The 115,343-nt window shown below is 59.6% G+C and carries 98 protein-coding genes and 5 pseudogenes (2 of these 103 running past the window's edge); 58 read left to right on the top strand and 45 right to left on the bottom strand.

Going from position 1 to position 115,343, the window contains the following annotated elements; translation table 11 throughout:
* The 6 genes and pseudogenes from ABIE16_RS09390 to ABIE16_RS09365 all read left to right on the top strand — a co-directional run.
* Positions 1 to 72, top strand: the end of a protein-coding gene (locus ABIE16_RS09390; protein WP_429520955.1) for an MFS transporter. The gene continues 1,080 nt to the left of window position 1, outside the view; only the last 72 of its 1,152 coding nucleotides appear in the window; the start codon falls outside the window, past its left edge; its stop codon occupies positions 70 to 72.
* Between the two features lie 139 nt (positions 73 to 211).
* On the top strand, positions 212 to 853 hold the full coding sequence (locus tag ABIE16_RS09385; RefSeq protein WP_429520954.1) for a dimethylsulfonioproprionate lyase family protein: 642 nt from the start codon (positions 212 to 214) through the stop codon (positions 851 to 853).
* Complete coding sequence (locus ABIE16_RS09380) at positions 840 to 1,811, top strand: ornithine cyclodeaminase family protein (RefSeq protein WP_429520953.1); 972 nt, start codon at positions 840 to 842, stop codon at positions 1,809 to 1,811. Before ABIE16_RS09385 ends, ABIE16_RS09380 begins: the two co-directional genes overlap by 14 nt.
* 524 nt (positions 1,812 to 2,335) lie before the next feature.
* Positions 2,336 to 2,914, top strand: a complete 579-nt coding sequence (gene gfa / locus ABIE16_RS09375) for an S-(hydroxymethyl)glutathione synthase (RefSeq protein ID WP_429520952.1) — start codon at positions 2,336 to 2,338, stop codon at positions 2,912 to 2,914.
* A gap of 68 nt (positions 2,915 to 2,982) precedes the next feature.
* Positions 2,983 to 3,117: pseudogene (locus ABIE16_RS09370) on the top strand (ornithine cyclodeaminase); the annotation flags it as partial.
* A 349-nt stretch (positions 3,118 to 3,466) separates the two neighbouring features.
* Positions 3,467 to 8,299 carry a M10 family metallopeptidase C-terminal domain-containing protein gene (locus ABIE16_RS09365; RefSeq protein ID WP_429520951.1) on the top strand — a complete coding sequence of 1,611 codons (4,833 nt, stop codon included), beginning with the start codon at positions 3,467 to 3,469 and terminating at the stop codon, positions 8,297 to 8,299.
* A gap of 76 nt (positions 8,300 to 8,375) precedes the next feature.
* On the opposite strand, the gene ABIE16_RS09360 is transcribed toward ABIE16_RS09365, so the two are convergent.
* Entirely contained in the window at positions 8,376 to 8,528 is a 153-nt protein-coding gene (locus tag ABIE16_RS09360) for a hypothetical protein (RefSeq protein ID WP_429520950.1), read from the bottom strand.
* 125 nt (positions 8,529 to 8,653) lie between these two features.
* On the opposite strand from ABIE16_RS09360, the gene ABIE16_RS09355 reads away from it, so the two are divergent.
* The 5 genes from ABIE16_RS09355 (at position 8,654) to ABIE16_RS09335 (ending at position 13,604) form a co-directional block, all read left to right on the top strand.
* Entirely contained in the window at positions 8,654 to 10,090 is a 1,437-nt protein-coding gene (locus ABIE16_RS09355) for an NAD(P)-binding protein (RefSeq protein ID WP_429520949.1), read from the top strand.
* Between the two features lie 204 nt (positions 10,091 to 10,294).
* On the top strand, positions 10,295 to 10,750 hold the full coding sequence (locus ABIE16_RS09350) for a glycine zipper 2TM domain-containing protein (protein WP_150813167.1): 456 nt from the start codon (positions 10,295 to 10,297) through the stop codon (positions 10,748 to 10,750).
* A gap of 200 nt (positions 10,751 to 10,950) precedes the next feature.
* Positions 10,951 to 11,766: an AraC family transcriptional regulator gene (locus ABIE16_RS09345; RefSeq protein ID WP_218495854.1), complete on the top strand. Its 816-nt coding sequence runs from the start codon at positions 10,951 to 10,953 to the stop codon at positions 11,764 to 11,766.
* Positions 11,767 to 11,876: 110 nt separating this feature from the next.
* On the top strand, positions 11,877 to 12,953 hold the full coding sequence (locus ABIE16_RS09340; RefSeq protein ID WP_429520948.1) for a threonine aldolase family protein: 1,077 nt from the start codon (positions 11,877 to 11,879) through the stop codon (positions 12,951 to 12,953).
* A gap of 192 nt (positions 12,954 to 13,145) precedes the next feature.
* Positions 13,146 to 13,604 (top strand): metallophosphoesterase family protein, encoded by a 459-nt coding sequence (locus ABIE16_RS09335; RefSeq protein WP_340312210.1) that lies wholly within the window; start codon positions 13,146 to 13,148, stop codon positions 13,602 to 13,604.
* Positions 13,605 to 13,624: 20 nt separating this feature from the next.
* Here ABIE16_RS09335 and ABIE16_RS09330 read toward each other — a convergent pair whose 3' ends face one another.
* Complete coding sequence (locus ABIE16_RS09330; RefSeq protein ID WP_407515467.1) at positions 13,625 to 14,083, bottom strand: winged helix-turn-helix transcriptional regulator; 459 nt, start codon at positions 14,081 to 14,083, stop codon at positions 13,625 to 13,627.
* A 134-nt stretch (positions 14,084 to 14,217) separates the two neighbouring features.
* Here ABIE16_RS09330 and ABIE16_RS09325 point away from each other — a divergent pair, with 134 nt between their 5' ends.
* A complete protein-coding gene (locus ABIE16_RS09325; protein WP_429520947.1) occupies positions 14,218 to 15,495 on the top strand; it encodes an MFS transporter in 1,278 nt (425 codons plus the stop codon).
* Here the strand turns inward: ABIE16_RS09325 and ABIE16_RS09320 are convergent.
* Both ABIE16_RS09320 and ABIE16_RS09315 read right to left on the bottom strand, forming a co-directional pair.
* Complete coding sequence (locus ABIE16_RS09320) at positions 15,454 to 15,885, bottom strand: GFA family protein (protein WP_150813169.1); 432 nt, start codon at positions 15,883 to 15,885, stop codon at positions 15,454 to 15,456. The two genes, ABIE16_RS09325 and ABIE16_RS09320, sit on opposite strands and share 42 nt — an antisense overlap.
* A gap of 191 nt (positions 15,886 to 16,076) precedes the next feature.
* Positions 16,077 to 16,307 carry a hypothetical protein gene (locus ABIE16_RS09315; protein ID WP_090455175.1) on the bottom strand — a complete coding sequence of 77 codons (231 nt, stop codon included), beginning with the start codon at positions 16,305 to 16,307 and terminating at the stop codon, positions 16,077 to 16,079.
* Between the two features lie 330 nt (positions 16,308 to 16,637).
* On the opposite strand from ABIE16_RS09315, the gene ABIE16_RS09310 reads away from it, so the two are divergent.
* Positions 16,638 to 17,960 carry a DUF1329 domain-containing protein gene (locus tag ABIE16_RS09310; protein WP_429520946.1) on the top strand — a complete coding sequence of 441 codons (1,323 nt, stop codon included), beginning with the start codon at positions 16,638 to 16,640 and terminating at the stop codon, positions 17,958 to 17,960.
* 168 nt (positions 17,961 to 18,128) lie between these two features.
* Here the strand turns inward: ABIE16_RS09310 and ABIE16_RS09305 are convergent, their stop codons facing one another.
* The 3 genes from ABIE16_RS09305 to ABIE16_RS09295 form a co-directional block, all read right to left on the bottom strand.
* A complete protein-coding gene (locus ABIE16_RS09305) occupies positions 18,129 to 18,290 on the bottom strand; it encodes a DUF2986 domain-containing protein (RefSeq protein ID WP_429520945.1) in 162 nt (53 codons plus the stop codon).
* 150 nt (positions 18,291 to 18,440) lie between these two features.
* Positions 18,441 to 20,879 carry an alpha/beta hydrolase fold domain-containing protein gene (locus ABIE16_RS09300; protein ID WP_429520944.1) on the bottom strand — a complete coding sequence of 813 codons (2,439 nt, stop codon included), beginning with the start codon at positions 20,877 to 20,879 and terminating at the stop codon, positions 18,441 to 18,443.
* A complete protein-coding gene (locus ABIE16_RS09295) occupies positions 20,866 to 22,536 on the bottom strand; it encodes a GMC family oxidoreductase (protein ID WP_429520943.1) in 1,671 nt (556 codons plus the stop codon). The genes ABIE16_RS09300 and ABIE16_RS09295 overlap by 14 nt, the downstream gene beginning before the upstream one ends.
* Positions 22,537 to 22,759: 223 nt before the next feature.
* On the opposite strand from ABIE16_RS09295, the gene ABIE16_RS09290 reads away from it, so the two are divergent.
* Positions 22,760 to 23,785 (top strand): AraC family transcriptional regulator, encoded by a 1,026-nt coding sequence (locus ABIE16_RS09290; protein ID WP_429520942.1) that lies wholly within the window; start codon positions 22,760 to 22,762, stop codon positions 23,783 to 23,785.
* A gap of 79 nt (positions 23,786 to 23,864) precedes the next feature.
* Here ABIE16_RS09290 and ABIE16_RS09285 read toward each other — a convergent pair whose 3' ends face one another.
* Entirely contained in the window at positions 23,865 to 24,431 is a 567-nt protein-coding gene (locus ABIE16_RS09285) for a nucleotidyltransferase family protein (protein WP_057716607.1), read from the bottom strand.
* Positions 24,432 to 24,659: 228 nt separating this feature from the next.
* Here ABIE16_RS09285 and ABIE16_RS09280 point away from each other — a divergent pair, with 228 nt between their 5' ends.
* The 9 genes and pseudogenes from ABIE16_RS09280 to ABIE16_RS09240 all read left to right on the top strand — a co-directional run bounded on the left by ABIE16_RS09280 (position 24,660) and on the right by ABIE16_RS09240 (position 31,299).
* Positions 24,660 to 25,997: an MFS transporter gene (locus tag ABIE16_RS09280; RefSeq protein WP_429520941.1), complete on the top strand. Its 1,338-nt coding sequence runs from the start codon at positions 24,660 to 24,662 to the stop codon at positions 25,995 to 25,997.
* A gap of 114 nt (positions 25,998 to 26,111) precedes the next feature.
* Positions 26,112 to 26,648, top strand: coding sequence for an AAA family ATPase (locus ABIE16_RS09275; RefSeq protein WP_429520940.1), 537 nt, complete (start codon positions 26,112 to 26,114; stop codon positions 26,646 to 26,648).
* A 215-nt stretch (positions 26,649 to 26,863) separates the two neighbouring features.
* Positions 26,864 to 27,172 (top strand): annotated as a pseudogene (locus tag ABIE16_RS09270) (PAS domain-containing protein); the annotation flags it as partial.
* A gap of 282 nt (positions 27,173 to 27,454) precedes the next feature.
* A pseudogene (locus ABIE16_RS09265) lies at positions 27,455 to 28,429 on the top strand (methyl-accepting chemotaxis protein); the annotation flags it as partial.
* 169 nt (positions 28,430 to 28,598) lie between these two features.
* Positions 28,599 to 28,934 (top strand): hypothetical protein, encoded by a 336-nt coding sequence (locus ABIE16_RS09260; protein ID WP_429520939.1) that lies wholly within the window; start codon positions 28,599 to 28,601, stop codon positions 28,932 to 28,934.
* A gap of 312 nt (positions 28,935 to 29,246) precedes the next feature.
* Positions 29,247 to 29,525, top strand: a complete 279-nt coding sequence (locus tag ABIE16_RS09255; RefSeq protein ID WP_057714874.1) for a DUF2790 domain-containing protein — start codon at positions 29,247 to 29,249, stop codon at positions 29,523 to 29,525.
* A 277-nt stretch (positions 29,526 to 29,802) separates the two neighbouring features.
* Complete coding sequence (locus tag ABIE16_RS09250) at positions 29,803 to 30,456, top strand: hypothetical protein (protein ID WP_057714875.1); 654 nt, start codon at positions 29,803 to 29,805, stop codon at positions 30,454 to 30,456.
* A 72-nt stretch (positions 30,457 to 30,528) separates the two neighbouring features.
* The gene (locus ABIE16_RS09245; protein ID WP_057714876.1) at positions 30,529 to 30,735 is read left to right on the top strand and encodes a co-regulatory protein PtrA N-terminal domain-containing protein; all 207 of its coding nucleotides are present in this window, start codon (positions 30,529 to 30,531) and stop codon (positions 30,733 to 30,735) included.
* A gap of 111 nt (positions 30,736 to 30,846) precedes the next feature.
* Positions 30,847 to 31,299, top strand: coding sequence for a thiol-disulfide oxidoreductase DCC family protein (locus tag ABIE16_RS09240; RefSeq protein WP_057714877.1), 453 nt, complete (start codon positions 30,847 to 30,849; stop codon positions 31,297 to 31,299).
* Between the two features lie 113 nt (positions 31,300 to 31,412).
* Here the strand turns inward: ABIE16_RS09240 and ABIE16_RS09235 are convergent, their stop codons facing one another.
* Positions 31,413 to 33,536 carry a TonB-dependent receptor gene (locus tag ABIE16_RS09235; RefSeq protein ID WP_159389902.1) on the bottom strand — a complete coding sequence of 708 codons (2,124 nt, stop codon included), beginning with the start codon at positions 33,534 to 33,536 and terminating at the stop codon, positions 31,413 to 31,415.
* Positions 33,537 to 33,803: 267 nt separating this feature from the next.
* On the opposite strand from ABIE16_RS09235, the gene ABIE16_RS09230 reads away from it, so the two are divergent.
* From ABIE16_RS09230 to ABIE16_RS09220, 3 genes are all read left to right on the top strand, one after another.
* Positions 33,804 to 35,312 (top strand): PLP-dependent aminotransferase family protein, encoded by a 1,509-nt coding sequence (locus ABIE16_RS09230; RefSeq protein ID WP_057714879.1) that lies wholly within the window; start codon positions 33,804 to 33,806, stop codon positions 35,310 to 35,312.
* Positions 35,313 to 35,424: 112 nt separating this feature from the next.
* Positions 35,425 to 36,495, top strand: coding sequence for a sugar phosphate isomerase/epimerase family protein (locus ABIE16_RS09225; protein ID WP_218495897.1), 1,071 nt, complete (start codon positions 35,425 to 35,427; stop codon positions 36,493 to 36,495).
* 51 nt (positions 36,496 to 36,546) lie between these two features.
* Positions 36,547 to 37,812 carry an MFS transporter gene (locus ABIE16_RS09220; RefSeq protein WP_057714881.1) on the top strand — a complete coding sequence of 422 codons (1,266 nt, stop codon included), beginning with the start codon at positions 36,547 to 36,549 and terminating at the stop codon, positions 37,810 to 37,812.
* A 66-nt stretch (positions 37,813 to 37,878) separates the two neighbouring features.
* On the opposite strand, the gene ABIE16_RS09215 is transcribed toward ABIE16_RS09220, so the two are convergent.
* A complete protein-coding gene (locus ABIE16_RS09215) occupies positions 37,879 to 39,669 on the bottom strand; it encodes an acyl-CoA dehydrogenase C-terminal domain-containing protein (protein WP_429520938.1) in 1,791 nt (596 codons plus the stop codon).
* An 82-nt stretch (positions 39,670 to 39,751) separates the two neighbouring features.
* Here ABIE16_RS09215 and ABIE16_RS09210 point away from each other — a divergent pair, with 82 nt between their 5' ends.
* Positions 39,752 to 40,669, top strand: coding sequence for a LysR family transcriptional regulator (locus ABIE16_RS09210; protein ID WP_090455129.1), 918 nt, complete (start codon positions 39,752 to 39,754; stop codon positions 40,667 to 40,669).
* A 90-nt stretch (positions 40,670 to 40,759) separates the two neighbouring features.
* Here ABIE16_RS09210 and ABIE16_RS09205 read toward each other — a convergent pair.
* Positions 40,760 to 41,098 (bottom strand): annotated as a pseudogene (locus tag ABIE16_RS09205) (sensor histidine kinase); the annotation flags it as partial.
* Here ABIE16_RS09205 and ABIE16_RS09200 point away from each other — a divergent pair.
* A pseudogene (locus ABIE16_RS09200) lies at positions 41,089 to 41,187 on the top strand (LysR family transcriptional regulator); the annotation flags it as partial. The pseudogenes ABIE16_RS09205 and ABIE16_RS09200 overlap by 10 nt on opposite strands.
* Before the next feature lie 375 nt (positions 41,188 to 41,562).
* A complete protein-coding gene (locus tag ABIE16_RS09195; RefSeq protein WP_429520937.1) occupies positions 41,563 to 44,511 on the top strand; it encodes a multicopper oxidase domain-containing protein in 2,949 nt (982 codons plus the stop codon).
* A gap of 268 nt (positions 44,512 to 44,779) precedes the next feature.
* Here the strand turns inward: ABIE16_RS09195 and ABIE16_RS09190 are convergent, their stop codons facing one another.
* The 8 genes from ABIE16_RS09190 to ABIE16_RS09155 form a co-directional block, all read right to left on the bottom strand.
* Positions 44,780 to 46,285, bottom strand: a complete 1,506-nt coding sequence (locus ABIE16_RS09190) for a multiheme c-type cytochrome (protein WP_057714892.1) — start codon at positions 46,283 to 46,285, stop codon at positions 44,780 to 44,782.
* Between the two features lie 411 nt (positions 46,286 to 46,696).
* Positions 46,697 to 47,155, bottom strand: a complete 459-nt coding sequence (locus ABIE16_RS09185) for a MarR family winged helix-turn-helix transcriptional regulator (RefSeq protein WP_057714893.1) — start codon at positions 47,153 to 47,155, stop codon at positions 46,697 to 46,699.
* A 127-nt stretch (positions 47,156 to 47,282) separates the two neighbouring features.
* Positions 47,283 to 47,735 carry an Ohr family peroxiredoxin gene (locus ABIE16_RS09180; protein ID WP_057714894.1) on the bottom strand — a complete coding sequence of 151 codons (453 nt, stop codon included), beginning with the start codon at positions 47,733 to 47,735 and terminating at the stop codon, positions 47,283 to 47,285.
* A gap of 78 nt (positions 47,736 to 47,813) precedes the next feature.
* Positions 47,814 to 48,254 carry an Ohr family peroxiredoxin gene (locus ABIE16_RS09175; protein WP_150813192.1) on the bottom strand — a complete coding sequence of 147 codons (441 nt, stop codon included), beginning with the start codon at positions 48,252 to 48,254 and terminating at the stop codon, positions 47,814 to 47,816.
* Positions 48,255 to 48,538: 284 nt separating this feature from the next.
* Entirely contained in the window at positions 48,539 to 48,745 is a 207-nt protein-coding gene (locus ABIE16_RS09170; RefSeq protein ID WP_057714895.1) for a hypothetical protein, read from the bottom strand.
* Positions 48,746 to 48,863: 118 nt separating this feature from the next.
* The gene (locus ABIE16_RS09165) at positions 48,864 to 49,484 is read right to left on the bottom strand and encodes a hypothetical protein (protein WP_218496084.1); all 621 of its coding nucleotides are present in this window, start codon (positions 49,482 to 49,484) and stop codon (positions 48,864 to 48,866) included.
* 650 nt (positions 49,485 to 50,134) lie between these two features.
* Positions 50,135 to 50,830 (bottom strand): tRNA (adenine(22)-N(1))-methyltransferase, encoded by a 696-nt coding sequence (locus ABIE16_RS09160; RefSeq protein WP_305729777.1) that lies wholly within the window; start codon positions 50,828 to 50,830, stop codon positions 50,135 to 50,137.
* Between the two features lie 111 nt (positions 50,831 to 50,941).
* The gene (locus tag ABIE16_RS09155; RefSeq protein WP_429520936.1) at positions 50,942 to 51,898 is read right to left on the bottom strand and encodes a threonine dehydratase; all 957 of its coding nucleotides are present in this window, start codon (positions 51,896 to 51,898) and stop codon (positions 50,942 to 50,944) included.
* Positions 51,899 to 51,994: 96 nt separating this feature from the next.
* Between ABIE16_RS09155 and ABIE16_RS09150 the strand changes: the two genes are divergently transcribed.
* Entirely contained in the window at positions 51,995 to 52,873 is an 879-nt protein-coding gene (locus tag ABIE16_RS09150; RefSeq protein ID WP_429521159.1) for a helix-turn-helix transcriptional regulator, read from the top strand.
* Positions 52,874 to 52,983: 110 nt separating this feature from the next.
* The gene (locus ABIE16_RS09145; protein WP_429521158.1) at positions 52,984 to 53,607 is read left to right on the top strand and encodes a DUF4157 domain-containing protein; all 624 of its coding nucleotides are present in this window, start codon (positions 52,984 to 52,986) and stop codon (positions 53,605 to 53,607) included.
* Positions 53,608 to 53,658: 51 nt separating this feature from the next.
* On the opposite strand, the gene ABIE16_RS09140 is transcribed toward ABIE16_RS09145, so the two are convergent.
* The gene (locus ABIE16_RS09140; RefSeq protein WP_090455113.1) at positions 53,659 to 54,615 is read right to left on the bottom strand and encodes an AraC family transcriptional regulator; all 957 of its coding nucleotides are present in this window, start codon (positions 54,613 to 54,615) and stop codon (positions 53,659 to 53,661) included.
* Positions 54,616 to 54,814: 199 nt separating this feature from the next.
* Here ABIE16_RS09140 and ABIE16_RS09135 point away from each other — a divergent pair, with 199 nt between their 5' ends.
* Both ABIE16_RS09135 and ABIE16_RS09130 read left to right on the top strand, forming a co-directional pair.
* A complete protein-coding gene (locus tag ABIE16_RS09135; RefSeq protein WP_429520935.1) occupies positions 54,815 to 55,768 on the top strand; it encodes a hypothetical protein in 954 nt (317 codons plus the stop codon).
* A gap of 78 nt (positions 55,769 to 55,846) precedes the next feature.
* Positions 55,847 to 56,269, top strand: coding sequence for an MAPEG family protein (locus tag ABIE16_RS09130; RefSeq protein WP_057716609.1), 423 nt, complete (start codon positions 55,847 to 55,849; stop codon positions 56,267 to 56,269).
* A gap of 11 nt (positions 56,270 to 56,280) precedes the next feature.
* Here the strand turns inward: ABIE16_RS09130 and ABIE16_RS09125 are convergent, their stop codons facing one another.
* The gene (locus tag ABIE16_RS09125; RefSeq protein WP_057714901.1) at positions 56,281 to 56,673 is read right to left on the bottom strand and encodes a GFA family protein; all 393 of its coding nucleotides are present in this window, start codon (positions 56,671 to 56,673) and stop codon (positions 56,281 to 56,283) included.
* 332 nt (positions 56,674 to 57,005) lie between these two features.
* On the opposite strand from ABIE16_RS09125, the gene ABIE16_RS09120 reads away from it, so the two are divergent.
* The 8 genes from ABIE16_RS09120 to ABIE16_RS09085 all read left to right on the top strand — a co-directional run bounded on the left by ABIE16_RS09120 (position 57,006) and on the right by ABIE16_RS09085 (position 64,781).
* Positions 57,006 to 57,686 (top strand): DUF3313 domain-containing protein, encoded by a 681-nt coding sequence (locus ABIE16_RS09120; protein ID WP_057714902.1) that lies wholly within the window; start codon positions 57,006 to 57,008, stop codon positions 57,684 to 57,686.
* A 159-nt stretch (positions 57,687 to 57,845) separates the two neighbouring features.
* Positions 57,846 to 58,307: a hypothetical protein gene (locus ABIE16_RS09115; protein WP_340312208.1), complete on the top strand. Its 462-nt coding sequence runs from the start codon at positions 57,846 to 57,848 to the stop codon at positions 58,305 to 58,307.
* A gap of 623 nt (positions 58,308 to 58,930) precedes the next feature.
* Positions 58,931 to 59,752, top strand: a complete 822-nt coding sequence (locus ABIE16_RS09110; protein ID WP_159389889.1) for a transcriptional regulator — start codon at positions 58,931 to 58,933, stop codon at positions 59,750 to 59,752.
* The gene (locus ABIE16_RS09105; RefSeq protein WP_429520934.1) at positions 59,749 to 60,231 is read left to right on the top strand and encodes a hypothetical protein; all 483 of its coding nucleotides are present in this window, start codon (positions 59,749 to 59,751) and stop codon (positions 60,229 to 60,231) included. The genes ABIE16_RS09110 and ABIE16_RS09105 overlap by 4 nt, the downstream gene beginning before the upstream one ends.
* Before the next feature lie 646 nt (positions 60,232 to 60,877).
* Entirely contained in the window at positions 60,878 to 61,210 is a 333-nt protein-coding gene (locus ABIE16_RS09100) for a hypothetical protein (protein WP_057714906.1), read from the top strand.
* Between the two features lie 127 nt (positions 61,211 to 61,337).
* Positions 61,338 to 62,351: a helix-turn-helix domain-containing protein gene (locus ABIE16_RS09095; RefSeq protein ID WP_429520933.1), complete on the top strand. Its 1,014-nt coding sequence runs from the start codon at positions 61,338 to 61,340 to the stop codon at positions 62,349 to 62,351.
* A gap of 263 nt (positions 62,352 to 62,614) precedes the next feature.
* Positions 62,615 to 64,210, top strand: a complete 1,596-nt coding sequence (locus ABIE16_RS09090) for an EAL domain-containing protein (protein ID WP_340311827.1) — start codon at positions 62,615 to 62,617, stop codon at positions 64,208 to 64,210.
* Between the two features lie 70 nt (positions 64,211 to 64,280).
* Positions 64,281 to 64,781: an outer membrane beta-barrel protein gene (locus ABIE16_RS09085; RefSeq protein WP_057714909.1), complete on the top strand. Its 501-nt coding sequence runs from the start codon at positions 64,281 to 64,283 to the stop codon at positions 64,779 to 64,781.
* A gap of 86 nt (positions 64,782 to 64,867) precedes the next feature.
* On the opposite strand, the gene ABIE16_RS09080 is transcribed toward ABIE16_RS09085, so the two are convergent.
* From ABIE16_RS09080 to ABIE16_RS08980, 21 genes are all read right to left on the bottom strand, one after another.
* Positions 64,868 to 66,484 (bottom strand): mechanosensitive ion channel family protein, encoded by a 1,617-nt coding sequence (locus ABIE16_RS09080; RefSeq protein ID WP_429520932.1) that lies wholly within the window; start codon positions 66,482 to 66,484, stop codon positions 64,868 to 64,870.
* Between the two features lie 288 nt (positions 66,485 to 66,772).
* Entirely contained in the window at positions 66,773 to 67,228 is a 456-nt protein-coding gene (locus ABIE16_RS09075) for a YMGG-like glycine zipper-containing protein (protein WP_057714911.1), read from the bottom strand.
* A 536-nt stretch (positions 67,229 to 67,764) separates the two neighbouring features.
* Positions 67,765 to 68,475: an NAD(P)H-dependent oxidoreductase gene (locus ABIE16_RS09070; RefSeq protein ID WP_057714912.1), complete on the bottom strand. Its 711-nt coding sequence runs from the start codon at positions 68,473 to 68,475 to the stop codon at positions 67,765 to 67,767.
* Positions 68,476 to 68,484: 9 nt separating this feature from the next.
* Positions 68,485 to 70,131: an ABC transporter ATP-binding protein gene (locus ABIE16_RS09065; protein WP_102669585.1), complete on the bottom strand. Its 1,647-nt coding sequence runs from the start codon at positions 70,129 to 70,131 to the stop codon at positions 68,485 to 68,487.
* Positions 70,132 to 70,133: 2 nt separating this feature from the next.
* Positions 70,134 to 70,961 carry an ABC transporter permease gene (locus tag ABIE16_RS09060; protein WP_057714914.1) on the bottom strand — a complete coding sequence of 276 codons (828 nt, stop codon included), beginning with the start codon at positions 70,959 to 70,961 and terminating at the stop codon, positions 70,134 to 70,136.
* A 3-nt stretch (positions 70,962 to 70,964) separates the two neighbouring features.
* Positions 70,965 to 71,924: an ABC transporter permease gene (locus ABIE16_RS09055; RefSeq protein WP_057714915.1), complete on the bottom strand. Its 960-nt coding sequence runs from the start codon at positions 71,922 to 71,924 to the stop codon at positions 70,965 to 70,967.
* Positions 71,925 to 72,093: 169 nt separating this feature from the next.
* Positions 72,094 to 73,695: an ABC transporter substrate-binding protein gene (locus ABIE16_RS09050; protein ID WP_218495929.1), complete on the bottom strand. Its 1,602-nt coding sequence runs from the start codon at positions 73,693 to 73,695 to the stop codon at positions 72,094 to 72,096.
* 99 nt (positions 73,696 to 73,794) lie between these two features.
* The gene (locus tag ABIE16_RS09045; RefSeq protein ID WP_429520931.1) at positions 73,795 to 75,210 is read right to left on the bottom strand and encodes an aldehyde dehydrogenase family protein; all 1,416 of its coding nucleotides are present in this window, start codon (positions 75,208 to 75,210) and stop codon (positions 73,795 to 73,797) included.
* Positions 75,203 to 76,393 carry a pyridoxal phosphate-dependent aminotransferase gene (locus ABIE16_RS09040; protein ID WP_429520930.1) on the bottom strand — a complete coding sequence of 397 codons (1,191 nt, stop codon included), beginning with the start codon at positions 76,391 to 76,393 and terminating at the stop codon, positions 75,203 to 75,205. The genes ABIE16_RS09045 and ABIE16_RS09040 overlap by 8 nt, the downstream gene beginning before the upstream one ends.
* 24 nt (positions 76,394 to 76,417) lie before the next feature.
* Positions 76,418 to 78,025 (bottom strand): 5-guanidino-2-oxopentanoate decarboxylase, encoded by a 1,608-nt coding sequence (locus ABIE16_RS09035; RefSeq protein ID WP_340312207.1) that lies wholly within the window; start codon positions 78,023 to 78,025, stop codon positions 76,418 to 76,420.
* A 10-nt stretch (positions 78,026 to 78,035) separates the two neighbouring features.
* Positions 78,036 to 80,135 (bottom strand): acetate--CoA ligase family protein, encoded by a 2,100-nt coding sequence (locus tag ABIE16_RS09030; protein ID WP_429520929.1) that lies wholly within the window; start codon positions 80,133 to 80,135, stop codon positions 78,036 to 78,038.
* Positions 80,136 to 80,153: 18 nt separating this feature from the next.
* Positions 80,154 to 81,314, bottom strand: a complete 1,161-nt coding sequence (locus ABIE16_RS09025) for an acyl-CoA dehydrogenase family protein (protein ID WP_008021395.1) — start codon at positions 81,312 to 81,314, stop codon at positions 80,154 to 80,156.
* Positions 81,315 to 81,354: 40 nt separating this feature from the next.
* Entirely contained in the window at positions 81,355 to 82,146 is a 792-nt protein-coding gene (locus ABIE16_RS09020; RefSeq protein WP_056725050.1) for an enoyl-CoA hydratase/isomerase family protein, read from the bottom strand.
* 383 nt (positions 82,147 to 82,529) lie between these two features.
* Positions 82,530 to 83,015: a hypothetical protein gene (locus ABIE16_RS09015; protein ID WP_429520928.1), complete on the bottom strand. Its 486-nt coding sequence runs from the start codon at positions 83,013 to 83,015 to the stop codon at positions 82,530 to 82,532.
* Positions 83,016 to 83,265: 250 nt separating this feature from the next.
* A complete protein-coding gene (locus ABIE16_RS09010) occupies positions 83,266 to 84,690 on the bottom strand; it encodes an amino acid permease (RefSeq protein ID WP_218495937.1) in 1,425 nt (474 codons plus the stop codon).
* 208 nt (positions 84,691 to 84,898) lie between these two features.
* On the bottom strand, positions 84,899 to 87,154 hold the full coding sequence (locus tag ABIE16_RS09005) for an ATP-binding protein (protein ID WP_429520927.1): 2,256 nt from the start codon (positions 87,152 to 87,154) through the stop codon (positions 84,899 to 84,901).
* The gene (locus ABIE16_RS09000; protein WP_429520926.1) at positions 87,151 to 87,924 is read right to left on the bottom strand and encodes a substrate-binding periplasmic protein; all 774 of its coding nucleotides are present in this window, start codon (positions 87,922 to 87,924) and stop codon (positions 87,151 to 87,153) included. The genes ABIE16_RS09005 and ABIE16_RS09000 overlap by 4 nt, the downstream gene beginning before the upstream one ends.
* Before the next feature lie 5 nt (positions 87,925 to 87,929).
* On the bottom strand, positions 87,930 to 88,646 hold the full coding sequence (locus tag ABIE16_RS08995) for a response regulator (protein WP_057714926.1): 717 nt from the start codon (positions 88,644 to 88,646) through the stop codon (positions 87,930 to 87,932).
* Positions 88,647 to 88,738: 92 nt separating this feature from the next.
* Positions 88,739 to 89,386 carry a TetR family transcriptional regulator C-terminal domain-containing protein gene (locus ABIE16_RS08990; RefSeq protein ID WP_090455090.1) on the bottom strand — a complete coding sequence of 216 codons (648 nt, stop codon included), beginning with the start codon at positions 89,384 to 89,386 and terminating at the stop codon, positions 88,739 to 88,741.
* A gap of 245 nt (positions 89,387 to 89,631) precedes the next feature.
* Positions 89,632 to 90,420 (bottom strand): class II aldolase/adducin family protein, encoded by a 789-nt coding sequence (locus tag ABIE16_RS08985; RefSeq protein WP_429520925.1) that lies wholly within the window; start codon positions 90,418 to 90,420, stop codon positions 89,632 to 89,634.
* Positions 90,421 to 90,495: 75 nt separating this feature from the next.
* Entirely contained in the window at positions 90,496 to 91,545 is a 1,050-nt protein-coding gene (locus ABIE16_RS08980; protein WP_057714928.1) for an ABC transporter substrate-binding protein, read from the bottom strand.
* 314 nt (positions 91,546 to 91,859) lie between these two features.
* Between ABIE16_RS08980 and ABIE16_RS08975 the strand changes: the two genes are divergently transcribed.
* Positions 91,860 to 93,821, top strand: a complete 1,962-nt coding sequence (locus ABIE16_RS08975; RefSeq protein ID WP_429520924.1) for an FAD-dependent oxidoreductase — start codon at positions 91,860 to 91,862, stop codon at positions 93,819 to 93,821.
* Between the two features lie 179 nt (positions 93,822 to 94,000).
* Positions 94,001 to 94,597, top strand: coding sequence for a cupin domain-containing protein (locus ABIE16_RS08970; RefSeq protein ID WP_057714930.1), 597 nt, complete (start codon positions 94,001 to 94,003; stop codon positions 94,595 to 94,597).
* On the opposite strand, the gene ABIE16_RS08965 is transcribed toward ABIE16_RS08970, so the two are convergent.
* Entirely contained in the window at positions 94,594 to 95,526 is a 933-nt protein-coding gene (locus ABIE16_RS08965) for a helix-turn-helix domain-containing protein (protein ID WP_429520923.1), read from the bottom strand. The genes ABIE16_RS08970 and ABIE16_RS08965 overlap by 4 nt on opposite strands.
* 162 nt (positions 95,527 to 95,688) lie before the next feature.
* Between ABIE16_RS08965 and ABIE16_RS08960 the strand changes: the two genes are divergently transcribed.
* From ABIE16_RS08960 to ABIE16_RS08915, 10 genes are all read left to right on the top strand, one after another.
* Entirely contained in the window at positions 95,689 to 97,047 is a 1,359-nt protein-coding gene (locus ABIE16_RS08960; protein WP_090455086.1) for a glutamine synthetase family protein, read from the top strand.
* A 170-nt stretch (positions 97,048 to 97,217) separates the two neighbouring features.
* Complete coding sequence (locus ABIE16_RS08955) at positions 97,218 to 98,306, top strand: polyamine ABC transporter substrate-binding protein (protein WP_407515418.1); 1,089 nt, start codon at positions 97,218 to 97,220, stop codon at positions 98,304 to 98,306.
* Entirely contained in the window at positions 98,303 to 99,604 is a 1,302-nt protein-coding gene (locus ABIE16_RS08950) for an NAD(P)/FAD-dependent oxidoreductase (RefSeq protein WP_429520922.1), read from the top strand. The genes ABIE16_RS08955 and ABIE16_RS08950 overlap by 4 nt, the downstream gene beginning before the upstream one ends.
* Before the next feature lie 177 nt (positions 99,605 to 99,781).
* Positions 99,782 to 100,378 carry a paraquat-inducible protein A gene (locus ABIE16_RS08945; RefSeq protein WP_429520921.1) on the top strand — a complete coding sequence of 199 codons (597 nt, stop codon included), beginning with the start codon at positions 99,782 to 99,784 and terminating at the stop codon, positions 100,376 to 100,378.
* Positions 100,375 to 101,031, top strand: coding sequence for a paraquat-inducible protein A (locus ABIE16_RS08940; RefSeq protein ID WP_150813220.1), 657 nt, complete (start codon positions 100,375 to 100,377; stop codon positions 101,029 to 101,031). Before ABIE16_RS08945 ends, ABIE16_RS08940 begins: the two co-directional genes overlap by 4 nt.
* Positions 101,012 to 102,688 (top strand): intermembrane transport protein PqiB, encoded by a 1,677-nt coding sequence (locus ABIE16_RS08935; protein ID WP_429520920.1) that lies wholly within the window; start codon positions 101,012 to 101,014, stop codon positions 102,686 to 102,688. Before ABIE16_RS08940 ends, ABIE16_RS08935 begins: the two co-directional genes overlap by 20 nt.
* Positions 102,689 to 102,705: 17 nt before the next feature.
* Positions 102,706 to 103,263, top strand: a complete 558-nt coding sequence (locus tag ABIE16_RS08930; protein WP_090455082.1) for a PqiC family protein — start codon at positions 102,706 to 102,708, stop codon at positions 103,261 to 103,263.
* Positions 103,264 to 103,639: 376 nt separating this feature from the next.
* Positions 103,640 to 104,653 carry an iron ABC transporter substrate-binding protein gene (locus ABIE16_RS08925; RefSeq protein WP_057714939.1) on the top strand — a complete coding sequence of 338 codons (1,014 nt, stop codon included), beginning with the start codon at positions 103,640 to 103,642 and terminating at the stop codon, positions 104,651 to 104,653.
* A gap of 3 nt (positions 104,654 to 104,656) precedes the next feature.
* A complete protein-coding gene (locus ABIE16_RS08920; RefSeq protein WP_057714940.1) occupies positions 104,657 to 106,255 on the top strand; it encodes an ABC transporter permease in 1,599 nt (532 codons plus the stop codon).
* The gene (locus ABIE16_RS08915) at positions 106,252 to 107,322 is read left to right on the top strand and encodes an ABC transporter ATP-binding protein (RefSeq protein ID WP_057714941.1); all 1,071 of its coding nucleotides are present in this window, start codon (positions 106,252 to 106,254) and stop codon (positions 107,320 to 107,322) included. Before ABIE16_RS08920 ends, ABIE16_RS08915 begins: the two co-directional genes overlap by 4 nt.
* Positions 107,323 to 107,326: 4 nt before the next feature.
* Here ABIE16_RS08915 and ABIE16_RS08910 read toward each other — a convergent pair whose 3' ends face one another.
* Entirely contained in the window at positions 107,327 to 108,265 is a 939-nt protein-coding gene (locus ABIE16_RS08910) for a site-specific integrase (protein WP_057714942.1), read from the bottom strand.
* Between the two features lie 386 nt (positions 108,266 to 108,651).
* Between ABIE16_RS08910 and ABIE16_RS08905 the strand changes: the two genes are divergently transcribed.
* From ABIE16_RS08905 to ABIE16_RS08885, 5 genes are all read left to right on the top strand, one after another.
* Positions 108,652 to 110,031, top strand: coding sequence for a UDP-glucose dehydrogenase family protein (locus ABIE16_RS08905; RefSeq protein ID WP_429520919.1), 1,380 nt, complete (start codon positions 108,652 to 108,654; stop codon positions 110,029 to 110,031).
* Between the two features lie 215 nt (positions 110,032 to 110,246).
* Positions 110,247 to 111,425, top strand: a complete 1,179-nt coding sequence (locus tag ABIE16_RS08900; protein WP_223502224.1) for an MFS transporter — start codon at positions 110,247 to 110,249, stop codon at positions 111,423 to 111,425.
* A 158-nt stretch (positions 111,426 to 111,583) separates the two neighbouring features.
* Positions 111,584 to 112,291: an HPP family protein gene (locus ABIE16_RS08895; protein ID WP_057714944.1), complete on the top strand. Its 708-nt coding sequence runs from the start codon at positions 111,584 to 111,586 to the stop codon at positions 112,289 to 112,291.
* A 97-nt stretch (positions 112,292 to 112,388) separates the two neighbouring features.
* The gene (locus ABIE16_RS08890; protein ID WP_429520918.1) at positions 112,389 to 113,861 is read left to right on the top strand and encodes a nucleobase:cation symporter-2 family protein; all 1,473 of its coding nucleotides are present in this window, start codon (positions 112,389 to 112,391) and stop codon (positions 113,859 to 113,861) included.
* 57 nt (positions 113,862 to 113,918) lie between these two features.
* On the top strand, positions 113,919 to 114,389 hold the full coding sequence (locus ABIE16_RS08885; protein WP_057714946.1) for an LEA type 2 family protein: 471 nt from the start codon (positions 113,919 to 113,921) through the stop codon (positions 114,387 to 114,389).
* Between the two features lie 35 nt (positions 114,390 to 114,424).
* Here the strand turns inward: ABIE16_RS08885 and ABIE16_RS08880 are convergent, their stop codons facing one another.
* A protein-coding gene (locus ABIE16_RS08880; protein WP_429521157.1) for an AraC family transcriptional regulator crosses the window boundary here: on the bottom strand, positions 114,425 to 115,343 show its 3' portion. The gene runs 98 nt beyond the window's last position; the window shows 919 of its 1,017 coding nt (coding positions 99–1,017); the start codon falls outside the window, past its right edge — the gene reads right to left on this strand; the stop codon is at positions 114,425 to 114,427.

The raw sequence follows: 115,343 nt of genomic DNA, 5'->3' as shown, positions 1-115,343 counted from the left end.
TCGTTCGCTCTGGGCTGTCTGATTGTCCTGCTGGTTTTTGTCAGTGGGGCAGCTCGATCACTTCGAAATTAACCGAATCTTTTCAGACGGGATTTCAGCATTGACCATTGCGAATTGAGCTTGATCGTTCAGAAATCCAAGAGACATCACGATGGATGTATCACTGAATTCTCAAAGGGACCTGCCAGGTATGTTCAAGAGGTAAAAGGTCATGCAGTCGTACCCACAGATGTCGGAACAACAACTCCTGATACAGGGAGTGGTGATGCGGGAGGCACTTGTGCGGATCCTGGCCCGGCATTCTCAAGTGAGTGGCGTTGATGGCGTGGATACAGAAATCTGTGTTCGCTCATTGAGCAATGCGCGCCTGGACATCGGCTTGCCTCCGTTCTCGGGCACTTCCCTGCCCGCTTACCTGGAGCCCACAGTAGCACGGGCATTGGCTGATGCTCCCCGAACGGAACGGGACTTCAAGATTCTGCTTTCGGCTCTTGAAGCCCTGCTATCCAGTAGTCGCTGGATAAAGCGATCCGCGTCAGAAGGGGACGATGGTGCTTTCGAAGAAAAGCACCGACATGCGCTGATTCTCGGCAAGGGCGCACTGCTTGAATGTTCGACTATGACAGTGGGGTTGGCGGTAATGGAGCCCGAACTTTGCTATCCGTACCACAAGCATCCTCCGGCAGAGTTCTATATCGTTTTATCGGAAGGTTATTGGTACCGGGAAGATGTCGGTTGGTGGAGTCCAGGGCCGGGCGGTGTGGTGTTCAACCCGCCATCGGCTGTCCATTCCATGAGGTCAACCAACAAGCCGTTGCTGGCGCTTTGGGGACTTTCCTATGCAGTGGATTGATGCACCGACAATCAGCAGATTGCTCGACTATCCAAGCTTATGTACCGCTTTCGCCCAGGCACATAGAGAGCCGCTACCTGTCATCGCCGATCTATGCCTGGAGCCCCCTGGTGGCGCTGATCGTTTTATGTTGCGCCCCGCTTGGAGCGAACGGCAAATGGTCGGAGTGAAGCTTGCCACCGAGTTTCCTGGCAACCAGCACCGACACCCGGCCTCCCCTTCGATACAAGGCGTCTATGTCGCGTTTGATGGCATCACCGGCGCCCCTATTTTCGTTGCTGATGGCGCGGCCCTAACCGCCCGCAAGACTGCTGCCGACTCGGCCCTGGGACTTGATCTGCTTGCGCGCCAGAATGTCCGAACGATGCTGATGGTCGGTGCCGGTGACATGGCGGGCCCACTGATCGAGGCATTCACCGCGTTGAGACCCTCGTTGCGCCAGGTTTTTATCTGGAACCGCACGCGACCTCGCGCAGAGAAGCTGGCTACCGACCTTCAAATCCCCGACGTTGAACTCACTGTTGTCGATGATCTAGACGCAGCATTACCTGCGGCTGAAGTTATCTGCGCCGCAACCATGAGCGACCAGCCGTTGATCCGTGGCGCCCAGGTTGCACCGGGCACACATGTCAATCTGGTGGGTAGTTGGCTACCGCATATGCGTGAGGCCGATAACGATGTTTTGATTCGCGGCCAACTCTATGTGGACTTTCGACCAACTGCCCTGGCAAGTGGCGAACTTCAGCTTCCGTTAACGTCAGGTGTTATCTCCTTCGACGATATATCTGGCGATCTGTTTGATCTGTGCGTTAGTGCTCCCCCTCGCTTCACCAGGGATCAAATCACTGTGTTCAAGAACGCCGGTGGAGCCCACCTTGACCTTTTTACGGCTCAACTATTGGCGAGAAGACTGGGTGTTGAACAAGCGGCGCTGCAGGTCGAAAACGAGTCCACCTAGCTCTTGTTCACGCCTCGAAGAAATGACATTTCGATCAGTACCGCCATTCTCGACCGGGCCACACGGCCACGACGCTCAGCATCCACCAGCCCGAAAAGTATGGAAGCGAAGATCTCCGACAGCACAGGGGCGGCAATATCGAACTGTGTCTGAAACTATCTGTGCTACAGCCAAGCAAGGGGCCAATCTGGATAGCGGAAATTTTCTCCCGCTCGACCAAACTGCGCCGCTTCCAGGCGTACCTGCTACGACACCAGAATCGACGATGGATGAGTGGGAATCCACGAGCAATAAGAAACCGCTTGCTACCCGGTTTTCAGGGCGTCTTTGAACTATGATTTTCTCTGGGATACCGGAGGCGACAGCCACTCTTTCTCCCCGTGGTCGCTTGGCCCAGGCGATCTTCGGGTCGATAAATCCAAAGGCGTCGAGGGTCGCACCCAGTTGCCGAAGATGGTCCAGGATGCGATGAGGTGCACGGCCCAAGGCACTTTCGTCTGACACCCTGAAACGGAGAAGCCAACGTGAACACCTTGAAACTTCACCCTGCACTGGACAATGGTCTCCAGCCTGCCGCTGCGAATTTCACAGGAGGCACCCTGCAATGCCTGTGTGCGACCGACAAGGTCGAGGTCAAGATCGACGCACAAACCCTGCATAACCACGCGTGCGGCTGCAGCAAATGCTGGAAACCGCAAAACGCGACATTCGCCGTCATTGCCGTAGTACCTCGGGATAAGGTCAGCGTCACTGCCCACGGTGAAAAACTGGCAATTGTCGACGAAACCGCCACCATTCAGCGGCACGCCTGCAAGCAGTGCCACGCCCATCTCTTCGGGCGCATCGAGAACAAAGACCATGCATTTTATGGTCTGGACTTCGTCCACACCGAGCTCTCTCCCCAACGTGGATGGGCTGCGCCGAGCTTCGCGGCGTTCGTGTCGTCCATCATCGAAACCGGCACACCGCCAGCGCAAATGAAGGCCATCCGTGAGCGCCTGCGCTCGATCGGCCTGGAGCCCTATGACTGCCTGTCCCCGGACTTGATGGACGCACTGGCGACTCATGTCGCCAAACAGAAAGGCCTGCTCCCCGCCGCCTGATTGATCGGCCGCCGCGGTTTCTTCGTCGGACCGCGGCCCCGACATCCCAAAAAAACCGCTTCCCGCACAGTGAAATGACGCTGACTACTGCCATTCGCACCGCTGCCACTTCTGCACTTGCCGCCCGCTACCTCGCCCGACCGAACAGTCGCCGAATGGCACTTATCGGCAACGGTTCGCAGAGCGAATTCCAAGCCCTGGCACTCGATGTAAGGCTTCGGGCCTGACTCCACTCGACTCTCCAAAGCGTTCACCTGGCGGCCCCTTCGGCTGCCAGGCGGAACCCTATACAAGGTCTCGGTCTTTTAAGCTTTTTTTCAGCGCCATCCGCTGCGCGAGCCACCCGGTCCACTGCGGACTCGCTACCTGGGCGGTCGTCAACAAACCGTTATTTCCCCGAAACATTTCATAACCGCTAATCAGTTCGATCTGTTTTTTGACGCTTCCCCGATATGCGGTCACAACTTTTGCGCTCCGTTGGGTCATAACACGGTAGCTGCCGATGGAATATTGGCATCTGCCGAGGTTTTCGCCTGATACGGAGATAAACTCATGATTTTTAATGTACAAAATTTTGGCGCCAAGGGAGATGGCATCACTGACGATACGGCGGCGATACAAAATGCAATTGACGCGGCGGCCGCTGCAGGCGGGGGGCAGGTGTACATGCCGACCGGAACTTACATCGTTTCGGGAGGTGAGGAACCCTCCGACGGCTGCCTGATGCTCAAGAGCAACGTCTACCTGTACGGCGACGGCATGGGCGCAACCACCGTCAAGGTGGCTGACGGCTCCGACACCAAGATCACCGGAGTCATCCGCTCCGCCTATGGCGAGCAAACCCACGACTTTGGCGTCAGCAACCTCACCATCGACGGCAACCGTGACAACACCACGGGCAAGATCGACGGTTGGTTCAACGGCTACATTCCCGGCGAAGCGGGCTACGACTCCAACGTCACCCTCGACAGCGTCGAGATCAAGGATTGCTCCGGGTACGGTTTCGACCCCCACGAGCAGACCGTGAACATGGTCATCAGGAACAGCGTGTCCCACGGCAACGGCCTGGACGGTTTCGTTGCCGACTTCCTCAGCGACAGCACCTTCGAAAACAACGTCGCCTACGACAACGACCGGCACGGTTTCAACATCGTTACCAGCACCCACGACTTCACACTCACCAATAACGTTGCCTACAACAACGGCGGCACTGGCATCGTGGTGCAGCGCGGCAGCGAGGACATCCCCTCCCCCAGCAACATCACCATCACCGGTGGCGAGGTGTACGGCAACGGCGCCGAAGGGGTGCTGATCAAACTGTCCAGCGAGGTGACCGTCAGTGGCGTCGACATTCACGACAACGCCAGTGCCGGGATCCGCATCTACGGCAGCAACCACGTCGAGATCATCGACAACACGCTCAACAACAATTCCCTGGGCAGCCCCGTACCGGAGATCATCATCCAGTCCTACGACGACACCCTGGGCGTGTCCGGCAAGTACTTCAACGGCAGCGATAACACCATCCAGGGCAACATCATCACCGGCAGCGACCTGTCGACCTATGGCGTTGCAGAGCGCAATGAAGACGGCACCGATCGCAACGCCATCATCGGCAACACCATCAGCCACACCAGTAACGGTGCCACGCTGGTCTATGGCGACGGCAGCTACGTCAGCGCCACGGTGCCGATGACCACCGTGCAAGGTACGGCTGGCAACGACACCTTGCTGGGCAGCGCCGCCAGCGAGATTTTCTACGGCGTTGCCGGCAACGACACCCTCAATGGCGGGGCCGGTGGCGACATTCTGGTGGGTGGTGCAGGCATCGACAAACTCACCGGCGGTACCGGCGCCGATACGTTCCGTTTCACCGCCCAGTCCGACAGTTACCGCAACGCGACCACAAGCTTTGATGACACCATCACCGACTTCGACGTCACCCAGGACAAGATCGACCTCGCCGGCCTCGGCTTCACAGGCCTGGGCAATGGCCGTGGCGGCACCCTGCAGGTCAGCTACAGCGCCAGCAGCGACCGCACCTACATCAAGGACTACGACGCCGACGCCAGTGGCAATCGTTTCGAGCTGATCCTCTCGGGCAACCTGACCAGCACCCTGACGGCCAATAACTTCATCTTTAATCGGGTGATCACCGGCACCAGCGGCAGCGACTCGTTGTTGGGCAGCGATTCGGCCGACACCCTGTTCGGCCTGGCGGGCAACGACAGCCTCAGTGGCGGCGCGGGCGACGACAAACTCGACGGCGGCGCCGGCATGGACACCCTCACCGGCGGTGCCGGGTCGGACACGTTCGTGTTTTCCAGTCGCCTGGACAGTTACCGTAACTACAACACCGGCGGTGCCAACCTTGGTGACCTGATCACCGATTTCGATTTCACCGCCGACAAGATCGACCTCTCGGCCATGGGTTTCACCGGCCTGGGGGATGGCAAGAACAACACCGTGTACCTGGTGCTCAACAGTGCCGGCACCAAGACTTACATCAAGTCCCTGACCGCCGACGCCAATGGCAACCGCTTCGAAGTGGCACTGGACGGCAACCACCTCGACAAACTGACCAGCGCCAATTTCGTCTTCGCCACATCGTCACCGACCAACCAGGCGCCGGTGCTGACAACGCCGCTGCCGGATCAGAACGCCACCGAAAACACCGTGTTCAGCTACGTGGTGCCGGCCACCAGCTTCATCGATCCGGACAATGACAGCCTCAGCTACACCGCCACCCTGGCCGATGGCAGCGCCCTGCCCGCGTGGCTGAGCTTCAATGCCAGCAACCTGACCTTCACCGGCATGCCGACCAGCACCGCGTCCGGTAATTACAACGTGCTGGTCAGAGCCACGGACCCGGCCGGTGCATCGGTCAGCGATAGCTTCGCCCTGGCGGTGGCCGATGCGCCCGCCAACACCGTCACCGGCACCAACAATGCCGAAACCCTCAACGGCACGGCGGGTGCCGACCTGATCCTTGGCCTCGGTGGCAACGACACGATCAAGGCCGGCACTGGCGCCGACACCGTCGACGGCGGCGCCGGACGCGACTCACTGTACGGCGGCGACGGTGCCGACACCTTCCGCTACACCAACGTGCTCGACAGCTACCGCGACTACGACACCGGCGGTGTCACGGCCACCGACACGATTTATGACTTCACCGCCGGCGTCGACAAGATCGATGTTTCGGGCCTGGGCTTTCTCGGCCTCGGCGATGGCAGCAATGGCACGTTGTACATCACCCTCAACGCGGCCGGCGACAAGACCTACATCAAGTCCGCCGAAACGGATGCCGATGGCAATCGTTTTGAAATCGCGCTCTTCGGCAACTACCTCAACACCCTGACCGCCAGCGACTTCGTGTTCGGCGAGAGCACCCGGCAGGACATCCTCTATCTGCCCACCCTCGGCCAATCCAATGCGCGCCTGCTGCGCATGACGGAGGACGACGGTCAGTCCGGCACCTCGATGCTGGTCAACGACCTGGACCGCTACTCCCCCTATGACGTGCGTAGCCAGTTCACCGATGCCGATGGCAACGGTATCGACATCGCGGTGGGCGGCAGCACGGTCACCGGCCTGTCGACGCTGAGCGCCGGGGAACTCGAGTTGTGCTGGTGGCTGACCGACACCAACCAGCCCGGGGCCGCGTTGTTGCGCGCCGTGACGCTGCTGCGGGGTCAGCTCAGCGAACTACAATCGATCAGTAACGTCACCATGGGCATCATTTGGGGCCAGGGCGAGGAAGCAGCCCAGGAGATCGCCCGAGCCACGGACAAAGCAGCGGCAGCAGCGGCGTACAAGGCCGCGACCCTGAAGGTGTTTGATTACCTGCATGCCCAGTTCGGCAACTTCAGCGTGTACATGATGGAAACCGGTCACTACGAACAGGACGCAGCGCGTGCCCGTGGTTATTCGGAGGAGAAAATTGCCTCCATCGTCGAGGGGGGTGGTTATGTCCGCGCAGCCCAGGAAGCCATCGCCGCCGAGCGCGCCGACGTCAAGCTGGCGGTGGACTACACCGACCTCCCCTTGCGCCACGAAGTCAATCCGCTGGCGTATCCCGACGACGTCTGGCACCTGCACGAGGAGTCGGCGGAGATCGTCGGCCAGCGTTTGGCCGACTACATTGCCAATGACCTTGGCTTCCAGGGCAACCCCAACGACAACAACAGCGTGCAGGACATTTTCGACAACGCCCGGAACATGATTTCCGGTACCGACCAGGCGGATACCCTGGCGGGCAGCTCGGGCAACGACACGCTGGATGGCAAACTGGGCGCCGACACCATGACCGGTGGCAATGGCAACGATATCTATGTGGTCGACAACGCGTTCGACCGCGTGGTGGAAACCAGCACCTCGACCTCGCAGATCGATACAGTGCAGGCTTCCGTCAGCTGGACCCTGGGCGCCAATCTCGAGAATCTGGTGCTCACCGGCGTGTCGGACATCAACGGCACCGGCAATGAGCGGCACAACTTTATCACCGGCAATGCTGCCAATAACGTGCTCGACGGTGCCGCAGGGGCCGACAGCATGAGCGGCGGCGATGGCAACGACACCTATTATGTCGACAACGCCGATGACACCGTGATCGAGACCAACAGCAGTGCGGCGCCTGGAGGAGTCGACAGTGTGCACAGCAGCCTGGCGGCCTTTACCCTCAGCAATAACGTTGAACATCTGTATGTCGATAGCACTGGCGCCGCCAATGGCACGGGCAACGCGCTGGACAACACGCTGTTCGCCGGAGCCGGCAACAACGTGCTGGACGGACGCGATGGCAATGACACGGTGTCTTTTGAGCGCGCCCTGTCCGGCGTTACCGTAAACCTCTCGACGTCAGCGCAACAAAACACCACGGGTTCCGGGCTCGATACCTTGAAATTCTGCGAAAACCTGACGGGAAGCGCCTACGCCGACAGTCTCTCGGGCAACAGCGCCGCGAACGTTCTGAACGGTGGTGCGGGCAACGATACGCTGGTGGGCGGTTCGGGCGATGACCGGCTGATTGGCGGTACAGGCACCGACAACCTCATCGGTGGCACTGGCGCGGATACCTTCGCGTTCAGTGCGCTGTCGGACATGGGCGTCGGGGCTTTGCGCGATGTGATCAACGGTTTCAAGAGCACCGAGGGCGATCTTCTGGATTTCACCGGCCTGGACGCCAACCCGCTGACCGCAACCGTCGACGCCTTCACCTTCATCGGCAGCAATGCCTTCGACCCTGCCAACGCCACCGGTCAACTGCGCTTTGCCAATGGCATTCTCCAGGGCAGTGTCAACGCCGACGCCACCCCCGAGTTCGAAATCCAACTGGTGGGCGTCCAGGAACTGCACGCCAGCGATTTCACAGCCTTGGGTTAAGCCCACACCCTGCGGGAGCGGGTTCGCCCTGATGCCGGTCAGACGAGGGTGATACTGAACCTGCAGGCGTAAACGATCAGGTGCGCAAGTGCGCACTCATGCAGTCAATGAACACGCGCAACTTGGGCGAGGCATAACGGCTGGCTGGCCACAGCATCCAGAAGACGACCTGGCGGTCAATGTAATCGTCCGGCACGGTGACCAACTGGCCGCTTTCCAGAGTCGACATGGTATTTAGAGAGTCTTTAAATCTGTTGGCTATGTCGGCAAGGAACAACTGTTCTTTTGCGACAAGCGAAAACAACTAGCCTGATTCGATGGAGGAGTATTTTCAACTTTCATCAGGGCGTACCTATGAACACATCCACCATGGCAACGGATTATCTGGTCATCGGCGCGGGGGCAACAGCCATGGCCTTCGTCGATACATTGCTCGATCAGTCGGATGCGAGTGTGCTGATGGTGGATCGACACGCTCAACCTGGTGGACACTGGAACGATGCCTACTCGTTCGTCCGCTTGCACCAGCCGTCTGCCTTCTATGGCGTTAACTCCTGCGAGTTGGGCTCCGGCCAGAAGGACGAATCCGAATGGGGCGGTGGCTTGTATGAATTGGCCTCAGGCGCCGAGATTGTCAGTTACTTCGATCAGCTTATGCATCATCGATTCTTGCCGTCAGGTCGGGTGCGATATTTTCCGATGCACAACTACGAAGGTGATCGCACCGATAGTCATTGCATCACTTCCCTGCTCACCGGCGAACGTAATGCTGTCCAGGTCCGAAGGAAGCTGGTGGATGCGACTATTTCACAGGCAGCCGTTCCTTCGACCCATCCTCCGCATTACCTGATAGAGCCTGGTATACGGTGCGTACCGCTCAACGACTTGCCAAAGATCGGACAGCCTTACTTGCGTTACGTGGTGGTGGGGGGAGGAAAGACCGGCATCGATGCGTGTCTGTGGCTGCTGCAGAATGGCGTGGCACCAGGCAGGATTCAATGGATCGTTCCAAACGCCCCCTGGCTGTTGGATCGCGCCAACTTTCAACCCGGCCAGGAGAATGTTGTACGAACGATCGGTAGCCTCGCGAACCAGTTCGAAGCAATAGGTGCGGCAGATTCGATCCCGGACCTGTTCCTCAGGCTCGAAAGTGCCGGCGAACTGCTGCGCATCGATCAAGCCGTCGAACCCACCGCCTTCCGTGCTGCGACCATTTCACAGGCTGAGTTGCGTGCGCTACGGCGCATAACCAATGTAGTGCGCCTGGGGCGGGTGTGCGCGATTGAAGCCAGCCGTATCTCCCTCGAAAGGGGCAGCATCGCTGGAGATCCCGACGCCCTTTATATCGACTGCAGCGCAAGCGCTGTCCCGATTATTCCTGAGGGAAGCGTGAAAGCGTTTGATGGCAATCGCATCAACCTGGTGACAGTCAGCAGTTATCAGATTCTGTTCAGCGCCGCAGTCATCGCATACGTGGAAAGCCACCTCGACGATCAGATGCAGATGAATCAACTATGTGGGTTTGTCCCGCTGCCACGCTCACCGGTGGACTGGGTCAGGATGTGGGCCGCTTATCTGGGCAATCAGCGGCAATGGAAGAACCACGCGGGGTTGTCCAACTGGCTTGCGCAGTGCCATCTGCACCTTTTGCCGACAGTGCTGAGAAGCCTGCAGGAGGGGGATCCTGAAAAGCTTGCCGTGTTGAACCGATTTACTGAAGCCAGGAAAAAAGCCCTGGAAAACATGCCCAGGCTCCTGCAGGCCGTAGCAGGTTTGGCGCAAGAGTCCTGAGCGACTGGAGTCAACCAGAACTCCTGCCGCCTTTTGCGTGAGCATGGGCGGATCAGTGGCCATCCTGGTCGTGCGCTGGCGATGGCGCGCTTTCTCGACCTCAAACGCATTGCACAGCCAGACAAGCGCATGAACCGGACTTTTTCGTCTAACGTCATTGGATGCGTTTGCATGATCCACTTCCTCTGAAAATGGAGTTCAACGATGAAAACAATCGCTTCCTGGCTGACGATTTCGCTTTTTGGTCTTTTGCTTGGCGGCTGTGCCGCGGTGGGAGCCGGGAGCGGAGGCGCTGGCGAGATGGAGATTCGCTCGGGGAAAATCGAGCAGATCACACAGACCCAGATGCAGACCAATCACGATAGCGGCGTCGGTGCCATCTTGGGCGGTATTGGCGGTCTGGGCCTGGGTAGCCTGATCGGCCAGGGTACCGGCCGGGATGTGGCGATGGTCGCCGGAGCCCTCGCGGGGGCGGCAGGCGGCAACTACGTCGAAAAGAAAAAATATGATCAGCCCGTGGACGCACAGCAGATCATCGTTCGCACCCAGAGCGGCGTACTGGTTTCGGTAACGCAGCCGATCAACCCGACGCTGAGAAAAGGCATGAACGTGTACGTCGAGGGTGCCGGAAACGAAGCTCGGGTGGTACCACAAAGCTAGGATGGCTACCGGACGTTGCGCAGCGGACAAATGAGCCGTCATCACTTGCTGCGCAACATTCTCATGGCGAGCGAGTTCGGTTGACACTCAATGACTCATGCACGACCTCAGGCCAATTGCTGGCAACCCATGGATCTATACCTCTTGCGCACTTAAACTTCGAGCCTCTCGCCCTCCTCGCCGATTGTTGAACGGGTTTCATGACTGAGCAAGCCAAGTACCATCACGTGTCCGAAGTACCAGGCCTGGTGCTGGGGTCCGCACGTTTTGCGGATGTCGGCTTCGATCGCCATTACCACCTCGATTTCCACATTGGTTTTGTCACCGAAGGCATCCAGCGTCATCGAGCGAAAGGCGAGTCGTTTCTTTTGGGGCCGGGAAGTGTTGCCCTGATGCCGCCGGGTGAAATCCACGACGGTGTATCCGAAGACGGCGGCGCTTATACGCTCAAGACATTCCGTCTATCCCAGGCGCTGGTCGCGAGCCTGGCCGAGGAGATCAGCGGTCAACCGAAAGAGCTTGAATTGGCCGGTGTGTTGCTCGAAGACACGGGGCTTGCCGGCAACCTGCGCGGTTTGCACGAAGCGATGCAGCAGGCCGTTGGCCCCGGCAGCCTCGCGGTGCAGACGCAATGGTTCACCCTCCTTGAACAGCTGTTGAGCCAGTCACGGGCAATCAAGCCCGAAACGATTACCGGCTCGCTATCACCCCTGCAATGGTCTCGCGTCAGGGACTATTGTTTCAGCCACATCGATGAGCGAATCACCCTCGATGATCTCGCCGGACTATGTGGGCTGGGGCGCTTCCCGTTTCTCAAGCAGTTCAAGCGGACCATCGGCATGACGCCCCACGCGTGGCTGCTTCGCCTGCGTCTCGAACGGGCGTGTGGCCTGCTGTCTGGCAGCGCGCAACCGATCATCGATGTCGCCCACGCCGTCGGCTTCTACGATCAAAGCCATTTCAACCGCGCCTTTCGACAGGCATTCGGCGTCGCGCCATCACGCTACAGGACTTAGGCCGTCGACCATCAGGCGAGCGTCAATTTTTTACAAGCGCAACAACCGTCCCCCTCCATAGGATGCGCCAATCCGGGCGAAACACCTTCGCCTGCGCAGCCGAGAACTGGATGATGAACGGTGAAACAAGCAGACCGCCCGCGCTGGGTTTTTCAAGTGACAACATCGCCGGTGCATCGCCGGAGGTGGCACAAGCCCTCGTCAAACACAGTCCGGGCCAGGCGGGTCCCTATGGCACCGACGAGTTGACGGCACAGGTCAAGCGCAAGTTCTGCGAAATCTTCGAGCGCGACGTGGAGGTCTTTCTCGTGCCCACCGGCACCGCCGCCAACGCCCTGTGCCTGAGCGCGATGACACCACCCTGGGGCAACATCTACTGCCACCCGGCCAGCCATATCAACAACGATGAATGCGGCGCGCCCGAGTTCTTTTCCAACGGCGCGAAGCTGATGACCGTCGACGGCCCGGCGGCCAAGCTGGATATCGTCCGATTGCGCGAGCGGACTCGCGAAAAAGTCGGCGACGTACACACGACCCAGCCCGCCTGCGTCAGCATCACTCAGGCCACCGAAGTCGGCAGCATCTACACCCTGGATGAAATCGCAGCCATTGGTGACATCTGCAAGTCCTCTTCCCTGGGATTGCATATGGATGGATCGCGTTTTGCCAACGCCCTGGTGTCGCTTGGCTGCTCCCCGGCCGAGATGACGTGGAAGGCCGGCGTGGATGCCCTGTCGTTCGGTGCCACCAAGAACGGCGTGCTGGCGGCGGAAGCGATCGTCCTGTTCAACACCTCCCTTGCCACCGAGATGAGTTACCGCCGCAAACGTGCAGGCCATCTCTCTTCCAAGATGCGTTTTCTGTCGGCGCAGATCGATGCGTACCTGACCGACGATCTCTGGCTGCGCAATGCACGCAAGGCCAACGCTGCCGCCCAGCGCCTGGCGCAAGGGCTTGAGGGCCTGGGTGGCGTCGAGGTGCTCGGCGGCACCGAGGCGAACATCCTGTTCTGCCGGCTGGACTCGGCAATGATCGATGCGCTGCTGAAGGCCGGCTTCGGGTTCTACCATGATCGCTGGGGACCGAATGTCGTTCGCTTTGTCACCTCGTTCGCCACCACCGCCGAGGATGTCGATCACCTGTTGAACCAGGTAAGGCGAGCTGCTGACCAGCCACAAGAACGTTAGTTGATCGCAAGTGGCGGCTGTGCTCGCTCTGGTTTCAATGAGCAGCCGCCAAAGCGGAGTTTACGCCTTCGATGTCATTTACCGCCCGGGCCCGGCTTCGATGTGGTTGAATTGACTGCTTCGCTCAACAATGCTCAGCACAGGAGACATCCGCTTGAGCCTGGAAGCAGAATGCATCTCGAGCCGCCCGCGATGAAAATCGGCGTCATCTCCGACACCCACGGTTTGCTCCGCCCCGAAGCCATTGCCGCCCTGCAAGGCTGTGATCGCATCCTTCACGCGGGTGACATCGGTAGCGAGGCGATCCTCGACCAATTGGCCGCGATCGCGCCGGTGGATGCGGTGCGGGGCAACAATGACCTGGACGCATCCTGGGCGCGGGGGTTGCCCGATTGTCTGCACCTGGAGTTCAACGGCTGGACGGTGCTGCTGGTGCATGACATCGCCGACGTGGCGGCCGATCTTGATAGCCGCATCAAGCTGGTGATCACCGGTCATTCGCACAAACCGTGCATCGACTGGCGCGGTGAACGGCTGTTCCTGAATCCAGGCAGTGCCGGGCGCCGACGCTTCAAGTTGCCTGTCACCCTGGCGTTGCTTGAGGTGGTTGACCAGTCAATCGAACCGCGGCTGGTGTCGCTGCTCGACTGAATCGCCTTCAACCGTTCGATTCACGACTCGCCGGCAACCACCCTCACTCTGTGGCAGTCGGACGGTCCAAGTTTTTGGCCGCTCGAGGAGCGAACTTCAATTGGCATCAGGGACTGGCCGTACTCATTGTCCAACAGCACTGAACGCGTCTCGTCCCCCGTGAACAGAAAACGTTCGCCCCACTGCCTCATACTCACCACCACAGGAAAGATCTCACGCCCTTTCTCCGTCAGGACGTATTCCTTGTAGGCACTTCCATCCGACGCCGGTTGAACGTCGAATACACCGACCTCAACCAACGTCTTCAGGCGCGATGCCAGAATGTTCCTGGCCACCCCCAGGCTTTTTTGAAATTCGCTGAATCGGCGAATGTCGTCAAACGCGTCGCGAATGATCATGAGCGACCAACGATCCCCGATGGCTTCCAGTGTTCGTGCTACCGGGCATTCGCTGCTTTGCGATGAAGGGTCTACGACCATCGTGTTTACCTTTTGGATAACGACTGCCAAGTCCGTCGTCTGGTCTTGAGTAATGTGGTTGCAATATGAAACCTGATTCGACAACAATGAATCCAGTTGCTAATTGAAACCAGTTTAGCGCCACGGAGGCTCACGTGAAAGCAGATACCGATTCAGCCACCCATCCTTTCCTCGCGCAGGCTTCGGGGCTGTCTGCGCAACTCACGTTTCTATTTTCTGTCACCTGCGCGCTTGCCGTCGCCAACGTCTACTTCGCACAACCCTTACTCGACTCAATGGCCCGCAGCCTTGATGTTGCCCCATCAATGGTCGGGTTTGTGGTGACGGCGACTCAAGTCGGTTACGCGCTGGGGTTGCTGTTCATCGTCCCTCTGGGCGACTTGTTAAACCGAAAAGGGCAGATTTTGACGCAAATGCTGCTGTCTGCGATTGCGCTGGCGGGAGTCGGCGCCGCACAGCAATGGCTGACCCTGTTGGGGGCCATGATCGCCGTGGGTTTGCTGGCCGTGATGGTTCAAGTGCTGGTGGCCTGCACCGCCGCGCTGGCAACGCCGTCACAACGTGGCCAGGCCGTGGGAACCGTCACCAGTGGCATTGTCCTGGGCATTCTTCTGGCGCGCTTCACCTCCGGGCTGATCGCCGATCTGGCGGGCTGGCGCGCCGTGTATTTCGTTTCCTCGGGATTGATGCTGACCCTCGCAGCGGTGTTCTGGAAAGTGTTGCCTGCGGCAGTGACGCCACGCAGTCGATACACCTATCCGACACTCATCCGCTCGCTCTTCACGCTGTTCATGACCGAACCGGTGTTGCGCATCAGGGGCCTGCTGGCCTTGTTGATCTTCGCCGCTTTTTCCGTGCTTTGGACATCCATGGTGCTGCCGTTGAGCGCCCCACCACTGTCGCTTTCGCACACGGTCATCGGCCTGTTTGGCCTGGCGGGCGTCGCCGGCGCCCTTGCGGCCAGAAGATCCGGGCGCTGGGCCGACCAGGGTTTGGGGCAACGCGTCACCGGCGTTTCTCTGGCGATCCTGACGCTGTCCTGGCTGCCCATCGCCTTTGCACAGTCGTCACTGATCGCGTTGGTTTGTGGAGTGGTCTTGCTCGACTTCGCTGTGCAGGCCGTACACGTCACCAACCAGAGCCTGATTTTCGCGGCACGGCCCGACGCCCATAGCCGCATGGTCGGCGCCTACATGTGCTTTTACTCGGTGGGCAGCGCGCTGGGTGCCGCCGCCGCGACGCAGGTTTATGCGCTATGGGGGTGGATTGCCGTCAGCTTGCTGGGCGCAACGATCAGTGTGACGGCCCTGGTGCTGTGGTTGTTCACCTTCCAACTGTCAACGGGTCCCAAAGCCGACCTCGCGCCTGAGTCAAGCATCGACCTGCAACTCATGCAGAAGAAACCCCAGTGAATCCGGGGCTGCGCAATGACTTTTTGCCGAGCGTTGTTCATCCCACGACATAGCATCATCGGTGCAGAAATCTCCAACACACTCCATGCTCAACTCGCCATCGAGAAGTCCAAGCGGAATCCAGTAGTAAGGCGTTTCGCGAAGAACATTAGGCACGGTCGAGCCACATCGTGAGCAAAAGTCATTTCTGTAGCCGCTGGGTTTGCGCCACCCCGTGATCGTCCCTTGCCCTTGCTCCCACCGAAAGTCGCGAGCGTTGACCAGCGTGGCAAGATTATGGCCAACCCCGGTTTGCTTGCGGCACAGGGTGCAATGGCAGCGATAGAAAAATCGGGGTTCAACCGCCAGGGAAAAACGTACCGCCCCGCAAAGACATTGCCCTGATGCCATGAGTATCTCCCTTGAAAAATGCTTCATCCGTATTTGCCGGTTAGTGGGTTGGTACTGGAAAAGGGGGACTGTCCTGTTACTGGCCCCCTGTTGCCACGTCGGCTTGGCAAAATGATAACCTTGGGCTTTTCCTGCCCCTATTTTACGCAGCTCCCCACTAGCCCCCCTGCATTTCAATGACGTTGAACCTATCAGTCGTCGTTGTCATCGCGATCACGGTAGCGACGGTGATCGCGATCATAGTCCCTGCGATCATAGTCACGGTCATAACCTCGATCATCGTCCCCTCTCTGGTCGTAACCACGTCGATGGTCATGATCGTGATATCGCCCGTACCGCTCTCCGTCATCCCAGTGCGGGCCGCACCCTCCCAACAAGACGGCGCTGGAAATGGCCACGATCAAGATTACTGCGCGATTCATATGAACGTCCTAAACGTCGGAAGTATGGAAGGGTCATGGCTGCTCGAAACCTTCGTCCGGGCAGTGTTCAGACATAGCTATGACCATTCGGTAACCCAATGATTCCGCTGAAAAATACAAACAAGTGACAGTCACTCTCCCATCGAATGCCCGACGAGACAGCCCGGGCCTGTCATCAATAGCCAAGGGGCTGTCGTCGAATGAAAAGCGCCCCTGATAAGGCGGCTATCTAATGGCAGTACTGAAAAAGTCTCTGGTGATGAGTCGACGTAAGCGACTGCTGCGCCTGAGTCACGAGTTGCCTGGTACGCCAGGCAGGAGAATAACAATATGACATTCGTGAAAAGTCTTCTGGCTGCCGTACCCCTCATGGCGCTGGCGATCGATGCCCGCGCCTATGTATCGAGCCAGGAAGCCGCCCGGCTGGGCACCAGCCTGACGTGGGTGGGAGCCGAAAAGGCCGGTAATGCCGACGGTTCCATTCCGCCCTACAACGGTGGCCTGACCACTGCGCCGCCCGGTTTCAAGACCGGCGACAGCATGCGCCCGGACCCCTTCGCGGGCGAAAGACCGTTGCTGGTGATCAACGGCAAGAACGTCGAAGCTTACAAAGGCATGCTGACCGCCACCACTGTAGCGTTGGCCAAGCGCTACCCCGCCTTTCGCGTCGACGTCTATCCGACCCACCGTACGGCATCGCTCCCACAGGCGGTACTGGACAACAGCCTTAGAAATGCCACCAACGCCAGGTCCCTCAACGGCGGGATCGCCATCGACAATGTGATGCCCGGGGTGCCTTTCCCGATTCCGCAATCCGGCGCCGAAGCGATGTGGAATTTCCTGCTGCGCTACCAGGGCGTCAACATCCACTCCAAGTACGACTCCTGGAGCGTCGACACGGCGGGTGTACCGAGCCTGGCGGTCACCGGCGAGGCATTCGTCTCCTTCCCGATCTACGAGAACCTGTCGAAACCGTTCAACAGCTCCGACATCTACTATCAGTTGAAGCTGTCCTATACCGGACCTGCGCGCCGAGCCGGCGAATCGATCATGCTCAAGAACGCGACCAACCCGGCGGAGTTCCCTGGCCGCGCCTGGCAGTACATGCCTGCCCAGCGCCGCGTCAAACAGATCTCGATCCTGGCCTACGACACCCCCAACCCCGGTACTGCCCGTGCACTTGAGTTGTACGACTGGACGCTGGTGGGCAAGCAGGAAATGATCGTGCCCTACAACACTTACAAACTCACCTACGCTCGCGCTGCCAAGTCGCTGACCACGCCTGACTTCATTTCCCCGGACTTCGTACGTTGGGAAAAGCACCGGGTCTACGTCGTGGAGGGCAACCTCAAGCCGGGGGCGAAGCACATCTACCAGAAGCGCCGCTTCTACCTGGATGAAGACACCTGGGCCGCGGTGGCCTCCGATCAGTACGACACCAGTGGCCAGCTATACCGCGGCTCCTTCGCGTTCTTCAGCCAGAGCTACGACCAGCAGGTCCCGGACGCCACCCCTTTCATGACTTACGACCTGTCCAAAGGCACCTACAACATCAATGGCGTGGTGGGCCCCCATGGCGGCATCCGCTACATCGAGCCGCTATCGACGGCGCAGTGGGTGCCAGAATCCATGGCGGGTGCCGGTATCCGTTAGGTCCGCGGCGAAGCAACTCCCGATCATGCATGACCGATGAATAACAAAGCCCCCAGGTTCAACGGAACCAGGGGCGCAGAAATCGGCCGGTCAAATGTAGCGAGGGGGATCTGGTCATTCAAAGCCGCGAAGGAAGGAGTCGACCACGTCTACGCGGTCCGACCTGAATCAGCTCTCAGAGGCGATCGTTGACTCGCCAACGGTTTCTGCCGCCAGCTTCAATCGGTCCGCTTTACAAATGTATTTAGGCTTGCTCTTCGGTGCCAGTTTGGCACTGGCCTTTTTGGTCTTAGCCTTGAACAGCTGCTTTAGTTTCTTTTGACGGTTCATTTTTTCTACTCGGTATGTCAGGTCTTGAATGATATCAGCTTAAGGCATTGGCCCAATTGTGCCGTTACAGACCGGCGAGTAAGAACGCCCATTAAAACGCCGAAAAGCCCGCCACCCTCAAGAGGATGGCGGGCTTTTGTGTTTTTGGTTTTACGTCATTTCAGGCTTCGTGCGTGCCAGTTGCTCCCGGGCAAATGCGCCGAGGGTCTTCAACGCCTTGGCCGCCGAACGCAGGTAGAAGGCTTGCAACTGGAACACGTGCCAGCGTGCGGCATACACCTCCAGGCGGCAATTCACCCCGCAGTCAAGCGCATGCTCGGCCAATCGGGTGGCGTCAGACAATAACAGCTCATGGTCACCGACCTGGATCAACATCGGCGGCAGCCCTTGCAGGTCCACCTCAAGCGGATAGCCCATCACCTGCGTACCGGCATACCAGCCCAGCCCTTGCTCCAGCCAGCCGCGACGGATCATCGGATCCTGTTCTACCCGCGAGGTCATGGAAGCACCGCTCAGGCTGTCGTCAGTCACTGGCGACATCAGAAGCATGCCGGCGGCAAAATGCGGGTGAAGATCACGCAGCTTGAGCGCCAGAGCCAATACCAGCGCGGCACCCGCCGAATCGCCGGCCAGGAAGATTCGGTCAGCGGCATATCCCTGAGCCCGTAGCGTCTGATAGCAGGCCAGCGCATCGTCCAATGCCGCCGGGCAAGGATGTTCTGGCGCCAGGCGATAATCAGCTACCCACACCGACATCCCCGAAGCCTTGGCCAAGCGGCCGGTGATGCTCCAATGTGTATCCGGCGAGCCTAGGCAGAACGCCCCGCCATGCAGGTACAGAATGACCCCGCCGTTTTCACCCTGCTGCGGTGCGACCACTTGCACGGGAACGCCGTTGGCCTGCTGACGATAACGAATCACGCCGCCAGTGCCTGGCATCAACCTGGACAATAGGCTCACGACCTTTCTCTGCGCTGGCGCAGCCAACCCCGGCCCGATCAGCGAGCGAAACGTGGTGCGAAGAAAAACCCTCAGGAATCCGGCGCTCAATGTTTCTGGCCAGTCGCGGGATTCGCCTACGGTCGCGCCGCCTTCAAACTCGCGTGTGAAGCGGTATGCATGCAACCCGGAAAACCGCGTCAGCCAGCGATAGCTCAAGGTGAACCCCGGCCAGTTGGTGCTGTTGTTGCCAGCGTCATCCACATACCAGCTCTTGCAGCCGTTCCACACCGTGTTGACCAGGCGTTGCTGGACCTGCCCATGAAAGCGGTCATACACGCTGGGGTCGACTTCCACAGTGTTGGCGCCGTTACCCTTCATCGTGCGCCAACAGCGCATGACGTGGGCGATCTGACTTTCCAGCATGTAGACAATCGAGTTGTGGCCCAGGTTGGTGTTCGGCCCATACAACATGAAGAAATTGGGGAATTGCGCAACCGTCAGCCCCAGATACGCGCGGGTGCCATCGCGCCAGGCATGGTTAAGGTCCACGCCATTTCGCCCGACGATACGCATCGGCGACAGAAACTCGGTAGCCGCGAACCCGGTGCCGTAGATGATCGCATCGACTTCATGCCGCTGGCCGTCAACGGTTTCAATGCCGCTTTCAGTGACTCGCTCAATGCCGTCGGTCACCAACTCCACGTTGGACCGGCTCATGGTCTGGAGGTATTCGCTCGACAGCAGGATACGCTTGCAGCCGTATGGATAATCCGGGGTCAGTTTGTTGCGCAGTACCGGGTCCGGCACTTGCTCGGACAACAGTCGACGGAACGGAATTCCCACTGCCCACTTCATCAAGCCCTTGAATCGGGTGAACGCCAGCGCCCGGGACTCGTAGCGCATGTATATCGAGGCACGGTAAGCGGTCATCATCCAGGGCACGTTGCGCAGCAATGATTTTACCCGCTTGGAATAAGCCCGATCCGGTCGAGGCATCAGGTACGCCGGCGAGCGCTGGAACACCTTCATGTGCCCGACAGTCCCGGCAATCGCCGGTACGAACTGAATGGCCGAAGCACCGGTGCCGACCACCGCCACGCGTTTGCCTGCCAGCGAATAGCTGTGGTCCCAGGTCGCCGAGTGGAACACGTGCCCCTTGAAGGTTTCCATACCGGCCAGCTTCGGGAACGCCGGGCGACTCAACTGACCGGTGCCACTGATCAACAGCGATGCACTCAGGACGCTGCCATCCTGCTGGGTCACGTGCCACAGCGACGTGCGTTCATCAAACTCGGCGGACACCACTTCGCCGCCGAAACGAATGTGCTTGTCCAGACCGTACTTGTCAGCGCAATGCCGCAGATAGGCATGAATCTCGGCCTGGGGCGCGAACACCCTGCTCCAGTCCGGGTTCGGCTCGAACGAAAATGAATACAGGTGCGAAGGTACGTCGCACGCGGCGCCGGGGTAACTGTTGTCCCGCCAGACACCGCCGACGTCCTGTTTCTTCTCCAGGATCACAAAGTCCTTCACACCGGCCTTTTGCAAGGCAACGGCCATGCCGATACCGGCAAAACCGCTGCCAATGATGATGGCGCTCAAGGCTGTTGCCGACTGACTGCCGGTTCCAACTTCATGCAACGACATAAGATGCCTCATTGTTGTTTTCAGTGGTGGCTGTCGTTTCAGTCCGGGCGGACGAACACACCCGCCCAATACCGCGGATAAGGTCAACGGCTTTCTCGGCGATCATGATGGTCGGTGCGTTGGTGTTGCCGCCGATCAGGGTAGGCATCACCGATGCGTCAACGATTCGCAGCCCTTGCAGACCGTGTACACGAAGTTGCGCGTCGACCACGGCCAGTGGGTCATCGCCCATGCGGCAAGTGCCCACCGGGTGATAAACACTGTCGGTACGACGGCGCAGTACGGTGCGGATCTGCTCGTCGGTCTCGACCCCGTCGGTGTACAGGTCGCGGGTGATCCAGTTGGCCAGCGCCGGTGCCTGCATCAAACGGCGTGTCAGTTTGAATGCCGCGACCATATCTTCAAGGTCCTGCGGGTCCTGAAGAAACGCCGGATCAATCAGCGGTGCCGCTTGCGGGTCTTTGCTGGCCAGAGATACGGTTCCGCGGCTGCGCGGACGCAACAGGCAAACGTGGCACGACAACCCATGACCCAGACGCAACTTGCGCGCATGGTCCTCCACCGGAGCCACGACAAAATGCAATTGAATATCCGGCTTATCCAGCCCTTCGCGCGTTTTGAGAAACGCTCCGCCCTCGGCAAAATTCGAGGTCAGCATGCCTCGACGTTCCCGGCGAAAACGGCCGGCTTCCTTGAGCATTCTGGTGCTGCCTGCAACTGAAACGCCCATGGCATCCAGGCTTGAGGTCTTGTAGACGAAAACGAAATCCGGATGGTCTTGCAGGTTCTGCCCAACACCAGGCAGATCCTGCAAGAGCGGGATGCCATGGCGTTGCAGTTCCTCTTTGGGCCCCACGCCCGACAACATCAACAGTTGCGGGGTCTGGAAGGCCCCGGCGGCGAGGATGACTTCCCGCTTGGCACGCAGGATGAGAGCCTGACCGTTTTGCAGCACCTCGACAGCCACGGCGCGAGTGCCTTCGAACAGGATGCGTTGCACCTGGGCCCGGGTTTCGACGGTCAGGTTGTTGCGCACGTCCACATACGGCAACAGATACGCCCGCGCCGCGCTGCAGCGTTCACCGTGTTTTTGCGTGACTTGATAGATGCCAACGCCTTCCTGTTCCTCACCGTTGAAGTCGTCGTTGAGCGGTAAACCGGTCTCGCGGGCCGCCTCCAGAAAACGTTGCTGGAATGGATTGTCCGAACGCAAATCGCCGACCCACAACGGCCCACCCCGCCCGTGCAAGTCGTTGCCGATGCGCTCGTTGTGCTCGCTGCGTCGGAAGTACGGCAAGACATCCTTGAACCCCCAACCGGTATTGCCCAGGGCGGCCCAATGGTCGTAGTCCCATTGATGACCCCGCACGTAGATCATGGCGTTGATCGCAGAGGAACCACCCAGTGCCTTACCCCGTGGCTGGTAGCCCTTGCGCCCTTCCAGCCCCATTTGCGGGACGGTGTCGAAGGCCCAGTTATTCACCGAAGTCGGGACCATTGCCACCATCGCTGCGGGGATATTGACCAGGCTGGACTGCCCGCCACCACCGGCCTCCAGCAAACAAACACTGACGTCCGGATCTTCGCTCAGCCGACCGGCAACCACACAACCACCGGAACCGCCGCCCACTACGATGTAATCGAAGGTCTTTTTCATTGTTGTTCTCCCTTGTGCAAGGCAGTGCGAGATTTGCGGGGTTACCCGAAAACACACAACTGCGCCTCCTGGTTTTCGCCAGGTGCCGCAACGGCCTTTTATTGATGGTTAAACGACGAACCGTGCGCAAAGGATGGTGACCGCCATTGATAAAGAACCGAATGCTGGAATGGGACAATTGCTTTATTATTCGGGCCAACCTTTTCGCCACAGGGACATGGGCATGAGCTTTCGGGATTTTCTGCGTGGCCCGGCCAGCGCCTTGCTGCTGGTGGAGTTCGGCGTCGAAAAAGGCTTGGCTGCCGGCGCGATACTGGCCGGCTCGGGGCTGACGGCAGCGCAACTGGCCGACCCGAATCTGGAGCTGACTGCCGATCAGGAACTGCGGGTGACCGGCAATCTGTTGCAGTTGCTCGGTCATCCTCCGGGGCTTGGCTTCGAAATCGGTGCGCGCTATCACTTCTCGACCTATGGCCTGTTTGGTTACGGCCTGATCAGCAGCGCGACCACCGGGGATGCACTAGCCCTGGCACTGAGCTTTTTGCCGCTGACCTACGCATTCACCGTGGTGACCTATGAAGAGCAAGGCAGTGAAGGTGTGCTGACTTTCGCCACGCCCGGGCTGGCACCCGACCTGCGGGATTTTCTATTGACCCGGGACATGGCAGCGGGGGCGCTGTTGCTCAAGGAACTGGGGGGCGATGACTTTTCGCTGTCGCGCTTCACGTTGCGTGCCGATCCTGCTCACGAGTGCGATAACGACCGTTTATTGGGGCTGGCGCCTGTCTACGCAGCCAGCAGCAACAGCCTGGCCTTTGATCGTTCATTCCTTGTGCGCCCCTTGCCGCAAGCCAACGCCGTCACAGTGAGCATGTGCGAGCAGATGTGCACACAGTTGATGCAACGGCGAATCGCCCGTTCCGGCATGACGGCGCTGGTCCAGCACTACCTGACCAATACCGACGCGACGCCACCGGACCTTTGCGCCATGGCCCGCCTGATCCACGTCAGCACTCGCACCCTCAAGCGCCGCCTGCACGACGAAGGCACCACCTTCCGTGCCTTGCTGGCCGAGGCCCGAAGCCGCAGTGCCATCGAAATGCTCAACGACGAACGCCTGAGTCTCACCGAGATTGCCGATAGACTGGGGTTCAGTGACCTGTCGAGCTTTTCCCAGGCATTCAAGCGCTGGTATGGGGTAGCACCGAGTCATTTCTCGCTGCGAAAAAGCAGCAGCGGCGTGTGCTAGATGACGCACTCGGTATCGAATGTCCGTTAAGGGGGCGTTTGCAGCCCGATGCGACCGGCAGCAATCGGCTCCCCTCGATTCAACGTTGCTGTTCCACGATCCTGAGCCAGGGCCAGCGAGCCTGATAACTTCTCGCCTTCTGATCGAACAGCTCTGGCTTGAGATTCTTCGGGTTGATTCGAAGTAGCCCGTGCTCGGTGTCGGCCAGGCCGTTGGGCGCATAGACCTCACCCGTTTCGATATCCAGACCAATGCAGGTGCCGGCAATCAGGTAGCGATCTATCCCGTCTTTAGCCGACTGAAGCCTTGGATAATCCCCGCCAAAGCGCTGGCGGTACCACAGGTGGACACGGGCCTGATTCTTGATCTCAATGTTCACGTCGAGGTCCTGGAACAGACGCTGACCTGATTCGATGACCTCATTCTCAGCTTCCCATGACAGGTCATCATCGAAGTAAAAGACGTCGTAATCCTTCACGCCCCACTCTGGCGGTCGCTGTGCCTGTTGATTCCAGACGGCCTGGAACAGGCAGCCGGCCGTTAGCATGCACTGGTTCAAACCGAGCTCCGGCAAACGAGCGGAAATCTCTGCGTTTACCGGATTGGTCATTGCGATCCTGACCAGGCTTTCGACAGTCAATGTCATCTTCATCCCTTCTGATTGATCTAATCCCGGCGACCGACAATACCCTCAACGCTGTTCAAATTTGCAAAAAAGTCGCCCTTTTCTCTCCCTCGGCCAATCTGGCGCGAATCATGCCTGATGCAATGGCCTGAAGTCGGTACTGACTATGTGGGTGACACTTTTGAAGTGAACCACCTCAGTGCCTGCCACGATAATCGATAGCTTACTGACGAACTGTCGAGGTCAAGCATGACGAACGCAACTACGGAACAAGTCAGCCCACAAACACTGAGAAGAGTGATTGTGGCTGCCGGCATCGGCAATTTCGTCGAGTGGTTCGACTTTGCGGTGTATGGCTTTTTGGCCACGACCATCGCCCAGCAATTCTTCCCCAGCGGCGATGCCAGTGCCGCGCTGCTCAAGACCTTTGCGGTATTCGCCGTGGCCTTTGCGTTTCGGCCCCTTGGAGGGATTTTCTTCGGCATGCTGGGCGACAGGATCGGCCGCAAGCGCACCCTCGCGATGACCATCCTGCTGATGGCAGGAGCAACGACCTTGATCGGTCTGCTGCCCACTTATGCGGCAATCGGGGTCATGGCGCCGATTCTTCTGTCCCTGATCCGTTGCGCCCAAGGCTTTTCCGCCGGCGGAGAATACGCAGGTGCCTGTGCCTACCTGATGGAACATGCGCCGAGTGACAAGCGCGCCTGGTACGGCAGCTTCATTCCGGTGTCGACATTTTCCGCCTTCGCCGCGGCCGCCGTGGTGGCCTACGCGCTCGAGGCATCATTGTCGGCCGAAGCAATGGGAAGCTGGGGTTGGCGCCTGCCGTTCCTGATTGCCGCACCCCTGGGCCTGGTGGGGCTTTACCTGCGCTGGAAGCTCGATGAGACACCGGCATTCCAGGCGGTGACTCAGGAACATGCTGTCGCACATTCTCCACTCAAGGAAACCTTGCGCAACCATGGTGCGGCGATCTGTTGCCTGGGCGCTTTTGTGTCACTCACGGCACTTTCGTTTTATATGTTCACCACCTACTTCGCGACCTACCTGCAAGTGGCCGGTGGCCTGAGTCGCGCAACAGCCTTGCTGGTGTCACTGATTGCATTGCTGTTCGCTGCGGCGATCTGCCCGCTGGCCGGGCTGTATTCGGACCGGGTCGGGCGTCGAGTCACGGTGATGACCGCATGCGCGCTGTTGATCGTGGTCGTGTATCCATCGTTCCTGATGGCCAGTTCCGGTTCGTTCGCCGCGTCCATCGTCGGCGTCATGCTCCTGGCGATTGGCGCGGTGTTGTGTGGCGTGGTAACCGCGGCCTTGCTCTCGGAAACCTTCCCTACCCGCACTCGGTACACCGCCTCGGCGATCACCTACAACATGGCGTACACCCTTTTCGGCGGCACCGCACCGCTGGTGGCAACGTGGCTGATCAGCACCACCGGCAGCAACCTGTCACCGGCGTTCTACCTGATTGCGATTGCATTGCTCGCATTGGCGGGCGGGCTGGCATTACCGGAGACTTCAAGGATTTCCCTGCACGACGTTGCGGTGCAGGAGAAAGCCGAGGGCGTGGGCGCATCCGCCTGAAAACACGAAACGAGCCGGCCAGGCGTCAGGTGATCGAGGTCTCCCTCAGCGGCCGTTGACTGGCCGTCAAAACCCTGCACAATTGCCGGCTTTTTTCGCGACAGGACGTCACTCATGCAACGGATTGTAATTCTAGGCAATGCCGGTAGCGGCAAATCCACCCTCGCCCGCGCCCTTGGCAAGCGTCTGGGCCTGCCCGTGGTGCACCTCGATACCTTGTTCTGGGAGCCCGGCTGGATAGAACCCGACGCGGAGCAATTCCGCGCGCGGGTCAGCGCCGCGATCAAAGCGGATACCTGGATTTGTGAAGGCAACTATGCCCGGCGCACCTTTGACCTTCGCCTGCCCCGGGCCGACCTGATCATCTGGCTCGATACGCCGCGCCTGACCTGCTTCGCCCGAGTGATCATGCGCAGCGTCAGCAAGCGCCCTCGCCCTGACCTTGCAGCCGGTTGCCCAGAGAAGCTCGACCGGGCGTTCCTGACCTTTCTGAACTTTGTGTGGAATTTCGATCAGGGTTATCGCCCCGGTATCGAGGCGGTGCGCCTGACCACAGGCCCGCGGATTCCCGTGGTGCATCTGTGCAATAGCCAGCAGATTGCCGCCTTTCTCCATGGCTTGCCCGCAATGCCAGGCACCTGCCCTGTATAGAGGGCGCATGATTTCACATTGATATCGCCGATTTGTCATGAAATGAAAAGAAATTGTCGTCGAATGAATGGTCGATAGCCTCCCCCGTCCATAAATTCCTCTTCGGGCCCGCGCGTTGAATCCCCCGATCTGACGCCTTGCCCGGCTGGCGCAATGCCTGGGCGCATTTCTGATTTATATGCTCAACATAATAATAATCCGAGGGGTCGCATTGTATGCGTGTGAATTTACCCGTAACCGAGCATGAAAGAGTTTTCCCCACCGAACAGCGATTGATCTCCACCACCGATCTGGATAGCCGAATCACATACTGCAACGACGCCTTTGTTGCCATCAGCGGTTTCACCTACGACGAACTGGTGGGTCAGACCCATAACCTGGTTCGACACCCCGATATGCCACCCGGGGTATTCGAGCATATGTGGCACACCATCAAGCAAGGCAAACCCTGGATGGGTATTGTGAAAAACCGCTCGAAGAATGGTGATTTCTATTGGGTCAGTGCCTACGTCACGCCCATCTATGAAAACGGACGCATGAGTGGCTACGAGTCGGTCCGCTCGGTGCCCAGCCGCGACCAGGTGCGCCGGGCATCAGCGCTCTATTCCAGGATGCGGGCCGGCAAGCCGATCGTTGCGCGCAGCGCGCGGATTTTCCGGCCACTGCGACAGGGGTGGCCATTATTGATGGCTGGCGGAGTTTCACTGCTCGGTAGTCAGTGGCTATCGACAACCGCGGCACAAGGGGTCCTGATCGCGAGCCTTGGCGTTGCCTGGTACCTGATCGAGTCCCGAAATCGCAAGGCCATCGAGCGTACCCTGGCCGAGCATCCGAAAGCCTTTTCCGATCCGTTGGTCGCCCTCACCTACAGCGATAACCACGGCCCCCAAGGGCAACTGGACATGGCCATGGTCAGTGAGGAAGCGCGCCTGCAGACAGCCCTGAGCCGGCTCGTCGATGCCGGGGTCAATGTCAAGGCCAAGGCGGCGCAATCATCCGAACTCTCAGGTTCCCAGGCGCAGTCGCTTGATCGTCAGCGCAGTGAAACCGATCAGTCTGCCGCCGCCATTTCACAGATGGCCGCCACCATTCAGGAAGTCACGCAGAACGTCATCAGCACCGCACATGCCGCGTCGGAGGCTGACCAGTTGACCCGTGACGGTAGTGAGTTGGCCCGGCAAAGCCTGAGCGCCATGAAAACCATGCATGAGGCGGTCAACGAGATTGGCCAGGCGGTCGATGCATTGGCGAGCGAAACGCAATCGATCGGCAGTGTCGTGGATGTCATCACCTCCATTGCCGAACAGACCAACCTGCTGGCGCTCAATGCGGCCATCGAGGCGGCCCGGGCAGGTGAGCAAGGTCGCGGTTTTGCCGTGGTTGCCGACGAGGTGCGCTCCCTTGCACAACGCACCCGCACCTCCACCGAACAGATCCACGGCATCATCGCTTCACTGTATGCCGGTGCCGATCGCGCCGTATCAACGGCCAATCGTGGCGAGCAGATTTCCCGCGAAAGCATGCAAAGTGTCGAGGCGGTGCAGTCGGCGTTGGTCGGCATCAGCCAGGCCGTCACCCGGATAACCGGCATGAGCCAGCAGATGGCCTCGGCGTCTGAAGAACAAAGTCACGTGGCTGAAGATATCAATCAGCAGATCACCCGTATTGCCCAACTGTGCGACCACAGTGCCGGGCAGGCCAAGCAAGGCGCCGCGATCAGCCAGGATCTGGAAGTCATGGCCGATTATCTGCACAGCCTGGCCGAACGTTTCAGCCGATAGCCATCAGTGCCTGTTGACCATCTTGCATCCGGACAACAGGCAGCCTCAGTGGAAAACAGCGACGCGTCCCTCAACGCCCCCAGTCCCAATGATAGAATCCTGTTTTGAAAAAGGAGTTTCATCTGTGGAGGCTGGAAAAATGAGTTGCCCTTATTGCGCGGAAGTCATCATGGCTGAAGCCATTCTATGCAAGCACTGCCAATCCGACCTCAGGCAGAAAATACAAATCCCGCCTGGGCGGCCACTACCGTCAGAAAAGAGAATGGGCCCTGTCAGCAAGGTCCTGATCGGAACCATTATCGCCATCACCTTGTACCTGGCTTTCGGCTCTTCTTTCAGTAACAGGTCGCAAGACAAGGAAATGATGCAGGCCCGAGATGCCGTCGAACTATGCCGCCAGGAAGTAAACAGCTACTCCGGCCCTGCAGTCGGGAAAAGCATAATCGTAGAAACTTGTCAGAAGCTTGAAGACGAATTCCGTAAGGGTTTTGGCGACGCACTATAGGAAAAACCGATTACGAAGCCCGCCATTGAGCGGGCTTTTTTGCCTTTGGCATCAGGCAACAAATCACTGATTCACCCAGCATGAAAATCCATCATGACATGTTATGACATCGTTCAAAAACGGACTTTGGTCAACAAATACGGGGTTAAAAGGACGAATGGTCGAGAGGCGTCAAGCGTGGGGAATTGCCGGGAGTTTGCAGCCACTACAGGCTTTTCAGGCAGGCACGTTCGTCGCGGTAAGGTGAACTTCACTTACTCAACGTGTCACATTAGGTCCCCGTCAAGCGAACTTCAGTGGAGGTATAGCCTTATGAGCATGGCCACAATTGTCAGTGCCGTGATTTCCAGTCTCGCACCCAGTGTCTTTGACCAGAACAACCTGCAAGAACCCGGCGCGCATGTTTCAGCCGTCGATTATCACTACGGTATGGACATCGATGTGAAACAGGTACTGCAGCGCACCGATACATCCGACAAGACCGGCGTAGTACCAGTGACTGTGGTCTACCTGGACAGCCAGGGTGAGCTTCACAAGATCCGTTTCCTCGAATGGGGTGCAAGCCCTGCCAACCCCACCAGCATTGCCTGATCCGCTCGTCGATCGGATTCCGGGCCTCACCGCCCCCCCAGAAGCGGAAGTTAAACCTCCCATGCACTCAGTGCGATTGAGGTTTTTTGTTACCTGAAAATGGACATGATCGAATGACTAGACGTTCATTCGAGAAACTCACTTTTATCTTGGTGGCTTAATGTCGCAAGATTAATTGATAACAATTGCTGGATCTAAATGGCAGTCAGCAACGGTAAGTTCCAATCAAGCCGTGCACAGAGCCAAGTTGATTCACTATTGAAACCAAGAGGTCACCATGGAACTTAGTATGTTCTCTTCGTCCACCGTGGAATATGTGCGTTTAGGCGTTGTATATTTTCATCTTATCGCCTGCTGCGTAGCAATCGGGCTGGTATTGACCAGCGACATTGCAATGGTCAAGCAACTCCTGAAGGGAGATGCGTCAGGCCACCACGATGACGCGCACATGGAAAGCCTTCAAAAAACCGTAGTGCTTGCACTTGTAGCGCTTTGGATTACGGGCATTGGTATTGTCGGGATCGATTATGCCGGCAAGGGGATGGAATATTTCCTCAATCCAAAATTGCAAGCCAAAATCGGCATAGTTGTGCTGTTGACCTTTAACGGTTTCCTGTTGCATAGCGCGGTATTGCCGGCGCTGAAAAAAGCCGGTTCGTTACTCAAACTCTCCTTCAGCTTGCGCATGCTGGCGCTGTTCTCCGGCGCCCTCTCTGGCGTGTCGTGGTTCTATGCCGCCATGCTGGGTGTTGGTCGTCCGCTGGCCTGGAAGTATTCGCTGGTGGAGTTGCTGGCAGCCTATCCGGTACTCATCGTCGGTGGTTTCGGAGCGATGGTACTGCTCACCACCTGGGCAAAAAGCAGAGACACCGAAGCACGTAGGGACCAAGGCACCTGGTCACCAGGAAACGCCGCCCTGGCTGGATGGTGAGACAAGGAAGTTCAGCTTTAGCCAAAAAAACCATTTTTAGCAGTTCGTAAAATGTCACTTGAGGATACCCAAATGAAATCCATGAAAGCCCTTTTCGTAATCGCCGCTCTGACCGCTTCTTCTCTGGCGATGGCCACAGGTGGTGGTGACAAGACGTTCAATCGCATGGAGTCGGCCCGAAAAGTCTCGATGGAGGCCTTCCAGGTTGCACAGAAACAGAAGGCTGAAGCCGCTGTCGCTGAAAGCAAAGCCAAGGCTGCCAATCACACCAACAGCTGATCGATGTAGCCTGTCCTCCCGGCTGACAGAAATGTGCAGCCTCAAGCCTCGCTAGCAGTACCCAAGGTGTTGCTAGCGCCGGTTTAACCGAGATCCCTTGGACCCACGCCTATGCCAGTCTCGCAAACCCGCCCCTCACCCGCGCCGTTGCTCAAACCGGGAGAGACGGTGGTTTTGTTCGACGGTGTCTGCAAGCTATGCAATGGCTGGGTGAGATTCTTGATTCGCCATGACCGCCAGCGGCGCGTGCGGTTGGCGGCGGTTCAGTCACCCGAGGGGCAGGCTCTGCTCGCATGGGCAGGTTTGCCCCTGGATCAGTTCCACACCATGGCGGTGATCCGCGACCGACACTACTGGGAGCGTTCGCAAGCATATTTCGAAGTCATTGCCCAGTTGCCCGCACGCTGGCACCCCGTGCTTCTGTTGCGCATTTTTCCTCGCACGCTTCTGGATTGGGCATACGACCGCATTGCGCTTAATCGTTATCGGCTCTTCGGGAAATACGACACATGCCTGTTGCCGGACCCTGATCATGAACAGCGCTTTTTGAAAGCCCCCCTGTGAACGCCCTCATGCGCATTAACCGGATCGCCCTGAGGAACCGGCTATCGCTTCAGGAGACAATCCCCTCAAACAAACGCCCGACAATGCCGGGCGCCCGTTCTTCAGGTCTGTACTCAGAAGCGATAGTTGGTGCTCAGCTCCAGCGTCCGTGGGGCACCGGGTGTGATCAGATCCACTGAGCCATGCGCCGAAGCGTAATAGTCCTTGTCGAAAACGTTGCGCAGACGCAGGGCCATGTCCCATTTCGGCTCGTTGTACAGCAGCGCGGCGTCCACGGTTGTGTAAGCCGGCATGACCACATTGTTATCCAGCGCGGTATAGCGATCATCGACATAGTTGGCCCCCATGCCCACACGCCAGGTTTGCGTCAGTGAACGCACCAACCACAGGTTGGCGCTGTGGCGCGGCGTCAGAGTGGGCACCTGCCCTTCGTTGGCGACCCCGTTGGTAAAGCTGTTGGACTTGGTGATTTCGGCATCCAGAAAGGCGTAACCGGCATAGACCTGCCATTTGTCACTCAACTGCCCGCTGGCGGTCAGCTCAAGACCGTCGGTGCGCTGCTCACCCGCAAGCACCAGTTTGGTCGGGTTCGCCGGATCGCTGGTTTTCATATTGGTGCGTTCCAGACGGAACAGCGCCGCGGTCAACGCCAGGCGATTGTCGAGCAGGTCCCACTTGCCGCCGATCTCGAAGTTGGTGGTTTCCTCTGGTTCAAGATCCTGGTTCGTCGTGCTCAGGGCGAACATCTCGGCGGAGGGTTGGTAGGAGCGGCTCACCGAGACGTAATAGGACTGCACTTGATCAGGCTGGTAGACCAGACCGACTCGCGGACTCCAGGTCGTATCGGTGCGGGACAGCTCGCTGTGCGTCAGGTCATCGGCGTACTCCTGGTCGAACACGTCGTAACGCACACCCAGCAGTGCCTTCCACTGTGGCGCCAGTTCGATCAGGTCCTGTACGTAGAAGCCGGCGGTGTCCTGGGTGTTGGTACCCTTGGCGGTTTGCCGGTTGGCCTGGAACGGCACGTCGACCAAGGCATCGCGGTACACCGGCACCCGGGCCACATTGGATTGGCTGAATACGGACTGGTCCTTCACCTGGCGCCCCAACTCCACACCATAGAGCAGGTTATGGTTCATCCCGGCAAGCACGGCGCGCTGCTTGAGTTCGGTCTGGTTGAACCACCCGTCCTCCTTGCGCTGCACGTTGCCGCGGTTGAGTTTTACCAGCAGTTCACCATTGGGAGCAGTGACGAAACGTGTCGGGCTGGAGTCAGCGAGTGTGTTGTTGCGATCCAGGTCGTAGTGGTAGTAACGACTGGTATTGCTCAGGCTGAAATCGTCGTTGATCCGGTAGTCGACACCCGCCGTGAACGAGAACACTTCGCTACGGGTGTAGTCATCATCCGGGTCGGCGGCACCGAAGCGCTTGTCGCGGTCCACATCGACCGGTCGGTCGCCTCGTGCCGGGATGCCGAAGTCAATCAGGCGCTTGTCATACAGATAGGTAGCACCCAGGTCCAGTTCCAGATCATCCGAGAGCTTGAAGTAGGCCGAAGGCGCGATGGCCTTGCGGTCGGTGTAGCCGTCATCCCGGAAGGTGTCACTGTTCTCCAGCGCGCCTGTCACACGAAAGGCTTTATTGCCCTGCTGCTGATCGGCCCAGCCGGCATCGAACTGAGTGCGTTTTTCGCCCTCGCTGTCGACGCTGACGCCGACCTCCTGCTTGGGTGCGAAGTTGGGTGTCTTGCTGATGCTGTTGATCAGCCCCCCCGAAGAGCCTCGGCCATAGAGCACCGCAGCCGGCCCCTTGATCACTTCCACCCGCTCGACGTTGGACAGATCCCGGAAGTACAGCGCATCGTCGCGAATGCCGTCGACATACATGTCGCCAATGGCACTGAAACCACGGATGGTGACCTGATCGCGCTGACCGTCACCATTGGACAGGCCGATACCAGGGACGTTCTTCAGCACGTCCTCCATCGACCGCGCCCCCTGATCCTTGATGACGCTCTGGGGAATCACATTGACGGTTTGCGGGATATCTCGCAGAGGGGCGTCGATCTTTAGCGCGCTCCTGCTCTCGGTCGACATGTAGCTCTGCTCGCTGTACTCACTGTTCACAGCGGTTGCCGGTAGGGTTAGAGCAGACTCCGTTTCTGCCTGTAACTCAGGTACAACCAGAACACCCAGCAACGACAGAGAGGCTGGGTAAATGCGCGATCGAGCCACCATGGACACCTTTGTTTGAATTATCGCGCGAATAATAACGATTATCTTTTGTAAGTAAATACATATCATTCCTATATGCAACTCAGAACGATCGTCTCAATTTCATGGGCGGTCGACAGAAGCGTTAGTGCAATGCCGTACTCGGCAGCCATATTATTGAGACACTGACGCTGTGGTGGATGACTTATCCAGCACCCCTCGATACCCTTTCGCCCCCGGGTGCCTGACGGCAATTCAGGTCAAACCACACTTCATCCAGACGAACCAAAAATGAAATCCTCCGCAGGTTTGCTGTTGTCAGGTATCGAGCTGGACCGTGCCAGTTCCATCCCCTTGTACCGCCAACTCTACTTGCAGATTCGCAAACAGATCCTCAGTGGCAGGATTCAGGGAGGCGTGCGCCTGCCCTCCACCCGGACCCTGAGCAAGGAACTGCAGCTGTCGCGAATCAGCATTCTCAATGCGTTCGATCAACTGATTGCCGAAGGTTTTCTGACGTCGAGGACCGGGGCCGGGACCTATGTCGGCCATGAATGGGAAAGCCGTGGTATTGAAGACGATGAACACAAGCGCCAGCCCCCTCGCCTGTCCGACCTGAGCCAATCCATGCTGTCATTGCGCAGCGATCATTTTCGCGGCGTTTCCTATGCCGACTGGGCGACCGGCAGCCCGACCTCGTTCCTGCCCAGCCACAGCGCCTACGATGCATTCCCGCAATCGGTCTGGAAGCGGCTGTTGAACCGTCACCTGCACAAGCCGACCAAGGCCATGCTCGGTTATGGCGAACTGCAGGGATTGCTGGCCCTGCGCGAGGCGATTGCCGAGTACGTCTTCGATGCCCGTGGCATCGATTGCACTGCCGATCAGGTGGTCATCGTGTCCGGCGCCCAGCAAGCCTTCAACCTGCTGGGCATGCTGTTGCTCAATCCGCAGGACAGTTTCTGGATGGAAGATCCGGGGCATATTGCGGCGCGAATTGCGCTCCAGGCCCAAGGTGGTCAGGTCGTGCCGTTGCGTATCGACGAACAGGGGATCGATGTCCGGCAAGGCCTGGCTTTGTGTCCTGACGCCCGCCTGGTGTTTACCACACCTTCCCGTCAGCATCCCTTGGGCGTCACCATGAGTTATGGGCGACGCCAGGAACTCATCGACTGGGCCGCCCAGAATCAAAGCTGGATCATCGAGGACGACTGCGACAGTGAATTTCGCTACAACGGTCGCCCCCTGCCGGCACTCTATGCCATGGACCAATGGGCCCGGGTCATCTACGCCGGAACCTTCAGCAAAGTGCTCTTCCCCTCGCTGCGACTGGGTTACGTGATATTGCCGAACGCCTTGATCGAACCCTTCTGCACCCTGCGGGCGGTCATGGATCGCAGCCCGCCCACGCTGCTACAGGCCGCCACGGCGGACTTCATGCGCGAAGGCCACTTTCTCGGCCATATTCGTCGAATGCGCGCCCTGTACCAGGCTCGCCAGCAGGCACTGGTCGAACAACTGCAGAAACGACTGGGCTCTTTCTTCAGGATCACGCCGGTGGAAGCCGGCATGCACCTGATCGCCTGGTTACCCGCGCATCTCGATGACGACGCCCTGGCCAGGGAACTCGGCCAGCATGACATTCATACCTATCCCCTGAGTGACTACTGCGTCGAACATGTCTTGCCACCGGCGCTGTTGATCGGTTTTGCCAGCACCCCCGAGGACCAGGCCCAGGCGCGCGTCGAAGCACTGGCCCAGGCCTTGGACAAAATGGGCTACCTGCAACCGGCCACTTGACCCAAGGCAAGTGGTCTTATGATTTAACTGATAATGGATCTATCGAGAGTTCCTGACTGGCGCGATAAAGGCTGCGCCGGTAGACCCGGTGTCTGAACCAGGAACGACTCGAATGAACAATAAGATCCAGGAACGATTCAACGCCTTGCTCAGCCATAAGGCTGTCGAGGCCGGAACTCCCCCCGTACTGACTGAGGCACTGGCCCGCCGGTTGCTCGACCGACTGGCACAGTTGCGCCTGTTTGCCCATGCCTACCCCTTGCTGACCAACCTGACCCACGGCCGTGTCACCCCTGGCGACCTGTTGGACTTCGCCTATCGCCACGAACTGCAGGGCCTGAGCCTGCACCTGCTCGACGGTGAGGAAAACAGCCTCAGTCAAATGACAACCGCGCAGCTTCTGGCGTTCGCTGCCAAGGCCAATGCACTGGGGCTGGATGTGCATCTGGAAATCAGCAGCACGCTGAAAAAAGATGTCGATCAAGTGATCGCCATTGCCAAGACGCTGGGCACCCGCAACATCCGTGTCTACTCACGCTACGAAGGGGCGCTGTCCCGGGTCATGGACGTGATCGAGTCAGACCTGCACTACCTCGCGCAACAGGCAGACGAGCACGACCTGTTCTTCGACTTCGAACAGCATGAAGAACTCAAGAGCGCCGAAATCGCGCAACTGCTGAACCGGCTGAACCACCCTCGCCTGCACGCGCTGTTCGACTTCGGCAACATGATCAATGCCTGCGAGCAGCCCCTGGCGGCACTGCGCACCCTGGCGCCGCACATACGCCAGACCCACCTCAAGGGTGTGCGCATCGTGCCTGAACAAAACGGCTTCGGGCATTACGGTGTGCTGCAAGGCTGTGACGAAGACGACCTGCCCAACGCACGCATGTTGTTCGAATTGCTGATGCTCGGCGAATCATCCCCGCAAGTGATCGCCTTCATCCTGGAGCAGGAAAACCACTACGTCGCCCCGGCGTTCCGCCAGCTCGACGAAGCCGCCGACCCGTTCATTGCGTACCGGGAAATGAGTGAAACAGCGCTGCCGGAAGGCTTCTCGCTGGAGCGAATGCTGGCCGATGAGCACCGTTGGGCAAACAACCAGGTCGCCTACGTACGAGGTCTGCTGGCCGAGTTCCGCACCCTGGCCGAGTTGACCCTGGCCCATTGCGCTAACGCCTGAACCTGACGTGCCGACCGGCACTGCCTACCCAATAACGCCTGGAGAACAATAATGACATCCCAAGACAAGGCCAAATGGCTCAGATTCCTGATTCTCATCCTCGGTGGCGGCACCATCTACAAGCTGGCGAATCTCAAAGACGCCTTCTACATCCCCATGCAAGAATTCATGGGGCTGTCCCACACTGAAATCGGCGTGCTGCTGAGCGCCAACGCCATCATCGCCACTGCGCTGTTCGTGGTGGGCGGCATGCTTGCCGACCGGTACGACACGCGCAAGCTGATCCCCCTTGGCTTGATCGGTACCGGCGGCCTCGGGCTTTACCTGGCGACCTTCCCGCCCTTCAGCAATCTGCTGGTGGTGTTCTGCCTGCTGGCCGTGTGTGCCGACTGCCTCTTTTGGCCTTCGCTGCTCAAAGCCATCCGCAACCTTGGCGACGATAAGGAACAGGGTCGCCTGTTCGGCCTGCTCGAAGGCGGGCGTGGCGTCATCGATACCCTGGTCGCCTTCTCTGCGCTGGGCGTCTTCGTCGCCATGGGCTCCGGTGAAAACGGTCTGAAATCGGCGATCCTGTTCTACTCGGTCATCGACATTCTTGCCGGTACCCTGACCTGGCTGCTGCTCAAGAGCGGCAAAACCCAGTCGACCGTCAAGCCGAAGAACGGGTTGTCGAACCTGTTCGAGGCCATCAAGGTGCCGGGCATCTGGCTGGTCAGCCTCAACGTGTTCATGGTCTACATCGTGTACTGCGGCCTGACCTATTTCATTCCCTACCTCAAGGAAATGTACGAGCTGCCGGTGGCCCTGGTGGGCGCCTACGGCATCATCAACCAGTACTTCCTCAAGATCCTGGGCGGCCCTGCCGGTGGCTTCATTGCCGACAAACAGTTCAAGAGTTCCAGCCGCTATCTGAAGTGGGCATTCCTGGCGTTGTTGCCGCTGATGGGTGTAATCATGCTCATCCCGAAAAGCCCGGATTTCATCTACGCAGGCATGGCGGCCACCCTCTCCTTCGCGCTGATTGTCTTTTCCATGCGCGGCGTGTTCTGGGCACCCATGGGTGAAGTCGGCATTCCCCAGCACATCACCGGTTCAGCCTTCGGGATCGGTTGCCTGATCGGCTATGCGCCCGGCATGTTCGCCTACGTCATCTATGGCGCCATCCTTGATCACTTCCCGGGTCAGCAGGGCTACAACTACGTGTTCTCGTTGATGAGCGTATTGGCCATTGTCGGGTTCATGGTGTCCAGCCTGCTGTATCAAGCGGTCCGCAAGAATGCCACGATCACTGGCAAGGTCAGCGCCGCGCAAGCCTGAACATAGACGGTGCATGCAGTGCGGCGGTAACCGGGGTCTCTCGGTTACCGCCGCACTGTGCTGCCATCAAAAGGCGAAATCGGCCTCGTCCATGGCCATCAGGCAATGGGCTCCGCCCCGCAGGCTTTCGCGGTGGCCACTGGCACGGGGCAGCACCCGGCGCCAGTAGAAATCCGCCGCTTGCAGCTTGGCCCGATAGAACCCGGGTTCGTCGGTACCAGCATCCAGTGCCGCTTGGGCACGCACAGCCGCCTGTAACCACAGCCCGCCCACCAGCACGTAAGCGCTGTACGCCAGGAAGTCCACCGACATGGCGCCGATTTCCTGCACATCACGCCGACACGCCTCGACCACCTCGGTACCCAGTTCACGCCACTCGGCGAGACGCTGCTGCATTGCCTCGACCATTTGCCTCAGCGCTGCTTGCGAGCCGGCCGCGTCGACATGCACGGCCAGCTCATCGATCAAGGCGCCCAGTTCCGTTGCGCCGTCGCCCAGCACCTTGCGCCGCAGCAGATCCAGCGCCTGGATACCGTTGGTACCTTCGTATAGCTGAGTGATGCGGCTGTCACGCATCAATTGCTCCATGCCCCACTCGCGGATGTAACCGTGGCCGCCGTACAACTGAACGCCCAGGCTGGCGACTTCCTGGCCGACGTCGGTAAAGAAGGCCTTGACGATCGGAATCAGCAGCGCTGCCCGACGACTCGCCTTCTGGCGAGCCTCGGGTTGTGGGTCGCCGTGTTCGAGGTCCAGTTGCAGTGCGGTGTAGGCCGCGAGCAAGCGGCAGCCTTCGCTCAAGGTTTTTTGCGTCAGCAGCATGCGCCGAACATCGGGGTGCACGATGATCGGGTCGGCGCTCTTGTCCGGCGCCACCGGGCCGCTGATGGCCCGCGATTGCAGGCGCTCACGGGCATAAGCGAGGCCACCCTGGAAGGCGGCCTCGGCGATGCCCAGTCCCTGCAAGCCAACCTGGAAGCGTGCATCGTTCATCATGGTGAACATACAGGCCAGCCCCTGATTCGCTTCACCGATCAACCAGCCTTGTGCGCCGTCGAAGTTCATCACGCAGGTGGACGCGCCCTTGATGCCCATCTTGTGTTCCAGTGCGCCACAGCTCAGCGAATTGCGCGGCCCAGGAGTTCCATCGGCAGCGGCAATGAACTTGGGAACCAGGAACAGGCTGATGCCCTTCACCCCGGCCGGTGCATCCGGCAAACGGGCAAGGACCAGATGAACGATGTTGGCGGTCAGGTCCTGCTCGCCACCACTGATGAAAATCTTGCTGCCGCTGACCTGATAGCTGCCGTCGGCTTGAGGTTGGGCACGGGTTCGCAGCAGGGCAAGGTCGGTACCGGCCTGGGGCTCGGTGAGGCACATGGTACCGGACCATTCACCGCTGACCATTTTCTCCAGGTAAGCCTGTTTGAGCGCCTCGCTGCCATGGCGATGCAGAGCCAGCACCGCGCCTTCGGTGAGGCCGGAATAAATGCGAAACGACAACGAGGCGGCCATCAGCATTTCGTGGAAGCTGGCCGAAATCAGCTGCGGGAAACCCTGGCCGGCGAACTCCAGCGGTCCGGTCATGCTCGCCCAGCCGTTATCAACGTACTGCCGGTAGGCGTCGCGAAATCCCTCGGGCGTTGTGACGTGGCCGTCGATCAACTGACAGCCCTGCTCGTCACTGTTGCGGTTCAGCGGCGCGACCACTTCGGCGGCGAAGCGGGCAGCTTCTTCGAGGACGCCGTCGATGGTTTCCCGATCCAGCCCATTGTTCAACCGTTCACAATGGCCGCTGACATCGAACACTTCGTGCAGCACAAAACGCATGTCGCGCAGGGGAGCTTGATAATTCATGTCGGCCTCATGGGTTGGCGCAGTGGAAAAGATTGCCGTCACCCTAAGCAGGCGCCTACTATCTTTGAAATTTCATTTTCATATGCCTGGTATTTGTAATTTGAATTTAAAAAGCTTCGATCTGAATTTGCTCCGCGTCCTCGATATGCTGCTGCGCGAACAGAACGTGTCGCGAGCGGCCGAGCGCCTGGCCCTCAGCCAGCCCACCGTCAGCAACGCCCTCGCCCGCCTGCGTTCACTGTTCGACGATCCCTTGCTGGTGCGGGTTGGCCGCCACATGCAACCCACCTCCCGGGCGCTGGCGCTTGAGGGGCCGATTCGCGCGGCCTTGCAACAGATCGAACAGACACTCAATGCCGGGGAAACCTTCGACCCACGCCTGAGCCAGCAGCAGGTGCGCATCGCCCTGACCGACTTTGTCGAGCAGTTGTGCATGCCGCCCTTGCTGGCACGCCTGGGAGAGCTGGCGCCAAACCTGCGTATCGACGTTGCTCACCTGGCCCCCAGCCTTCCTGCCGAGCTGCTGGATCGGGGTGAACTGGACATGGTTCTGGGACGCTTCGAAGAAGTGCCGGCGCGTTTCACCCGCCGGGCCTGGCACAGCGAAACCCTGCGGCTGGCCGTGCGCAAGCAGCATCCGCTGGCACACGACACACTCACACTGGATGACTTTCTGGGGCTGCGCCATCTCTGGGTGAGTGGCGGCCAGTCGCGGGGCATGGTCGACCAATGGCTGGGCAAGCAAGGCCTGTCGCGCAAAATCGTCTACACCACGCCCAACTACCTGCAGGCGGCTCACCTGGTCGCCCATTCAGATTTGAGCGTCGTCCTGCCGACCCAATTGGCCAATCAATTCGCGCAGTTGCTACCGCTACAGGTGTTCGAACTGCCCTTCGACGTCGGCTCGTTCCACCTCGAACTGGTGTATCTGGCGCAACGCCAACATGAGCCGGCGCTGGCGTGGCTGATCGAGCAAATCCTGGCGGTGCGGCCGGCCTGAACGGACGCCCGGTATGACGCTTGCCTGAGCCAACGCCAGGGGTTTGCCGAAGTGATTTTTCGGTTGCGCCAGACAACACCAGGAACAACGTCAAGAGCGACGAATTTCCAACGTAGCGCGTAACCCTCCAGGGCTGCGGTTCTCCAGTTTGATCTGCCCGCCAAAGCGATCGGCAATGGCCTTAACGATAGTCAGCCCCAACCCTGCACCCTGATGATTTCCGCTGCTGTAGAAACGCTCGAAAAGCCGTTCACGATCCTGCTCATTGATGCCCGGCTCCTCATCTTCGACTGTCAGTTCGTAGCTATTTTCCTTTTCTACGAGCCTGACGGTGATCACTCCGTGCCGGGGAGAGAAATTCGCCGCATTGGTCACCAGGTTGTTCAAGGCAATATCGATCGCAGCGGGGTCGACTCTGGTTACACCTATCCGCCCGCGTGCGCAGCCTGATCGATTTCTTGGTTGAGCGTTTCAGGCACATTGACCACCTGGATGAAATGGCAGGCCTGCACGACTGAGCGGCTTGGGCTCGCAGTCACTTCTGCCAACAGCGGGCACCGATGAAGTCGGGACGAATGAAAGCAGCCGGTCATCGATACCTTCAGAAAACAGCCACTTCTCCTGCCCAGACACCCCGCACAATCGCACCCTTTATTGGGGGATATTCCCCGTCATCGGGGTATTCATCCTGGCTGCCCATACGCCAGCTTGAAGCCCGCGGACAAGGGGGGGGCGTGGCGTAGAGCCATTAGTCACCCCCTGTCACTTTCGGCGGGAAATTTGCATCGTTCCCATCCCGGCTCGCAATCAAACGTTTCGCCAGCCGGGCCAGGAGCCGTGGCTCGTTGCTCATCTATTGCCACGCTCCGAGGAACCCGTCAGAGGTGTTTGCGATGAAACTGGATACCGGAAGGTTGAATCCTAGTCTTTTGTCCAAAACCAGGCTGGCGCTGAGTATCTCTGCTGCCGCGATCATGTTGGGGCTGGGCTTGTCCCAGACCCAGGCAGTCCCCCTCGACAACACCGATCCCCCGCCTCCTACCGACCCATCGGCGTTCACCAATCCGCCCGCCGACCCCAATGCCGCATTGAGGGACTTGCTCAAGCAGCCTCCCGCAAACGTCGGCGCCTTCGACTTACCCAATGGTGTGGCCGGTAACCGCCAGACCCCCTTGGTCGACAATGTGCTGCCACCCGATCTGCAACCCAGCTTCAATATCCCCACCAACGGTAATGCCAGCCCGGTGTTCGGGGTTCAACCGTTCACACAGAAGCTCGAGCTTTTCGAGGAGTTCGGCTCGAACAAACTGGATGCGGCCGACCCTCCATCACCTGTTCCGTTTCCGGTTCCGACGCTGGGCCCCGCACCGGCGCAGGATCCCTTGAAGGTGGCGCGTAGCGGCCCGTCGCCGGCTGCGCTGGATGCCTTTCTCAGGCAGCCAGCTTTGACGCCCTTCCCGACAGAGTTCTCCAATGTACTGGACCGCAACCCGTGGAAGGCGCAGATCGAGGATTTCCTCAATCGCCGAGTCGATTCGCCCGCAGAAGGCCGGCCACCGGGAAAAGGTTGGTCGCACCAGCGTTTCAATGAGTTTTTCCCGCGCAACGCCTTCAAGACTGTGCAATCAGGCGCGCACGTCAACAGCGGCTTGCGTGATCGTATGCAACGGCATAACTACGCCGTGGGGGAATTTGCGCCAGGCGGGCTCTATCACAACACCAGCGGCAACCCGGCCAACGAGGGCACAACCAAGGGCATACAAGTGCAATTTCACGACAACTTCCCTGTCCAGGACCATAATGCGCTGTGGACATTCGACGGCACCTTTCCGCCCAAACTGCTGCAAGTACGCTATGGCCAGGCGATGCTGATGCGTCATTACGATGCCTTGCCCATTGACCCATCGGCCAACCGGGGCTTTGGCCTGCACACCATCTCCACCCACGAGCATAACGGCCACTCGCCTGCGGAAAGCGATGGCTTTGCCAACGCGTTCTTCTTCCCGGGTCAGTACTACGACTATCGCTGGCCGATCCAGTTGGCCGGCTATGACAGCATCAATACCAGCGCTCAGGATCCGCGTGCGGCGTTCCCGTGCGACCCCGGTGAAGAGCTTTTCGTCAACGACGCCAACCCCGGCTTCAAGACCTGCGACCGCGGCACCATCAAGATCCGTGGCGACTGGCGCGAAACCATGAGCACCCACTGGTTCCACGACCACATGCTCGATTTCACCGCGCAGAATGTCTACAAGGGCAACGCCACGATGATGAACTACTACAGCGCCGTGGATCGTGGCAACGAGTCGGTCGACGACGGGGTCAACCTGCGCCTGCCCAGCGGTTCGGGGCTGGGGTGGGGTAACCGCGACTATGACGTCAACCTGACGATCGCCGACAAGGCCTGGGACAAGGCCGGCCAGTTGTGGTTCAACCCCTTCAATACCGACGGTTTTCTCGGTGATCAGGTCCTGACCAACTGGGAGTACAAGCCCTTCCTGGACGTGCGTGCCCGCCGCTACCGTTTGCGCATTCTCAACGGATCGGTTTCTCGCTACTTCAAGCTGGCGTTGGTGCGTCAGGTCAATGGTAATGGTGGCGAGTTTCCTGGCCCGAAAAGCTCCGGGGTTTCATACAACCGGGTGCCGTTCCACATGATTGCCAACGACGGCAATATCATGGAGCACGCAGTGCCGTTCGATGGCAGCCTGGACCTCGATGGCGACGGCGACACACAGGACCACAATGCCATTTTGCCGATACAGGGCATTGCCGAACGCTATGACATCGTCGTCGACTTCGCGAAAAACGGCATCAAGCCGGGCGACAGGATTTTCTTCGTCAACATCGAGGAGCATGAAAACGGCAAGCGTCCCGAACGTGACATTCCATTGGCGGATGTACTCTCCGGGAAGTACCTGCCCGTTGTCAGGCAAACCAGCCACGGGCCACAGTGGGTCAACGGTGACCCGGGCGTGGGCGTGTTCATGCAACTGAACGTCCAGCCTTACACCGGCCAGGATGTCAGCATGAATCCGGTCGACTTCGAGCCCGCCAAGCCTGGCAAGCCCGAGGGCAAGTTCATGATCCCCCTGCCCTTGCACCGTGATGACCCTGCCGATATCGCCCGGCTTGCCCAGGCGCGGCACCGCACCTTTATCTTTGGCCGCTCCAACGGCACGGATTTCAAGCCCTGGACGATCAAGACCGATGGCGGCGAAGGCTTCAACATGGACCCGCGCCGGATTTCAGCCGCACCACAACTGGCCACTGGCCCGACACCGGCAGGGTTCAAAGGTGAAGGCACGCTGGAAATCTGGAAGATCGAGAACGGCGGCAATGGCTGGAGTCACCCGGTGCATGTGCACTTCGAGGAAGGGATCATTCTCACTCGAGGTGGCAAGACACCACCCGAATGGGAAAAAGGGGCGCGCAAAGATATCTACAATATAGGCCGTCATCCTGAGAGCCTCGACAATGTCGAAATGGCCATCCGCATCCGTGAGTTTGCCGGTACCTACATGGAGCACTGCCACAACACACAGCATGAGGACACGTCGATGCTGCTGCGCTGGGACTCTGAGCACCCGGGCCAGTTCCAATTGATGCCCACTCCATTGCCAAGCTGGGACGGCGTGAGATTCGTGGCCTCGGTTGCGTTACCGACATTCCGTACGGGAGATGGTGTGGGGCCACAGGTCGAGGTCGACAATAACCAGGAAGATGGCAGTGGCAGTGGCAGTGGCAGCGGCAGCGGCAGCGGCAGCGGCAGCGGCAGCGGCAGCGGCAGCGGCAGCGGTAGCGGTAGTAGCGGCAGCGGTGTTAGCGGAGGCAAAGGCTAGCGTCGTCTCTGCTCAACTACCTGAGCAATGCGGTGAAGTTGACCGAGCGTGGGCACATCCTGGTTGAGGTGTGCCTGCGCCAGGTCGGCTTGAAAGTCGACGGTGCGGACATGGTTGGCAGACTTCGACGGGGACTGGGCCACCACAGTCTGCATGTTGATTTGCTGCGCAGTTACCAGCCCCACAAGACCCATTTGCTATAGCGCGAGTTACTGGATGCAGTGGCTGTCCGTGACGCGTTACCTGTTCGACGATGGTAATGACATGTTCATTCTTTGTAGTAAGCGCTAGCGTCGTCGAGTTTCAACTTCGCGGGTACCACTCGCTTCGCCGTATCGGATCCGGTCGACAGGGGTACGCTCTGCGTGACATTGGCCATCCGGGTGATTTCCACCTGCAGCTTATCCTTGCCGAGCAGATAGTCGGCCAGCTTCTGGGAAAACGGCCAGTAGTTCAGATCGGCTGTCAGGGTCAGCGGTCCGACGGCGTCGGCCGGCACCAGGAAGGAGAACTCCCCGATATTGTAGCCCTTGGGCAGAATGCGATTGTCCGAGAGTATCTGCGTGGCATTCCAGACCTCGACGTCCAACGGATTGCCGTTCTTGTCGCCTATGTGCACTTTGAAATTTCGCGTGTTGACTTCGGTCTTGCCGTCCTTGATCGAACCCAGGCGATAGAGCTCGCGACCACTGGCATCCTGCACCCGAAAATCGATCCACATCTCCCGCCCCTCGGGAAAGCCGGTTGGCAGCTTGTGCCCGGCGCCGACGTTGGTCACTTTGACGGCTACCGAGGCGTATTGTCCGGGAATGATGGCGGCCGGCAGTTGCTGGAACGTTATTTGCGCCGCGCGCGCGAGCATGTCGCGTGCGCGTTGCGCGCCCTCCTCCTGACCAAGATGCTTGAGCATCGTCGCGTTGGCTCCGCTGAACCAATGCGAGGCCACCTCCTTACGGTCTGGCCCCATGATCGCGGCCTTACCCGCAAAGCCCGGCATGTGGCAACTCTGGCAGGTCACATTGTTAAGGCTGTACGTGCTCTCCTGCCATTCGTCATAAGTGCGCTCCACCGCCACGCTGCTGAACGGGTGCGTGACGTTGTGGCAGGTGCCGCAAAAGTCCGAGCGCGTGTGCAGAGCGGAATACACGGTGTCGTGATAAGGCGAAACGGCATCCTTGCGCGGGCCGAACTTGGTCGGTTTGCCGTGCGCTCGCGGGCTCAGAACATAGGCGCCGTTATCGAGGCCCGTGCGGGCACTGATGTTGTGGCAGGTGTCGCAATCGACCCCGGGCATCGGATGATTCTTCGCACTGTCTTCAATCGAGGAGCGGTTGACTTGCGAAGTGATCTGCCCGGTGGTGAGACCGATCGGGGTATGGCAGCCGGTGCAGAAGTTATCGACCTTGCCCTCGGTGGCCGCGCTCGCACGCTTGAGCAAGGCCCGATAGATGGGCTCATCCCAGGCCTGGGACATCATCGACGAGCGCCACTGCCTGTAGATCTCCGTATGGCAAGCGCCACAGACCTGGGCATTGTCGAAGTCCTTCACATTCAAGACCAGGTTGCCGGTGGTATTGGCCCGATGCGGAAAGAACGGCATCGCGCCAATCACATGCATGAGCCTGGAGCGTGCCGGCTCCAGCCACTTCTCATTGTTTTGATTGTCATCGCCCTGAAGTTCGTCAGCCGCCACCAGCGTTACCGTCAGCAGGCAGGTTAGAAAGCACAACCGGTGCAGTGCTACCTGCGCGCACGTATGTCTGGAGTGGCTCATAAGCATTTCCCCTGGACGGTTGCAGAGGATGACTGCAGTACTTCTATTGAGTGAGCCCGGTATTGAGAAGCCTGGGCTACTTCGTGATGCAAACCGATGGCTACAGGCAATCACTCAATGGAGTACTGACAGCTCCACAGCATCCCGGCCCTGCACCTTGCATGAACGGGACAAGCTCACTTAGCAATTACTCTGCCAGCGTTGTATTAAATAGGCATGGTGACCTGAAAGATCCGCAAACATTGGCCAGCGATTGAAGTAACCGGCTAATGAAGATGCGAATACCGCTGAGCAAAAGCCCCCATTAGTGGGGGGCTCACTCCGAATCGGGGGGTGTCAGACGGGAGGGCCAGGGTTTCTCTGCGGGGTGCGCCTCGCAAATCCGGGGCCACTCACTTTACTCGATACGACTTACTCTCTGTCCTTGGTCGATCGAATGAGATTGCCCCGTAACTTCACAATGGCCTTCTGCATCTGCACGAAGTCGTCGGGATCAAGACCGGTTTGCGGGAAGCCGTCTTCGGTGAGACCTTCGCGCAGTTTTCGCCCCTCTTTGGTCAGACTGATCCGCACCTGGCGTTCGTCTTCCGGGTCGCGCTGGCGCATTAAATAACCCATCGCTTCCAACTTCTTCAGGATCGGCGTGAGGGTATTGGATTCGAGAAACAGCTTTTCGCCGAGGCTGCCAACGGTCTGGTTGTCTTCCTCCCACAGCGCAACGAGGGTGATGTATTGCGTATAGGTCAGGCCGAGCCGTTCGAGCATCGGCTTATAGGCCTTGCCGAAGGCCAGGTTGGTGGAATAGACCGCAAAACACAGGAAGTCGGTGAGTTTGAGATCCAGGGCGGATGTCTTGTCGGTGTTTTTCATGGGCGTTCTCCTGGCTCAATCTTGCGAGACCGAAACTATACGTCGTACGCGATGGTATCGGAAGTGCGTATAAACGCCGACGGCCAGCTCACCGGGGAAATCCCCGGTGAGCTGGCCGTGCAGTGGGTTATGCCGTCAGGACGTTGATGTCGACATCAATGTTGCCGCGTGTGGCCTTGGAGTAAGGGCAGATTGCATCGGCGTTGTGGGCCAACTCGGTTGCCACTCCCTGGTCCAGCCCCGGCACCCGCAAGGTCAGTCGGGCCTGGAGGAAGTAAGCTGCGCCGGTCTGACCCAGGTCCACTTCAATGTCGACGGCGGTGTCGGTCGGCAGTGTCACCTTCATCTGTTGGGCGGCCAGCCCCACCGCTGCGATGTAGCAGGCCGACCAGGCTCCGGCGAACAGTTGCTCGGCTTTCGGGTGCGGCTGGACGGCGGTGAGCACGTGTGCCGGTGTATCGCTGCCGGGGGACGACAGCACGATATCGAGGTTGCCATTATGACCGCGCGAGGTGTTGCCCGCGCTGTTATGAGTGGTGTGGGTTTTGCCGCTGGCCAGTACTTTTTCGATCTTGCTCATGATGATTCCCTCAGGATTACAGTGAGTTATGTTCGTGCACGCTTTTATCGCATGCGATATTAGTGACGCATCCAGGCATCACGCCGTAATCACGTTCAGGGCAACGTCGATATTGCCGCGTGTGGCTTTGGAGTAAGGGCAGATGGAGTCGGCAATGTGCGCCAGTTCGGTCGCGACATCGTGTGCCAGCCCTGGCACTCGCAGGGTCAGTCGGGCCTGAAGGAAATAGGCCAGACCAGTCTGGCCCAGGTCCACTTCGATGTCGACGGCCATATCCGTCGGCAACACGATATTGCGCTCCTGGGCCACCAGCCCCACTGCCGCGGTGTAGCAGGCAGACCAGGCACCGGCAAACAGTTGCTCGGCTTTCGGGTGCGGCTGTGTAGCGGTAAAGACGTGGGCCGGCTGGGCGGAACCCGGTGACGACAGTTCGATATCGAGGTTGCCGTTGTGACCGCCGACACCGCTGTGGGTGGTGTGGGTTTTGCCGGTTGCCAGTACTTTTTCGATCTTGCTCATGGGGACTTCCTCAGGATTTGATTTTTCGTGCGATTATATCGCATGCGATATTTATGACATTTAAAAAGACAACGTTCATCAATTGGCGTGTGCAATGATCCAGTTGTTGCCGTTTTGGCCATGGGAAGCGTGAGCGGTTGAGATAAACATTGTGCGGCGGCTTCCGGTGTTCATGGCTGAGTCTCCAAACGGCAGGGGTTGTCGCTATCTTTAATCGCTATCTTTAATCGCTATCGATTAAATCGTATACGATTAATGAATATTCAACCAAAGCCCCAATGATGTCAAAGTTTATTTTGTGCCTTGCCGATGAGCGGTAGACGCGAGATCAACCTCGCTACCCTCTCCCTTGCGGAAAGGATGATGGGCTTCTCACCGTCCGGCCCTCCGGAGCCCCCGGTTACGCGCATCGGATCGCTTTCACCCATGACGATCAACGCTTTGGCGCTGAAGTGAAATGGACGTTTTTCACTCGAAAAAAAACCGGCCATTCGAGCCGGTTCTTTGATTTCCTGAGCCCCACACGCAAAAAACCCCCTCACAAGGAGGGGGTCTGATGTTTGAAAGGTTCAGACAGGTTCACCCGTCTTTTCCTGGAGTCTCGTCAGTTCAACGCAGCGCAGGAATTCCCGCAAACATCCAGGTAGATTCCTGAACCGGCGTTGCTGCGTTGCGTTTACGCGCCCACTGAGTCAGCGCCACCATCATCGCGAAGCCGAGCACGATCAACACCGGATAGGCCATCAGCAACTCGGTGAGCGAATACTTCCAGGCCAGCGGTCGACCGACACCGAGCATGGCGGCATACAACCAGGACACGCCCGACAGTGCACCAGAGAACAGGGCAAACATTCGTACATTGACCTGAAGATCAAGCAGCGAACCGGCCTTCAACATTGCAGGCAATACATAGCGGTGCAACAACATGCCGTTGAACGTCAGCAACAATACAATAATAACTTTTGCTTGAAGTTTTGGATTGGCAAAATAGGTCATGCCTTTTTCAAGGTAATCAATGCCTATTACCGCAGCTCCGGTGACCCACAAGAATATCAACGCATTGGAAACAGACTTCTGGAGACTGGCCATATGTTCATTATCGTGCCCCGACGACACGCGACCTTTCAATAAGTCCTTTACCATTGCCGCGTCGCTGGCAAACACCAGGCCAATAGCTACGCAGCAAGCCAACAGGTGAACGTACACAACGCCTAAACGCAAAAACTCCATGGATTCTTTCTGGCCGATCAGGCCGATAATTGTACTAATATCCAAGATTACATCTCCACTTATTGCGGCAGTGCAAATTGACCATGCCCCAGGCATGCGAATTAATTAATTAATTGCGCCTGCACGATCAAGTTCGCATTGATTGAATCGACTAAATAATTTGGTATTACAAGAGAGAGCGACTCGCCCAGCAAGTCAGTGATGACGACATACTATCACTCCAGGTCTCAGGTAAAAAAAATCCCCATGCGCATTCCATTCAATGCAGATGAGGTATACGTCCATTTTATTAGTGAGTGCAGCGCGAACTGTCAAAGGATCCGCCTGCCGGTAAATCAGAGCGAAGCATATCAAAATCGTTCACTTTTTGAGCAGCACGCTCGACAAACGGTACTAAATCCAACACCTGGAGGTACCTGTTTTCCTGGCTGAAACCTGCATAGCTACGCTGCTGAATCGCTTCACCATGCATACCGAAAAAAAACCCGCTATTGCGCTGAACTTTCGTCGCCAGCCCCGACCAATGGCGAAAATTGCCTACTGGTCACCGGCAAACTCGAGTCGCCTGAAGGGGCCGTCGACGCGTCTCGTTCGACTCAGCCACACCCACGCTGAATCGAGGTTCTTTTTGAGCGGTGCCCCAGGCTTGCTCAAGCCAGCAATTGGGTGATCCACCGGGCCTGCCGAGCGATGTCCTGCACCGTCTCCTCGGGCACGGCCTGCTGCGCCTGGGCAAAGTGGCTCAGGGTCTTCTGTTTCTGGCGCAACTTGCGCTGCCACTTGACCAGGAACGCCGGGCTGCGGGTCTGCATCTGCAACGGGCCGAAGTACAGCTCCTGGGCGGTGTAGATCACCGGCCCTGCGCGTTCGGCGACGATGATTTCGTAGTCGAAACGATTTTCCCGCAGCACTTCCTCGCAGAGGATGCGATAGCCATTGTCCATCAGCCATTGGCGCAGTGGCTGCTCGCCGCCGTTGGGCTGCAGGATCAGGCGCTCCTGACCGCTCAGGTACGCCTTGCCACTGTCGAGGATGTCACGGATGGTTTCGCCGCCCATGCCGCAGATGCTGACCGCTGTAATCCCGTCTCCCGGCTCGATTGCCGCCAGGCCGTTGGCCAGGCGCACGGTGACTTGCGAGTCCAGGCCGTTCTCGCGCACGGTGCGGTTGGCCGCGTGGAACGGCGTCAACGCCACCTCGCCGGCCACCGCCGCCGCAATGGCGCCACGGCGCATCAAGGCCACCGGCAGGTAGCCGTGATCCGAGCCGATATCGGCCAGGCGCGCACCGGCTGGCACATAGGCGGCAACGCGCTCCAGGCGCATGGACAATGTCTGTTCGTTCAACTGCGGCCCCTTTTCACCACTAACGTCCGGCGACTTGGGCCGGATCGGGGCGTGATTCTGTCGAGCAATGCCGTGCATTTCAAATTTATGTGACCAGGGTCATGGCCCTTTTCACGCAATCACTTGCGCATACACCGATCTGTCGACGTTGCCACCGGAGAGAATCACCCCCACCCTTCTTCCCGACATGGCTTCACGCTCCGAGATGAGCGCTGCCAACGCCGACGCACCGGCCCCTTCGGCAAGGTTATGGGTATCGGTGTAATACACGCGCATGGCTTCGGCGATCTGGTCATCGCTGACCGATACGATCCGCGCAGCACCTGCCGCGTAGACGGCAAAGGCTTCAGGAATCGGCTTGCGCACGGCAAGGCCGTCGGCAAAGGTGTTGGCCGAGGCGGTTTCGCGAATTGCGCCAGCGTCAAACGATAACTGTGCAGCCGCCGCCTGCGTGGAAACCACGCCAACCACTTCGGTTTCCAGACCCAGCGCATCGCGGGCGGCGATCACCCCGCAAATCCCCGATCCACAGCCAATCGGTACATAAACGGTATCCAGGTCCGGCGCTGCGTTGAACAGCTCCAGCGCATAAGTGGCGACGCCTTTGACCAGCTCGGTGTGAAACGGCGGAACCAGGAACAGGTCATGCGCGTGGGCCAGGCGGGCCGCCTCTTCACGGGCATCATCGAAATCGCGGCCATACTCGACCACTTCAGCGCCAAAGCCGCGCATGGCGTTGTTCTTTTCTACCGAGTTACCTTCCGGCACGACGATCAACGCCTGCAAACCCAGTGTGCGAGCCGCCAGTGCCAGGCTCTGGCCATGGTTGCCGCGGGTAGCGCTGACAATGCCCTTCGCGCCCGGGTGCTCGCGCTTGAGCCAGTGCATGAACGTGATACCGCCGCGCACTTTGAAGGCACCGGTAGGCGTGTGATTTTCGTGCTTGACCCACACCGTGCAACCCAACCGCTGAGCCAGCAAGGGCCAAGGGTACTGGGCTGTGGCGGGCATGACCTGGTAAACGTGGCGAGCGGCCTGTTCGATATCGTCGCGAGTCAGTGTGTGCATGAGAGGTCCCCCTGAGGTTTTGCCCAGTCTGAACACGGGTGCCGTATTGCGGCTTTCAAAAAACCGACCTGACTTTTGTCCCCCCTCTTCACTACTATGGTGTCCATGAGTCATCGAAATCGCCCGCCGCCACCACGCTTGTCCGAACCGGTCCGTCGTATCGAGGCCGGCCCTTGGGCGATCGAATTGCTCCCCGGTTGCGCCTACGCGACCCGCTATGTCGCGACCCAGGCGGGAATCGGCTTCGCCTTCGACAGCCAGCGAGGCCTGCACGCCATCGGCAGCGACCGAATACGCCCCTTCGATGCCGTGCCCAACGGCCTGGCGTTCGTCCCCGCCGGGTGTGACGTGTTGTCCGAATCCCCCCAGGGCGGCGAATACTTGCGGGTGATTCGCACCGATGGCATGGCGTTGATGGGGGATCGTGCCTTCAACAATCGCATCGACCGGCAGGCCACCGCTCTCGCGTGGCGTATGCGTGCGGCGCTGTTGCTGTCCTCTGTGGAGGACGATTGGGAGGCCTGGGCACTGGCATTGTCCGAACGGGCGACCGGTAGCGAAGCGGTGTCGACAACACCCCATGGCTCGATAACCGGCAGCCGGATGCGCTTGCTCGATGAGTTCATTGATGCAGGCCTCGAAGACCCGTTGAGCGTGCCGGCAATGGCGGGCCTGCTTGGATTGTCCGAAGGGTATTTCATGCGGGCCTTCAAAAACGCCACCGGCAAAAGCCCGCACAGCTACCTGATCGACCGACGCGTCGCCAAGGCCCGTGCCCTGATGCGCGATTCGACCGCCACCCTGACGGAAATCGCCTACGCCTGCGGTTTCAATTCCCAGGCGCACATGGCGACCACCTTCAAGCAACGCCTTGGAGTGAGTCCGGCGCAGCTGCGTCAGTCTTTGGGGTTAGAGCAGATTGACAGCGAAGCCCACGCCAAAGCTGACCTGCTCGGCATGGCCAAAAGAAACTGAGGAACCCAGGGAATCGAACGGTGTCGCAGCGGTCCAACACACGGCAGCACAATGGGCGCGAGACGCCCAACGTATTACCTGCCGACCGCCATTGCCCATGGGAGAACCCATTGCCAGCTATTTTTTTGCGTCAAGTTTTCCGGTTAGCGATCGTGCTCTTTTGTGCCGGCACCTCGTCCTCGGTTTTCGCCTGCCCGGCCGGGCAGTATCAGGTCTGCATGGTCGCTTGTTTTTGTGCTCCAGGTTCCGAAGAGGAAGCTGGAACGATCTTCAACGACATGAACCAGATGGCGGCCTCTGGATTGCAGAACTGGATTGTGCAATCGCGCAATACCGCGGCAACCGGCGATATCCAGCCAATCCCGCTGAATATCCGGGCCCAGCTCGAACCCTACTATGACATTCAAGTGCTCGATTCGGTTCGCTACAAGGTAGGCGATGATGTGGAGCTGAACGCCGCACACACCATGCTGCAGAATCCCGATGTACGTGCGGTCACCCTTATCGACATCATCGTCTTTCGAAATCCCGAAGATGCACTTAACGATGTCGCGCTGTGGGCGCATGAGTTGAAGCACGTGCAGCAGTACCAGCAATGGGGCGATCGCGAGTTCGCCACTCGTTATACCCGTGATTACGAAGCCGTCGAGGCGCCTGCCTACGAGATTCAAGCCCAGGTAGCCAGAGCGCTACGAACCAGCCAGGCTCGGGCAGAATCGCCTCGATATCCTTGAGCAAGGGTCAAGCCTGGTCAGGTAACCATGAAGAGGTGGTACCGCCCCTTCTCATGCGGATTGTCTGCGCCAGGTGCCGGGGGATGTGCCGAATTGGCGTTTGAATGCGCGACTGAACGCGGCTTCGGAGTCGTAGCCAACGGCAAAGCCGATTTGCGCCACATTGCCGCGACCTTCGCGCAACTGTTGAGCCGCCACGTGCATGCGCCACAGCGTCAGGTATTGCATCGGTGGCTGTCCGACCAACGCCGTGAAGCGCTCGGCGAACACCGAGCGCGACATGCCCACTTCAAGCGCCAGGGCTTCTGCCGTCCAGCCTTCGGTTGGACGGGCATGCAATAGCGCCAGTGCGCGCCCGATATGCGGATCCCGCAACCCCGCCAGCCACCCACGCCGCTCAGCGGGAAGGCTGGCGACATACTGGCCGACGGCTTCGACGAATAGCAGTTCCGATAGCTTGGCGATGACCGTTGTCGAACCGACGCGGCCCGCCGCGATTTCACTGACAGCAAAACGAAAGGAGCTTTCGATCCAGGTGCCCGAAGCCGTCGCGCGCAAATCCAGCTTCAATAAGGAAGGCAACGACGAAAGCAACGGACTGAAGGGTGTTTCTGAACCGAGGAACCCGCACAGCAACTGCGTGGCCTCGCCGCCCCCGCCGTACTTGATCCGTGATATGCCGCCGACTTCTGGCGGCTGGATGACTTCTCTGGCTGGCATGGGCGCAATGCTCAGGTCGCTGCCAAAAGAATGTGCGTCGTTGCGAGGAAGCAAAACGAGTTCGCCTGCCCCTACCTCGATGGCGGCACCACCATCGATTTGAATTTGCATGCGCCCCGCGGCGACAAAGTGCGACGCAATGATGTGTCGAGGTGCCGCCAGGAACGGCTTGCAATCATCTGCCGAGATTCTGCCGTTGATGCACCAGGGCGCAGTGAGCTCCGCCTCGAGGAAGACCCCTCCAGACAGCCGAATCACACGCAACACATCAGAAAGCGCATCCAACACTTGACCGCCCTCCTTTCCGGAGTCCGGAGCAGGTTTTCAGGCGCACCGGTCATTCACCGCCTGAACTGCGACGCCTAGATTAGCACCAACGCGGAATCAGCGATCGAAACTGTCCCCAGAGGCTTCACCCAGGGTCATTGGCTCCGACGTCAACCGAAATTGCCCCATTCCAACGCCACCAGGGCAGCAGGAGATCCATATGAACAGCGTCGTTACCCTACCCGGCTCAGCGTCAGGCAACACCGCCCGTTATGCGCAAATGGTCAGGTCATCGAAAAAGTCCGAATGGCAGATCGATCGCGATCTGCTCCAGGACCGCAGTTTCGACTTCTCGCGCAAATTCCTCCCCGACGGACTGTCGCAGGTCGACCGCCTGACCTTTCTCGATGCGGCCCAGGCGTGCCTGCTCAGTCAGATCCAGGGCCGGACCTATGCGTACATCTTTGGCCTGGTCGAGCGTTTTATCAGTGCCAAGATGCTCGATCAGGGTCGGGCCCATGTATTTGACAATCAACTGGGCCTTGAAGCGCTGGTGCGTTTTTCCAACGACGAGATCAAGCACCAGGAGTTGTTTCGGCGCATGGAGACGATGATGAGTTCGAAATTGCCAGCGGGATATCGTCAGGTTGCCGATCCAAACGAGGTGGCGCGCGCGGTACTGGCGGCCAGTACCTGGTCGGTGCTGGCGCTGACCTGTCACATCGAGCTGTTTGTTCAGGCGCACTACGTGCAAAGCATCGCCCCGCGCGAGGAACTGTGCCCGTTGTTCAAGGATGTCTTCAAATTCCACTGGAAGGATGAAAGCCGGCACGTCGTACTCGATGAACTGGAATGGCAGGACGAGCACGCGAAACTCTCGTCGGCCGAGCACGACCAGGCAGTGAATGACCTGATTGCGCTGGTAGCGGCCGTCGACGCAATCCTGCAGGCACAATCGGCAGCCGATGCAGACTACTTCATCAGTCATGCTTCACGATCGTTCAGTGTCGATGAGACCGCGCAAATCAAGGCCTGCGTGCTGAGTGCCTACCGCTGGCAATACATTATCTCGGGCGTACGGCATCCACACTTCGGTCGACTGCTGACGCAGATGACAACGCCAGCACAGATGTCCAGGATTCAGACCGCTCTGGCCCCCATCATGAGCAATTGACCGACAGCGCGCGACTGACTGCTCGTCGGTCGCGCTGCGGGACGACGTGCTGACAATGAACCATCGAGGATGGCGGCCATGACGATACCGATGTGGATGCTGCTTGGGTTTGCGACCTGGACCTTGCTGCTATTGATGGCAACCGTCGGGGTTTATCGCTGGGTCGCAATCCTGTTCTCGAGTGTTCCGATCGCCTCTTTCCGAAGCGATCGGCTCGAAGGCGAAGATTGGTATCGCCGCGGGACAAGGGCCCACGCCAACTGTGTGGAAAACCTGCCTGTGTTTGGCGTCATCGTGTTCGTGATTACAGCCCTTGATGTCAACGGCGCCGCAGTGAACTACTTGTCCACACTCGTCCTGATCGCTCGCGTGTGCCAGTCATTGGTTCACGTCTCCCATGAGCAAACCAATGCGTTCGTGGCAGTTCGGTTTGCCTTCTTTAGCGTTCAGTTGGTGTGTTTTCTCGCGCTCATTGTCATAGCCGCTTGTTATGGCATATGAATAGGTGCCTGCTAATCCTCAAATCGCCCCGTGCCGTCTCGATCGCGCTCGTAGTGTCGGGTGAGTGCAAACGCCGGCAACCAGGCCTCGCGCCGCACAGTCCAGCTCTCGTAGGTTGGCGTCAACTGGTCAGGGGCATCCAGAGATCCAAGGTTCACCTCGACTTCGTCTGCGCTGCGTGAGAACACCGACGAACCGCACTGCGGACAGAAGTGCCGCCCGGCGTAGTCACGCGTTTCGCCCTCGATTGTCACGGCATCCTGATGAAATATCGCGGACGCGTGGAACAGCGCTCCATGGTGCTTGCGGCAGTCGAGACAGTGACAAACACCAACCCGGAACGGGCGCCCCGACGCGACAAGACGCACTTTGCCGCACAAACAACCGCCGGTGAATCGGTCCATGCGGTGCCTCCTTCAGGCCGTCCGAAACGGCGTATCAGCGTGGGAACAGGAACGTCACGGCGATGCCAAAGCCGGCGTTGCAAGGGTTAGCGTAGGCAACTGTGATCGATGTGCAATTTGTCCTGACCGTGTGTTTAACAGTTTTTGAGAGTTATTGATTCGGATTATCCCGCCGCTACGGGCAGCATTCGGCCCGCATTGACCGGCGTGCAAGCACCTGCTTTGCGTAACCGACTGGCAAATACCGGTGCCTGAAAACAAGGCGCCCGGACCAATGCCCGGGGCCAGGTCGGAACCCGAATGACAACTTTCATCACTTGAGAACCAAACATATGGGCATGTCGAATAAATGGATTGCGGGTATTGCTTTGAGCTGTGTATTTCAGGTCGGCTGTGTCTCGCAAGTCGCGCAGCAAGAGCAATACTCGGGCTTCCTGGGCAATTACCAGGGCCTGGAGGAGCAAACTACGCCAAGTGAGCAGAAAGTATTGCGCTGGGTATCGCCAGGGTTCGATCCACGCGCGTATTCCACAGTGGTGTTCAGGCAGATGGAACTGTATCCATCGCCGCAGCCGACCGCGCGCGTCAGCCTGAAAACCCTGCAAGACCTGCAATTGATGGCCAGCAACAGCGTCAAGACCGCCTTTGCCCGCCGCTACGCGATCGTCCCTTATCCACAATTGGCACCGACCAATTCACGGTCGCTGATCCTGCAGGCGGCGATCACTCACGTCAGCGCCAACAACGAAGGCATGCACTGGTATGAAGTCGTACCAATCGGGGCCATTGTCGGGGCGACACAAGCAGCCACCGGGCACCGGGACCAGACCGCCGAGATGTACATCGAAGCCAACCTGATCGACGCCAAAACCGGTTTGCCGGTAGCGAAGATCGTGCGCAAGGTGTTCGGCGAGACCATCAAGAATGCCAAGCAGCCGATTGTTGCCAATGACTTCAAGGTTGCACTCAAAGGCATGTCAGACGATATGCAGGCCCTGCTCCTCAAGCATTGACGTTCAAGCAAACCCCATCGCAAGCGTGAAAGTGCCTGCCGTCCACCGGCATTGGATGGCATCGCGAGCAGACCGGCATGGGGTTTCAACGTGGCGCCACGCCGCGTTTTCCCTCTGACAAACCGTTAGCCGTGCCGACGCCTGACGCGAGACTCGATGATGAAAATTCTGGCCCATACCCTGGCGATCCTGATGCTGTTGATGAGCACCAGCGCCCTGGCGGCAACCGTGATTCCCCTCAAAGGTCAGACCTCCCAGACCATCCAGCAGGACACCAGTGCCTGCCAATCCCAAGCCAACGCGCAGCATCCGGTACAAAGCACCGTGCCCTCCGGTGGTCGGGCCAAGGGCGCCGCAACCGCCGCGGTAGCCGGTGCGACGGCGGCGGAAGTTCGGGGCCGCCAACATGAAAACGTCTATGACCAGATCGACGACGATACCCGCCAAGACTATCGCCAGAACCACGCACGCAGTGCCGCGGCTGCCGGCGTCGTCGTGGGGGGCGCCAGGCAACGCCAGGCGCGCCGGGAGAATCTGAGTGAGAGCGAACAAAGCATCACCGCCAACAACTCCGTCTACAGCAGCTGCCTGCAACAACGTGGCTACGATGTTTTGCCTTGATCGATGACGACAACGGCGTGAAGAACCAAAAAAAAGCCCCGGGCCCTTCATGAAAGGACTCGGGGCAAAGTCGTAGAACGAGAGGTGAGGATCGTTGACGCCGCGAGAAATAAACCGTGAACACGCAACGTTCCTCGAGATCCATTTAAATCGGTAACGTCCCTGGTTAAAAGCTAATAAGAATCAAAAATAATCTTTCACAAGCCAAGTGCACAAGAACACCATCATTGATTTGTATCCTGATAGTTCAGGCTGATACAGAAGCCTGGCGCAACAGCGAGGTTAGTTCATTGAGGTGTGGCCGCGCGCACCCCCTCCTGCCCGAGCTTGCAGTTTTCGGATAGCGCAGTTAATCCATTCCAAGCATTATTCATGGTGTCCAAATCGAAAACCATGGGTCATCCAGCGATGCTTTTCCTTTGTATGATTGAACGGATACCTCTGACAGACAGGGCTGTTTGCCGAACTGCACGCCTCTGAAACGAGCCAATCCAGCATCGTAAATGCAACACACAGTGCACCTTCCGCTGGGCCTTCATCTTCGTTCACCTCCCAGACCAGAATGTACCGAGCCAAATCCGGCCCCTATACTCAGGCCAGCACCGCCTGAACGGAAGATTTCTATGAGTTACACCTTCAAGTTGAAAAATGGCGCCGTCGCGGTGTTCGACCCGGACAGCGCCATGCTTTCCATTACAACACCCCATGGAGATGTACAGAATTCCACGCTAGGTAGAGCTGAGTCGCGCCTGTTGGACCTGCTGCTCATGGAGCCAGGTGTCACTAAAAGCCGCGATGAAATCATCGAATACACCTGGAATGACCGCGTGGTTGCCTCCGGCAGTTTGAATCAAACGGTTTTCTCACTACGCAATATTCTCAATGACAGCCGGGATCACGAGATCTTGATGACTGTTCCTCGACGAGGATATTGCTTCAACCGGCAATGTGTCGTCGATGCACAAGCAGATGTACCGGCACCCCGGGAGGAAACAACGCAGCCCCCCGCCCCCATCGCTGAGCAACTACCGCCGGCTGGTAGTGATGGGCTGCTTGCACCCTCAGGTAAAACCAATGAATCCGCGCGCATTACAAAAGCCCAGCTGATCGCTTATATCGTTACGCTGGCAGTCGTTGCCTTTACTGTTTTTCAATTCGACTTCGACGCGCCAAAAATTGAAATTTCCAGTGCCGACAAGAATGGACTGGTCATACACGCCGTGGGCAGTGATCTTGCCGAGGCGCAAGCGCTGATGGAGTTGTCGGCCAAACAAACCGAACAGCTGCCACCAAACCTGAAGGGCCAGGTCTGGATCAACCTGTATAAAGCCAATTATTCCGTTTCGTGCATCCGCCAGGATCTAAGCACTGCAAATCTACAATTGAACAGCAGCGAAAGGGACCTCGCCTTGATGATTCGTCAATGTCTGGAAGTCACCTTATGAAATTTGAAATTTCGCAAGCCGTTCACTGGCCTCTTATAGGTTTGATCAATGCACTGTGCATTTTCTGTTTCGTTTACTCACCTTCGCACTACATGGAAAATATCAGTTACCAGACAAAATCCCGACAATGGCTGGAAGATCTCAACCAACTCAACACCGAAGAGTACCTCACTATCGGGCATGGCAGGCTCACGGGGACCACGCTGGAAAGCCTGAATGGGAAAATCCGCAACGCGACCATCTCAGCGAACATAATCGGAGAAAGCAATAAACACGTCGAGATCAAAGTCAGCAACATCAAGCTCAGCCAGGACAATGAACTTTTTGCCATTGAAAAGACCCCTGACCTGTTCTTTAGACGTCAATACGTCTTGCAAGAAGGCGCCATTCTGAACTACGAGTTGATCCCGACCCAGGATAAAAACGCGGTGTGTTTTTACATCCATGAACTTGGCCGTTTGCGCTGCATGAACCATTAATCGGCCTCCCGAACGGGCTCGACACCCGTCTGGCAAAGGTTCACATCAAAGAATTTTCAAACAAAAATAATACTTATTGATTTGAATCAAACGTCTCCCCCGCCAAAAATCCCTCCTCGATAATCCTTGGAATCGAGCCCGCTTGATTCTCGTCCGGGACAATGCCCTACAGAGGGAATCAAGTGAACGCCATGCATTTCCTGCGAGCCCATAAATCGACGACTTTCAGATTCCTGGGGGTCTTGTTTCTGTCTGCCATTCCACTTTATTCGTTGGCGCACGACGAGCACTCCGTGGAAAGCACGACCATTGAATATTATGAAGTTGAAACAAGCCCGGATGACAGCCAGAAACTATCGCATCTGAAGATTCACAGTGAGAATGAGTATCATACAGACGAGCAGAGCAGTGATTCTACTCTCCCCGCCCCACCACAAAGTGACACAGGCATGAGCTACGCCAGTTCGCTCATACTTCTATGAGGGGCGGGCAAACGCTGACTGGCCTCTTCTGACGACCTGACAAATATGAGTTATTGACTTTGGCAGGCACCATCGAAGTGAGATTATTTGCAGCCCAAGTCGTGGCAGAGATGCAGCTGACATTCTGCGCTGCCTGAATAAACTGTTAATAAGGAATCGCCTCGATGCTACTGAAAAACTTCGTCACCGTGTCGTTTGGTTTATTGCTTTCTCTCAAGGCCATGGCCGACGACAAGGGTGTCTACAGTGCCAAATTGACGAGTGTCGAAACCAACAAAAAGGCCCCAACTACTGTGAAAACTGGCTATCAGGTAAAAAACGGTTATCGTATTGACGACTTTTACGCCTTTACAGCAGCAGCCATTGACCCGATGAAACCCCAATCGCAGATCTTCAGTTCGAAAATCGATCCACGCAACGTTCAACACATGGACGACTCACCGTTGGACAGCAAGTACGCATTTTCGGCGGAACTGGAACTGATCCGGGGACTCTGAAAACCCGTTCAAAGCCAATGACAATGGGGTCGATTTCACCGACAGCGAGAACGCCCAATCGCGCATCTTCTCCATGACTGCCCGTCAGGCTTGACCCTTATCATTTAACAGATGAGCCTTCAATTTCATGAGTATCGCACCGCCCGACGAGATCTTTCATTTGTCCTCTGCCTTGCCGAGCCAACTGAATAGAACAATAGGCAAATGGGAAATGAGCCTTATTCCGACCGAGCATGAAGCGCGCATTCGGCAACACAAACTCTTTCACAGTCCGCAACTGCAGTGCAGTCGCCTTGAGTTCGACTCATCCGTGACGCTGGTCAGTTCTGTCCCTGCCGGATTCGTGACATTCGCCATCTCCCAGGCACCGATTGGCCGCCCGGTCGTAAACAATCAAAAACTACGACCTGACGAAGTCATCGTACTGCACAGTGATGAATCGGTGCATTACACCTGCGAACCGAATGAAACACTTTTCACCATCACCACGACACTGGAAAACTATGAGCGGTGCCGCCAACATCACTCTGTCATAGATATCCTTGCGAACAGAACACAACACCGCTTCCAGGCTGAAAACTTTCAATTCATACAATCGGCCATTCAAGCCATCAGCGCTTGCTGTGTCGACATCAACGACGCTGCTTCAGCACAGCGCAGCGAAACAGAGGGTTCGACGATTGAAAGTGCGGTACTCGCTTCTCTGTTGCAATCGTTGACGCCCGCTGGCCGCTTCATCCGCAAAGTCCCGACAAGAAGAAAGGTGGCGATACAAGCCATACAGTACATTCATGAAAACACAAAAAAAACGCTCACTATAAAATCGCTGGTAAGGCAACTGGAAACCACCACACGCACTTTGCATTTTGGCTTTATTGAAACGTTCGGGATATCGCCAATCGCTTATATCAGAAACTTGAGACTCGCAAGCGCCCGTCGCGACCTGATCAATAAAACGTGGCCTACCGTCACAGAAACCGCGATGTTTTGGAATTTTCACCATCTGGGCCGGTTTTCCAAGGCCTATCAACTGGCTTACGGAGAGACTCCGTCGGAAACGGCCAAGCGCAACTCGGCCAGGCCAAGGAACACGACCTCATCTGTTTACAACCAGGTCGTCGGGGAGAGAACTTTTCGTTAACAGGCGTTTATCAAAGCCGCAAAAATGATGATTAATGATTTTCCTTGATTAACCACAAGTTTCCACAATTGCTTATTTGCCTACTCAAGGAGATAAGCATGCAACATCGAATAAACACACTGCCACTCAAGCAGAAAATCGCACTGTGTATTACAGTCTATGCCAGCGGCATCTTGTTGGCTTGGGTAATTGACTGGTACTGAAGTCGCTTAATCCGTGACGACAGAAAGCACAGTGAATTAATGATACCTCGGAGTTTTTCGATGGTTGCCGCATATAAAGCGTTACTTGGAAGGCACGCAGTCACTGTATGTCTGATTGCTGCCGCAGGTTGGGCCGCATGGTTCTGTGCTGGAGGGCTGGCGGATCAATTCGTTGCACGGAAGTTGAATAACGTTTATGCCGATCTGCGTGCTGCTCAAGTGGAGCCCAATGCGCAGATCGACAAAGTACTGGAAACCCTCGGCGATCTCGATCGCTCGGGTCAGGAATGCTCCGTAGAGCAATACTCACAACTGGCTGACCTGGTCAAGAACCTGCGATTTGTTGATCAAGCGGCAATCCAGTTGCCCAATGGCAAGATCTGTTCCTCCTACGGACAAGCACCTCCCTCGATACTGGCCGATAGCGACAAGCGCAAGTTTTCCGTTGGAAAGCGAACCTACTGGGTGGATGCTGGCCACACGGTTTCTGCGGACTCCGATTTTATCATTGTGTCGGAACAGTCAACCTACGTCTGGGCAAACAAGAAGCTCCTGCTCGACAACTTGAAGTTTCCCAGGGACCTGCAACTGGACCTCATCGGCCCCGGCGGCGCAGTGCCCATTGCCTCTACGGGCCACAAACCGCTGGCGATGCAGAAACCGTTCCACCTGGAAGAACTGGTTACCTCAGCAGACAAGGTCCTCATCGCCTTTGCGGGCAACCGAAATGAACTGATCTCGGTCATTTCTCTTCCGTTGAGCTACCTGACGAGTCTCAAATTCAAATTATTCATTGGCCTTGTCTGCGTGTTCGCAGCGCTGTTTTTGCTCGCATGGTGTGTCAAACGGCATTACACCTCTACCGCCGTACGGCTTCGCAATGCCCTGAAAGCCAACAGGCTGGATGTTCACTACCAGCCTATCGTCAACCTGACGACGGGCTATCTGGTGGGCGCTGAATCACTTTCTCGCTGGAACGACAACGGCACCCAAGTGCCTGCGGATGTTTTCATTGCGGTGGCGGAAAAATCCGACTTGATCCGCGTACTTACACGTTCGGTAATTCGACAGGTGGCGGAGGATTACAGTACCTACCTTTGGGCGTGCAAGGACTTCTACATTACGGTCAATCTTTGCGCCCAGGATATCCAGGACCCAAGTTTTCCAGACTATGTGGCCAGCGTGCTGGCAACCTACAACATGCCAGTGTCCGCCATGGCTTTTGAAATCACCGAAAGGACCCTGATCGATCAGAAGCCTGCCGCCCTGCAATTGCGACGGCTTCGTGCGTGCGGACATCGTATTGCCGTGGACGACTTCGGTATCGGCTATTCCAACCTCTCGCTCCTCGATTCAGTGCCTTTCGACATTCTGAAATTAGATCGCTCATTCATCGCCGACGACAAGATCGCGGCCAAGGATGCCTTGTGGCGCCACATTGCCCAGTTGGCCAGGTCGCTGAGACTCAAGGTCGTGGCCGAAGGTGTCGAGACTCAGGAGCAACTGCCGCATCTGGTCTCGGAGGGGGTTTTATTGGCGCAAGGCTGGTTGTTCTCCAAAGCGCTGCCAATTCAAGCATTGGCAAGACGCTACTTTCAATGTCCGGAAAACATCCCGCCTTACGACTCAAAAATATCAATCAATGATTTTTATTAACCCTTCATGGCCCCTCAAATGCTCGCCGAACCCTAACACCAGACAAACCTGAACAAGGACTCCACCACCCATGCTACTTCGAAACCTTGGCTTCGCTTCACTGCTATCGCTGCTGTCTTTTCAGGCGCTCGCTGATGACAAAGGTTTATATCTTGGAGCTGGCGTAAGCAGCATACAGACCGACGAATCCAGATTGGACGACGACGACACCAGCTACAAGGTTTATGCCGGGTATCGCGTCAATAGCTACCTGGCCTTCGAGGGGGCCTACGTCGACCTGGGTCAATTCAAGGACAAGAATGTCGATTTCGATGGTAAATCGGCTCAGGCTGCCGCCCATGTCGGCTTTCCGCTGGGCGATCGTTTGCGGGTATTCGGCAGTGTCGGTGCTCACGCCTGGGACGCCGACGGCAATGCCACCGACGACGATACCGGGGTTGACCTGACCTACGGCGTCGGCGTCGAGTTCGATGTCTTTCGCAACATCGGCCTGCGCGCTGAATACGAAGTTCTGGAGGTCGGAGAGATCGACCTGAATCAGACGACTGCATCCGCCTACATGCTTTTCTGACACCGCTACAACTGAGCGGCCTCCCCCGGGTCGCTCATCGCCCCCTGCACAATGTTCGTCCTCGCCCTACCTACCCCACCCTGCCATTACTTCAACGTTTCCTTCGACTCCTGCGCAGGCGCCATGTACCACTTGTCCCTGGGCACCCATTTCTCTTGTTGCGGATCGCCCAGATAGTGCGGCGACATGATCTGCACACCGTACTCGTTGAACACGTCCTGGATGTTGGCGTGCAGCATGCTTAACAGCACGGCGCGCGGTCGAGGCTGGCTGGGTATGGCCTGGGCCACCAGCCGGTATTCCGGGTAGAAGTCCGACAATGCCGTCTGGAACACCTGCGGCGGTGGGGTTTCGAGGACGCCGGGCGTGCGTCTGGCGGCTTCCAGCAACATCCCTTCGACCTGCCGCCAGGGGGTGTCATAGCCAATGGTGACCACGGTGTCGACCACATAACCGGGGCCTTGTACGACCCGTGAGTAGTTCTTGGTGACCGTACCGGTGATCATCGAGTTGGGCAGGGTCAGCACTTCGCCCAGGCCGGTACGAATGCTCGTGGTGAACATGCCCAGTTCAGTGACCGTCCCTTCGTGCTCGCCAATGCGCACGAACTCACCGGGACGCAGGGTTCGGGTGTACGTCAGGATCAATCCGGCCGCCGCCTGCCCGACGACGCTGGAAGCACCCAGGGAGATCATCAGGCCGACCAGCACCGACAAGCCTTTGAACGCATCAGTACCCGCACCCGGCAAGTAGGGATAAGCCATGGCCAGGGCAAACAACCAGATTGCCAGCGAAGTCAGGCGCTGAGTCGGTTTCAGGGTTTCGTGGTTCAGCCAGTTGAAGGTGCCGGGCGTGGCCATGCGCCGCAGTATCCGGCGAGAGAACGCTGTCGCGCCACGGGCAATGAAAAAGATCGCCAGCGCCACGCCGAGCCCGGGGATGGCCCCTAGAATCCCTTGCAGCAAATAGTCGGCGACTTCCAGCAGATAGTTGTTAAGGCTTTCACCCCAAGGCCGGGTATAGGGAAACCGCGACAGGACAAACCCCAACCACTCGTAAGAGAGCAGCAGCACGATGACCCAGCGCAGCAACTCCAGCACGCGGCTGACCAATGGATACAGGAAGTTGGCGTCGATCAGCGGAACCTTTCCGACTTTCAGCGCCTGGGTGTGCCGATGCATCAGTTCAGGCAGATTCTGCAGCACTCTGCGCCGCAGGTACGACATGCCGAACAGCAGCGCGATGTAAATGCCGGTGGCCAGCAACGCGGCGACGACGGAACGCAGGATCAACTGCAGGCTACGGGCTTCCCGGGTTTCGGCCACGACCTGGCGCAGCCTGTCGGCCGCGGCTTCGGCGGCCAGTTGCACCGAGTCGAATTCGGTCTCGTCGAAATCCTTGGGCGAAACGATAAAAGCACGGCGAGACCCCAGCAGCACCATGTAGCTTTTCATGATCGGGTCGAGGGTGACATTGAGATCGTCGGCGTCATCCAGCGCCTCACCGATCACCGCTTTCGCCCGTTTGACCCGCGAGGCCGGGGCTTCACCGAGGATGGTCGCGCGAAACACCATGATGCTGCGGTTGGCCACTTTCAATTCAACGGGAGCATCGACCACTTTCGGGGCGTCTTCAGCCCACAGTTGCACCGACCAAAACATCCCGAAAACAGTAAACATTACAGCGAGCAGCCTGCTCCGCATGTGTCAGATCCTTACGTCACGAAATTCAAATCCAGAGTACGTATCGCAGCGTAGTTCACCGATGAACGGTTGTCAGATTGGAGCTACAGGCCGTTTCCTTATCCGTCTGTTTTCTTGAAACAGCGAGCTCAAGCCCCGGAAATTGTGCTCTTGACCGAATTCTCGAAACACTGAAGATCCCTGTGGGAGCGAGCCTGCTCGCGATAGCGGTGGGTCAGACACCGGGATGTTGAATGTGCCGCCGCCATCGCGAGCAAGCTCGCTCCCACAGTTTGTTCCATACCTGATTCAAGGATTGACCTGATAACCCTTGCCTTGCAAACAGCTGGTGTAAGCCGTCGTGGTGTTCGCCTGGGTGGTTTTCGATTGCTCCCGGCGTTCCTGGCGCTGACGTGAAGCACCGACCACGGCGCCGGCCGCCGCCGTCTCCTTGGCGCGGTTCTGGCGATAGTCCTGTTTCCTGTCATCGTCGACTCGATCATAAGCTTCGTCATGCTGATTGCCCCGCACCTGGGCCCCGACCGCGCCGGCGGCGGCCCCGGCAGCAGCACCCTTGATCCTCCCGCCGGAAGGCGTGGAAGCCGTCGAGGCGCTCTGGCTAGCGGCGATGCTATTGCATTCGTTGATGTCGGCCTGGGTTTGTTGCGAACTTTGCCCTTTCATCGGCACCACCGATTGCGCCCAACCCGGGGCACTCAAAATCGACAATGCGATACACAGGCTGACCGGTGAAAATCGTTTCATGATGACCTCCGACAGGCTTGCCACAACGGGCAAGCCTTTGGGTCGACTGGCGGGCGGCAAGCGGCGCCATGCGTCGCCTGCCGATCGGGTGGAGTAACTGAAAAGTGTAGTTCAACGGCCCCGCACAGAAGGACTTCCGTACAAGCGGTGGACGTTGTGTAGGAGCGAGCCTGCTCGCGATGGCGGTGTATCAGGCACATAAATGTCGAATGTACGGCCGATATCGCGAGCAGGCTCGCTCCTACAGGTCTATTGGTGATCTGCGGATGTGCGGTTACTCAGCCGGATCGAGCCGATCCAGCGCCCGATTCACTGCCAATACCAAACGAGGGGTGGTGGCCATACGCAGGTTGGTAGACCGGCCCAGGAACCCGGCGCATCCGAAGACGCCCTACGCAGGCTGCAGAATACATGGCACACACCAAAAACCTTTGGGAGCGAACTTGCTCGCGATGGCGGTGGCTCAGTCAACATGGATGTTGAAGCTGATGTCCTCATCGCGAGCAAGCTCGCTCCCACAGGGTTTAGGGTGTTAATCAGGCATTGGTTGTCAGCGGATAGAGCTTGTCATCAAACTCCGCCAACTTCGGAAACACCAGCGGCTGATCATCGCTCAAATGCTGCAGTCGCTGCCCGTAATCCACCAGAAACTGCTGGCGCGCCTCGTCACTGATGTACGGCACATGCCAGGCCACGAACGGCTCCAGCACATCAAAACCAACATAAGCCAGGGTGCCACGCAGGATCGGCCGCAGCATGTCCTCCAGCGGACCGTGAATCGCACCTTCGCCGAACATGTGTTCACGCCCGCCCAGGGTCACGGTCACCAGCGCTTTCTTGCCGGCCAGACCGCCCTGATCGTAGAAACGCTTGCCGCCATAGCAAATGCCCGACACCAGCACCCGGTCGATCCAGCCCTTGAGCATGGCCGGGGTGGAGAACCAGAAGATCGGGAAGTTGAGGATCAGTAGGTCGGCCCACAGCAGTTTGTCCAGCTCAGCCTGGATATCCGCCGCCAGCGACTGGCTCTTCACGCCCAGGCGTTGTTCCAGGGCGTAGACCAGGTATTCGGGGTTTTCCCGATTCGAGAAGTCCGCGTCGCTGGCCACCGGGTTCCAGTTCATTTTGTACAGGTCGCTGACCTGCACTTCGTGGCCCTGGGCTTCAAGCGTGGCGACAGCCTGGTCCCGCAGGGCGGCGGTGAAGGATTGCGGCTCCGGGTGAGCGTGGACGATCAGTACTTTCATGGTGGTTCCTTAGACTTGTTCCAGCGTATCGGTTGAAGGTGTGGAAGCGCGCGTGGCCAGCAACCGGTCGAGCCAGTCGGGGTCCATTTGCGGTTCGGAAGAAAACAGCAGCCCGGTGTAGTCCTGATGCGGCGGGGTGAAGATCTGGCTGCGCGAGCCGTGGTCCACCACCCTGCCCCGTTGCATCACCAATACCTCATCGGCGATCGCCCGCACAGTAGCAACATCATGGGTGATGAACAGATAGCCGACACCCAGTTGCTGCTGGATGCGGTTGAGCAATTTCAGTACGCCTTCAGCCACCAGTTGGTCGAGGGCCGAGGTCACTTCATCGCAGATGATCAGTTGCGGTTCGGCCGCCAGGGCTCTGGCGATGCAGATGCGTTGCTTCTGCCCGCCGGACAGCTCCCGGGGCTGACGATCCATGAATGTCGCGGGGTCGAGTTCGATCATCTCCAGCAGTTCGGCAACCCGGGCGCGCATGGCTTTACCCTTGAGGCCCAGATAAAACGTCAGCGGCCGGCCGATGATGTCGACGATGCGCTGACGCGGATTCAGCGCGGTGTCGGGGATCTGGTAGATCATCTGGATGCGCCGCAGTTGCTCCTTGCTGCGCTGGCGAAAGTCCGCCGGCAAGGGTTCGCCGTCGTACAGCACCTGGCCGTAGGTCGGTGGCAGCAAACCGGTGATCAACCGCGCGGTGGAGCTTTTGCCGCTGCCTGACTCGCCGATCACCGCCAGGGTCTGACCACGGTAGAGCTTGAGGGAAACGTCGTGCAGCACCGGTTGCTGGCCATAACTGGCGCAACTGTTGCGCAGTTCCAACAGCGGTTGTTCCTGCTGCGGACAGGCCTTGGGTTCGGTGCGGAAACTGCGCACCGCCCACAACGACTTGGTGTAGTCCTCCTGCGGGTCACCGAGCATCTGCCGGGTTTCGGCCTCTTCCACCAGCTTGCCGTGACGCAGCACCATGATGCGGTCGGCCATCTGCGCCACCACCGCCAGGTCGTGGCTGATGTAGATCGCCGCGCTGCCATAGGTCGCGACTGCGTCACGAATGGCTGCCAGCACCTCGATCTGGGTGGTGACGTCCAGCGCGGTGGTCGGTTCGTCGAAGATGATCAGGTCCGGATGGCAGGCCATCGCCATGGCGGTCATGACCCGCTGCAACTGGCCGCCGGAGACCTGATGCGGATAGCGCTGGCCGATGGTTTCGGGATTGGGCAAGCGCAGTACCCGGTACAACTCCACCGCCTCGCGCATGGCCTGCTCACGGCTCATGCCGCCGTTTTTCACAGCGGTTTCGACGTGCTGGTCGATCAGGCGATGGGCCGGGTTGAACGAGGCTGCCGCGCTCTGTGCCACATAGGCAATACGCAGCCCCCGCAGTTTACGCAGGGCTTCAGGCTTGGCGTTGAGCAAGTCGATGCCGTCGAAGTGCACCGAGCCACCGGTGATCCGGCAGCCGTCGCGGGTGTAGCCCATGGCCGACAGGCCGAGGGTCGACTTGCCCGCGCCGGACTCGCCGATCAGCCCCAGCACCTCGCCCCGTTGCAGGGTCAGGTCGATGCCCTTGATCAGCGGATGCCAGGCATCTTCGTAATGCCCTTCGATGTGCAGGTTGCGGATTTCCAGCAGAGGTTTTGAGGTCGTCATGTTCAGCATTCCTTGAGGCCGCTGGATTTGTGCAGCATCCAGTCGACGACGAAATTGACGCTGACTGTGATCAAGGCCACGGCCAGGGCGGGCAGCAACGGGCTGATGTCGCCAAAGGTGATCAGCACCGCGTTGTCGCGCACCATGCTGCCCCAGTCGGCGGTGGGCGGCTGGATGCCCAGGCCGAGGAACGACAGCGCACTGATGAACAGGAACACGAAGCAGAAACGCAGGCCGAACTCGGCAATCAGCGGTGCCGCCGCGTTCGGCAACACCTCGCGGGTCACCAGCCACCACAGGCCTTCACCGCGCAGGCGTGCGGCTTCGACGAAATCCTGGACCACCACGTTCATCGCCACAGCACGAGACAGCCGAAACACCCGGGTCGCATCCAGCAGCGCAATCACCAGCACCAGCGACGTCGCCGTGGTGCCGACCACGCTGAGAATCAGCAAGGCAAAGATCAGTTGCGGAATGGCCATCAGGATGTCCACCACCCGGGACAATCCCTGGTCGACCCAACCACCCTTGATCGCCGCGATCAAGCCGCTCAAGCCGCCGAGCAGAAACGCCAGGACGGTGGTGAGGAAGGCAATGCCCAGGGTATTGCGCGCGCCATAGACCAGGCGACTGAACATGTCGCGCCCCAGGTTATCGGTGCCCAACAGGAACTGCCCGCCCCAGGGGGCGAAGCCCTCGCCCACCACCTGGGTTTCGCCGAACGGTGCCAATACCGGCGCGAACACCGCCACCAGCACGTACAGCAGGATCATCAACAAACCGAACTTGGCGCTCAGGGGCGCCTGCCACACTTGTTTTAACAGGCTCATGGTCTACCCCTTCGGATGCATCAAGCGTGGGTTGCTGGCAATCGACAGCACATCGGCACTGGTGTTGAGCAGGATGTAGGTCGCGGCGAAGATCAGGCTGCAGGCCTGCACCACCGGGATGTCACGCTTGGCCACCGAGTCCACCAGCAACTGGCCGAGCCCCGGATAGACAAACACCACTTCGACCACCACCACGCCAACCACCAGGTACGCCAGGTTCAGCGCCACCACGTTGACGATGGGGGCCAGGGCATTGGGCAAGGCGTGACGGAAGATGATCCGCGACTGGCTGATGCCCTTGAGCCGGGCCATTTCGATGTAGGGGCTGGCCAGCAGGTTGATCAAGGATGCGCGGGTCATGCGCATCATCTGCGCGATGACCACCAGGCTCAGGGTCGCCACCGGCAACACCGAACGCTCCAGTACCGTGCCCAATGAGGCGTCCGGCGCGAGGTTGGAAATGCTCGGGAACCAGTTGAGCTTCACCGCGAACACCAGGATCAGGATGTAGGCGACGAAAAACTCGGGGAACGACACCGCGCTCAGCGCCGAGGTGTTGAGCAAACGGTCGAACCAGCTGTTGCGGTACAACGCCGCGAGCATCCCCAGCAGCAAAGCCAGCGGCACCGACACCAGCGCTGCCAGCAATGCGAGGCTGAAGGTGTTGCCCAAACGCGTACCCACCAGTTCGGCGATCGGCCGCTGGTTGGCCAGCGACACACCGAGATCACCGTGCAGCAACTGCCAGATCCAGTGGCCAAAGCGGGACAATGGCGGCAGGTCCAGCCCCAGTTGCGCGCGGTAGGCGGCCACGGTTTCCGGGGTGGCCGACTGGCCCAGCATGGCCTGGGCGATATCGCCAGGGAGCATGCCGACGGCCAGGAAAATAATCACTGAGACGGCGAACAGCGAGAGCAGGCCTAGCGCCAGACGCTGTCCCAACAGCTTGAAAATACTTCTCATCGTGCAGTTCCTTGAATTGGGCACGTCTTTGAAGACTGCGATTTCCCCTGTGGGAGCGGGCTTGCTCGCGAAGAGGTTCTGTCAGCTGACATATGTGGCGACTGACACACCGCTTTCGCGAGCAAGCCCGCTCCCACAGTTGATCGTCATTTTTTGATCGATCCCGGCATCACGCCTGCCACCACCGCTCGATCACCCGCAGGCCATCCAGCTCGCCATAGGGCGCGGTCTGCCCGCCGTGAACCACGCGGTTGGAACGCGCCGCCACGGAACTGGCGAACAACGGCACGATCGCCCCGCCCTCGTCCCGGCACAGCGCCTGCATTTCGTTGTACATCTCGCGGCGCAGCGGGTCGTTCATTTCGCCGCGAGCGGCGTTGAGCAGTTGATTGAAGCGCGGGTTGTCCCAGTGGGTTTCGTTCCACGCCGCGCCCTTGGCGTAACCGATGCTGAACATGCGGTCGGCGGTCAGGCTGCTGTACCAGAACGAAGTGGTGAACGGTTGCTTCATCCACACGTTGGAGAAGAAGCCGTCCGCCGGTTCGCGCACCACGTCGATATCGATCCCGGCGGCGCGAGCCTGTTCTTTGAACAGCACCGAAGCATCCACGGCGCCGGTATAGGCTGCGTCGGAGGCTTGCAGGCGAACCTTGAGCGAATCCAGACCGGCCTTTTTCAGGTAGAAGCGCGACTTGTCCGGGTCGTAGGTGCGCTGCTCCAGCGCAGTGTTGATGAAGCGGCTGCCAGGCTGGATCGGATGGTCGTTGCCCACCAGGCCATAGCCATGCAGCACCGAAGCCAGCAGGGTTTCGCGGTTGATCGCGTGCTTCATCGCCAGGCGCACGTCGTTGTTCTGGAACACCTGGCTGTCGGTGAGCATCGGGAAGGTGTAGTGCTGGGCGCCTTTGGTTTCTTCGATGACCAGGTTCGGGTTGCGCTTGAGCAGCGCGACGGTTTTCAGGTCGACCTTGTTGATCACATCCACTTGCCCGGTGACCAGCGCGTTGACCCGCGCCGCGCCGTCGGCGATGGCGATCAATTCGGCACTGGCGAAGTGTGCCCGGCCCGGTTTCCAGTAATCGGGGCTGCGTTCCAGGGTCATGCGCACGCCCGGCTCGAAGTCCTTGAGGCGATAGCCACCGGTGCCGGCGCCGGCCTGCCAGTCCGCCGCGCCATCCTTGCTCGGCATGATCGCCAGGTGGTAATCGGCGACCACATACGAGAAATCGGCGTTGCCCGAGTGCAGTTCGAACACCACGCTGTCGCTGCCGTTGGCGCTGACCTTGGCCACGTCACCCAGCACGGTCTTGGCCGCCGAGGTGGATTTCTCGCCGAGGTGGTGCTGGATCGAAGCGACCACGTCATCGGCGGTCAGGGTCTTGCCGTTGTGGAAGGTCACGCCCTGACGGATTTTGAAGGTCCAGATGCGCGCGTCCGGGGTCGAGGTCCAGCTTTCTGCCAGCTCGGGGATGGCCGTGCCGTCGACGGCAATTTCGGTCAGGGTGTTATAGACCGCCGAGAAGCCGACGAAGGTGAAGGTGTCCGCCCAGGAGCCCGGATCCTTGGAGTCCGTGGTGCTGCCACCGGCCAGGCCCAGACGCAGAACACCGCCGGGTTTTGGCGTGGCCTCCCCGGCAAAGGCGCCAAACGGCAGGCCCATGGAGAACGCCCCGGCCACCGCTGCGGCAGCGGCGCTGTACTTGAGGAAGTCTCTACGCGGAAAACTGAATTCATGGTTCGCTTGAGTAATCTTGTTTTTGTTATCGCTCATTGCATTGCCCCTGATCAAAAAGCTAATGAATTACCGGTTCAAAACCACGCAAAACACCGGGCCATGGCCCGGTGCATACAACGTTTGAATCGCCAACCGTCACACCTGGATCGCCTTCACTTCGACGAACTCGTTCAGCCCCTCCTCACCCCATTCGCGACCGTTACCCGACTGTTTGTAGCCACCGAACGGCGCCTGATAATTGAATGCCGCACCGTTGAGGAAGCACTGACCGGCGCGCAGTTGGCGCCCCAGTTGCAAGGCGCGCTCGGCACTGCCGGCCCAGACGCCGCTGGACAGGCCGAACGGCGAGTCGTTGGCGATCTGGATCGCTTGCGCCTCATCGGCGTAGGGAATCAGGCACAGCACCGGGCCGAAGATTTCTTCCTGGGCAATGCGCATGCGGTTGTCGACATCGGCGAACAATGTCGGGCTGACATAGAACCCGCGCTCGAACGTCGATGGCGTGTCACCGCCGCACAGCAACCGTGCGCCTTCCTGTTGGCCGACCTTGATGTAATCGAGCACAGTGCGTTTTTGCCCGGCCGAACACATCGGGCCGAGGAAGCTTTGCGGGTCGAGGGGATCGCCCATGCGCAGACTCAACGTTTCCGCCAGCGCCAGTTCGACGGCCTCCGCGTAGCGGCTGGCCGGCAGCAGCATGCGGGTCAGCGCGGTGCAGGTCTGGCCGGAGTTGATCATCACGTCCTGCACGCCGTAGCGCACCGCCGCTGCCAGGTCGGCATCCTCGGCGATCAGCAACGGCGACTTGCCGCCCAGTTCCAGGCACACGCGCTTGACTGAAGGTGCCGCCGCTTGCGCGACCCGCACCCCGGCACCGGTGGAGCCGGTAAACGACACCATGTCCACGTCCGGGTGTTTGGCCAGCGCTTCGCCGACTTTCGAGCCCGGACCGCTGACCAGGTTGAACACCCCGGCAGGCAGGCCGATGTCCTCGATCATCTGCGCCAGCAGGAAGGCATGCAGCGGGGTTTCCTGACTCGGCTTGACCACCACCGTGCAACCGGCGGCCAGTGCCGGGGCGAGTTTGCCGATCAACTGGTGCAGCGGGTAATTCCACGGATTGATGAACGCGCAGACACCCACGGCCTCGCGGATCACCAGCGAGTTGCCAACTTCGCGCACCTCGTCCATGAGATGCGCCAGTTCGACGTACTGCTCAAGGCCAGTGATCGGCCCGTCGACCTGCACCGAGCGGCACCATTGCACCGGCATGCCCAGTTCCGTTGTGATGACCGCGGCCATCTCATCGGCACGATTGCGCAGTTGATCGGCCAGTGCACGGATATAACCGGCACGCACGCTGGACGGCGTGCGCGACCATGAAGTGAACGCCCGGCGAGCCGACGCCACGGCGTTTTCAACATCGAGTTCATCACCCAGCGGAACGCTGCCGCAGACTTCCTCGGTGGCCGGGTTGATCACCTCGGCGATACCCCGCCCCGACGGGGTTTGCCAGCGGCCATCAATGAACAGTGTCTTGTGATTAAGCATGAACCTGGGCCTCCATCAATTCCTGGGCACAACGGGCAATGCGCTGGCAGGCATCGCGCAGCGGTTCGGCACCGACCACCAGACCGAGGCGAATGTGCCCCGCCGCGCTCGGACCAAAGGCCTCGCCCGCCAGGACCGACACGCCGTGGCGATCCAGCAGACGGTCGGCAAACGCCTGGGCGCTGAGCCCGGTCTGGCGGATATCGAGCATCACGAACATTCCGCCATCGGGTTTCAACGCCCGCACGCCGGGGCAATCGGCCAGGCTGTCGCACACCAGATCGCGACGCTGGCGATAGGCTTCGCGCATGGCTTCGAGTTCCGGCAGGTTGCTTTCCAGGGCCACCACGGCGGCGTCCTGAATGAAATCCGGCGAGCCGTAGAGCATGCACAACGCGAGGTTTTCCAGGTGCGCGGCCAAAGATGGCGGCGCCACCACCCAGCCGACGCGCCAACCGGTCATGGCGTGGGATTTCGACAGGCTATTGAGGGTCGCAGTGCGCTCGGCCATGCCCGGCAGGCTCGCCGGGCTGACGTGTTCGCCTTCGAACAGCAGTTCGCTGTAGACCTCATCGGAAATCAGCCACAGGTCGTGGGCGATGCATAACTCAGCCAAGGCGACCCAGGTGCTGCGCGGCAGGCTCGCGCCCGACGGGTTGTGGGGGCTGTTCAGTGCCAGCGCCCGGGTGCGCGGAGTGATGCGCGCGGCGACATCTTCGGGCAACACGCGAAAGCCGTTTTCCGAGCGTACGGGCACCGGCACCACCACGGCACCGCAAGCACCGAATACCGCTTCGTAGGTGACGTACATGGGCTCGGCGACGATCACTTCGTCACCCGGATTGAGTACGCATTGGGCCACGCTGAACAGCGCACATTGCGCCCCGGCCAGTACGGTGACCTGATCGGCCGAAACGCTTTGGCCGCTGCGTTGTTGATGACGCCTGGCAATGGCCTCGCGCAGGGCACGCTTGCCGCGCACCTCGGCATAGTGCGTGTTGCCGTTTAGCAGGCTGTCGATCGCACCCTGCACGATGGGCTGTGGCGTGTCGAAATCCGGATCGCCCACGGACAACAGCAGAATGTCTTCACCTTGCTCGCGCAGTGCCAGGGCGCGGTAGTGAATGTCCCACGCGGCGGCGCCGTCACCGGCGATACGTTGAGTCAGATCGGAAAAGCGCATGGCTTCGTCCCCTTAAAATGCAGATCAATGCGCACAGGCATGCTTGAGTTCGATCAGGGTCACGCCGTTGCGCTTGAAGCCATGGCGCAAGTCGGTCTGCAACTCGGCGAGGCTTTGCGGCTGGGTCACGGTGCAGCCGAAGGCACGCGCAAGGGCGGCGAAATCCGGGTTGCGTGGCAAGACGCCGATGGGCTCGATGTCCAGGCCGAGCATGTCGTCGCGGATCTGCCCCAGCGCATCGTTGTTCCACAGCAGCACCACCAGCGGGCTGTCCAGTTCTTCCACGGCGGTGGCCAGTTCCTGGGCGGTGTAGAGGAAACCACCGTCGCCCACCAGCACCAGCCCAGGCCGCTGCGGCGCACCGAATTTGGCGCCGATCCCGGCCGGCAGGCCATATCCCAAGGTGCCGTAGCCGGTCGGGTGCAACCAACTGCGAATGGCGAGGCTGTCGAAGGCATAGTTGCCGGTATAGGCCAGTTGGGTCATGTCGGTGCTGATGAAAGCGTTGTCCGGCAGCTCCGCCGCAATGCGATCCAGAATCGACTGATGAATCGATTGCAACGGGCCATGGCTGGCCTTGACCGCTTTACGCAGTGCGGCGACCGAGGCAATCGCAGCGCTGGCCTCGCGCACGTCGGTTGGCAGGCGCTCAAGCAAGCCACTGAGGGTTTGTTGCGCATCGCCATGCAACGCCACCGCGCAGGGGTAGAAGTCGTTGAATTTGCGTGGGTCGATGTCCACCCGCAGCAGTTCGCCATTGAGTGACAGGCGTTCGCGCCAGAAGTCGGTGTCGGCCATTTCGGTGCCGACCGCCAGCACCACGTCGGCCTCGGCGATCAGGTTCCAGCCCGGCTCCACACACAGGGATGAGCCGGCGTTGAGCGGCGCGTCCGGCGGCAGCAGGCCTTTACCGGCGACGCTGGTGAACAGTGGCGCGGCCAGCCGGGTGCTGATTTCTTGCAGTTCAAAGGTGGCATTGAGGGCGCCACCACCGGCGATGATCATCGGCCGCTTGGCAGCCTTGAGTTTGGCCACGGCTTGATCAATTGCGGTGGTCGACGCCGGGCCACGACCCGGACGACGCACCACCTCATTGCTCCAGTCACGGGCAATCGGCGCCGACAACACGTCCAGCGGCACCGAGATGTGCACCGGGCGCGGGCGCTCGCTGTCGAACACCGCGTAGGCACGGGCGATCAGTTCCGGCAGGTCTTCGGCAGTCAGTGCCACGGCCGAGAACGCAGTGATCGGCGCGGTCATTGCGCGCTGGTCCTGGCACTCGTGTAGGCTGCCCCAGCCCTTGCCCAGGCTGGCGCTGTGGTTGACGCTGGAAATCACCAGCATCGGAATCGAGTCGGCGTAGGCCTGGCCGATGCCGGTGGCGGCGTTGGTCACGCCGGGGCCGGTGATGACGAAGCACACGCCGGGTTTGCCGCTGACCCGGGCGTAGCCGTCGGCCATGAAACTGGCGCCCTGCTCATGACGAGTCAGCACATGACGGATGCCGCTGCCGGGCAAGCCGCGATACAGCTCCAGGGTGTGTACGCCCGGAATGCCGAACACGGTATCGACGCCGTAGTTGGCCAACAGGCGCACCAGGGCCTGGCCACCGGTCAATGTTTTGCTTTGCATATTCATGTCCTCACTCGTGGCCGAGGCGAATCAACGCATCGACCGCAGTCGTGCCTTGGGCACTGACCAACAATGGGTTCACATCGAGTTCCAGCAACTGCGCGGCGTTTTCGCAGGCGTAATCGGCCACGGCGCGAATCGCGGCCACCAAGGCGTCCAGGTCAGCAGACTCACGACCACGGAAACCTTGCAGTAGCGGTGCGCTGCGCAGACTGAGCAAGGCATTGCGGATCGCGCCGTCGGTGGTCGGCAGCAACAGACTGCGACTATCCTTGAGCAACTCCACCAGAATGCCGCCGGCACCGATCACCAGGGCGAGGCCGAAATCGTTTTCGCGCTTGATGCCGACAATCAGCTCAGCCAATGGCGGCTTGGCCATGGGTTCGAGCAACAGCTGATCGAACACGACGCCCGGGGCGTAAGCGGCAATGCTGGTGCGCATCTTCTCCAGTGCTGCGCTCAATGCCGCGCCATCCTTGAGGTTTAGCGCCACGGCACCGGCCTCGGTCTTGTGTGGCAGTTGAGCGCTGACCACTTTGAGTACCAGCGGATAGCCCAGGGTTTCTGCGTCCTTCAGGGCCTTGTCCGGCGTGCTCAATACGCCGTTGGGCGTCGGCAGGCCAAAGGCTTTTAACGCCTGTTTGGAATCCCATTCATTGAGCAAGCGTCCCTCGCCTTCCAGCGCCTGCGGGCACAACGGCACCAGCGCCGATTCCCCCAGCGCCAGCAAGGCATGGCGATTGCGCTGATAACCGGCGATGCGGCCCCACGCGGCCAACCCGTCTTCAACGCCCTGCAAGGCTGCGACGCCTTGGGCGTGCAGACGTTCACGGGCATGGGCCGGCAGCAACTCGGGGAAGGCCGAGGTGACAAAGCCGGTCTTGCCGTGACGTTGCAGTGCCGCGCAGTACAACTCCAGCAGCAGGTCGCATTCCTTGCGCTCGCCGGTGAACTCCGACGGATAGTCGAGCACCAGCATCGCCGCGTCGGCTTCGGTGCGCAGCGCGCTGTCGAGCATGCGGTTCAAGGCTTCGCCGTCGCCCCAGATCGCCGTGGTGAAATCCAGCGGGTTGACCAGGTTGGCATAGGTTGGCAGCACTTGCGCGAGTTCGCCGACCTGCCCTTGGTCGAGTTTCGGCAGGCCCAGGTCGTTGCGTTCGGCGTAGTCGGCAATCAGCCCGGCGTCGCCACCGGAACAGGCCAGCGCAATCAGGCTGTTGCCCGCCGGCAGATTGCCGCAGGCCGCGGCTTTGAGGGTTTCGACAAAACTCACCGGGCCGCTGACGCGAATCACCCCGAGACGGTCGAACAGCGCGTCATACAGCGCATCGGAGCCGGACAGCGAACTGGTGTGACTCAAGGCCAGTTCGGCACCGATCTGCGACACGCCGGTTTTCAGGGCGATGATCGGAATGCCCTTCTCCAGTGCCTTGTGCGCAGCGCGGGCAAAACCCGGCACATTCTTCAGGCCTTCCAGATGCAGGCCGATGGCGGTGACCCGAGGTTCGTCGAGCAACACGTCCATCAGTTCAGCCACGCCCAGTTGCGCCTGATTGCCCACCGAGGCCATGTAGGCCACCGGCAGCGAGCGGTCGCTCATGGACAGGTTGTAGGCGAAGTTGCCGCTCTGGGTCAGCACCGCCACACCCTTCTCAACTGCCTTGCCGCCGTGGGCCACCGGCCACAGAGCGGAGCTGTGCAGGTAGTCGAGCAGGCCGTAGCAGTTGGGGCCGAGCAAGGCCATGTCGCCAGCGGCCTTGAGCAGTTGCTGTTGCAGGGCCTGGCCTTCGGCACCGGTCTCGGCGAAGCCGGAGGCGTAGCAGATCGCGCCGCCTGCGCCGATGGCGGCCAGTTCGGCCACGCAAGTCAGGGTCAACTCACGGTTGGTGGCGATGAATACCGCGTCCGGGCCGCAAGGCAGCTCGGCAACGCTGCGCACGCAAGGAACGCCTTCGAGGCTGTCGTGCTGCGGATTGACCAGCCACATTTGCCCTTGGTAGCCGCCTTCGGCACAGCGCTTGAGGGCGCGCGCCATGCTGCGGCCGCCGACGAACGCCACGTGTTGCGGCGCGAGCATGCGTTTGAGGTTGTCACGAATGGTTTGGGACATGGGAGTTCTCCGGGCCGATCAGCGCAGCAGCGGCCGCAGCAGCTCGCGGGAAATGATGTGGCGCTGGATTTCCGAAGTGCCTTCCCAGATCCGTTCGATCCGCGCGTTACGCCAGATGCGCTCCACCGGACCTTCGTCCATCAGGCCCATGCCGCCGAAGATCTGCACCGCTTCGTCGGCGGTACGGCCCAGCACTTCACTGGCGAACAGCTTGGCCATGCCGGCCTCGCCATCGGTCATGGTGCCCTGGTCCATTTTCCAGGCGGTGTGCAGGGTCAGCAGTTCCGCGGCGCGGATTTGCGTGGCCATGTCCGCCAGCTTGAAAGACACGCCTTGATAGGTGCCGATCGGCTGGCCGAATTGCTTGCGGTCCGCCGCCCATTGCAAGGACACGTCCAGTGCGCGCTGGGCCTGACCGACACAGTTGGCCGCGACCATCACGCGCCCGGCGGTCAGCCAGGCGTTGGCCACGTCCCAACCCTTGCCGACTTCGCCCAGCACTTTGCTGGCCGGCACGCGGCAGTCGTCGAAGAACATTTCGAAGGTGTGATAGCCACGGTTGCTCACGCACTTCGGCCCACGACGGATGGTCATTCCCGGAGTGTTGCGGTCGACCAGGAACGAGGTCACGGCGTTGCGTTTCTTGCCGTTGTGTTCGTAGGTGTCGGTGACGGCGAAGACGATGGCGAAATCGGCGTGGCCGGCGTGGCTGATGAAGTGCTTGCTGCCGTTGAGAATGAAGTCGTCGCCTTCACGCACGGCGCGGGTCTTGATCGCATTGGCATCGGAGCCGGCACCCGGTTCGGTCAAGGCGAAGCAGTCGATTTTTTCGCCCTGGATACACGGCAACAGGTAGTCGTTGATCTGTTCGCCCTTGCAAGCCATGAGGATTTTCGACGGCCGTGCGACAAACACGTGCAGCGCCCAGGACACCTTGGACAGCTCGCGCTCGATCAGCGCCTGGGACAGGTAGTCCAGGCCACCGCCACCCACTTCTTCGGGCATGTTGAAGGCGTAGAAACCTGCCGCGATGGCCTTGCCGCGAATCTGCGCTGCCAGTTCCGGGGAAACCTCGTCGGCGCGGTCGACTTGCTCTTCATAGGGCAGCAGTTCCTTCTCGACGAAGCTGCGTACCGAGTCCACCAACATTTCTTGTTCTTGGGTCAGTTGGAAATTCATGGTGCTACCTGTTGTTCGTGTTCTGGGAGATGGAGAGGAATCAACGACCGATGAAGCGTGCCGGGCGTTTTTCCATGGCGGCACGCAGGGCTTCGTTGCCGTCTTCGCTGCGACCGCAGAGCAGGCCGGCGGCGAGTTCGGCTTGCAGTTGTTCGGCCAGGCTGCGTTCGGCGCCTTCACGCATGAGTTTCTTCGTCTGGGCGAAGGCAAAGGTCGGGCCAGCGGCCAGGCGTGCGGCCAGTTCGCTGGTGACCGTCAGCAGTTGATCGTCGGCACAGACATCGCCGACCAGACCGGCGTCGAGGGCACGGTCGGCGCCCCACAATTCGTCCAGGAACAGCAGACGCTTGGCCTGTTCGCTGCCGATCAGGCGCGGCAAGTGCCAACTGGCGCCGGCGTCCGGCGAGTACGCCATGCTGGTGTAGCCGGCCTTGAAGCGTGCCGATTGCCCGGCGATGCGCAGGTCGCAGCACAGGGTCAGGTCCATCCCGGCACCGACGGCGGTGCCGTTGATGGCGGCGATGGTCGGTTTTTCCAGGCTGTGCAGGCGGGTCATCAGGGCGTGGGCGGTTTCGGTCCAACCGTAGGTTTCCAATGCACCCCGGGCTTCGGCATCGGCCCATTCATCAAGGTCCGCGCCGGCGCAGAAACTACGGCCGCTACCGGTGAGCACCACCACGCGCACCGCTGGATCGGCGTTGAAAGCGTCGAGCAAGCCGTGCAGGTTTTTCAGCGTCGGAATGTCCAGCGCATTGCGCTGGGCAGTGCGATTGAGGGTGATCCAGGCAACGCCTGCTTCGACCTGACTGAGCAGCGACGATTGAGTGGTCATGGGAATCCTCGAATTATTGTGTTTGTCTGAGGTGATGCGACTTGAGGCCATACTAAACGAGTGTTCAGTAAGGCGGCAATCGGCGAGGAAATGGGCTGTAACAAGCTCAATAAATAGTTAAATTATTGTTTTTATTGAGTTATTTGTTGATTGGCGAGCGTGAGCCGTTGGTACTGTTACAACTTCGAACAACTGGCGACAGGACGTCAGTCGCAGATCTTTTGCCCACCACAAACCAATGTGGGAGCGAGCTTGCTCGCGATGACGGCGTCAAATTCAACATCACAGTTGACTGACTTACCGCAATCGCGAGCAAGCTCGCTCCCACAGGAGATGTAACCGGGTTTGAGGGTGATGTTGTCGGAACTGACTATGGAATTGTTTTAACCGACCGATTTATCCGAAAGATCCACTGTGTACTTCACGTTGTTGAGGTAGATCGGTCCCAACGCTGTTGGTTGAGATACAGGCGCAAGTGCAATAGACAATTGCACTTCAGTGACACTAGATCGCATATCGCCGATGTATTCAAATACTGTGCTGGTTCCGGATAACGTGAAGGGTATGAGCAATATGATTGGCATCGGTTGGGAAGGCTCGAATCCGGAGAGCGTGCAATACAACTTGGTGGTAGCGTCTTCATCACCGGGTTCAGGCACGGAAACTTCAAGGGACAGCTTGAACTGTGGCCGCCTGATTGAGAAGCGCGCTGTTTCGAGCAATACCGGCTTTCCTTTACCCAGAGTGACTCTGGCTCTGTAGCCACTTCCATCCCTCACGACTTTCGCTGTTCCGTCATTTTCGCTCACCGTCCAATGCTCGAAGTTTCCGGTTGTAAAGTCACCGTTCCTGATCCGATTGCTGTTCATTGGGTGCTCCTTCCTGGTTGATTTTAATCTCGCACGGCAGACCGACGAATTCCGCATCATTAGGCTGTGGAGTTCCGATGCAATCTACTGTCAGATCTGACAGTCGCGACCAGCGGCAAATCGCTTGAAACAACTGTGGGAGCGAGCTTGCTCGCGATAGCGGTAGACCAGTCAACAGTGATGTTGGACCTGATGCCGCCATCGCGAGCAAGCTCGCTCCCACAGGGGGGGAAGTGGTTATCTGGAGGTGTTATGCAGCCGGCAAGCTCGGCGCCAGCACCGCCCCGCGCTTGCGATGGATCAGGAAGTACGCGCCATAGCACAGCGCAATGAATCCAAAGCCCCAATACAGCGACGGACGCTGGGTTTCATCCAGGGCCAGGAACACGAACAGAGAGCAGCACAACGTGATGCACATCAGCGGCAGCACCGGGAACCACGGCGCGCGGTATTTCAAGTCGCTGAGTTTGCCGCCGTCACGCAAATACGCCTTGCGGAACTTGTACTGCGCCAGCGCGATGACAATCCAGGTCACGGTGCCGGACATGCCGCTCACCGCCATCAGCACCATGAACAAGGTGTCGGCGGCGACGAAGCTGGTCATCAGCGACACCAGCGCGAAGCACAGGGTGATGCTCAAGGCGCGCAATGGCACGCCACGCTTGCTCAAGGGCGACAGGCTCTTGGGCGCCATGCCGGTTTTCGACATTGCCCACAGGATGCGCGTCGAGGCATACAGGCCGGAGTTGCCCACCGACAGGATCGCGGTAAGGATCACGAAGTTCATCAGGTCGGCCGCATAGGGAATGCCGACCATGTCGAACACCTGCACGAACGGGCTTTCCATCAGGCCCGCCTGCTGCCAGGGCACGATGGCCGACAGCACGATGATCGCCAGCACGTAGAAGATCAGCACGCGGAACACCACGTTGCGCACGGCGCGGGGAATGCTTTTTTCCGGCTGGTCGGTTTCACCGGCGGCCACGCCCATGATCTCGCAACCCTGGAACGCGTAGACCACGGTCATCATCACCGCGAACACGGCTGACAGGCCGTTGGGGAACAACGAATCGCCGATCAGGTTGGTCGCCATCGGCGCCGGTGCGCCGCTGCTCAGGGGCATCACGCCGAAGATCACCAGCACACCGACCACGATGAAACCGAGAATCGCCGCGACCTTGATCCCCGAAAACCAGTATTCGGCTTCACCAAAGGCGCGGGTCGCCATGGCATTGATACCGAACAGCACCACCACGAACAGCGCCGACCAGTACCAGATTGGCACCTCCGGGAACCAACGGGTCATCAGCATGCCGGCGGCGGTGAACTCCAGACCCACGGTGGTGGCCCAGCTCATCCAGTACACCCAGCCGATCATGAACCCGGTGGCCGGGCCGATGTATTTTGTTGCGTGGGTCTGGAACGAACCGGACACCGGCATCTGCACCGACAGTTCACCCAGGCAGACCATCACCAGGTACATCAGGAAACCCGCGACCAGGTAAGCCAGGATCGCCCCCACCGGGCCGCCCTGGTTGATGGTCACTCCGGAGCCCATGAACAACCCGGTGCCGATGACGCCGCCCAGGGACAGCATGAAGATGTGCCGGCTCTTGAGGGCCCGGGTCAGCTGGATGCCTTTACGATCAGTGCTGTGATCAGTGTTTTCGTTCATGTCGGCACCTCAGCAGTCAGAGAGGTGCGCAGCGCGCGACAGGACGTCACGGCGCAGGGAGGGATCAGCTTTACGGCAATTCATTATTATTATCTCCAATAAGCTTCGAAGACCGCGCTGCGGCGGTTGCGTCGATTATTGGAAAGCCATGTAAGTTCGCGTTGACCGTAAAGATCGAAGTTGTACAAAGTCGTAACAAACTTGTACGTCAGCTCTGCAACAGGCCTTCGAGGGTATCGAGCGAGTGCTGCAATTGCTCATCGAGCGTGAGGCTCATGCGGCGGATCGCCGATTCATCGTTTGCCAGCGCCAAGGTCTCCAGCGCCCTTAACGTGCTGGCCAAGCCCCGAAAACCCAGGGAATCGCAGCTACCGGCCAAGCGGTGAGCCAGTTGCGCGACCTCTGTGCAGTCATCGGCGGCCATGGCTTCATTCAGCGCCTCGCGGTGCTGCAGGATCGAGTCACGCAGAACCGCCAGCAGACCCTGGACCTTTTGCGCACCGAGCAGGCTGCGATGGGTCTGTAACAGCGGCCAGTCCATTGCCTCATTGCTGAGCAGCGATTCGACCACAGGCACATGCCCTTCCAGCACCTGGCGCAGGTTTTCCAGCTTCAAGGGCTTGGCCAGGACACCGTCCATGCCGGCCTCCAGATAACCGCGCACCAGTGCCGGTTGCACGCTGGCGGTCAGGGCGAAAATGCGGGTATAGCGGTTCGACCCGTCGCTGTGGCGGATCTGGCGGCATAACTCGACACCACTAATGCCCGGCAGATGCACGTCCAGCAGTATCAGGTCGAACACCTGCGCCGCGCAGTGTTGCAGCGCCTGATCCGCTTCTTCGGCGAGCCACACCCGGTGGCCGTCCCGTTGCAGCAAGCCCTTGACCACTTCGCGGTTGAGCGCCACGTCTTCGACCACCAGGATATTCAGTGCCGGCCTCGCTGCCCGAACCGGCGGGGCCTCAGCCACGCCGCTGGCCGGCTGCAAGGACAACTCGAACCAGAAGCAACTGCCGCGCCCCTCTTCACTGTCCACGCCGATGCAGCCCCCCATCTGCTCCACCAGGTGTTTGCAGATCGCCAACCCCAACCCCGTGCCCCCAAAACGTTGCGCGACTTCTTCGCTGGCCTGGGTGAAGCGCTCGAAAATCTTTTCCTGCATCTGCGGGGCAATGCCGATGCCGTCGTCCGTGACACAGACCCGCAGCCGCTGTCCCAACTGTTCGCCGGTTTCGCTGAGCAGCGCCACCTCGACGCTGACTTCGCCGCCTTCGGTGAACTTGATCGCGTTGGCCAGCAGGTTGCTCAGCACTTGGCGCAGGAACTGCTCGGCGCCGTGGTGATGCTCGGCAATCCTCTGATCGACGCGGCAACTGAGGATTGTGTCGTTGCTCAGCGCTCGCGGTTCCAACAGAGTCAGTACCTCGTCGAGCAACTGGCGCAGCGAGAAATCCACCGGTTCGGGATGGCTGACACCCTCCTCCAGCTTGGCGAAATACAGCACTTCGTTGAGGATTGTCAGCAAGCCTTCGCCGGCCTTGTGCAAGGCATCCAGGCGTTTGCCGTCCTGGGCATCCAGCCGAGCACCGCGCAGCAATTCGGCCATGCCGAGAATGCCATTGAGGGGGGTGCGCAGTTCGTGGCTCATGGTCGCCAGGAACCGCGACTTGGCAAGGTTGGCCGCTTCCGCTTCGTCCTTGGCGCGCATCAGGCTGGCGGTACGGCGCTCGACCATTTTCAGCAGTTCGTCACGGTTGTCCTGCAAGGCCAGCCGATCGGTTTCCCGGCGCTCGATGTCCCGCAGGATCGCCCGGCGCATGTCGTCCAGCGCATGGGCCACGGTGTCGATTTCGTCACTGCCGCGGCGTTTGTCCAGGTGCAAGGGTTCCTGCCATTCACCGGCGGCGATACGCCGGGCAAACTCGGCCATGACTTTCAGGTGCCGGGTCACCAGTCGATAAAACAAGCCCGACAAGGCAACGGCCAGACCGCAGAGAAACACCGCCATCCACAACAGGCTGGTCAAACCGGTGGCGTAGAGTCGCTGGTACACCGCCCCCAGATCGGTGCTGACTTCCAGTTCACCCAAGTTGCGCAAAGGGCCGGACGGCGGCTGATAGTCCAGGGCAAAGCGCTCGATGCGCAGCGGTCCCGCAGGGGCCGGATTGCCCTGTACCAGGTCGAAGTCGGCGCTGGTCAAGTGCACCCGCGCGACGTCGGAGAAGTCCACCAGCCCGCGCAACTGCACATTCAACTGCTCCTGGTTCAAGTCCCAGAGGCTGCGTTCCAGGCTGGCCAGGTACCCGGCGCGGATCAGTTCCATGCGCGAATCGATGTCGCGCATTTCCCGTCGATACTCGATGTACAGTTGCACGCTGCTGGCGAGCACGGTGAAGCACAGGCTGAACAACAGAATGAACAGCAACAGGCGTCGCAACAGTCCACCGGGACGGGCGCGAATCATTGCGCATCCGCCGGCAGGTTGATCATGTCGCGGTAGGTCACTTCGCTTTCGTTGAGCCAGCGCTCGATGTCACCGGCATCGACCATGCGCTGCAACTGCGCATTGATCTCGGGCATGCGAGTGGCCAAGGGCGAGCGCCGCGACACGGCAACCCGCAGGTAGTCCACGTTCAACGCCTTGGGCAAGGCGACGATGTCCTGGCCGCCGGGCAGGTTTTCCACGTACAGCTGGCCGGTGCGCCGCTCCTGAGTAATGAAGTCGATGCGCCCGCGAATCAGCTTGCCGAAGTTCTGGTGGCTGTCGGAAACCCATTCGATATTGTTGTTGCGCGCGACCATACGATCGAACTCCACGCCGTAGCTCTCACCGAACAACAGGCCACCGCGGTAACGGGCCAGGTCGTCCAGTTGTTCGAATTTCACCGGATGCTGGCGGTTGACGAACAACGCCACTTCTTCACGCAATACCGGCACCGTCGAGAACAGCATGCTCTGCTCCCGTTGCGCGGTGCTATAGGCCAGTACCACATCGACCCGGCCTTCGGCGGCGTCCAGCAGGCAGCGTTTCCAGTTGCCCAGCACGACTATCTCGACTTCATACCCCAGTTGACCGAACAAGTGCTTCACCACGCTGGGCGCCAGGCCGCGCACCTGCTTGCCATCACTCCAGGAGATCGGCGGGTACACCGGGTAATCGCAATAGCGGACCTTATCCGCCGCGACGGCATGGCCGGCCACCAGTATCGCCAGCAGGCAAAGCCATCGCGCCATCGGCTTCAGGCCGCCACGCTGGCGGTGAACAGGTAACCGGCGCCGTGAATGGTGATGATCAACTGGGGTTCGGCCGGATCGTCATGCAACTTGCGGCGCAGGCGCCCGACCAGCACGTCGATGGAGCGGTCGTTGGGCACCCATTCGCGGTTGCGGATCTGGTCCATCAATTGATCGCGGCTGAGGGTGTGGCCGCTGTTGCGCAGGAACACGCTGAGCAACTGGTATTCGCCGTGGGTCAGCAGGGTTTCGCTGCCGGACGGATCGATCAGGCGACGGCGGTCGGTGTCCAGCGCCCAGTCGGCAAACTGCTTGACCGGTTTGGCCGCCGCGATGGCGGGCGCTGGCGTTTGCGCATGACGTACCCGGCGAATCAGGTTTTTCGCCCGGGACACCAGCTCCCTTGGATTGAGGGGTTTGATCACGTAGTCATCGGCGCCGCATTCGAGGCCGACGATGCGGTCGATTTCATCGTTGCGCCCGGTGATCAGGATGATCCCGACCTCCGAACGTACCCGCAACTCGCGGGTCAGGGTCAGGCCGTCCTTGCCCGGCAGGCGGATGTCGAGCATCACCAGGTCGACGGTCTGGCTAGCGAGGAAGGTTTCCGCCAGTTCCGCCGTGGCGGCGCAATGGACGTCGTAACCTTCCTGGGACAGGTAGGCGTGTAGCAGATCGCGAATCAGCGGATCGTCATCGACGATCAATACCCGAGGAGTCATCGCTTGGTGTCCGGCATAGGCCCGAAGGCCAGTTTCTTATTAGAGTGTTTTCCTGCGTCGGCGCCAGAGAGTATCGATTGCTGAACGACTGATCAACAGTCGCTCGTCTGCACGCAGAAGCGCTGTCGTCCGCCGGCTTGCAAACCATCGACCCAGGCCTCGCAAATCTGGATGCCCTGCTCCGGGGTGAAGGTGCCGGGGTTCAGCCCGGACTCCAGCCACAAGCCGTCGAGCAAGGCGCTGAGGCTGATGGCGGCGAGGTCGGCGTCGAAGCTTTCCCAGCCCTCCTCCTGAGCCAGTTCCGCCAGCACCTTGCGCAGGATGCCGCGATACTCGCCATAGGAATGATCGTGGGCCTGGTTGATGGCCTCGGCGGTTTTCACCGCGCCCCAGAACGCCAGCCACGCATCGATCAGTTGCGGATCCAGCAGCTCGGCGGAGAACGATCCGCGAAAAAACGCCGACAAGCGTTCCCGTGCATTCGGCGCGGCTTGCTCCATGGCGTCACGCAGCAAGGTCATGACCCGCCCGGTGATCGCCATGTAAGCCTCGGCCACCAGCTCATCCTTGCCGGAATAGTGATGGCTGATCAGCCCCACCGAGACCCCGGCCTCGGCGGAAATCTTGCGGATCGACGCGCCCTGGAAGCCATGACGCTTGAGGCACACCAGCGTCGCCTCGATCAGGTTGGCTTTGCGCAACTCCGGTTCCATGCGGGAAAAACGGGCTTCCTGATTCATGGGCGACACGCTCCTTGGTTCAATCGTTTAGGCCCGCGCGGGGTAGCGGCGGGCTGAACGAATGTACAGCAAGAGCGGGCAGTTTCTCTAGTCGGGTGTAAGCCCGGGGGACCGTGGCGCGCCCATCGCGAGCAAGCTCGCTCCCACAGTGGTCTGGGTTGTTCGCAGATCTTGCGTACACCCTCTCACCCTGTGGGAGCGAGCTTGCTCGCGATGGCGTCAGTCCATGCAACACAGGATCTGGATCAGTCGCGGTAACCCGGCGCCACTCGATCCAGCATTCTCAACAACGCCGCCCACGCCAGTTGCATGGCATCCGGATCACTCAGCGCCCCCTCCTCCAACGGCCGCCCCGGATCATTGAACTGCCGCTCGGTATGCGCGCAGACCTCGTCAGACGGCAGTACGACTTCACCGGCGGCCTGGGCGGCCAACTGGATTTCACAGGCTTTTTCCAGATAGTACATGCGCAGGAATGCCTGGCTCACCGTCTCACCGACGGTCAGCAAACCATGGTTGCGCAGCATCAGTACCGATTTGTCGCCCAGGTCCGCCACCAGCCTTTTTTGCTCGCTCAGGTCCAGCGCCACGCCTTCATAGTCGTGGTAGGCGACCCGGCCATAGAACTCCATGGAAATCTGGTTCACCGGCAACAGCCCGCACTTCAACGCCGCCACCGCGCAACCGGATTTGGTGTGGGTGTGCAGCACGCATTGCGCATCTTCACGGGCGCCGTGGATGGCGCTGTGGATCACGAAGCCAGCCGGATTGACCGGATACGGCGACGGTTCCACAGCGTGGCCATCAAGGTCGATCTTCACCAGATTGGACGCGGTGATTTCATCGAACATCAACCCGTAAGGGTTGATCAGAAAGTGATGCTCCGGCCCCGGAATGCGCACCGAGATGTGGGTGAAGATCAAATCGGTCATGCGAAAGTGCGCAATCAAGCGGTAACAGGCCGCCAGTTCCTCACGCAGGCGCTGCTCGGTGGCGCTGCGTTCGGGTGCCAGGTGGGTGGCGATGTTGTTCATTCTTGTGGTTCTCCAGGCTGATCGGCTGGGGCAGACAGTAAGGCTGGACGCTCGGACACGTCCAGCCATCGGCAGTTATTTGCTGGCCCAGGCGTTGAAGCGCTCTTCGAGTTCTTCGCCATGGTCGACCCAGAAACCGACGTTCATCGACAGTGCGCCCTTGAGGTTCTGCGGCGCGGTGGGCACCCATTGCGCCAGTTTGTCGTCCAGCCGTGCGGCGGCCTGGGTGTTGGTCGGGCCATAAGGGATCTGTTGCACGTAGTTGACCTGGGCGTCCGGTTGATTGGCGAAGGCAATGAATCGCTTGGCCTGATCCACATGCTTGGACCCTTTGATGATCGCCCAGTAATCCATGCCGTACAGGCTGCCGGGCCAGACCAGACCCAGGTGGCTGCCTTTCTGCGCGGCGTCGGCGATGCGCCCGCTGTAGGTCGAGGTCATTACCACATCGCCGGCGGTCAGCCATTGCGGCGGTTGCGCGCCCGCCTCCCACCACTGGATGTAAGGCTTGAGTTCAGTGAGTTTGGCGAATGCCCGGTCCACGCCCTGCGGGGTGCTGAGTACCTTGTAGACGTCTTCGGTCTTGACCCCGTCCGCCAGCAAGGCGAATTCCAGGTTGTACACCGCGCGTTTACGCAGCCCACGCTTGCCGGGGGTTTTCTTCACGTCCCAAAAGTCTGCCCACGAGGTCGGGGCCTGGGCCAGTTTGTCGGTGTCGTAGGCAATGGCCACGCTCCACACCAGCGCAGCGGAGCCGCATTCCTGTGCCGCTTCGGGGATCAACTGGTCGGCATGGCCCAGGCGGGTCCAGTCCAGGCGCTCGTACATGCCTTCCTCGCAACCGCGCATCAGGTCCGGGCCTTCGATCTGCACTACGTCCCAGTCGACGTTGCCGGTATCGACCATCACTTTGATTTTGGCCATTTCGCCGTTGTATTCGCTCTGGATCACTTTGCTTTGATCCACGGCGGCGAAGGGTTGAAAGAACGCCACGTCCTGGGCTTTTTGTCCGGCTCCGCCGTATCCGACCACCACCATGTCCGATGCTGCCTGAGCGCTGCCCAGGCCCATGGCCACGGACAACACCAAGGGATAAAAACCGTGCTTGAGCGTGTGCGATTTCATCAGTGGTTCCTCTTGCAGGTGCCACGGGACCCAAGGCCCGCGCAGCCCTTTTTTATTGTTGTGAGGTTTGGCCCTGGAGCGGGCTCGAGACGAAACTACTGCAAGGCATAGTAAAAAAACAAGTTGATTTTTTACTGAAGGTAAATTTCTATAGATAAAAATAACAACACCGAAAACCTTATGCCTCTGTAGGAGCGAGCGTGCTCGCGATGGACCTGAGGGCGACGCGTTCATCCAGACAACACGCGTTATCGTTAACGTCCATCGCGAGCAAGCTCGCTCCTACAGGTCAGCCTGCCAGGAGTACCCGCCACATGACGACCTCTGCACCCGCCTTCGCGCACCTGTTCGAACCCCTGGAGATCCGTGGCAAGCGCCTGAAGAACCGCATCATGTCCAGCGGACACGACACCTCGATGCCCACCGACAACCTGGTCAACGAACAATTGATCGCCTATCACCGGGCGCGGGCCGAAGGCGGAGCCGGGCTGATCGTGCTGCAAGTGGCCGGGGTGCATGACAGTGCGCGCTACACCTCCCACGTGCTGATGGCCACCGACGATGCGTGCATCGAGGGCTACCGCAAACTGGCGCAAACCTGCCATGCCCACGGCACCCTGGTGTTGTCCCAGGTGTTCCATCCGGGGCGGGAGATCATGGAGTCCAGCGATGGCCTGCTGGCGGTGGCCTACTCCGCATCGTCGGTGCCCAACGAACGTTTCCGGGTGATGCCCCGCGCGCTGGACCAGGCAATGATCGACGAGATCGTCGCCGGTTATGCCGCTGCCGCCCGCCGCCTGCATCAGGCAGGCATTGATGGCGTCGAGGTCGTGGCCAGCCACGGTTACCTGCCGGCACAGTTCATCAATCCGCGAGTCAATCGGCGTACCGATGGCTACAACGGTGAGCTGGACCAGCGTTTGCGTTTTCTGCGCGAGGTCATCGCCGCCGTGCGCGCGGCGACCGACCAGCAGTTCATCATCGGCCTGCGCATTTCCGCCGACGAGCGCGACCCGGAAGGCCTGACCGAGGACGAATCCCTGGCCGCCGTGCAGTCACTGCAAGCGCAGCTCGATTACGTGCATATCGTCGCCGGCACCTCGGCTTCCCTTGGCGGCGCGGTGCATATCGTGCCGCCCATGGCGATCGAAGCCGCGTACCTGGCCAGGGAAGCCGGGACGTTCAAGGCCAGTTTGAACATTCCGTTGTTCGTCACCGGGCGCATCAACCAGCCCCAGGAAGCCGAGCTGATCCTGGCTCGTGGCCAGGCCGATGTGTGCGGCATGACCCGGGCACTGATCTGCGATCCGCAAATGCCCAACAAGACCGACACCGGCCGCGTCGAAGACGTGCGGGCGTGCATTGCCTGCAATCAGGCGTGCATCGGCCACTTCCACAAGGGCTTGCCGATTTCCTGTATCCAGCACCCGGAAACCGGACGCGAACTGATCTTCGGCGAACGGCGACAAGCGCCACAGCGCAAACGCATCATGATCGCCGGCGGTGGCCCGGCCGGGATGAAAGCCGCCACCGTCGCGGCCCAGCGCGGGCATGAGGTGACGTTGTACGAAGCCAATTCGCAACTGGGCGGTCAGGTGCTGCTCGCGCAATTGCTGCCACGGCGCAGCGAATTCGGCGGTGCCAGCACCAACCTGCAGCGGGAAATGGAACTGGCCGGCGTGCGCGTAGTGCGCAATACCCGAGTCGACCGGGCACTGGTGGAGCAGGAAAAACCGGACATGGTGATCGTCGCTACCGGTGCCGAGCCCTACTGGCCGCCCTTCGAGCGCGGTGGTGAGTTGCAGGTGGTGGACGCCTGGCAGGTATTGCGCGATGAAGTACGGATCGGCCGTTCGGTGGTGGTGGTCGACTGGCGCTGCGACTGGATCGGCCCCGGCATCGCCGAACGCCTGGTTCGCGCCGGGCACCAGGTACAACTGGCGGTCAACGGCACCCATTGCGGGGAAAACCTGCCGCTGTACGTGCGCGATCAACTGGCCGGCGAGCTGCATAAACTGGGCGTGCCGATCACGCCATATGCGCGGTTGTATGGCTGCGATGACAACACGGTTTACCTGCAACACACCGCCAGTGGCGAACCGATGCTGATGGAGAACATCGACACGCTGGTGCTGTGCCAGGGGCATCAGCCGGTCGATACCCTGGGTGCGGAGTTGCAAGGGCTGGTGGAGTTTCGCCGGATCGGTGACTGCCTGGCGCCGCGCACCGCCGAAGAAGCAATTTATGAAGGCCTTAAAGTCGCGTGGGAGCTTTAAGGCTGTTTATACTCCGGGGCTTAGACGGCTAACACCAACCCTGTAGGAGCGAGCTCTGCTCGCGATGGACTCGAAAACGCCGCGTTGAACCAGACTGTACGCGTCATCGTTAGCGACCATCGCGAGCAAGCTCGCTCCTACAAGGGATTTGCGCCACTCCTCCCGGTTCGGATTTGACCATGAGCAACAGCAGCACCACACAGCCCGCACCCGGCAGCGCCGAACCGCATTTTCTCGGCACGCGCATTCGCGGCCTGCGCAAGCGTCGGGGCATGACCCTGACGGAACTGGCGCAACAGAGCGAACTCACCGCCGGCTACATCAGCCAGCTTGAACGCAACCTCGCCTACCCGTCGATTCCGGCGCTGTTCAACATTGCCCGCAGCCTTGGCGTTACCATCCAGTGGTTCTTCGCCAGTGAAGCGGTCACCGCGCCCGAAGACGATGGCATCGTGGTGCGCAAGAACAGCCGCCTGAACGTGCATTACGAAGACGGCATCGTCGACCAGTTGCTGACACCGCAAGCCAACCGCCAACTGGAAATGCTCCACTCGCGTTTCCCGCCCGGCACCTACAGCCAGCAAAGCTACAGCCACGACGGTGAAGAAGCCGGCTACTTGCTCTCGGGGAGTTTCGAGTTGTGGGTGGGCGAGCGCCATTTCCAGCTCAATGAAGGCGACAGCTTCAGCTTTTCCAGCCAGGAACCGCACCGCTATGGCAACCCTGGCGATGTCGATGCGGTGGTCATCTGGGTGATTACACCGCCGACGTTCTAACGTCGGCCGCGACCAAGGGACGGCGTGACACTCCCACGCTTGAGGGTGTCGCTCGGCAATTCCTTGAACAGCGCACGATAGCTGCTGGAAAACCGCCCCAGATGCCAGAACGACCAACGCATCGCCACTTCAGCCACGGTGGTTTGCGTCGGCGTGCGACTCAGCAATTCGCGGTGGGCGCTGTTGAGTCGGCGCAGGCGCAGCCACTGGGTCGGCGACATGCCAGTGTAGGTCTTGAACGCATGCTGCAACTGACGCAGTGAAAACCCCGCGATCTGGGACAATTCCAGCAGATTGAGATGTTCTTCCGGGGTGTCCGCGGCCCATTCCCCTACCCGTTTCATGATCGAGCGCTCCCCGGCCCGACGCTGCAAGGCGCCCTGGTCGAGGCCGACACACGCGTTGTCGAGGATGAACAGGCAATCTTCCAGCAGTTGCTGGGTCAGCGCTTCGCGGCTCGGTGGATCGAAGGTCTGCGACAGCCGCGTCAAGGTTCCGCTGAGCCAACGGCAAAACAGCGCGTTCTGCTGGGCGTTGAGCGGTGCCATGAACAACCCTTCAAGCCTGGCGATGTCCAGGCTGTGGCGCTTTACAAACTCTGGCCCGAACACCACGGCGATTTCCTGGTAGTTCTCCGGGGTGATCCAGATGTTGCGGCTTTCGCCATTCAACACGTACAGCGCGTTGTCACCGCGATCGAAACAGAACGATAACGAACCCTGGGGCGCGCTGAAATTCTGCTCGACCCGGGTGTTCATCGACTCTTCGTAAATCTCCACGCCCTGCAGATCCAGATAACGCACCCTACCCGCGAAGTGCCCCGGCGACATCTGCTGGTATTGCTGCACCCAGCCCGGCGTGGCGCGGATTTGCTCGGCGACATCGGCGGTGTTGAACGCTTGGACCTGGAGGGAACTGGAACCTGTCATGGGGCGACCTTACGCACTCTTTTGGTGCGTTTTGTGCTGCTTAAAGTGGATAGATGGAACCGCAAGGCTCGCACAAGATAGTCGTCAACGCGCTACAGGGGAAGTGTCCGGCGGATGAAACCGGTCTCTCCTGGCGTTAATAAAACCAATAACGAGGTCTTTATGAATGTCCCTTTCGATCAGCTGTTCACTTGGCTGAAAGATCACAAGATTACCGAAGTCGAGTGCGTCGTCAGCGATCTGACCGGCATTGCACGCGGCAAAATTGCACCGACCAACAAGTTCCTGCATGAGCGAGGCATGCGCCTGCCGGAAAGTGTCCTTCTGCAAACGGTAACCGGGGACTTTGTCGACGACGACATCTACTACGACCTGCTCGACCCGGCCGATATCGACATGGTCTGCAAGCCGGACGCCGACGCCGTCTACGTGGTGCCATGGGCCATCGAGCCGACCGCCATCGTGATCCACGACACCTTCGACAAGTTCGGCAACCCGATCGAACTGTCGCCGCGCAATGTGTTGAAGAAAGTCCTGCAGTTGTACACCGATAAAGGCTGGCGGCCGATTGTCGCGCCGGAAATGGAGTTCTACCTGACCCAGCGCTGCGAAGACCCGGACCTGCCGCTCAAGGCGCCGATGGGCCGTTCGGGCCGCGCCGAAAGCGGTCGTCAGTCGTTCTCCATCGACGCGGCCAACGAATTCGACCCGCTGTTCGAAGACGTCTACGACTGGTGCGAACTGCAAGGTCTGGACCTCGACACGCTGATCCACGAAGACGGCCCGGCGCAGATGGAAATCAACTTCCGTCATGGCAATGCCCTGGACCTGGCCGACCAGATCACCGTGTTCAAGCGCACCATGCGTGAAGCGGCGCTCAAGCACAACGTGGCGGCAACCTTCATGGCCAAGCCGGTTGGCGATGAACCTGGCAGCGCCATGCACCTTCACCAGAGCGTGGTGGACATTGCCACCGGCCAGCCAATCTTCGCCGATGCTGATGGCAACATGAGCGAGCTGTTCCTGCATCACATTGGCGGCCTGCAGAAGTACATCCCGAAGGTGCTGCCGATGTTCGCGCCGAACGTCAACTCGTTCCGCCGCTTCCTGCCGGACACCTCGGCACCGGTGAACGTCGAGTGGGGCGAAGAAAACCGCACCGTCGGCCTGCGCGTGCCAACCTCCAGCCCGGACGCCATGCGTGTCGAGAACCGTCTACCGGGCGCTGACGCCAACCCGTACCTGGCCATCGCCGCCAGCCTGCTGTGTGGTTACCTGGGCATGGTCGAACGCATCGAGCCAAGCGCTGCGGTACAGGGCCGCGCCTATGAGCGTCGCAACCTGCGCCTGCCGATCACCATCGAGGACGCCCTGACCCAGATGGAAGAGTGCGACACCATCAGCCGCTACCTGGGCAGCAAGTTCGTGCGGGGCTATGTCGCGGTCAAACGCGCCGAGCACGAGAACTTCAAACGGGTGATCAGCTCCTGGGAGCGTGAGTTCCTGATGCTCAGTGTCTAAATAACCCGCTCTCGCATGGGATCACACATCCCTTGTGGGAGCGAGCTTGCTCGCGATGAGGCCAGTGAATCCAATATCTTCGTTGACTGACAGGCCGCCATCGCGAGCAAGCTCGCTCCCACAGGTAGGTGATCACCTGAAGAATCCAATAATTCCAAGAAGGTATCGATATGCGCTTATTGAAATCCATGGTCCCGGTCGCGCTGGCAGCACTGTTCAGTGCCGGTGCCCAGGCTCAGCCACAGGTCAGCGTCTACAACTGGACCGACTACATCGGCGAAACCACCCTCGCCGACTTCCAGGCCAAGACCGGGATCAAGGTGATCTACGACGTATTCGATTCCAACGAAACCCTGGAAGGCAAACTGCTTGCCGGTCGTACCGGGTATGACGTGGTGGTGCCGTCCAACCACTTCCTCGCCCGCCAGGTGAAGGCCGGCGCGTTCCTCAAGCTCGATCGCGAGCAACTGCCGAATTTCAAGAACCTCGACCCGAAATTGCTGGCGCTGCTGGAGAAAAACGATCCGGGCAACGCGCACTCGGTGCCGTACCTGTGGGGCACCAACGGCATCGGCTATAACGTCGACAAGGTCAAGGCTGTGCTGGGCATCGACAAGATCGACTCCTGGGCCGTGCTGTTCGAACCGGAGAACATCAAGAAGCTCAGCGCCTGCGGCGTGTCGATGATGGACTCGGCGGACGAAGTGTTCCCGGCGATGCTCAACTACATGGGCATGGACCCGCGCAGCGAAAACCCCGAGGACTTCAAGAAGGCCGAAGCCAAGCTGCTGCAGATCCGCCCCTACATCACCTACTTCCACTCCTCCAAGTACGTCTCGGACCTTGCCAACGGCGACATCTGCGTAGCGTTCGGATACTCGGGTGATGTGTTCCAGGCCGCCAACCGCGCCAAGGAAGCCGGCAACGGCGTGAACATCGCCTACGCCATTCCCAAGGAAGGCGCCAACCTGTGGTTCGACCTGCTGGCCATCCCCGCCGACGCCAGCAACCCGAAGGAAGCTCATGCCTTCATCAACTACCTGCTGGACCCGCAAGTGATTGCCAAGGTCAGTGAGTCGGTCGGCTACGCCAACCCGAACCCGGCCGCCAAGCAGTACATGGACCCTGAGCTGGTCAGCAACCCCGAGGTTTATCCGTCCCAGGAAGTCCTCGACAAACTCTACATCTCCACCACGCCGCCGCAGTCGATCATGCGCCTGATGACCCGCTCGTGGAGCAAAGTGAAGTCCAACAAATGAATCAGTACACCAAGGAACACACCCACTCCTATTACGCAGCGTCCGCCAAGGGCATGAGGCAGCGCCCCGCGCTGGCCTCGGACATGGTGGCCGATGTCTGTGTGGTCGGCGCGGGTTTCACCGGCATCAACACCGCCATCGAGCTGGCCCAGCGTGGGCTCTCGGTGGTCCTGCTGGAGGCCCGACGGATCGGCTGGGGCGCCAGCGGGCGCAACGGCGGCCAGTTGATTCGTGGTATCGGCCATGACGTCAGCGGTTTCGCCAAGCACATCGGCGCCGATGGCGTGCAATACCTGGAACACGCCGGGAACGAGTCGGTGCAAGTCGTGGCCAATCGCATCCGCGAGAACGGCATCGATTGCGACCTGAGCTGGGGCTTCTGCGAACTGGCCAATACCCCGGCCCAGTTCAAGGCGCTCAAGGCCGAGCAGGCGCAACTGATTGAATCCGGCTACGCCTTTGAAACCCGACTGGTGGCGCCAGAACAAATCCGTGAACAGGTGGTGAACTCCGGTGTGTACGCCGGGGGCCTGGTGGACATGGGCTCGGGGCATTTGCATCCGCTGAACCTGGTCCTTGGCGAAGCGCAAGTTGCCGAGTCCCTTGGGGTGCGGATTTTCGAGCAGAGCCCGGTGCTGGAGTTGATCCATGGCAGCACGGTGCAAGTGCGCTGCGCCGGTGGCACTGTGAGTGCAGGCACGTTGGTGCTTGCTTGCAATGCCCATCTGGAAGAGCTCGAACCGAAGCTCAGCGGCAAAGTACTCCCGGCAGGCAGCTACATCATCGCCACCGAACCCTTGTCGCAAGAGGCCGCTGCAAAACTGATCCCGCACAATGTTGCGCTGTGCGACCAGAAGGTCGGCCTGGATTACTACCGGCTCTCGGCTGACCGGCGCTTGTTGTTCGGTGGTGCCTGCCATTACTCCGGGCGCGATCCTTCGGACATCAGCGCCTACATGCGCCCGCAGATGCTCAAGGTGTTCCCCCAACTGGCCGATGTGCGCATCGACTATCAGTGGGGCGGCAAGATCGGCATCTCGGCCAACCGCTTCCCCCAGGTCGGGCGCCTGAGCCAGCACCCGAACGTGTTCTACGCCCAGGGCTACTCAGGCCATGGCCTGAACGTGACCCACTGGTGCGCGAAGTTGTTGGGCGAAGCGATCCATGCCGGCCACAGCAAAGGCTTCGACGTGTTCAGCGCCGTGCCGCACATGACCTTCCCCGGCGGACGCGCCCTGCGTTCACCCTTGCTGGCCCTTGGCATGTTCTGGTATCGGATGCGGGAAATGCTGGGCTGACGTAGGCCTGCCGGGCGCCTGCTAACCACTGTGGGAGCGAGCAAGCTCGCTCCCACACTGTTTTACGTATTCCCTCTTCTACCATCCCCTTGTTTCGACTTTCGATTTGCTCAATTGCGAGTCACTTCTATATTGAGGGAGTGCTCTGAACTTCCTGCCTTCTGTCGAGCTTGACCCATGGCAACTACTGATCAGCTGATCATCTGCGAGCACTGCGACAGCGTGTACCAAAAAGTAACGCTCGCCAAACATCAAAAAACCCTGTGTACACGCTGCGGCGGCGTGCTTCAGCGCTATAACGGCCTCACTGTGGAGCAGCGTCTTGCGTTGACCTTCACCGCGTTGATGCTCTGGATGTTCGCCAATTTCTATCCGGTAATGAGCATCAACCTCAAAGGCGTGAAGAACAGCGCAACGCTCTGGGACTCGGTGCTGGCCCTGAGCCTGGGGCCTATCACCTTCATTGCCATGGTGGCGGCAATCGCCATGATCATCGCGCCGATTTTCCAGTTGCTGCTGCTGATCTGGGTGCTGGGCTTTGCACTCGGCGGGCGACGCTCGCCCGGATTCAAATTCTGCATGCGCTGGCTGGAAACCCTCAGGCCCTGGAGCATGCTCGAAGTCTGCCTGCTGGGCGCCATGGTCGCGGTGATCAAGCTCGCCGGACTGCTCGATGTGCTGCCCGGCATAGGGTTGTTTGCCCTGGCGGCGCTGAGCCTGATGATGATCCGCATCGCCGGGCGCGACATCCGCGAACTATGGGACATTGTATGAGCACGCCTCCTTACGCCGATGAGCTCAACCTGTGCCTGTGCCACACCTGCGGCCTGGCCTGCGACATGACTTGCGAGCCCCACGAATGCGAGCGTTGCGGTGCACCGCTGCACCGGCGCAAAGCCAATTCTCTGGCCCGCACCTGGGCCTACATGATCGCGGCCCTGGTGTTCTACATCCCGGCCAACCTGTTGCCGGTGATGAACACCGAGATGGTCGGCAACGGCGCCGACAGCACGATCATGAGCGGCGTGCTGGAGTTCTGGGAAGCCGGGGCCTGGGATATCGCCCTGATCATATTCATTGCCAGTATCGCGGTGCCGGGAATCAAGTTCGTCGCCATCACATTGCTGCTGGTCACCGTGCAACGCGACAGCGAGTGGGCACGCAAGGAGCGGTCGACGCTGTACCGCTTCGTCGAAGTCATCGGTTACTGGTCGATGCTCGATGTGATCGTGGTCGCCCTGGTGGCCTCGCTGGTGAAATTCCAGGCCCTGGCCGACATCGAACCGCGCCCGGGCATTCTGTTTTTTGGTCTGGTAGTGGTGTTCACCATGCTTTCGGCAATGAGTTTCGATCCCCGCATGATCTGGGATAAAGAACGGAAAAACCCACACAATGAGGAGGTCACTGATGAAGTCACAAGCCACTGACGGGCCACAAGTCCCCGGGCAGGCGCCGATCAAGACCCGCCGTTTCAGCGTTTCGCTGGTCTGGATCGTCCCGATCGTCGCGGTGCTGGTGGGTATTTCGCTGGTGGTCCACAGCATTTTGCAGCAAGGCCCGACCATCGTTGTCACGTTCAAGACCGGTAACGGCCTGACCGCGAACAAGACCGAGGTCAAATACCGCAATGTCGTGATTGGTCATGTCTCCGATGTGGAGCTCAGCAGTGACCAGAAAAGCGTCAACGCCACCATCAAACTGGAAAAGCAGGCCGAAAGCTTTACCCGCGAAGATTCGCAGTTCTGGGTCGTGCGGCCGCGCATTGGCGCGGGCGGTGTATCGGGGATCGATACGCTGCTGTCGGGCGATTACATCGGGGCCGATATCGGCCAGGCCAACGGCCGGGCAAAAAACTTCATCGGACTGGAGAATCCGCCTCCCATCACCTACGGCGAACCGGGCAAGCGTTTTACGCTGTTCACCCAGGACCTGGGGTCGCTGGACATCGGCTCTCCGGTCTACTACCGCAAGATCCCCGTGGGCCAGGTGGTGGCCTACGCGCTGGACCCGGATGGCAAGGGCGTGAACATTGAACTGTTCATCCATGCACCCAATGACAAGTACGTCACCGAAAACACCCGTTTCTGGAACGCAAGCGGCATTGACGTGAACGTCGGCGCCAATGGCTTTGCGGTCAAGACCGAGTCGTTGTCTTCCTTGCTGGTGGGCGGCATAGCCTTCCGCGCGCCCGACTACAGCCCCAACGACAAGCCGGCTGCCGCAGAGTACGCCTACGAATTGTTCGACGACCAACAAACCGCCCTGGCCCCGCCAAACGGCAAGCCGCAGTACCTGGCCATGCGTTTCGACCAGGCACTGCGCGGGCTCAAGGTCGATGCCCCGGTGGAGTTCCTCGGTGTGGAAATCGGCAAGGTAGTGGCGGTCAATCTGGATTACGACGAGAAAAAGCGCTCCTTTCCGGTCAACGTCGGTATCGTGATCTACCCGCAGCGCCTGGGCCAGGCCCATGTCAAAATGCTCAAGGCGCTCAATCATGACCCTGATAACGAAGCCGCTGGCGTACGCTTGATCGGTACCTTTATCGAAAACGGCCTGCGTGCCCAGGCCCGCACCGGCAACTTCCTGACCGGCCAGTTGTACATTGCCCTGGACTTCTACCCCAAGACCGACAAGGTCGCCTTCGATGTAAACGCACGCCCGGTCATGATTCCGACCATTCCCGGCAGCCTCGAGCAATTGCAGGAAAAACTCGAATCCATGGTCGACAAGATCAATAAACTGCCGATCGAGCGTATTGCCGGCAATCTCGATGGCAATCTCGTCGAACTGCGCAAAGGCATGATGCAATTCAACGGAAAGATCTTGCCTGGCGTGCAAACCACTTTGTCGGATGTCAGCAAGACGCTGGAAACGGCCAATTCGACCCTGCAGTCGGCCAGTTCGACCTTGGCCGAGGATTCGCCGCAACGGGAAAAACTGGGGCTAACCCTGGATGAACTGGGACGCACGTCCAGATCCTTGCGTGATCTTTCGGATTACCTGGGACGGCATCCGGAATCGCTGCTTCGCGGTCGTCCGAATAATGCCGCCCCCATGGATCTGCAAGGGCCACCGCGCAATTGAACACAGGAGCAACACCCATGGCTTTACCGCTGAAGTTCACCCTGGTCACCGCGATGTTGCTGCTCGCCGCCTGCCGCAGTGACCCGATTCAATTCCATACCCTGACCCCGGCCCAGGAGGGCAATCACTCAAGGACCACCGTCGGCGTGATCCAGATCGAGTCGATCAGCGTGCCGCCCCAGGTCGATCGTGCGCAGATCGTCATTCGCGAGGGCAACAGTGGCTTGGCGATCCTGGAAACCCAATGGTGGGGCGCGACCCTGGTGGACGAACTGCGCAGTGCGTTGGTCGATCAACTGAGCAACAGTCCTGTACAAGGCCGACACTCGGTGCGGGTCGATGTGCAGCGTTTCGACTCGGTGCCCGGCCAGTACGCCTTGATGGACGTGGAATGGCGCCTGCGCAGCGCCAGCACCGGCGACACGGCACGGTTGATTTGCCGCAGCACCCTGCAAACGCCCTCGGGTGCGAGCATCGATGACCTGGTGCTTGCCCAGCAAAACAACGTCAAACGCCTGGCCGCGCTGATCAGCCAGGCTGCCGTCAGACCACAGGCAACCTGCCCTGCGCCCTGAATGTATTCATCCCCAGGATTAACGGCGACAAGTTCGCCGTTAATCCGTCCTTCCTGTTTCCTGCTGTCATTCCCCGCGACAGGCGGCCCGCAGCAACTGGCAACGTCAAATACGCCGAGGCACACGACAAAAAGGCAGCCGGGGCAGCGTCATATTCTGATCGGCGGCATCGTTTGATCGACGAGTCGAAACACAGCGGGCACAGTGCTGCTAATCTGAATGAAAATTACATGTATTAACGGTTTTTTTGACGTTATTTTCTCATTTGGATCTCTACATTTCCCGCACTTCAAAAACATGCAAATGATTCGCATTGGTTAACTGGCGTTTCAATGCCCATGACTTTCAAAAAAATGTACCAGGAGCAGCCCGCAGAATGATTCCAAAAATCCCTTCGTTCTTGAAAAAGGCCCTGCTGGCCACCGCTTTGCTGAGCGCTGGCCAGGCCTATGCAGCCGACTCCGTCGGCATCGTGGTGTACAACGCGCAACACGCAGGCCTGACCAAGGCCTGGGTCGAGGGTTTTACCCAGGAGACAGGTATTCCCGTCACCTTGCGCAACGGCGATGACACCGAAATGGGCAACCAGATCGTGCAGGAAGGCGCGGCTTCGCCGGCGGACGTATTCCTGACCGAGAACTCCCCGGCCATGGTCCTGGTCGACAACGCCGGGCTGTTTGCGCCTGTCGATAAGGCCACGCTGGAGCAGATTGACTCCGCCTACCGTCCGGCCCACGGCAAATGGGTAGGCATCGCCGCGCGCTCCACGGTGTTCGTCTACAACCCGAGCAAACTGCCAGAAGCCGACCTGCCGAAATCGATCATGGACCTGGCTTCACCGAGCTGGAAGGGTCGCTGGGGTGCATCGCCCGGTGGTGCTGACTTCCAGGCCATCGTCGCTGCCATCCTCCAACAAAAGGGTGAAGCCGCCACGCTGGATTGGCTCAAGGCGATGAAAACCAACTATGCCAACTACCGTGGCAACAGCTCGGTACTCAAGGCCGTGAATGCCGGGCAGATCGACAGCGGCGTGATTTACCACTATTACAGCCTGGTGGATCAGTCCAAGACCGGCGAAAACAGCAAGAACACCGCCCTGCACTATTTCAGGCACAAAGACCCGGGCGCTTTTGTTAGCATCTCCGGCGGCGGCGTCCTCGCTTCCAGTAAACACCAGGACCAAGCCCAGGCGTTCCTCAAGTACATTACCGGCAAGGATGGCCAGGCTGTCCTGAAGAACGGCAAGTCGTTTGAATACGCCGTGGGCAAAGGAGCTGAATCCAACCCTAAACTGGTGCCTCTGAATCAACTCGATGCGCCGACTGTCGATGCGTCAAAACTCGACAGTAAAAAAGCCGTGGAGCTGATGACACAGGCCGGACTGCTCTAATTGATGCCAGAAACCCTGCCTGCGGAGGTCGCTGAGGCGACACCCGCACATTTGCGTCGACGCTCCCGCGGAGTCTTTGCGGGACGTGGCGGTGTATGGGTGATCGGTTTGTCGGTGCTGGTTTCATTACTGGCACTGCTACCGATCGCCTACGTTATTGGTGTGTCCCTGCAAACCGGCTGGTCAACCGTTGTGACCCTGGTGTTCCGCCCTCGGGTCGGTGAACTGCTGGTCAACACCGTGCTGCTGGTGCTGCTGACGATTCCCTTGTGCGTCGCGCTGGGGGTGACGCTGGCCTGGCTCACGGAACGCACGAATCTGCCGGGGCGGCGCTGGTGGTCGTTGCTGGCCACCGCGCCGCTGGCAGTGCCTGCGTTTGTTCACAGCTACGCCTGGGTCAGCCTGGTGCCACCGATTCACGGCTTGTTTGCCGGTGTCCTGGTCTCGGTCATCGCCTACTTCCCGTTCCTGTATTTGCCGGTAGCGGCCACTTTGCGCCGGCTCGATCCGGCCATCGAAGACGTCGCCGAGTCCATGGGGCTCAAACCCTGGAAAGTGTTTTTCCGCGTTGTGTTGCCGCAATTGCGCCTGGCGATCTGCGGCGGCGCCTTGCTGGTCGGCCTGCACCTGCTGGCCGAATATGGCCTGTACGCCATGATCCGCTTCGACACCTTTACCACCGCGATCTTCGATCAGTTCAAATCGACCTTCAACGGCGCAGCGGCGCACATGCTGGCCAGTGTGCTGGCGCTGTGTTGCCTGGCGATGTTGACGGCCGAATCCGCCGCCCGGGGTTCGGCGCGTTACGCCCGCGTCGGTTCGGGAAGCGCCCGGGAGCAACGGGTCGTACGCCTGAAACCGGTATCCACCCTGCTCTCGCTGACGCTGCAGATCGCGACCTGCGCCCTGGCCCTTGGCGTGCCCTTGATCACCCTGGGCAAGTGGCTCATCGCCGGAGGCGTGGAAGTCTGGGACATGGCCGAATTGTTGCCCGCACTTGAGCAAACCCTGCTGCTGGGCATCGGGGGCGCGGCGCTGACCACCTGCGCGGCGATCCCGATTGCCTGGCTGTCGATCCGCTACCCCGGTCGACTGCAACGGGTGCTGGAAAGCTGCAACTACATCACCAGTTCCTTGCCCGGCATTATCGTGGCGCTGGCACTGGTGACCGTCACGATCCACTTTGCTCGGCCGATATACCAGACCACCTTCACCGTGCTGCTGGCGTACCTGTTGATGTTCTTGCCCCGTGCCCTGGTGAGCCTGCGCGCGGGCATTGCCCAGGCCCCGGTGGAACTGGAAAACATTGCCCGCAGCCTTGGCCGCTCGCCAGCCCGGGCACTGTGGCTGATCACCTTGCGCCTGGCTGCCCCGGGAGCGGCCGCCGGCGCGGCGCTGGTGTTCCTGGCGATCACCAACGAATTGACCGCCACACTGCTGCTGGCCCCGAACGGCACGCGCACCCTGGCGACCGGGTTCTGGGCCTTGACCAGCGAAATCGATTACGCAGCCGCCGCGCCCTACGCCTTATTGATGGTTGTGCTGTCGCTTCCGTTGACCGGACTTCTTTATCACCAATCGAAAAAAACGGCTGGCCGATGAACACTCTTGAATTGAATGCCCTCTACAAGTCCTATGGCGCCCATTGCGCCCTGGACAACGTCAGCCTCTCGGTGCCCAGCGGCAGTCGCACGGTCATCGTAGGCCCCTCCGGCTCGGGCAAGACCACGTTGCTGCGGATGATTGCCGGTTTCGAGTTCCCCGATTCCGGACGCCTGTCGCTCAATGGCCAGACCCTGGTCGACGGCACCCACGAAGTGCCGGCCCATCAACGCCTGATCGGCTACGTGCCACAGGACGGCGCACTGTTCCCGCACATGACCGTGGCAGCGAACATCGGCTTCGGCCTGGCGACCAAGGGCACTGAAAAACAGCAGCGCGTTGCCGAACTGATGGACAGCGTGGCGCTGGACGCGAAGATGGCCGAGCGCTGGCCCCATGAATTGTCCGGTGGCCAGCAACAGCGCGTGGCCCTGGCCCGGGCCTTGGCGCAACAGCCACGACTGATGCTGCTGGACGAGCCGTTCTCGGCGCTCGACACCGGATTGCGCGCCGCCATGCGCAAGATGGTTGCACGGCTGCTGGAGGACGCGGGCGTCACCACCATTCTGGTCACCCATGACCAGAGCGAAGCCCTTTCGTTCGCCGACCAGTTGGCGGTGATGCGTCATGGCCGACTGGTCCAGTCAGGGCATCCGCTGGACCTTTACCGCTATCCCGAAGACGAGCAAACCGCGCTGTTCCTGGGGGATGCCGTGGTGATGCCCGCGCGCATCGAGGCCGGTTGGGCCCATTGCGACCTGGGCCGAATCCCCGTCAACAACCACCGCAACAACAGTTCGGCGCAGATCATGCTGCGCCCCGAACAACTGCAACTGGCCAGCATCCTCCCCAGCGACCCGGAAGCCAGCGGTTGCCGGGCCGTGGTCACCGATCGGGATTTCAGCGGCAACACCTGCACGCTGACGGTGGAACTGCAGCCATTGACTCGCAACGCACAGTCGGGCCGATCACTGCTGGTGCGCAGTTCAGGCATGTATGCACCACCCGCCGGCAGCTCGGTTCAAGTCTCGACCATCGGCCATGCCCATGTACTGAGCGAGGTGTGATCGTTCACAGATCGAATCGATCCACCGCCCGACGCCGCTCGTTGTCATCGCGCACATCGTAGTTGGCCGTGGTCTGGATATTGCTGTGGTGCGCCAGCTTCTGCGCAATCGACAAGTCATGCTCTTCGATCACCCGGGTGATGAATGAACGCCGGAAGTCGTGGGGCATGATTTTCACCCCGACCTGCGCGCCCCGTTGCCGGGCGATGTAGTAAATCGCGTGTTTGGTGATGCGCTCCCGGGTGATGTGGCTGCCACGGCGGATGCGGTTGAACAGGAACGGGTCGTCCGACTCGCCGTCCTTGAGCATCGAACGGCGCAGCTCGAGCCAGGCTTCAAGCTTGGCGAAGGCCCAGGCCGGTGCGTACTTGATCAACTGCTTGTTGCCCTTGGCCGTCACCCGCAGGCTGCGCTCGGTGAAATCGACCTGGTTCAGCTCCAGGTTCACCGATTCGGATTTGCGCATCCCTGAACCGTACAAAATCCCGATGATCGCGGCATCCCGCAGGCCTTGCGGCCGCGGATCGGCAGCGCAGACCGCCATCAGTTCCTGGATCAGCGTACGCCTGAGATTGCGCCCCTGGGACAGCCGTGTACCGGCCATGCCCTTCACCGTACGCATCTTCAACAGATGCTCCTGAGAGATCAGGCTCATGCGCCACGCTTCGTTCATCACCCCGCGCACCGCGTTGACATAGAGCGAAGACGTGTTCGGCGCATAGCCGTCCGAACGCAAGGTGGCCACCAACGCAATGACGTCCTCTGGCTGCAGATTGTGCCAGGGAATTTCCTCGATATCGTGGTCTTCGAAGCCCAGGCGGTCGGCGGCATCCTGCAGCACATAACGCATGGTCAGTTGGCTGGACGGCGCCAGTCGCGCCAGATACAGGGTCAGTGGATTGGTGAGGGGTGTGCGTGAATCAGATACAGGTAAGTCAATCAAACGAAACAGCCTTGAATTAAAACAGTTAAGTGAAACAACTAATAAGTAAAAAAACAATGATGTAAAGGCTATTTACGTTTACAGCCCCAGGGCTGCCCAAGAGTCAGGCCTTGCGCCCGTTGCACTACTGGGCAGCGTCGGCATTGTCCTGACGGTTGAAACGGCCGGATGTGGCTTTTTTCAACACGATAGACAAATTGAAACATGACCTTGCCTATCCTGAGTCGATTTTGATTATTCCTCAGGCGGCACCATGAGTCTGTTATTGCTACTGGTCGCCTGTCTGCTGACCTGTCTGGAAAAGCCTTGGCGTGGCATTGCTCTTCCTCGGCGTCATAACCATCAATATCCCGACCTGCTCGTGCGCCTGAATCAAGGAGTGACCCATGAAAATCAGTGTATTCGGTAGCGGATATGTCGGCCTGGTGCAGGCAGCGGTATTGGCGGAAGTCGGCCACGACGTGGTCTGCATGGACGTTGACGAGAATAAAGTCGAACTGCTCCAACAGGGCCACGTGAGCATATTCGAACCCGGGCTGGCCAGCCTGGTACGCGAAGGCCTTGACGCCAGGCGGTTGCAGTTCACCATCGACGAAAAATTCGCCGTCCAGCACGGGCAGGTGCTGTTCATCGCCGTTGGCACTCCGTCCCGGGACGACGGCTCGGCGGACTTGCGCTACGTGATGTCGGTGGGCGACGCCGTGGCCCGTCATCGCGAGCAACCGGCGATCCTGGTGGAGAAATCCACCGTCCCGGTCGGCACCGGCGATGCCTTGCGTGCACACATCGACAAATGCCTGATCAGCGTCGGGCGCGTATTGCAGTTCGATATCGTCTCCAATCCGGAGTTCTTGAAAGAAGGTTCGGCCGTGGCCGACTGCCGACGCCCGGACCGTATCGTCATCGGCTGTGAACGCGAAGAAGTGCGTGAGGTGATGCGTGATCTGTACTCGCCCTTCAACCGCAACCATGAGCGCATCATGTTCATGGACCTGCGCAGCGCCGAGCTGACCAAGTACGCCGCCAACTGCATGCTGGCGACCAAGATCAGCTTCATCAACCAGATCGCAGAACTGGCCGAACACCTGGGTGCCGACATCGAATCGATACGCCTGGGCATCGGCGCCGACTCCCGCATCGGCTACCACTTCATCTACCCCGGTTGCGGCTACGGTGGCTCATGTTTCCCCAAGGACATGCGCGCCCTGATCCACAGCGCTGAACAGGCCCATTGCTCCAGTGACCTGCTGCAAGCGGTGGAAGCCATCAACGAGCGGCAGAAATACAAGCTGTTCGAGCGCATCAACGCGTTCTACAAGGGCGACTTGCGTGGCAGGACCTTTGCTCTGTGGGGCCTGGCATTCAAACCAAACACCGACGACATGCGCGATGCGCCGAGCCGGGTGTTGCTCGAATCCTTGTGGGCCGCCGGAGCGAATGTCCGTGCGTTCGATCCGGAAGCCATGCAGGAAACCCAGAAGCTGTATCCCGATGAATCGAAGCTGATGCTCATGGGTACACCCGAGTCGGTCTTGTCCGGTGCCGATGCACTGATCATCTGCACCGAATGGCAACAGTTCAAGGCGCCAGACTTTCAACTGATCCGGCAGCGGCTCAACGCACCGCTGATCTTCGACGGCCGCAACCTTTACGACACAGACCGTCTGGCACGCATCGGTTTCACCTACTTCCCGATCGGTCGGGGCGAGTCGAGCAAATTGCCGATTCCGTACCAGCAATGGTTTGCCGAGTCAGTGGTCGCCTGAACACCACGTTCCCTCACATCCGCCAACAGTCTCCCGCGCTGGGTCTGCACGGCCGTCGGTGCATTGCCGCCAGTGCTGGGCGGGCGGTTCGACAAGAATGATTTTGTGCTGCGGCACCTCAAGCAAATCCCATAGCAACGACCGCGTGTCTGACTGCTAGAGTAGCGCTCACGATCGGGCTGATGCCGGCCCGATTGAATAAGGATATTCGCGCCGTGACCAGCTACTCCCCCCTCATCCGCCGCCTGTTGATCTGCTCGCTGACCATCGTCGTCAGCCGCGCCATCACCAGCCCTTTGCTCACGCTGTTCGTCAGCGACAAGCTGGGTCTCAACCAGCAGGACGTTGGCTTGCTGCTCGGCATTGCGGTGTTCGTCGCCACCCTGCTCTCCCTGTATGGCGGCTACATCATCGACCGCTTCGAAAAGCGCCGGTTGCTGATTCTCTCGATGGCGTCCAGCGCTGTCGGCCTGGTGTTGCTGACCTTTGCTGAAAACCTCTACCTGACGACCATCACCCTGATCGTCACTGAAACCGCTTCATCGCTGTTCCTCATCGGTTCGAAAGCGATCCTCAGCGACAACCTCCCGGTGGGTCAACGCGCCAAGGCGTTTTCCCTGAGCTATACGCTGACCAACATTGGCTACGCTGTCGGGCCGATGCTCGGCGTGCTGATTGCCGGGGCCTTTGCCAGTGCACCCTTCCTGATCGCTGCGGCCATCGCTTTTTTCAGTATTTTCCTGATGACCGGGATCGCGAAGGACCCGGCGCGCTCGCCTGTCGGCGGCCAGGGGCAGAGTTTCCTCAAAACCCTGATCACCCTGAAAAACGACCGCACCCTGATCCTGTTCACCGCCGGCTGCCTGCTCAGCACCGTGGTGCACGGGCGATTTACCTTTTACCTGTCGCAGTACCTGCTGGTGACCAGCAATCCCCAACACACCATGGAAATCATGGCCGCCCTGCTCGCCTGCAACGCCATCAGTGTGATCTTGCTGCAATACCAGATCGGGCGTTTTCTCAAGCGCGAGCAACTGCGCCAATGGATCATGGCCGGCACCGGCCTGTTCATCCTAGGGCTGATCGGTTTCAGCCTGGCGGACAGCCTGGTGAGCTGGTGCGTGGCGATGTTCATCTTCACCCTCGGTGAAATCATCATTTACCCGGCCGAGTTTCTCTTCGTCGACACCCTGGCGCCGGAAGAACTGCGGGGCAGCTACTACGGCGCGCAAAACCTTGCTGCCCTTGGCGGTGCGTTGAGCCCGGTGATTTGCGGCTTCATGTTGATGCACACCCCGGCGCCGACGATGTTTTATGCCTTGAGTGCACTCGCGGCCTTGGGCGGTTTGCTGTGCTACACAAGCGGTCGACGGAGCAAATTACAGCAAAATTAATGCACTGAAAGCTCATTAATATGAATTTGTCAGTAGCAGGATTGGACGGCACACTGTGCGCGTTCCTCCCCCAACAGTTGGAACAACTTCAAGGGCTTTCTGGGTTCCCCAGCCAAGCCCTTTTTTTTGCTTGGATTTTCTGCCGGAGTCTTCTCGAAATGCTTGCTCGCTGGTTGCCCGCCGCCATCAACACCCGCCCCACCGAATGGAGCCGCGCCGCCATCGGCATGGCCCTGGGGACACTGATGAGCGTGTGGCTCTGTAGCCAGGTGTTCGGCATTGAGGTAGCCCAGCACCTGATCGGCCCGCTGGGGGCGTCGGCGGTGCTGTTGTTTGCCGTGTCTTCGGGCGCGCTCGCCCAGCCCTGGTCAATTCTCGGTGGTTACTTGAGCGCCGGTGTGATTGCCCTGCTGGTGGCCCATGTGTTGGGCCGGACCCTGGGTAGCGCTTGCCTGGCGGCGGGCATGGCGTTGATCCTGATGTGCTGGCTGCGGTGCCTGCATCCACCGGCCGGTGCGTTGGCCCTGACCCTGGTGCTGGCCGACCCGGCAACCATTGCCATGGACTGGAAAGCCATTGGACCGGTGATGCTCAGCGCCGCGACGATGCTGCTGTGCGCCCTGGCCTACAACAACCTGACCCGCGTTCGTTACCCCAAGAGCGCCAGCGAGCCCGCGGCCAGGATTCCTGCCGATCACCCGCCGGTCGACCGTCAGGCCATCACCGCCGAAGACCTGAAACTGGCGTTGGCCGACATGGAAGCGTTCTATGACGTGACCCCCGAAGACCTCGAACAGTTGATCCAGGCCAGCGAACTGCACGCCAAACGCCGCAGCGTTGGCGAAGTGCTCGCCCCACGACTGTAAGTCGCTGTTCTGGAGGTTCTTTTGCCGTGGCCGGGCGGTTCTGGCATCCTGCGCCTCCATTTTCTGACCCGGCCCGCCTTCTGGCACGCAAACCACCATGACCGCCTCCGAAAAAGCCCCCGCTCCACGCCACAGCGACCTGATCTACGGCCTCGATGACCGCCCGCATCTGACCGCCACCGTCTTCGCCGCCCTGCAACACGTGCTGGCAAGTTTCGTCGGCATCATCACCCCGACGCTGATCATGGGCAGCGCCTTGGGCCTGCAAAGTGAAATTCCTTACTTGATCAGCATGGCGCTGTTCGTCTCCGGCCTGGGCACCTTCGTGCAGGCGCGGCGCTTCGGCCCGGTGGGCTCTGGCCTGCTGTGCCTGCAAGGCACCAGTTTCTCGTTCATCAGCGTGATTCTCAGCGCCGGCTTCATGGTCAAGGCTCGTGGTGGCGGTACCGATGAGATTCTCTCGACCATTTTCGGCGTGTGTTTTTTTGCCGCGTTCATCGAGGTGGTGTTGAGCCAGTTCATCGGCAAATTGCGCATGCTGATCACCCCGGTGGTGACCGGCACGATCATCACGCTGATGGGCTTGTCGCTGATCAAGGTGGCGATGACCGACATCGCCGGCGGCTTCGGCGCCCCGGACCTGGGAGCGGCCAGTCACCTGGCCCTGGCGGCGCTGGTGCTGGGAACCATCGTAGTGTTGAACCGGGTGGATGTGCCATTTCTGCGCCTGGGGGCGATTGTCATCGGCCTGACCCTGGGCTACGGGGTGGCATGGCTCATGGGGCAGGTGGATTTCAACAGCCTGCCCGAAGTGCCGCTGATGAGCGTACCGGTGCCGTTCAAGTACGGGTTCTCCTTCGATTGGGTGGCGTTCATTCCGGTGGCGGTGATTTTCCTCGTGTCACCGCTGGAGGCCGCCGGTGACCTCACGGCCAACTCGATGATCTCCCGGCAACCGGTCAAAGGCCCGGTGTACATTCGCCGGATCAAGTCCGGCCTGCTCGCCGATGGCCTCAACTCGGCCATGGCCGCGGTGTTCAACAGCATGCCGATGGTGACCTTCGCCCAGAACAACGGGGTGATCCAGCTCACTGGCGTGGCCAGCCGCTACGTGGCGTTTTTCATTGCCGGATTGCTGGTGGTGCTTGGCCTGTTCCCGATGATCGGCGCGGTACTGCAACTGATGCCGAAACCGGTGCTCGGTGGCGCGGAACTGGTGATGTTCGGCACCGTCGCCGTGGCCGGGATCAAGATTCTCGCCGAGGCCGGCCTGCATCGACGCAACATGCTGATCGTGGCGATTTCCATCGGCATGGGCCTGGGCGTGGCCGCCGTGCCGGAAGTCTTGCGTGAACTGCCCAAGGCCCTGCACAACATTTTCGAATCGCCCATCACCGTCGGCGCGCTGTGCGCTATCGTTCTTAATATCTTCCTGCCCGATGAGTTCATCGAGCTGGAGGAGGACGAATTCGATCCGGAAGCCTCCGTGCTTCAGGTGATGCAGAACCCCGATGTGACCGCCAGGGATGAACCCGCAAAGGCTGCGGTGGTTGCACAGTCGAACCACTAGTCGGGCTCAAGGGCTGAGCCGCTGGCGGTTCAGCCTTTTTCAGATGAGAGCACGTCCATGCGTAGCCTCCACGCGGTCCTGATTTCCCTCCTGCTTTGTCTGAGCGCCTGTTCCTCGCTGCCCAATCGAGACCCGTTGAAAATCAACGTCGTGGATGTCGAACCCCTGCAAGGCGAAGGCATGGAAGTGCGCTTTGCCGTGAGAATCCGCGTGCAGAACCCCAATGACTACACCCTCACCTACAGCGGCGTTGCCTTGGACCTGGACATCAACGGCCAGCCCTTCGCCTCTGGCGTCACCGATGAGAGGGGTACGATCGGGCGCTTTTCCGACACCATCGTCAGCGTACCGGTCAGCGTTTCGGCGTTTTCGATGATCCGCCAGACCTATGGCATCAGCCAGATGGAAACCCTCAACAACATGCCTTATGTCCTTCGCGGCAAGCTCTCGGGTGGGGTGTTCAACACGAAGCGTTTCGTGGACAGTGGCACGCTCAATCTGCCTGGACCGACCACTGGCAGCCGTTAAACGCCTTGGATGAATTGGCTGTTGCGCCGCTGAATTCACTCGGTGTCATTGAGAATCAGGCTGCGGTAATGCCCCGGATTTGACCCCGACCATTTGCGAAACGCCTTGTAGAACGAACTGACGTCAGCGAACCCGAGCCGCGTGGCGATTTCGCTGAAGCTGATCGTGGGTTCCGCCAGCCAGACAATCGCCAACTCCTTGCGTACGCCGTCCTTGAGGCCTTGGTAGGTTTGCCCTTCTTCGGCCAATCGGCGGCGCAAGGTTGAAGCCGACATGCACAGGCGTTGCGCCAGGGGTTCGGTTTCCGGCCAGTGTTCGGCCGGCAGGTGGCGCAGGTCGTGTTTGATGCGGCTGGCCAGGCTCTGCGGATCGCGGTACTTCACCAGAATGTTCGCTGGCGCACGGGCCAGGAATCGCTCGAGTTCTTCAGGGCTGCGCTTGATGGGCAGGTCCAGGCAATCGGCGGAGAAAATCATCCGGGTGCGTGGGCGGTCGAAGCGCAGGTTCTCGGAAAACATCACCTGATAGTCATCGCAGAAATCCGGTTTGGAACAGCGCAGCTCGATGGCAAGGATCGGAATCCGCCGTCCTGCCAGCCAGCAGGCAACGCCGTGCACGATCATCCAGTAAGTGAAATAAGTGAAGGCCCGGCGCGGGTCCTTGTCGTCCTCCAGCAGGACGATTTCCGCCAGGCTTTGCTGACGTACCAACTGCGCCGGCAAGTATTCGAGGATCAACGACAGAAACGCCAGGCCGCTGGCCACTCCCGCCGCCACGTTGGGCTGGAGCATGGCGCTGCGACACAGGAACGCAAAGCTGCCGGATTTGAGTTTGCGTGGGTCCATGCCAAAGAACTCATCATCCCCGCGCCGTGCCAGCAACCGCCACAGGCGCGCATAAGCCGTGGCCGGAACACGGGCGTCGGTGCTGCCCAACAATTGCGGGTCGATGCCG

The organism is Pseudomonas sp. 2725, from assembly GCF_050434585.1.
GTDB classification, from domain to species: domain Bacteria; phylum Pseudomonadota; class Gammaproteobacteria; order Pseudomonadales; family Pseudomonadaceae; genus Aquipseudomonas; species Aquipseudomonas jessenii.
The sequence above is the reverse complement of the archived record's forward strand: the minus strand, read 5'-3'. Positions and strand labels throughout refer to the sequence as shown.

Coding starts and splice junctions, on each gene's coding strand:
- ABIE16_RS09040 (WP_429520930.1), bottom strand. CDS start 76,393: ATGCGCTTTTCCGATCTGACTCAACGTATCGCCGGTGACGGCGCCGCC.
- ABIE16_RS09275 (WP_429520940.1), top strand. CDS start 26,112: ATGCAACGGATTGTAATTCTAGGCAATGCCGGTAGCGGCAAATCCACC.
- ABIE16_RS09005 (WP_429520927.1), bottom strand. CDS start 87,154: ATGATTCGCGCCCGTCCCGGTGGACTGTTGCGACGCCTGTTGCTGTTC.
- ABIE16_RS08980 (WP_057714928.1), bottom strand. CDS start 91,545: ATGAAATCGCACACGCTCAAGCACGGTTTTTATCCCTTGGTGTTGTCC.
- ABIE16_RS09360 (WP_429520950.1), bottom strand. CDS start 8,528: ATGTCGACTCTGGAAAGCGGCCAGTTGGTCACCGTGCCGGACGATTAC.
- ABIE16_RS09105 (WP_429520934.1), top strand. CDS start 59,749: ATGAAATTTGAAATTTCGCAAGCCGTTCACTGGCCTCTTATAGGTTTG.
- ABIE16_RS09125 (WP_057714901.1), bottom strand. CDS start 56,673: ATGGACCGATTCACCGGCGGTTGTTTGTGCGGCAAAGTGCGTCTTGTC.
- ABIE16_RS09010 (WP_218495937.1), bottom strand. CDS start 84,690: ATGAACGAAAACACTGATCACAGCACTGATCGTAAAGGCATCCAGCTG.
- ABIE16_RS09250 (WP_057714875.1), top strand. CDS start 29,803: ATGGAACTTAGTATGTTCTCTTCGTCCACCGTGGAATATGTGCGTTTA.
- ABIE16_RS09245 (WP_057714876.1), top strand. CDS start 30,529: ATGAAATCCATGAAAGCCCTTTTCGTAATCGCCGCTCTGACCGCTTCT.
- ABIE16_RS08995 (WP_057714926.1), bottom strand. CDS start 88,646: ATGACTCCTCGGGTATTGATCGTCGATGACGATCCGCTGATTCGCGAT.
- ABIE16_RS09120 (WP_057714902.1), top strand. CDS start 57,006: ATGGGCATGTCGAATAAATGGATTGCGGGTATTGCTTTGAGCTGTGTA.
- ABIE16_RS08895 (WP_057714944.1), top strand. CDS start 111,584: ATGCTTGCTCGCTGGTTGCCCGCCGCCATCAACACCCGCCCCACCGAA.
- ABIE16_RS09315 (WP_090455175.1), bottom strand. CDS start 16,307: ATGAATCGCGCAGTAATCTTGATCGTGGCCATTTCCAGCGCCGTCTTG.
- ABIE16_RS09295 (WP_429520943.1), bottom strand. CDS start 22,536: ATGAAAAAGACCTTCGATTACATCGTAGTGGGCGGCGGTTCCGGTGGT.
- ABIE16_RS08905 (WP_429520919.1), top strand. CDS start 108,652: ATGAAAATCAGTGTATTCGGTAGCGGATATGTCGGCCTGGTGCAGGCA.
- ABIE16_RS09310 (WP_429520946.1), top strand. CDS start 16,638: ATGACATTCGTGAAAAGTCTTCTGGCTGCCGTACCCCTCATGGCGCTG.
- ABIE16_RS09080 (WP_429520932.1), bottom strand. CDS start 66,484: ATGCGGAGCAGGCTGCTCGCTGTAATGTTTACTGTTTTCGGGATGTTT.
- ABIE16_RS09340 (WP_429520948.1), top strand. CDS start 11,877: ATGATGAACGGTGAAACAAGCAGACCGCCCGCGCTGGGTTTTTCAAGT.
- ABIE16_RS09085 (WP_057714909.1), top strand. CDS start 64,281: ATGCTACTTCGAAACCTTGGCTTCGCTTCACTGCTATCGCTGCTGTCT.
- ABIE16_RS08955 (WP_407515418.1), top strand. CDS start 97,218: ATGCGCTTATTGAAATCCATGGTCCCGGTCGCGCTGGCAGCACTGTTC.
- ABIE16_RS08975 (WP_429520924.1), top strand. CDS start 91,860: ATGACGACCTCTGCACCCGCCTTCGCGCACCTGTTCGAACCCCTGGAG.
- ABIE16_RS09025 (WP_008021395.1), bottom strand. CDS start 81,314: ATGAATTTCCAACTGACCCAAGAACAAGAAATGTTGGTGGACTCGGTA.
- ABIE16_RS09235 (WP_159389902.1), bottom strand. CDS start 33,536: ATGGTGGCTCGATCGCGCATTTACCCAGCCTCTCTGTCGTTGCTGGGT.
- ABIE16_RS09035 (WP_340312207.1), bottom strand. CDS start 78,025: ATGCAAAGCAAAACATTGACCGGTGGCCAGGCCCTGGTGCGCCTGTTG.
- ABIE16_RS08960 (WP_090455086.1), top strand. CDS start 95,689: ATGAATGTCCCTTTCGATCAGCTGTTCACTTGGCTGAAAGATCACAAG.
- ABIE16_RS08885 (WP_057714946.1), top strand. CDS start 113,919: ATGCGTAGCCTCCACGCGGTCCTGATTTCCCTCCTGCTTTGTCTGAGC.
- ABIE16_RS08950 (WP_429520922.1), top strand. CDS start 98,303: ATGAATCAGTACACCAAGGAACACACCCACTCCTATTACGCAGCGTCC.
- ABIE16_RS09045 (WP_429520931.1), bottom strand. CDS start 75,210: ATGCTTAATCACAAGACACTGTTCATTGATGGCCGCTGGCAAACCCCG.
- ABIE16_RS08925 (WP_057714939.1), top strand. CDS start 103,640: ATGATTCCAAAAATCCCTTCGTTCTTGAAAAAGGCCCTGCTGGCCACC.
- ABIE16_RS09345 (WP_218495854.1), top strand. CDS start 10,951: ATGACTGAGCAAGCCAAGTACCATCACGTGTCCGAAGTACCAGGCCTG.
- ABIE16_RS08920 (WP_057714940.1), top strand. CDS start 104,657: ATGCCAGAAACCCTGCCTGCGGAGGTCGCTGAGGCGACACCCGCACAT.
- ABIE16_RS09305 (WP_429520945.1), bottom strand. CDS start 18,290: ATGAACCGTCAAAAGAAACTAAAGCAGCTGTTCAAGGCTAAGACCAAA.
- ABIE16_RS08935 (WP_429520920.1), top strand. CDS start 101,012: ATGAAGTCACAAGCCACTGACGGGCCACAAGTCCCCGGGCAGGCGCCG.
- ABIE16_RS09355 (WP_429520949.1), top strand. CDS start 8,654: ATGAACACATCCACCATGGCAACGGATTATCTGGTCATCGGCGCGGGG.
- ABIE16_RS09350 (WP_150813167.1), top strand. CDS start 10,295: ATGAAAACAATCGCTTCCTGGCTGACGATTTCGCTTTTTGGTCTTTTG.
- ABIE16_RS09215 (WP_429520938.1), bottom strand. CDS start 39,669: ATGAATTATCAAGCTCCCCTGCGCGACATGCGTTTTGTGCTGCACGAA.
- ABIE16_RS08965 (WP_429520923.1), bottom strand. CDS start 95,526: ATGACAGGTTCCAGTTCCCTCCAGGTCCAAGCGTTCAACACCGCCGAT.
- ABIE16_RS09110 (WP_159389889.1), top strand. CDS start 58,931: ATGAGTTACACCTTCAAGTTGAAAAATGGCGCCGTCGCGGTGTTCGAC.
- ABIE16_RS09075 (WP_057714911.1), bottom strand. CDS start 67,228: ATGAAACGATTTTCACCGGTCAGCCTGTGTATCGCATTGTCGATTTTG.
- ABIE16_RS09385 (WP_429520954.1), top strand. CDS start 212: ATGCAGTCGTACCCACAGATGTCGGAACAACAACTCCTGATACAGGGA.
- ABIE16_RS09030 (WP_429520929.1), bottom strand. CDS start 80,135: ATGTCCCAAACCATTCGTGACAACCTCAAACGCATGCTCGCGCCGCAA.
- ABIE16_RS09220 (WP_057714881.1), top strand. CDS start 36,547: ATGACATCCCAAGACAAGGCCAAATGGCTCAGATTCCTGATTCTCATC.
- ABIE16_RS09070 (WP_057714912.1), bottom strand. CDS start 68,475: ATGAAAGTACTGATCGTCCACGCTCACCCGGAGCCGCAATCCTTCACC.
- ABIE16_RS09050 (WP_218495929.1), bottom strand. CDS start 73,695: ATGAGCGATAACAAAAACAAGATTACTCAAGCGAACCATGAATTCAGT.
- ABIE16_RS08915 (WP_057714941.1), top strand. CDS start 106,252: ATGAACACTCTTGAATTGAATGCCCTCTACAAGTCCTATGGCGCCCAT.
- ABIE16_RS08970 (WP_057714930.1), top strand. CDS start 94,001: ATGAGCAACAGCAGCACCACACAGCCCGCACCCGGCAGCGCCGAACCG.
- ABIE16_RS09060 (WP_057714914.1), bottom strand. CDS start 70,961: ATGAGCCTGTTAAAACAAGTGTGGCAGGCGCCCCTGAGCGCCAAGTTC.
- ABIE16_RS09130 (WP_057716609.1), top strand. CDS start 55,847: ATGACGATACCGATGTGGATGCTGCTTGGGTTTGCGACCTGGACCTTG.
- ABIE16_RS08945 (WP_429520921.1), top strand. CDS start 99,782: ATGGCAACTACTGATCAGCTGATCATCTGCGAGCACTGCGACAGCGTG.
- ABIE16_RS08930 (WP_090455082.1), top strand. CDS start 102,706: ATGGCTTTACCGCTGAAGTTCACCCTGGTCACCGCGATGTTGCTGCTC.
- ABIE16_RS09015 (WP_429520928.1), bottom strand. CDS start 83,015: ATGAACAGCAATCGGATCAGGAACGGTGACTTTACAACCGGAAACTTC.
- ABIE16_RS09380 (WP_429520953.1), top strand. CDS start 840: ATGCAGTGGATTGATGCACCGACAATCAGCAGATTGCTCGACTATCCA.
- ABIE16_RS09260 (WP_429520939.1), top strand. CDS start 28,599: ATGGCTGAAGCCATTCTATGCAAGCACTGCCAATCCGACCTCAGGCAG.
- ABIE16_RS09335 (WP_340312210.1), top strand. CDS start 13,146: ATGAAAATCGGCGTCATCTCCGACACCCACGGTTTGCTCCGCCCCGAA.
- ABIE16_RS09330 (WP_407515467.1), bottom strand. CDS start 14,083: ATGGTCGTAGACCCTTCATCGCAAAGCAGCGAATGCCCGGTAGCACGA.
- ABIE16_RS09135 (WP_429520935.1), top strand. CDS start 54,815: ATGAACAGCGTCGTTACCCTACCCGGCTCAGCGTCAGGCAACACCGCC.
- ABIE16_RS09180 (WP_057714894.1), bottom strand. CDS start 47,735: ATGAGCAAGATCGAAAAAGTACTGGCCAGCGGCAAAACCCACACCACT.
- ABIE16_RS09055 (WP_057714915.1), bottom strand. CDS start 71,924: ATGAGAAGTATTTTCAAGCTGTTGGGACAGCGTCTGGCGCTAGGCCTG.
- ABIE16_RS09065 (WP_102669585.1), bottom strand. CDS start 70,131: ATGACGACCTCAAAACCTCTGCTGGAAATCCGCAACCTGCACATCGAA.
- ABIE16_RS09170 (WP_057714895.1), bottom strand. CDS start 48,745: ATGGCCGGTTTTTTTTCGAGTGAAAAACGTCCATTTCACTTCAGCGCC.
- ABIE16_RS09150 (WP_429521159.1), top strand. CDS start 51,995: ATGGTGTCCATGAGTCATCGAAATCGCCCGCCGCCACCACGCTTGTCC.
- ABIE16_RS09165 (WP_218496084.1), bottom strand. CDS start 49,484: ATGGAGTTTTTGCGTTTAGGCGTTGTGTACGTTCACCTGTTGGCTTGC.
- ABIE16_RS08985 (WP_429520925.1), bottom strand. CDS start 90,420: ATGAACAACATCGCCACCCACCTGGCACCCGAACGCAGCGCCACCGAG.
- ABIE16_RS09090 (WP_340311827.1), top strand. CDS start 62,615: ATGGTTGCCGCATATAAAGCGTTACTTGGAAGGCACGCAGTCACTGTA.
- ABIE16_RS09115 (WP_340312208.1), top strand. CDS start 57,846: ATGAAAATTCTGGCCCATACCCTGGCGATCCTGATGCTGTTGATGAGC.
- ABIE16_RS08990 (WP_090455090.1), bottom strand. CDS start 89,386: ATGAATCAGGAAGCCCGTTTTTCCCGCATGGAACCGGAGTTGCGCAAA.
- ABIE16_RS09155 (WP_429520936.1), bottom strand. CDS start 51,898: ATGCACACACTGACTCGCGACGATATCGAACAGGCCGCTCGCCACGTT.
- ABIE16_RS09300 (WP_429520944.1), bottom strand. CDS start 20,879: ATGTCGTTGCATGAAGTTGGAACCGGCAGTCAGTCGGCAACAGCCTTG.
- ABIE16_RS09320 (WP_150813169.1), bottom strand. CDS start 15,885: ATGGCATCAGGGCAATGTCTTTGCGGGGCGGTACGTTTTTCCCTGGCG.
- ABIE16_RS08890 (WP_429520918.1), top strand. CDS start 112,389: ATGACCGCCTCCGAAAAAGCCCCCGCTCCACGCCACAGCGACCTGATC.
- ABIE16_RS09285 (WP_057716607.1), bottom strand. CDS start 24,431: ATGACATTGACTGTCGAAAGCCTGGTCAGGATCGCAATGACCAATCCG.
- ABIE16_RS09210 (WP_090455129.1), top strand. CDS start 39,752: ATGCCTGGTATTTGTAATTTGAATTTAAAAAGCTTCGATCTGAATTTG.
- ABIE16_RS09240 (WP_057714877.1), top strand. CDS start 30,847: ATGCCAGTCTCGCAAACCCGCCCCTCACCCGCGCCGTTGCTCAAACCG.
- ABIE16_RS09190 (WP_057714892.1), bottom strand. CDS start 46,285: ATGAGCCACTCCAGACATACGTGCGCGCAGGTAGCACTGCACCGGTTG.
- ABIE16_RS09100 (WP_057714906.1), top strand. CDS start 60,878: ATGCTACTGAAAAACTTCGTCACCGTGTCGTTTGGTTTATTGCTTTCT.
- ABIE16_RS09225 (WP_218495897.1), top strand. CDS start 35,425: ATGAACAATAAGATCCAGGAACGATTCAACGCCTTGCTCAGCCATAAG.
- ABIE16_RS09095 (WP_429520933.1), top strand. CDS start 61,338: ATGAGTATCGCACCGCCCGACGAGATCTTTCATTTGTCCTCTGCCTTG.
- ABIE16_RS09255 (WP_057714874.1), top strand. CDS start 29,247: ATGAGCATGGCCACAATTGTCAGTGCCGTGATTTCCAGTCTCGCACCC.
- ABIE16_RS09290 (WP_429520942.1), top strand. CDS start 22,760: ATGAGCTTTCGGGATTTTCTGCGTGGCCCGGCCAGCGCCTTGCTGCTG.
- ABIE16_RS09020 (WP_056725050.1), bottom strand. CDS start 82,146: ATGACCACTCAATCGTCGCTGCTCAGTCAGGTCGAAGCAGGCGTTGCC.
- ABIE16_RS08940 (WP_150813220.1), top strand. CDS start 100,375: ATGAGCACGCCTCCTTACGCCGATGAGCTCAACCTGTGCCTGTGCCAC.
- ABIE16_RS09230 (WP_057714879.1), top strand. CDS start 33,804: ATGAAATCCTCCGCAGGTTTGCTGTTGTCAGGTATCGAGCTGGACCGT.
- ABIE16_RS09185 (WP_057714893.1), bottom strand. CDS start 47,155: ATGAAAAACACCGACAAGACATCCGCCCTGGATCTCAAACTCACCGAC.
- ABIE16_RS09175 (WP_150813192.1), bottom strand. CDS start 48,254: ATGAGCAAGATCGAAAAAGTACTGGCAACCGGCAAAACCCACACCACC.
- ABIE16_RS09365 (WP_429520951.1), top strand. CDS start 3,467: ATGATTTTTAATGTACAAAATTTTGGCGCCAAGGGAGATGGCATCACT.
- ABIE16_RS09195 (WP_429520937.1), top strand. CDS start 41,563: ATGAAACTGGATACCGGAAGGTTGAATCCTAGTCTTTTGTCCAAAACC.
- ABIE16_RS09000 (WP_429520926.1), bottom strand. CDS start 87,924: ATGGCGCGATGGCTTTGCCTGCTGGCGATACTGGTGGCCGGCCATGCC.
- ABIE16_RS09280 (WP_429520941.1), top strand. CDS start 24,660: ATGACGAACGCAACTACGGAACAAGTCAGCCCACAAACACTGAGAAGA.